This window comes from Grimontia indica (genome assembly GCF_000333895.2).
Classification (GTDB): domain Bacteria; phylum Pseudomonadota; class Gammaproteobacteria; order Enterobacterales; family Vibrionaceae; genus Enterovibrio; species Enterovibrio indicus.
In genome coordinates this window covers 57,672-173,014 of the sequence record NZ_ANFM02000009.1, presented here as the reverse complement: position 1 = coordinate 173,014, position 115,343 = coordinate 57,672, and the positions used below count along the sequence as shown (strand labels likewise).

Here is a 115,343-nt window from a genome sequence, read left to right as displayed (position 1 = left end):
CCCATCATGTGTTGCTTTCATTGACGTGTCGGTTTAACAAGCGCCCACAGTTGCCAGAAGACATCGTCAAGATTGGCCCTAAACTCGATTTGGTCAGGGAATATCTGCATCAAAACGCCACAGAAACCGTCAGTCTGGAAAGATTGAGTGAGCTTTCTGGCGTCAGCCCTTATCACTTAGTCAGACAATTCAAAGCCCGTTACGGCTTGCCGCCACACGCATACCAAATCCAGCAACGTGTCCGCCGGGCGCAACACATGATGAAAAACGGTTTGAGTCTTGCCGACTGCGCAATTTCATGCGGTTTTCACGATCAAAGCCATTTCCACCGTCATTTTCGCCGCGCAATTGGCGTCACGCCCAAGCAATACCAGAAAGCAATTTTGTGCAATTCTTCGATTCGGCTCGCTGATAAAACTGAAAGCATTCTCCCGCATTCGGATAAATCGAAGGATTCGCATGAACAAGGACAATCCCGCATTAACCATGAAGAATAGAGTTTCGCTCAGCGCCTGCGCTGACATGTTTCCGCTCAGCGTGGCGGTGATCCCATGGGGCGTGCTCTGTGGCTCACTGGGCGTCCAAATGGGATTAACCCCTTTGCAGGCACAAGCCATGTCACTGTTTGTTTTTGCCGGTGCTGCGCAGCTTTCCGGCGTTACCATGATGGGGGCTGGGGTGCCAGGGAGCACCTTATTTGGTACCACCTTCGTCATCAGTGCCCGCCATTTGCTCTACTCGGTGAATTTCCGCCAGTACATCCGCCAGTTACCCTTTAGATGGCGGGTTGCTCTCGGCTTTCTTTTGACCGACGAGATGTATGCACTGTGTGCTGGTCAGATAGAGAAGACGGGTCAATTTGATAAATACTACGCCTTGTTCAGTGGCGCCTTTTTCTATCTGTGCTGGAATCTTGCCACCTTATTGGGTGTGCTCGGTGGGACCCAGTTTGAGAACATCGAAGAACTAGGGTTGGAATTTGCCATTGCCGCGACTTTCCTCGCTTTGGTTATTCCAAGCATCAAAGATATTCCCGTCTTGGTTTGTGTGTTGGTCTCGTTTGCAGCCATGACGATATTTACACTGGCAGGTTTTGGCAATGCACTCATCGCCGCTGCCCTAACAGGCATGATGGCAGGGTTTGTGTGTGAAAGCGTTATGCCCACTCGCAGCAAAAAATATGGGGAGAAGAGCAAATGAATACCTGGCTTCTGATCATTGGCATGGCCTGTATTACCTTTTCAGTTCGTTACTTCTTTCTCGCTCAGAGCATTCCCTTCCGGGTCACGCCAGTGATGCAACGAATTTTGAAATATTCAGCACCCGCCGTTCTCACCGCATTAGTCGTGCCCATTGTTCTTTTCCCTCAAAGAAACATCGACATATCACTCGACAATCCTTTCCTGTTGGCGGGTGTGTTCGTATGTATACTCAGCCTGATGCGTCTCAGCACTCTGAAAACGGTCGTAATTTCAATGATTTTCTTCTGGTTAATCCGCTAACGAGATCTGTATCAGAATTAATAATCTCATTTTTAAAACCAGCCTCTCTTTCATTGAAAAATCAGCCCTCTAGACTATTCCTTAATAAGGGAGAGTATATGTTTGACGGGGTTGTAAATGCTGGAAAAGTGCTTAGTTGTTGATGACCATGAAATGATCCGGGAGACCATCGCGATTATGGCGAAGTCTCTCGGCTTTAATGATTGCATCATGGCTATTGATGGCGCTGATGCAATCTCCAAGCTCTACCATGAGCGTCCATCGTTCATCATCACGGATTTGCAGATGGAGCCTATTGATGGCCTTGAAATGCTGCGGCTGATCCGCAGTGGGCGCTATGGCCTGCCTCATGATATTCCCATCATCATTCTGACCGCCAATGCATCCGAGAGTGTGATTGCCCAATGTATCGCTTTCGATGTTGACGCTTTTCTGGTTAAACCCGTCAACAGACAATCGCTTCAGGAACGCATCAACCAGCTTTCATTGCAAGCCAAACCCAAGAAAACTGTTGAGCATTACTTTTCGATGTATGAGCAAGACCCCGCAAAATCCACGGCATTCCAGATGAATGGCACCGTCGCTTTTACCGATGAGATACTCAAAGAGGTCGATGAGGTTATTCATGAGCACAAGGCTCCAATCCCGCCAGAGTTTTTATCACAGGAGCCGATTATCCCACCCGCTGCGGAGGGACAGCCTGAACCAGATAACCGCAAGAAATTCATCAAATGGCAAGACCGATTTACCGTTGGTCATCACGAGTTGGATGAAAGCAACAAGGAACTGCTCGCCATTATTAACGATACCTATGACCTTGTGGTGAATCACCATGAAGGTAACGAGTACGAAGACATTGCCAGGCGTTTTCAACATTACGTCAAACACCACATCGAGCAGGAAGAAGCCCTGCTCATAGAAGCTGACTACCCGAGGCTGAAAATGCACAAAGACATGCATGCGCGCCTCATCAAACAGGCTGAGTTTGTGGTGCTTAAATGTCAGGCAGATCCTAGTTTCTACAAAACCGATTTTTTCCGACTTCTGCGCTTTTGGTGGGTAAAACACGTCGTTCAAGAAGACACCAAATACAAGTCCATCTTTGAAATGCAGACTTGATGAGGATTAAATGGCTAACAACCTCCGCCTGGCCAGTCAGGAATCACGCTATACGCTAGCTCAGCTTTTCCTGAGCGGGGGTATCGTTATCATCATCCTGTTACTGACTTTTGTGTGGTTTTACCGCTCGATCTATCAAGATACGCAGGAAAAACTTTCCTACTTCCTGAGCACTGAAGTCAGCAACCTCAGCGCTTCTGTGGATGACTGGTACCATCACCGCGAACGCGAGCTGGAAATCATTGCTACTGACAAACAGTTGCTCCAAGCACTGGATATAGGTGGAGTATTCAGCGAAGACGCACTCACCAATGCGGGGGAAGTCCAGAAAATCCTTGAGCTATACCGGGATTCTTTCTCTCTTGATGAAGTCACCTTGTTTTCACCCAGTGGAGAAATCCTTCTCGAGCTGGCTTATGAGTTTTCCGACACCGCGAAGAACGCTTACCCTGACATTGCCCGTATGGTCAGGCACCGTGATTTGTTTGTAACGCCGCCTCACATATCCAACGACATAAAATCTAACACTGAAGTTTTTATGGCCGTTGCTTTTTCTAATGGCACTAAAGACAGAGCGCCAGTTATCCTGTTCGCATCAAGGGAAAGCACTGACTTTGACAAACTGTTTTTCAGCAAGGAAATCATTCCGTCCCGTATTGCTTTTGCCGTCAACAATAATGGCGAGGTAATTGCGCCCGCAAAAAAAAATTTGTCTTTGTTACCAACATCGATAGAGACGGCTAAAAGGCAGCGGAAGACACCATCTGACTTACTTTACCGTTCGGACAAAGTTATCCGGGTCAATGCAGAAGGTTATCAAGGTCAGCTGCCTAACCCATCGATCGGCGCATGGATGTGGCACAACAAGCTACCAATAGGGTTGGTGATTGAGTTTGATGCCGGCAGCGCGCTCAGCGCGGTGTCCTATACCCGTAATTACCTTTCCGTCGCGTTTCTAGTGGTCACAGCGGCATTTGTCCTTTTTCTTATTAAGCACGCCAACTCTTTGTTGGGGATTGGTTTTACCAAGCGATATCTGGAATCCATCTTAAAAAATTATGCCGATGGTGTGATCGTGTTTGATAACCGCAGCAACGTGATGACCGTCAACCATCGCGCATCTACGCTGGTTGACTTGCCGAATGTCCCGGAAGGCGGCGCTCCATTAAACACCCTTTACACAGATATCAATGCGCAGCTGTTGGCCGCCATTAAACAGGTATATCAAAACGCACTGGAAAACGAAGAGGCCAGCAAAATATTCCAGGGGGGAAGCGAAGATGCGTTGTTTCTCCAACTTATCGGAAATAAACAGCGCATCGGCGATCAGGACTACGTCGTGATGAACGTGCGGGACATTACCCAACGTACTCGTATGGAAGCAAAGCTCAGCCGCAGTAACGCACTCTATTCCGTGTTCAATTCCGTTCAGGATATGTACATGACCACGGGTAACTCCGAGCGCTCGTTCAAAAAAGCACTCGTGGTATTAGCGACCTTTACCGACAGCAAACTCGCGGCAATGTTGTCGGTCAAACAGGGCAAGCAAGAGGTGCTTTTCAAGCACCAGACCACCAATCTCAATCATGAATTCACAGGGCTGCCAATCCAACTGCTGCCTTATGCCGAATCCTCCATTCAGCTCAAGCGCACAGAATTTTCATCTCTTCATAAAGAGGTAGTGAGTGAGAACAACGAATTCTTTGAACACTATGCGTTACTGCCACTGGTGACCATGGGTGAAGAGGTCGGCGTTATTGTACTGGCAGGCCGTGAAGAGCCCTACACAGAAGAGCTCATCAACTGGATTGCGCCTGTTGTAAAAAGCATCTGCAGCATGTTGTATTCCAACCGCCAAACCCAGCTTAACAAAGAAGTGAATGAAGCACTGGTCAAAGCCAAAGACGATGCTGAGCAAGCCAATGAAGCCAAATCAAACTTCCTTGCCATGATGAGCCATGAGATCCGCACACCGATAAACGGCATCATCGGGATGTCTGAAGTGCTTTCTCACACCCAACTTTCCTATGAACAAAGACATTACAACGACACGATTACGGTGTCGGCAAACGCCTTGCTGGACATCATCAATGACGTGCTAGACCTGTCAAAGATTGAAGCGGGTAAGATGCCTTTGCGGGAGGAAACCTTCTGCGTCCACGAGCTGATTGGGAACGTTACGAATATCGTTGCGCCAAGGGTGAAAGACAATGTGAGTTTTACCACTTATACGGACCCTACGCTCCCTCGGTTTATCACGTCTGATTTTTCCAAACTCAGGCAGATTTTGGTGAATTTGGCGGGTAACGCAGCAAAGTTCACCGACAGTGGCTACGTGGACGTATCCATTACTCAAATCCGTCGCCATGGTGCGACTTGCGACATCGAACTCAAGGTAACAGATACTGGCATCGGTATTGACCAAAGCCAGCTCGATAAGGTTTTTGAAAACTTCTCCCAGATAGATAGCTCCAGCAAACGCCGTTATCAGGGAACAGGGCTTGGCCTGCCCATATGCCGTAAATTTACGGACCTTCTCGGCGGCGATATTCAAGCCAAGAGTGACATTGGACAAGGCTCAACTTTCCGCGCACGTTTTACCGTCAACATTCCTGACAAACCACGTGAACAGCTCTCTTCAGACTCAATCTCATTGAAAGGTGTGAACACGCTACTGATTTCCCGAAGTGTCAGCCAAGTCACCAATCTCCAGAAATACTTCAACATATTGGGATTGGCCGTCACCGTTGCCAGAGATGAAAATGCCGCATCGACAGCATTACAATCAGGCGGTTTCAGCGTCACCTTGCTTGACCACACTGTCTCCCTTGAAAAACTGAAAACAATTCTGACGTCACAGAGCCACTCTCATACCGTTATCTATCTGGCCGACATACGCGGTGTATTGACGAAGAATACAGAAGCAATCTCAGCGGCTCTCACTTCACCGTTTAACATCGAAACCATTCATCACACACTGACAACGATTATCGCACTGGATGCCCAAGGTCTGACGCGTGAACAAATATTCCGCAAGATGACCCAACAGGAGAAAGCTGAGCGCAATGCCGGCACCAGTCTCTATGTGCAAGGGTTGTCTGTGCTCATCGCGGAAGATCACCCTGTCAATCAGGAACTTATCAATACCGTTCTGACCAAGCTTGGGTGTAAAACCACACTTGCTGATAACGGCTCCATTGCCTTTGAACGCTTTATGTCCAATCGCTATGACATGATTTTTATGGATTGCCAAATGCCAGTGATGGACGGCTTTGAAGCCACGCGAAAAATCCGCCAGCTGGAATCTGAAAACCAGTTACCGGAAGTACCAATTATCGCCATGACGGCTAACGCCATGAGTGGCGATCGCGAGAAGTGCCTTGAAGCAGGCATGACAGAGTACATTGCCAAGCCCTTTAAACAACACGACTTGATTGTGATGATGAACAGCTTCCTACCAGAGCCGGAGCCCAGCTCTGAAAACATTTCTGTTGCTGCCATCGCAGAACCTTCTCAGCCATCACAATCACCAGCCTCAACTGCTGCGGAGCTTCAACCACAACAAACAGAAGTCGAAAACGAAACACTCGATCCTTTCGATTTCTCGACACTCAAAGAGAGTACGGGAGATGATCCTGAGCTTATCAGCATGTTGGTGGATCGCTACCTTTCCACTCAGCAAAGCGATATGAATGCGTTAGCCGAGGCTTGGGACAACGATCGCTTTGTCGATGTGAAGAAAATCGCCCACAAGATGAAAGGGGCAGCCTTGATGGTCGGGGCTGTCGATTTTTCTAGCGATTGCAAAGCAATGGAGCAATACAATTTTGACGGCAACCCACGACCTGACGAGTTGTATGAAAAAATCCAGAGAGGGTCCGTGTTGCTCTGTGAGCGAATGTCTGCCAGTAAGCCTTAGCGGCGGTTGATCTCTTGTTTCTGCGTAGTAGAACATTTGCGATTGTGCAAGTGTAAAATGGTCGCTATTTGCATTCTTTTTATTAAGATTGCAAACCGAGCTCCACTATCTTAAGCGGCTACTGGTCAACATGGCTGGTTTTATTAAACTATTCAACAAATAAGAAAAACCGCCTAAAGGCGGAAACCTATAATTATTATATATTTTAAAGAGATTACGCTATGCCGACAGTCATTCCTTTCCCTGCCGAGGGGGGTTCGCGCTGTGAACCTCAAAACAGCCCCATGACCGAGATGATTCGCGAGGAGTTGAATCAACTCAGTTCTAATGAATATATGGTCAATTGCATCATGGAGCGCATGAAGCCTTTCATCGCCACGCTCGATTGTGACCTGAGTCTGGACATGGAAATCACGGAAGAAAATGAAGCTGGCGTCATGCAGATGATCCCGTCTATTCAGGATCTGCAAAGCCGCTTTGATGGCATCATCTCAGAGATTATCTCTGAGCGAATCCTGCACGAAATACACCTATTCCATCTCGAGCGCGCCACCCAAGTTTAAACTGGTGGCTACCTACATAGACAAAAAGCGGCTGTTCAGTCGCTTTCTTGTTGTTCCAGAATTATCCACACCTCCTGTCCAACTATTCCTCATATTGCGAAAATTAGGATTTTCGATTCTCAATTTGCAGCACCCGTTTTTGATGAGTCGGGAGAGCAAGCCGCAGATTTCTCAGTCATATCTAAAAGGTAATCAGCTCTGAAGGTAATCATTAGCCCCCGTAGATGCTGCACTTTCCTCCCAAAAGTCGCCATTACTTATATACTTATCATTAGTTCTTCTTTTTGAGTCGATGGCCTTGCAAGTTCAACTTTGTCTTGTTGGCGCGACAATTGCAGTTTCCTAGTCAAGGCGTAGCCCAACAAGGAGGCAACATGGGAGTAGCGGCTATCAACACAGGGTCTATCCACACGTTTCAGTCCCGTTCCGGTGCGCGGAAATTTCCACGCATTGAGTTTCCGGCACAAGTTGAAATCGATGGCGTCCTATATCCCACCAAGGAATGGAGCGTGGGTGGATTTTCTATTGATGATAACCTCTATCCTGGAAAGAAAGGCGATAAGCACTATGGGCACTTGTGCTTTGAGCTCCCTGTCGGACGCTTCTCAACCCCCATGCAATTTGAAGTGATGCGTGCCAGCGAAAGCGGTTATGCAATGGGTTGCCAGTTCTATTCGCTAAACTCCGGTCACCAGAAAACGCTGCAATCGATAGTGGATACCTACCTCACTGGTGAAACGATTTCACTGGAAAGTGTCACCTCTTACGGCGTTAAAGCGCAGCTGCACGAAGAAGAAGTTCAGCGCATGCAGCAAAACTGGTGGCGTTTCGCACTCGTTGCCTTAATTTCAGTCGCGATCATTACCGTTGCCGCCTTGATGGTGCAGTCCCGTATTCTCAACATCACCTCACAGCATGCTGCTGTAAGCCAACCCGTACTCTCCCAACGAAGCTATAACAACGGTGTATTAAACCTTTCAGATTTCAAACCCGGTCAACAAGTCAAAGAAGGCGACCTATTGTTTTCCGTTTTTACCGAGGAAGGCACGGACTTGCTCGCTAAAGACAAGCAAGAGCTGGACAAGGTCAACAGTCAGATTAACTATTTACAAACCGTGCTTCGTCAAAGTAGAGAGTCGGTGGCTCGTTACAACTCCCAACTTTTCAAAGAGCTTCAGCTACTCTCTGAAAAAAAGGATTTATTGACAGAAGAGCTCCAAACCCGCGAGAAAATCTTAAAGCTGTATGATAGGGGCTTCCGAAAAGGCAGTGTCGACTCAGTGACACGTGAACTGGAGCGCGTTGAAACTTTCGAAATCAAAAGAGACCTCCTTTCACTTGATGCCGAAATCGAAGCCATCGAAAGCCAATTAGATCAAATTTTGCTTGGTGTTCCACCCAAAGAAGCGCAAATCAGTGGTAAATCCCCGTTTGAAGCGCAAAGTCAGCTCGACATCTTGATCGCTGAAAAAGACAAGCTTCTTGAAGAAATCGAACGACTGAAAACCCGCGGGTTGGCCTATGCACCCTGCGATTGTTACATCGTTGCTATCAACGCCCGTGATGGTCAAATCGTACAAACGGGTACCGCTATTTTTGAGCTGTCTCCATCACCCAGTCCTGACCGAGGTCAACGCTCGATTCTGGCATTAATGCCACTCGAAAAAGCAGAACTGCTCAAAATCGGTATGGAAGTGGAATACAAACTTGCCAGTAACGATACAAAACAAATCGGCACAATAGAGCATGTGCAGTTCTACAGCGCCGCCAATGCGGATATCTATAACGAAGAAGGCGAATCATTGAGCGGCCTGCCAAAAACCTTACCAAGGCTTAATCAATATACGCTGATCAAAGTTGTGCCACAGCAAGGTGCCGAGACGACCATAGTGAATGAGCCCGCCACTGTGATTGCAACAGTGGGTTGGAAAGATGTCTTCAAACACTGGTTCAACCTATGAATGTCGATCGCCTTTTCATCAAGAACTTCCATCGCCAGGATCCTCGGCATATCACTATCCTTTGGTGGCTGTTCTTCGCGACCCTGCTTCTGGGGCTTTGGGGGTTGTATATCATTCTGCCTGATGTCCCGGTTCAGGAAGAGGTAGTTTACACGCTTGGCTTTATCGGATTGTGGCGCTATGGCTGGAAATCCATTCACCTACTTCGTGGGCTCTATTACCAATATGTTCGTTATCCGGTGATTTCCAGCTTGGCGGAGATGACACATAAACCGAGCGAGATATTGGTGGTGATCCCCTGTTACCGCACCACACCAGAGATCAGTGCACCCGTCTTCAAAGCATTGATTGATGAGATTGGGAACTTTGGCGTTGCATGCCGCGCGGTTGCTTGTGTTACCGACGAAGCCGATATCGGTATCATTGAATCCCAGTTCGACAAGCTCAAACAACGGGTTCCTGTCACTCTGTTCATTATCGATCAGGACGGTACCGGCAAGCGTAACACCATGGCAGATGCACTGACTCTCCTGGCGGAAGACCGCCCCGTTTCCAAAGACAGCGTGTTGATCCTGATGGATGGGGATACTGTGGTCCCTGAAGGTATATTGGCAAAAGTCTCAGGGTTTCTGATGCGCTATCACGATCTTGGCGCGGTGACGACGCACAATAAGCCCATCGTGAAAGGCAGTTCCCTCACCCGACAATGGTATCGTCAGCGCATGGCACAACGCCATTTCTATATGAGCTCACTCAGCCTGACCTATCGTGTTTTGGTACTGACAGGCCGCTTTTCAGCATTTCGCGCCTCCATGGCGCTGTCTCCCGACTTTATCGAAAGCTTGCGCTATGACCACGTTAAACACTGGCGTTACGGCAGAATCCGTATGTTAACAGGGGACGATAAAAGCACCTGGTTTTATGTGCTCAAAGAGCGCTGGAAAATGCTCTACATTCCAGACATGGCGGTAACTTGCCTGGAAGATGCTCCTTCAGGCAGTTTCTTGGGTACCAGTATCTCACTGATGACCCGTTGGTACGGCAATATGCTCCGCAGTAATATCCGTGCTATCCAACTCGGTCCACGCAAAGCTGGCCTGTTTTTGTGGCTCTGTCTGTTAGATCAACGGATCAGCATGTGGACGACCCTGATTGGCCCGTCACTGGCGATATTTGTTGCAGCACTCATTGGACCCAAGGTTGTCATTGCCTATCTGTTCTGGGTGGCTGCTACGCGAAGTTTAAATGTGATGCTGATTTCGGTGCAGTCAGGGCAATTTCACCCCATCTTTGTGGTGTTACTATGGTATGAGCAAATGGTAGGTTCTCTGGTGAAGGTATACCTGTTCTTTCACCCGAACGTACAACGCTGGACACGACAAGGCATTGCCGGGAAAGTGGAAGACCACTCGATATCTCAAGAGATTAAAAAGTGGCTTCCACATTTGGAAACCACCGCAGCATTTAGCGCACTACTGATTTTCGTGATGGTGCTTTACGGATGACAGCGATACGCTTTAGCCAGAAAAGTGACCGATGTAGAGAAAGGTTTTGGCGCATACAGTAGAACAGTATCCGCTTCCAGCAGCATCGCTTTGTTACGCAATTCATTCACCGCGCCCTGAGTCAGCACACCATCTTCAATCAGCCAATAGTCGTACCAATGCCCCTGAGAGCCGACAACGACGCCTTTATCTTCACAATGCAGCATTTCTAATGCATCACCCCACAAGACGGTGATTTTTTCGCTACCCGGATCCGGTGTGGCCACACACCCCGTCAACAGCATCGCCCCAAATAATGTTGCCCACTTATTCATTTTATCTTCATAGAGTTGGGTTAAATGATTATACCCAAACGACCTGAAGATACTTGAATTCAGAGGTCATCAATGCGTTCAATTCGAGGAAAATTTCGCGAGGAATAGTCGTTCTATTTCCGTGGAATTTAACGAAGAAGTGGGCGCATTGAGGCCCTCCCTTAGGGCGAGCTGACTGACGCCGTGCTCTTTGTTGTTCCTTTTTGATGGAGATGACTACACCTGCAAAGGAACGCCGCGATCACAACGCCAGCCAATCTCGCTGAATCCTGCATCTTCAGGTTGTTTGGGTATATGAGTATATCGGCAATCTGAGCGCTTAACGAGCCACTTCTTCCTCTTCAATGTCGTCTAATATGCATCAAAACACACTTGTTCTAACCGCAATCTCGCCCTAGAATAATACTGTACATATATACAGTATTATTATTTATGCTTGATAACATTCTCGCCCTGCATTCAGGGATCTGGACGGCGAACCGTCTCTATCAACCCAAAGCGCACTGCCGCCCCAGCGGCCACACTGTGCTTGATGAAAAGCTGGATGGCGGCTGGCCGGAATCCGGCGTGGTTGAACTGCAATTGCCCTGCTTTGGCATTGGTGAATTACGCCTGATCCTGCCAGCTGTCGTGACGGCTTTGAAAGACAGTGAACTGACCGTGTTTGCCGCGCCACCGGGAGAGCTCAACCCCATTGCCCTGTGTCAGGCAGGATTGGATTTAGAAAAGGTGATCATTCTGGATGCGTCTGTTTCATCAAGCTTATGGTGCGTTGAACAAGCTTTGAAAAGTGGTTGCTGTCGCTCTGCCGTACTCTGGGGGGAAGCACTTTCCGTGACTCAGGCCAGACGCCTTCAACTCGCTGCGACCGAAAATGACTGCCTGCTGTTTATGATCACCCACCAAAAAAGTGTTCAGGGTTTGCCGGTAAGCTGCCGCCTGTCTGCCATCCCTGATGAAGGAGGATTGAAGGTGACTGTGATTAAACGCCGTGGCCTACCTGTTCAACCTTTTCATGTGCCATTAGCGCCTGTTTTTCATACCTTCTCACTGGCCGAACAAGCAGAGCCGCATGAAACCATCACACTGTCATCTCTCCAGTTGGCAGACACCTCTAACGTGGTGCCATTGTTCCGATGATCCTCTGGTTGTATCTGCATTTCCCCGCCTTGCTGCTCGACACCCTTATCCGCGATAACAGGGTGGAAACACCGCTGATTGTGCTTTCCCGCACGACAGGCCATGTTTATCAAGCCAACGCACAGGCACAGGAATATGGCATTGTAACGGGTAACGATCTTGGCACCGCCAGCGCGCTATGTCATGGCTTAGACGTCGCTGACTATGATGAACAGGCCGAAACCGACCGTCTATTGCAACTGGCTTCCCTGCTGTATCAGGTCAACGCGGACATCATTCCTTACGCACCGGACGGGCTTTTGATGAAAGTCACTCCGATGCTCAAGCTTTATGGCTCGCTGGACAACTACTGGCAATCACTGCTGCCTGTGCTCAGTGGCGAGCAGGTGCAATATCACTTCGCGCTTAGCCCTTATCCACAAGCGGCACGCTGGCTTGCACGCGCAAAGGCAGATTGTGGTTACCTGACCCCGGAAGCGGCTGAACAGGCACTCGCTGCGCTTGCTGTGCGAGAACTGGGATTCACAGAGAGACATGTTGTTCAGCTGGAGCGCATGGGAATCCGGCACGCCAAGCAATTGCTGGCGTTACCGGTGGATTCACTCGGTCAGCGTTTCGGTAAACCGCTGACAGCTCACCTACGTTCCCTAACCCAGAAAAGCCTCGCTTTACCAGCGAGCTTCACACCGCCCGAGCACTTCTACCAGTCACTGGAGCTTTTGCATGACATTTCCAATAGCCAGACGCTTTGCTTTCCACTTCAGCGCATGCTCAAAGAAATGGAGAAGTTCCTGCACGTCAGGGAGGCGGTCACCCCCGCCATTACCATTGTGCTGACACAGCGAGAGCAAGATGACAAAGTCTTGGAGATCACTGCAGCAACGCCGGAATCTGCCACCAGCCGCTGGATGCCGCTGCTCCAACTTCATCTGGAAAAGCTTAAGCTGGATGCCCCTGTCACCCACCTTCGACTGGAAGCCAATACTCTGCTGCCAAGACAATCCCCCACTCAGGATTTGTTCGCAGGTAAACGTGGACAACTCACGCCGGGAGAACTGATCAGCCTGATGCAGGCGAAAGCGGGGAAACATGGGGTTTACAGCCTGTCACTGGAGAATGACCACCGCCCAGAGCGTGCCTTCAAGCGCCAATTGCCGTTGCAGAAAAGTACGCAGCTCTTGCCTCCCTTCCTGCCGACACGTCCTGCACTGCTTCATGTGTCTCCCCGCCCTCTGCTGTCTCGCCCTGACACACTTACAGGCCCAGAACGCGTCAGTGGTGGTTGGTGGGATAAATCGCCCATCCAGCGCGATTACTTTGTCGCCCGTAATAAACGGGGACAACTTTGCTGGGTATTTCGAACCGCACAAGGTGAGTGGTTCGAGCATGGCCTTTTTTGTTGATCCGCTGTTTGAGATCGCTGCCTATGACAACACCTTCGACTATTCGCCCACAGCCTTTTTCAGAACTGCACTGTAAAACCAATTACAGCTTCCTGACCGGCGCTTCCCACCCGGAAGAGCTGGTTGTTCGCGCTGCCACTTTAGGGTACAGCGCACTCGCCATCACTGATGAATGCTCGCTTGCTGGCGTAGTACGTGCTCACACTGCAAACCGCGACCAGAACCTCGGACTCAAGCTGATCATTGGTTCAGAAATCACCTTTCAGGATGAAAAACTGGTGCTGCTTTGCCCCAGCCGACAAGCCTATGGCGAGCTGGCACGCCTTATTACCCAAGCCAGAATGCGCAGCGAAAAAGGGCATTATCAGGTATTCAGTGATGATTTCAGCCACATCACCCAGTGTCTTTGCATCTGGCTACCGACACTCAAACATGAAGAAAAAAACAAACCCGAGGATTTTCAGCACTGGTTGAAGAACACGTTTGAAGAAAGACTGTGGATCGGCGTTGAGCGTCTGCTACTGCCCAATGAATCCACATATCTGGCCATGGTGGAATCGTTGGCAAAAGCACACGACCTGCCAATTGTCTGCACCAATGATGTACTGATGCATCACCCCCGCCGCCAGCCTTTACTCGATGTCATCACGGCGATTCGGCTCGGCAAACCTTTACAACAATGCGGCTTCGATTTGCCAAGAAATGGCGAACAGGCACTCAAACCTGTTGAGAAACTGGAAAAGCTCTATCCCGAGCGCTGGCGAAAAGAAACCCAGCGCATTGCGGCGAAATGTACCTTTTGTCTCAGTGAGCTTCGCTATGAATATCCCGCAGAGCTGGTACCAGATGGCTTCACCGCCAGCAGTTACTTGCGACACTTGGTAGAAGAAGGCATTGGCAAACGCTTCCCGAACGGGATTAAGCCAGAGATACGCGCAACCATTGATAAAGAGCTGGGGCTGATTGCCGAACAGCAGTACGAGTATTTTTTCCTCACCATTTACGACATTGTGCAGTATGCGAAATCACAAGGCATTTTGTATCAGGGACGCGGCTCTGCGGCGAACTCTGTGGTGTGTTATTGCCTTGAAATCACCGCGGTTAACCCAGAGAAAATCAATGTCCTGTTCGAGCGTTTTATCTCGAAAGAACGTAACGAGCCACCAGACATTGATGTCGACTTCGAGCACGAACGCCGCGAAGAAATCTTCCGCTACATCTACCAGAAATACGGCCGTCAGCGCGCTGCCATTGCCGCTACTGTGATTACCTATCGCTTTAAAAGCGCGTTCCGCGATGTGGGCAAGGCGTTGGGGCTCAATGAAACCCAGCTGGATTACTACATCAAAAATCTCAACCACCGCGACAAAGGGCTGGATAAAGGCGAACAGCTTGAAGCATTAGGTCTGGACACCCAATCACACCTTGGGCGTTGGCTGCTGGAATTGGTTGAAGAAATCCGCGGTTTTCCGCGTCACCTCAGTCAACATGTCGGCGGTTTTATTATTTCCGCAGGTCCGTTGTACGAACTGGTGCCGGTCGAAAATGCCGCCATGGCCGAACGCAGCGTGATCCAATGGGATAAAGATGATTTGGAATCCCTTGGACTGTTGAAAGTGGACATCCTCGCACTCGGCATGTTGAGCGCGATCCGCAAGGCGTTTGCCATTATCGACAAGCAACATCAGCGCAGTCTGTCGATTGCTGACATCATTGCCATGGGTGACGATCCCATTGTCTATCAACAACTCCAGAAAGCCGATTCTGTCGGTGTGTTTCAGGTGGAATCACGCGCCCAAATGAGCATGTTGCCGAGACTGCGCCCGAACTGTTATTACGATCTAGTCATTCAAATTGCTATTGTCCGTCCCGGTCCGATACAGGGCGATATGGTGCACCCCTACCTGAAAAGGCGTTGGGGTGAGGAGGACATCACCTACCCTTCGAAAGAAGTCGAGTCGGTGTTGTCGCGTACCATGGGCGTGCCGATTTTTCAGGAACAGGTGATCCAACTTGCGATGGTCGCCGCCGGATTCAGTGGCGGTGAAGCCGACCAGCTTCGCCGCGCCATGGCAGCATGGAAGCGCAGCGGTAAGCTAGCTCCTTTTCGCGAAAAGCTGATTAACGGTATGCAGGAGCGCGGTTATAACATTGAGTTTGCCGAACAGATCTTCCGACAGATCCAAGGCTTCGGTGAATACGGTTTTCCGGAATCACACAGTGCTTCGTTTGCGGTATTGGCTTACACCTCATCCTGGTTAAAGCATTACTATCCGGTCGCCTTTTACTGCTCGCTGCTCAATAGTCAGCCTATGGGTTTCTATAGCCCTTCGCAGCTGTTGCAGGACGCATCCCGTCATCAGGTGAAAATCCTTCCCGTCTGCGTCAATCTAAGCCAGTGGGATCACCAACAAGTGATAGTCCAAGGTCAGCCTGCGCTGCAACTTGGTTTTCGTATTGTGAAAGGCTTATCCGACATTGGTGCGGAGAAGCTGCTGCAATGTCGCCCCTACAAAGGATTCCAGCATCTCAACGAAATAAGACAATGTGGATTGAGCCGGGGGGATCTGGAAGCGCTCGCCAGTGCCAACGCCACCAAGGTGCTGGCAGATAACCGCTTTTCCGCCCGATGGCAGATGATGGATGACAGCCACGCTCTGCCGCTGTTTTCAAACACACAACCGGACAGCTCGGATGCCAATGCTATCGCCGCCCCTTCTGCGGTAGAAGACTTGATTGAGGATTATGCAGCCACAGGTCTTACGCTCGGCAAGCACCCTATCGCCCTGCTGGATGAAAACGGCAAACTGGGCAAACATCGGTTAGCCAGTGAGCTCAATACTATACGTTCAGGCTCAGCGGTCACTGTTGCTGGTGTAGTCACTGGCAGACAACGCCCAGGGACAGCCAGTGGCGTAACCTTTGTGACCTTGGAAGACCATACTGGCAACATCAATGTGGTGGTGTGGCTCGCCACTGCACGGGCACAGAACACACCGTTTGTATCGGCAAAGATATTAAAAGTGAAAGGAATATTAGAGCGCGAAGGCGATGTGGTGCATGTGGTGGCTGGACGATTGATTGATATGACTCACACCCTCGATCAGTTACTTGTCCATTCACGGGACTTTCACTGATCAAGGAGTGAACAATTATGAGAACACTTCTTCTACATCAACCACTTTGGAACGATTCACTGTGATCTTCCAGCGTTGAATCGTGAAGCTGCCATCCTGATTTTTCTGCTTGGAAACCAGGTTAAACTGGTGACGCTTGTCGATAGATTCACGCGTCACCTGACCATCACTCAGCGCGTAATAGCGCTGCTTACCACGCGCCATCAGGCGGGAAAATGGACGGAAATCGAGTCGCCACACTTCCCGCGTCATGTCGTAGCCGCTAAGGAACTTGGTGGTCGACATCTGCGTCACCATCTTGATCTTCACTACCGACTCTTCCCGTTGACGTAATTTGCCTTTACGCATCTTGCGCACGTCATCAGGAATTTTGTCGAACGGGATGTAATCCAACCACTCCAGCTGATTGCCAATACGCTGACCGGATGTCGGGTCAGTAAACATCTTGCGCCACTTAGGACGCCCTTTACGAATAAAGCGCCAAAGTACATCACGCAAGTCGTCTTTAAAAATTTCACGCATGGCATATAACCCCGCCATGGCCAGCGCGAAAGACAGGGTAATTTCACCCAAGAAGTTACGCATGCGGATAATCGCAAAGGTGACAAAAATCATCACCAGACCTGCTGCCGCACCTTTTGCCAGTTTGTTGAGGTTCTGCCCCAATACCACATCGTTCTGGCGAATCGTTACCGGATATTCAATCAGACGACGGGCAAGGCGCATCTTGTTGACCATTCGCGTCGGGTCACTCTGCGCCTTGGATGAGTTGTAGTTTTGGTCGATACGATAAGCAGCTTCAGATTCGCAAAAAGCCAAAAGCTGCTCTTTGATCGGCTTGAACGCCGCGCTTCTTGGCATGTGCGCCACCAGCGAAAGAAAACGCTGCTCAGTCAACCAGGAAAGGTAGTTATCGACATTGTTGTAGTACTTGATGAGACTTTCATCTTTCGGCACATAACGGCGCAGACGACGAAGGATCTCAACCGCCATGTCGGTAATCACTTCCAATTGCTCCACGGCTTCTTCTTCTTCCACGTCTGTCATGGTATCGAAGAAGCGGTGTGTGGTTTTCTCCAGCGAAAGCGCATATTGATACGCGTACAAGCTCAAGCTCACACGATATTTGTCAGAAGGCAATTTATCCCGGCTGGCGAGTCGGGAGTGAACAAGCGGTAAATGGTGTTGCGAAGAAAAGTAGGTACGGGTGTTAGACAGTACCGTGTAGTAAAACTCATCTTCGCTGAGCACGCTCTTGGAGAAATTCAGCTCTCCAGGAACAAATAGGTAGAATTCGACGTCCTGTCTTTTTATCTCTTCATTGATCAGCGCAATCCGTGCGGTTAACCCCTCATCTTTTTCTACAGAGATCAATTATGTACTCCAAAATATTCTCTTCTAACGGGTCTTTCCGCGAGCCAGGAAGGACACATAGTTTATACCGAAACATTCCGTGTGTGCATGCCTCCAATAGGCTTAATTTCATTGGGTGGATGTAAAAAGACCATCACTGATCAGCTGTGCGTTTTTTAACCAGCTCGCAAAGATCATTTCGTCACTTCGATAACTCGGGCTTGCGAGCGGATTAGACCCCGAGAGTTAACTGGGTTATCCACAGAAAAAGTGAATAAGTCTCAGTAGTCGGATCCTGACATCGCGTTAAACTGACTACGGTTTCAGTCGTTTAGGATAATCGAGAAACAGAACCTGTTTATCTGCCGTCGACCAGTTAGACCAACTTTGGCTGTAAAGGGCAATCACCGCTATACCACACGTTGGAAGGTTATCTATTTCAAAGGGAATATGAGCGAGAAATTCATTGAAAGCCGGATTATGACCAACCAACATGACGCTTTCATTATCGTCGTCAAACCGCTCTACAACCTTTACCAGCGTTTGCCAATCTTCTGTGTAAACCGTGTTTTTAATGACAACAGGTGGCGAATGAACAAACTGTTCTGCCATCAGTTGTGCCGTCGTCATTGCGCGAAGTGCGCTGCTGGAAACAATCAACTGGGGCTGCTTTAACCATGCCGCCAATCTGGCTCCCATCATAGATGCGTTTCGCAGGCCACGAGGATTCAGCGGCCTGTCGTGATCATCAAGGGAAGGGTCATCCCAACTGGATTTTGCATGGCGGGTGAGAAAAAGTAGCTTCACCCGTGCCTACTTGCCCAACGCTTCGCGCATGCGGGTTTGCACCACATCCACAAGAAGATCGGGTTGGAACTTGGACACGAAGCGGTTACACCCCACTTTCTCCACCATGGCTTCGTTGAAGCTGCCACTGAGTGAAGTGTTAAGCGCAATATAGAGATCGTGCATGCGACTGTCTGCGCGCACTTCTGACGTCAGCTTGTAGCCGTCCATTTCCGGCATTTCCGCGTCAGTGATCATTAACAGGATCTCGTTGCGCGGGTCTTTGCCTTCATCACACCAGGATTTAAGAAGATTCAGCGCCTGCTGGCCATTCTTCTTCTCAATGCACTCGATACCAAGCTGACCCAATGTTTCGGTGACTTGTTTGCGCGCAGTAGAAGAGTCGTCCACCACCAGCACTTTCTGGCCCACTAGATGGTTAGAGAGATCATCATCCAACACACCATCGGAAATGCCGATGTCATAGGAGATAATTTCCGCCAATACTTTTTCGACATCGATAATCTCAACCAGCTTTTGTTCGTTTTCATGGTCGAGCTTAGTGATCGCCGTAAGGTAATTGGAACGCCCCGTGCTTGGCGGCTCCATAATTTCGTCCCAGCCCATATTCTTGATATACACCACCTTGCCGACTAAAAAAGCCTGCACGGAGCGGTTGTACTCCGTCACAATAAGATTACTTTCTTCATCTTTGCTGAGCGGACGCAAACCAATTGACTGACGCATATCGATTACAGGGATGGAGTGACCTCGAATGGTCGCAACACCGCTAATTTTGGGATGAGAACCGGGCATTTGGTTAAGGCGGGGGACTTTCAACACTTCTCTGACTTTAAAAACGTTGATAGCGAAAAGTTGGCGTGTTCCTAGCTGGAATATCAACAATTCCAGTCGGTTTTCACCCACTAGGTTGGTACGGGAGTCTACAGAATCTAAAATGCTTGTCATGGGTTACTAACCGCTCTCAGATCACATCACTGTGATTTCTCATTGTCTTATCGCTGTCAGCCAGTAAAACACATAATGAGAAGGTACTCACTTCGGTTTAACTATTTAGCGCGTTACATCTTAATAATAGAAAAACTCCTTGAATAAAGCGAAATTACCCCACCTCTACTTACATTTTTATCATTGGGCTGCAAATGCCTTCTCTCACAGAGAGTTAGCAAGATTCTGATCACGCTGGAAATTCACGAAAAGTTACTGGATAAGTGTCATAAATCGGCCCATCATAGGTGTGACAAGGAAGAGGAAAAGCTACAATCAAGAGAGATATTGTGGCGTTGCTGGAAGCAATGCATCATTTTTCTTGTTTACTCATTCTGGCTAAAAACAGGCGCTATATGAAAAGCAAAGCCAATGAATCGCAGGGTATGTTGTTATTCCGACTCTCTGCCACACAGACTTTTGCCCTTGGCACTTTGAAGGTCAGAGAGATTGTACCTTTCTGCCCGCTCACTGCACTTCCTGGCTCTCATCCTACTGTCATTGGTACCGCGAATATCCGTGGTATCACTACACCAGTTATCGATATGGCGAAAGCGATTGGTTATCAACCTGTCGATAAGGAAGAGTACAAAAACTGTTTTATCATCATCACCGACTGCCAACGTCGTGTGGTAGGCTTTTTGGTACGTGGTATCGAAAAAATCAGTGAATGTGACTGGCGCAATATCACGCCACCTCCAGAAACCCTGGGCACACGAGCCTTCCTCACTGGCGTGATGAATGTTGATGAAAAGCTGGTGCAACTGCTGGATGTTGAGTTGGTGATGTCGAAAATCTTCCCCATGCCGGAAGACAAACTTCATCCTATCCTCGCCGATGTGGATCGCGAGAAACTCAAACCTATGCACATCCTCTTGGTTGATGACAGCAGTCTGGCAAGGCGTCAGCTTTCAGAAGCGCTCGACAGCATCAATATTCCTTATGTGGTTAGCACCAACGGGATTGATGCACTTGAGAAGCTGAAAAACTCAGCCAGAGAAGGCCGACCGTTTGATATCGTCGTGAGTGACATCGAAATGCCAGGCATTGACGGTTATGAATTGGCCTTTGAAATTCGTAGCAACGAGCCGCTCTCCGAAGCGTATCTGATCCTACACACCTCGCTTTCCAGTGAAATCAGTGTTGACCGCGCCCATCAGGTAGGGGCTCACGAAGCGCTGACCAAGTTTGATGCCACAGAGCTGGTGAATGCCATGCTTCGCGGCGCTCATCTTAAACTGGAAGGTGAACATGTCCGCCTTGAAGGGGCAGTTGAGTAATTTACTTTCACTTTCGTCAAAGGCACGCTTCCACGCGTGCCTTTTTCTTTTCTATCAACATGCTATATGGTTAATTCGCTTACGATTCGTGTGCCGCGAATATTCTGCGCTCACGAGGTTATAGCACACATTTTCCTGCCCAAGCTGTCACTAAAAGTTCTCGTAAAATACTGAGCTTTCCTTGATCAAAAGACTGTTTCCGACGGTCACCTTGTGGTTTAATTTCATCAGGATCACACAAAGAAGGTTATAGACCTATGAACAATGTATTCGAGATCGTTAAGTTCTCTCGTCGCAAGAATAAACTGAAGCGGGAAATTCAGGATAACGAGAAGAAAATCCGCGACAACCAGAAGCGCGTAACTTTGCTTGAGAACCTGCTTGATTACATTCAGCCAGAAATGACTCACGATGAAATCGTAGAGATCGTTAAAAACATGAAAGCTGACTACGAAGATCGTGTTGATGACCACATCATCAAGAGCGCAGAGATTTCAAAAGAGCGCCGCGAGATCAGCCGTCAAATCAAAGAGCTGACCCGTCTGGACAAAGAAGGCAAAAAATAAGCTTTCTTTCTGCGATAGCGCAGTCGCCCGACAGCGAAAACAAAAAGACCACCCTCTCGGTGGTCTTTTTGTTTTTTGGCCCTAGCAAGCCGACAGTTGCATCGGACGTAAATTCGGTGACACCAACAAAGTCGCTTCGGTGGCAGCCTGCACCTCTTCAATGGAAAATTCTGGCGCAAACTCAGTAAGAACCATGCCGCTCTCATTGATTTCAAACACGCCTGTAACCCTCCCACAGGCATTTCTGAATTCGAAACCAGCTTCCAGGCGTTTGGTAAATCCGCACTGATCTGGCTGATGCGCTCCAGATCCTGCGGGTTCAGATGCACCGTGACTTTCTCCGATTTTCCCGGAAGGGCTTCGAGGGTTTCATCTACCAGTGTCAGGATTTGCTGTGGCATCATTTTCATCATGAAGGCGCAGCATTTCGATCAGGGTGGCACGCTCTGCACCACGGAAACCTGTGCGATGCAGCGTTCAATCACGTCATTCATCACCTGATGGTCGATATCCTGCAAACGAGCTTGAGCCTATGGCGCTTAGATCAGTTTCTTTCGAACATGGATAACCAGCGCTTCTGCCAATATCACCACGGCGAAGATACTGAAAAGCACCATGGAGACCTTCTGCCATTCAAACAGGTTTTGTGCATCGTTCAGCACTACACCTATCCCACCAGCCCCCACAAGACCAAGCACTGCAGACTCGCGGACATTGATATCCCAACGGAACAGAACAATGGAGTAGAACGCTGGCATGACTTGCGGCCAATAGCCCTTTAACAGAATGCTCATCCAAGATGCGCCTGTGGCTCTCAGCGCTTCAATTGTGCCCATGTTCACTTCTGCAATCGCTTCAGCGAGAAGCTTGCCGACAAAGCCAACGCTTCGAACAGCAATAGCCATGATTCCCGCCAATACACCGGGTCCAAACAGCGCGATGAAAAGCAGTGCCCAAACCAGAGAATTCACCGAGCGGGATGACACCAAAAAGAACTGGGCAACCCAGTTAAGCGTTTTGCTCGGGGTAATATTTGGTGCATTCAGTAGCGCCAATGGAATCGCAAACACCAACGTAAACAAGGTGCCCAAAGTGGCGATGTGCAGGGTTTCAATTAGCGCTGCATGAATGGTTTCCGGATAGAAGCCGTAATCCATCGGTACCATGCGGCTGAACATGTCTGAAAACTGCGCCGGTGCGTCATACAGGAACTCAGGGATCACCTCGACCGTCTGCCAGGACCATACAATGGCTGATACAAAGCAGAGGTATACAGCAAAACGGGCTAGTCGCTCATTGAACGTGAAACGTTGCCACTCTTTATCGATAGAAGCCGTCGTCATTAGAAAATTCTCCTTACGATGTTCGACAGGAATTCACCAACGAGTATCAGGACGATAATGGTGATCAGGATGGCTGCCACAAAGTCGTAGTCAAAACGCTGGAAAGCCGAGAAAAGTGTACCGCCCAGGCCACCAGCCCCCACGATGCCAACCATGGTTGAGTTACGAAGATTGGAGTCCAATTGATAACTCGCAAAGCCGATAAAGCGGGTAAATACCTGCGGCATCACAGCAAACAGGATAACGCTGATAAAATTGGCACCTGTCGCCCTAATCGCCTCAACCTGCTTAAATGAGATTTCCTCAATCGCTTCCGCAAACAGCTTTGCGATAAAGCCGATGGACGCAAAAACCAGGGTTAAAATCCCCGCCAGAGCACCAAAGCCCACCGCTTTTACAAACAGGATGGCAATGATCACCGGGTGGAAAGAGCGACATAGGGCAATGAAGCCACGCACAGGAGTAGAAACAATGGATGGCATCATGTTTCTTGCCGCTAACAAGCCAAGAAACAATGAAATCAAGATGCCAAAAAAGCTCGAGATAATGGCGATTTGAAGGCTTTCTGCCAGTCCACTCAATAACAAGCTGGAGCGGGAAAAGTCAGGGGGAAACATACGAGAAAGTAACCTCTCGCTCTCCCCAAACCCCACTATCAAACGCTCAACACTAAGGTTCAAACTGGAAAAGCTATAAAACAGGTACGCAATGATGCCGAAAATACAAACTCTGTTTACCCAAGAGCTCTTAAACGGATTCTCAACATCAACGGAGGGGTTTAGTCCAGCCATGACTCACCTCCATAAATCACTTTTAGATCCTCTTCGCTGATCCCTTCAGGGCTGCCATCGTAGTGCACTTTCCCGTTACACATACCAATGACACGTTTGGCAAAACGTTTAGCGAGATTCACATCGTGGATGTTAACCAAAACAGGGATTTGTTTTTCTTTGGCAAAGGTTTCCATCAGCTCCATGATCTCAACCGCAGTCTTTGGATCAAGGGAGGAGGTCGGTTCATCAGCCAGCAAGATATAAGGGTCTTGCATCACAGCGCGTGCAATACCGACACGCTGCCTTTGACCACCAGATAGGCTGTCTGCGCGCTGATTGGCGAAATCTTGTAAACCCACGAATTCCAACAATTCGAAGGCTTTCTTTAGATCTTCCTTGGCATAGTTACGACGCCAAGCATTCCATGACGACATGTAGCCCAAGCGTCCACTCAATACGTTTTCTATGACTGTTAGGCGCTCAACCAAGTTGTATTCCTGGAACACCATGCCGATATGGCGACGTTGTTTTCGCAGCGCTTGTCCTTTGAGTTTTGTCAGGTCCTCACCCTCAAACAAAATCTCACCGCTGGTTGGGTCGTTAAGGCGATTAATACAACGGAGCAACGTACTTTTTCCGGTACCAGAAGGGCCGATAATAGCGATGATTCCCGGCTCATCAATATCAATATCAATGCCTTTGAGGATTGGCTTTCCTGCCACGTATTGATGAAAAAGGTTTTTAATTTTTATTCCGTCATAACTTGCTACGGCCATACTCATATTCCTTGTTGCACTTATTTTTGGGTGCACGATGCCCTACCCGTGAGGGCACCATGTTTTTTAGATTGAATTAACGAATTATTGCGTTGTGGCTTGCTTGGCCAGTTCAGCCGCTTTCTTCTTGGCGCGTTTCGCAGCGTCTTTTTCCGCCAACTTCTTCAAGCCAGCCTTGGTGTAAGCGGTACCCGTTGCGTGCGCAATATTACGGATCACAGACCAATCTTCCTTGTAGGTAATAGGCGAGAAGCGGTCTGCACCTTTAAACGCATCGCTCATTTCCTGCGTGAATCGATAGCTGAAGAAGGCTTCATTGATCTTCTCTACCAATTCAGGTTTCAGGTTATGCGCATAGCCAAAAGCAGAGGTCGGGAAACGCGGGCTGCGATAGATAATTTCCAGTTCAGAGTCATCAACACGACCTGCTGCAACCATGCGGTCGTAGACATCAGAAGCCACTGGTGCAGCATCATAGTCGCCATTGAACACGCCAAGGATGGATTGGTCATGCTTACCGGAGTACAGCACTTTGTAGTCTTCGTCCGGAACCAAGCCTTGTGCTGGAAATAGCGCTCGCGGTGCCAGATTGCCAGAATTTGACGAGGCAGAAGTGTGAGCGACTTTCTTCCCTTTGAGGTCTGCCATTTCTTTTATACCGCTGTCTTTACGGACAATAGTGACCAGGTTGTAACCCTGAAAGCCAGACTCATCACCTTTAACCGCGATTGGAACGTAACCTGCCAGATTCACGGCGTAGCCGGTTGGACCCGTTGAAAAGCCAGCCACGTGCAGGCGGCCAGAACGCATAGCTTCAACCTGAGCTGAGTTTGAGTGGACGGTGTAGTAGATAACTTTCTTACCGGTGATCTTACTGAGGTGAGCCTGAAAATCGGCGAATGCATCTTTGTAGAGTGCGGGATCTTCAACTGGGGTATAAGTGAAAACCAACGTACTTGGGTCTATCCATTCTGAAGCGTCTTTTGGTGAGTCTGCAACCAAGTCCTGATTTTCATCACAGTATCTTTCATCCAAAACACCGCGATGGGAACACTCATTTGCCATAGCAACAGATGGCAGAAGCAATGAGCCAGCGATTAACAATCCTTTTACACTGTCTTTCATAATAGAACCTTATATTCACGTTATTGTTGATGTGCAGCTTCCCTATAGCAGAAGGCATGCCAACAATATTTTTATTATTTTTCAGATGGTTAAAATTATGGCGAAATTCCCCGATTTCACTTCGGTCATTTCTGTCCAGTTTTAAAAGGTACAGAGAGTGGTTTGGGTCATTCCTGTCCAAAACGCTTAAAAGCGAAAAAAGGAGCCACATGGCTCCTTTGATTTAAAGTGCTTAGCCGTCCCTGCTGGGTTTAAAATTCTCTTTATCCAACTGATGCTTTTTCATTTTCCGATAAAGGGTTTTTCTTGGCAGATTTAAGCGAACGGACACTTCGTTGATGTTACCCGAGGTTTCAATCAAGGCCTCAGTCAATACGTTACGCTCGTACTGTTCCATCTGCTGTTCAAACGCGAATGCCTCCGTTCCCTGAGTTAGGGGGGAGTGTAAATCAAAGCCTTCTCCAACAATGCCAAGTACAAACCGATCCGCCACGTTACGAAGTTCCCTGACATTTCCCGGCCAATCGTGACGACACAGCTGTTGGATTTGCTCTGCGTAAAGCGTCGAAGGACGCGTTTTATATTTTTGGCTGGCTTGAACGACGAAATGACGGAACAGCGACTGGATATCTTCCTTTCTTTCCCTGAGTGGTAGCAAATTGAGGCTGGCTATGTTGAGCCTGTAGAAAAGGTCTGATCGGAACTCGCCCCGTTGGCTGAGCTCAGAGAGATCTGCTTTGCTCGCCGCAAGTACGACAATATCGACGGGGATCAGCTCATTGCCGCCTACCCTTTCAATGACACGCTCTTGAATCACCCTAAGCAGTTTGATTTGAACGGATATCGGCATGCTTTCGATTTCATCCAGAAAAAGCGTACCGCCATTGGCTTGTTCAATTTTACCAATGCGCTTTTTATTGGCGCTGGTAAAAGACCCCGCCTCATGTCCAAATAGCTCACTCTCAATGATGCTCTCTGTCATCCCGCCACAGTTAATCGCGACGAACGCTTTGTCTTTGCGGGCAGAATACTGATGCAATGCCCGCGCAATCACTTCTTTCCCTGTGCCGGTTTCCCCGTTGATGATGGTATCGACGCCTGTGCGCGCCAGAGCTAACACCTGATTTCTTATCATTTCCATGTGCGCCGAGGAGCCAATCACCCGGCTTTCGATAGGCAAGGCTTGTGCTGATGTAAGATCTGGAGATTGCTCTACATGAGAAGCTGCAAGGCTCAACTTTTCAACCAGCTCATCGCTTTGCAACGGCTTCTCGATAAAATCAAAAGCTCCCAGCTTCATAGCTTCGATAGCCATCGGAATATCGCCATGGCCACTCATCAGGATCACTTTGCATCTTGGCGCCCTGTGTTGAATAGCGTCCAGCATGGAGAGACCATCCAACTCAGGCATCCGCACATCACAAAGAACGACATGAGCAGCGTCCGGCGTGAGTAACTTCAATGCAACCTTGGGGTCAGTAAATCCTGAAACCGTAAATCCCTCTAATTCCAACATTTCACTGACTGCTTCGACGACATCAATCTCATCGTCAATCAGCGTGATGCGTTTTTCCATCATCTCTTTAGCCTTGTTCAAGATGTACTACAAATTCACTGCCTTGCCCGGGCTGCGAATAAACCCTGATAGAACCGCCAAAATCTTTAATGATATTGAATGCAATAGACAGCCCTAACCCTAAACCTTTACCAACATCTTTTCTTGTGTAGAACGGGTCAAAAATATGAGGAATATCTTCGCTGGGTATTCCCTTGCCATTGTCTTTGACCTTGATACTCACGCCTTCTTCATCACAGTTCACCGACATCACAATCAGCGGGTTCTCTGTGTTCTCGACAGCATCGACAGCGTTGCTGAGCAAATTGACCAAGACCTGCTCCAAACGAATAGGATTGGCAATCACACTCTGGGTCTGGTCAAGGTGACAATCCAATGCAATCGGCACATCCCGGCTGACGAACAACGCGATGGCGTCATTGATAACTGGCATGACTTCAACGGGGGAAATTTTGCCATCACTCTTTCTGGAGAAGGCCTTCAAATGATGCGTTAACGCAGCAACTTTGCTCAGCAACATTTCAATTTTTAAAAGGTTCTGCAACGCCTTGTCTGTGCGTTCTTGCTCCAGCCATTTTTGGGCACTGCGCGTATGACTGCTAATAGCAGTCAATGGTTGGTTGATTTCGTGGGTAATACCAACACTCAGTTGTCCCAGTGCGGCAAGCTTACCCGCCTGAACCAACTCGTTTTGTGTCACTCTTAATCTTTCTTCCGCCAACCGTCGCTCTTCGACTTCGGCCTCCAACTTTTTGTTGGTGCGCTTTACCACTTTTGCTGTGGCCTGAAACACTTTCAGAGACTTGGCCATTTGCGTAATTTCATCCTGGCCTCTCAACGCAATTTCTGTGTCCAGATGGCCAGTTGAAATCGCAAACATTTCATCGCGTAGGTGCAGCAGTCTCTCCAAAATGTTTTTACGCACGTAGAACCAAGCAATACCCGCTGCGGCAATCAGACTGATGACAGAAAGCGTAAGGGAGAAGTTTCGGTTTGACGCCAAGGACTGCTGAACCTGGGCAATAGATTGATCAATTTCCAGATTCACATTTGAGGTGTTGCGCTCAATTTGAATAGATAGTTGGTGCAAGTATTCACGGCTGTTTTCAAGCAAAAAAGCTTGCTGATAATGATGCTCAAGCGCCTGGTTTTTCAACCTGACTAAATGACTGGAACGGGACGCCAACGTGTAAATCACGGAGAGCTTTTCATCCAGTGCTGGAAGTGATTTTGCCAGCCCACTCGCTTGCCACAGATCGAACCACTCCTCTCCAAGCTGTTCCAAACGAATCGTGGTGTAATCCAGCTCATTGAAGCTACCGTCGTTGAACAGCTTCTCCACCAGCCCAAGCTGATAAAAGAGTAGCGCCTTCAATTGACCATACTGGAGTTTCGACTTATCCGACGCTGGAAGCTTATCGAGCTCATCAATGACCTGTTGAAGCAGTGGATAAAAACCTTCAAGCAAATTCCTCAATTCAGCATTCAGCTTTCGGGAATCTTCCGCACTTTGATAAAGCAAGCTCAAGCTATTGTTTACCTGCATCATCAGGTCTTTGAAATAGGCGTGATACTCTGGGAAATGCACCAGTATTTGGTTCATTTCCTGAATACTGTTGTCCACCCTGGTCATGGTGTTTCTTCTTTCGAGGTTTGATTCGGCATCGGCCAATTGAGAGGCGTCACTGATCACCAGACGCACCATGTCGTTCAATCTGGCGGCATGCTCAAGCGCGACAATATCTTTCTCTTTGAGCTCAACCAACGCCGACTCAAGTTTGTCGTAAGTCACCGAACTAAAAAGTGCGAGTAGCAATGTCGCCATCGACAACATAGCGAGCGCAAGCCCAAGGCGAACCTCGATCCCCCGCCACTTGAACCTGCCTTTGCGAGTTTCTTGCGTTTTAAGTTCCTCTAAAGAGGTGCCTTTTGCATTTACAACCATAGGCGTTAAAAGAGCGTCCCTGAATGACCACCCACTCCATTCACTAACTGATGAAGTGATTACTAACAACTATATAACACATCACTGTACCCCATTGAAAACGCGCTATTCTGAAGACCTCCTCGTCGCCAAGCCTCTCATTCAATTTAACTTTTGCTAATAAAAGGTCGCCTATACCCTTTTGGCAAACACAATGCACAAATACACCGACAGACTCTTTAGGTAGGGAAACTTTGGCAAATCTAAACGTTCACCAGTTGATGCTTTAAAGGCTCACTGTGTTGATTGAACAGCACGTCGACACGGAAGACGACATGCTGATCCTCGACGCCTTTCGCCAGAACGATCTTAAACATGTGTGCCAGGCCATCCGCGATGTCAAAACCGAGGATGTTTTCTATCAGCACGTGACACTGCGCTTCGGTAGCCGCGGTGAACAAAGTGTCTACCGCTTTGAGCTATCCGAAGGCATGCGTTTTGCACTCGACCTTTACAGCCTTTATCTCACGCTCCGTCAAAGTCGTTTTCAGTGAGCAGGGGAGAACCCGAAGCCTGATAAGCAGTTAACCAAGGAGCTTAGAATGGCTTTATCACTGCACACTAACTATGCGTCGCTTCTTACTCAAAATACTCTGAACAACACGAGCAACCTTCTGAACAATGCGATGGAGCGTCTTAGCACTGGTTACCGCGTCAACTCAGCAGCTGACGATGCAGCAGGCCTGCAAATCGCAAACCGCCTGGACAGCCAGACCCGCAGCATGAACGTGGCAATGCGTAACGCACAAGACGGCATCTCTATGATGCAAACGGCGGAAAAAGAACTAACAGGGACACACACTTTAAGAAAGAAGCCAAAGAGCCGAATCCCCTCAACGTAGTGAACACAATACTCAGTCGCAAGTGTTGAAAATCTAACCTTAGTTCTCAGTCTGGGTGGCGCTCGTTACGATTTACCCAGATTTCAAGCAACAAAAACATCAGGCTTAGGCCTGATTGACAGAAAATAGCAGAATAAAGAGGGATCAACTGTCAGGCAGGCGCAGACCCGATGCCCTTTGACGCTGAAGAAGCGGCAAGGCTGCTTTGATGGACGTTTCGGAACCCACCATATTTCCAACCTCTATGTTTGACGCTGTTTTTAACCACAAGCTGGTTCAATGCCAAGGCGCTCCAGCAATGGCGGTAGCGTATCAGAAATATGGCCTCTTTTATCATCACGCACTTGCCTGCCCGTCCAGTCAACCAACTCCAGATAATCGATTAAACGAAAGGGAATGCCGTCAGGCATGTCTTTTCGCGGGTACTGAGATAGCGCAGTCGCCTAACCGCGAAGATAACAAGACCACCCTCTCGGTGGTCTTTTTGTTTTCTTGGCCCTAGCAAGCCGACAGTTGCATCGGGCGTAAATTCGGCGACACCAACAGTGTCGCTTCGGTGGCAGCCTGCACCTCTTCAATGGAAAATTCTGGCGCAAGCTCAGTCAGAACCATACCGCTCTCATTGATTTCAAACACGCCCATTTCCGTCACAATCAAATTCACCTGATTGGCAGCAGTCAGAGGCAATGAGCACTGTTTCAGCAGTTTCGGCTGACCTTTCACCGTGTGCTCCATGGCAACAATCACCTTCTTCGCACCGACAACCAAATCCATTGCACCGCCCATACCGGGCACCATTTTCCCTGGGATAATCCAGTTGGCGAGATTCCCGCGCTCATCCACTTGTAGCGCACCCAGCACCGTCGCATCAACATGACCACCACGGATAATGGCAAACGAGTCCGCACTGTTGAAGTAACAGGCACCGTCGACAGCGGTAATATGCTGGCCGCCTGCATTGACCAAATCGGCATCTTTGGTGGTTTCACAAGCAAGTTGATCGATACCGAGCAGTCCGTTCTCAGCTTGAAGCAACAACTCGACGTCTTTGTCGACATGGTTCGCCACCAACGTTGGCAGGCCAATGCCAAGGTTCACAATATCGCCGTCTTTCATCTCACGGGCAACGCGCCATGCAATGCGGTGGCGGACGGTGTCTTTATCCAGTTGCGCTGTCATTGGTTGTCCTCCACTGAGCTCTGATCGACAAAGATGTGATCAACAAAAATACTTGGCGTGTGAACCGCTTCTGGCTCAATATCACCGAGCTCAACAAGCTGCTCGGGCTCCACAATCACCGTCTCTGCTGCAGTGGCCATTAAAGGGTTAAAGTTCTGGGTCGTTTTGCTGTAAAAGACGTTACCACGACGATCCACTTTCGAACCCCGGATCAGTGCCAAATCCGCTTTCAGCGGCGTTTCCAACAGGTAGGCTTTGCCATCGACTTCAATCACCCGCTTGTTCTCCGCCACAATGGTGCCAAGACCAGTTGGCGTGAGCACACCGCCCAAACCCGCACCGCCGCTTCGAATACGTTCTGCCAGCGTACCTTGGGGAACCAGCTCGACTTCTAGCGTGCCATCGTTCATTTGCTTGCCCGTTTCCGGGTTGGTGCCGATGTGAGAGGCATACAGCTTCTTCACCCGCTTCTCAGCAATAAGGCGGCTTGAACCTCGACCGGGAGAACCAGTGTCTGTGGTGATCAAAGTGATATCCTTGATGTCTTTTTTGATCAGAAGATCAATCAGACGCTCTGGAGCACCTGTTGCCATAAAGCCTCCAATCATAATGGTCATGCCATCGTGCAAAAGGCTTTCTATCTGTTGTGCGGTCGCGGCTTTTTTCATGCTCTATCACCTCAGCAACGTTTCAGGATTAACGCGGTGCCCATACCGCCACCGATACACAAGGAGGCAAGACCATAGTCTTTCTCGGTACGTTGCAGTTGGTAAACCAGCGTCGTCACGATCCGGTTGCCAGACGCGCCAATGGGATGACCAAGCGCTATCGCCCCGCCACTGAGGTTGCTGCGTTCAAGCAGCCAGTTTTCATCGACATGGTGTGCTTCTGACAACCCCTGAATCACGCCCAATGCTTGTGCAGCAAAGGCTTCGTTCAGTTCGAATACGTCCATGTCCTCGATGGTCATTTTGGCTTTCTTCAAGGTATTAGCGACTGCAGAGACTGGGCCCAGTCCCATGATTTCAGGGGCAAGCGCACCTTGGCCGTATTCCACCAGCTCTGCCAGAGGCGTGAGATTGTGTTGCTTCACCGCACTTTCTGATGCCAGCAGGATGGCCGAAGCGCCATCGTTGATACCGGACGCGTTACCTGCTGTGACGCTGCCTTGTTTATCGAACGCGGGACGAAGTGCCTGCAAGCCTTCTAAGGTGGCATTGGCTTTTGGGTATTCGTCGTCTTTCACTTCAAACTGGCGTTTGCGCTCAGTGACAGTGACTGGGGAAATTTCTGCCGCAAAGTGACCTTTTTCGATGGCATTCACGGCTTTCTGTTGGCTATGTAGGGCGAATTCATCCTGCGCTTCACGGCTGATATTGCATTGGGTCGCTATGTTTTCAGCCGTCACGCCCATGTGATAGTGATGGAAGGCATCGGTCAAACCGTCTTTGATGATGCTATCTTCCTGCATTTGATGACCCATACGAACGCCACGGCGGATTTGCCCCGACGTTACGTAAGCGGCATTGGACATGCTTTCCATGCCGCAGGTCAGCACGAGTTTCGCGTCACCTGCACGGATATGGCTGGCACCGTCCATAATCGCTTTCATACCGCTGCCGCAAATCATGTTGAGGGTGTATGCAGGAACCGTATCTGGCACGCCCGCCTTGATAGCAGCTTGTCGACCCGGCCCCATGCCAACGCCACCTGTCAGCACGCTACCGACGATCACTTCGTCAATGTGCGCAGGTTCAATACCCGCTTGCTCGACCACCGCTTTCATCGCGTGCGCGCCGAGTTCAACGCCTGATAATGAGGCCAGAGAACCGTTAAAGCTCCCGATTGGCGTGCGCTTTGCCGCCACAATAAAGATGCGTTCCATACCGCCCATACTCCAATGTCCACTGTTTGGTTTTCAGTGTATGGGAGAGGCGAAAATGGCGATATAGACAGAAATTCAAAGCGGCTTTGCGAAAATGCAAAGCAAAAGAATATACCCAAACAACCTGAAGATGCAGGATTCAGCGAGATTGACTGGCGTTGTGATCGCGGCGTTCCTTTGCCGGTGTAGTCATCTCCATCAAAAAGGAACAACAAAGAGCACGGCGTCAGTCAACTCGCCCGAAGGGAGGCCATCAATGCGCCCACTTCTTCGTTAAACTCCACGGAAATAGAATGACTATTCCTCGCGAAATTTGCCTCGAATTGAACGCATTGATGACCTCTGAATGCGCGCAGCTTCAGGTCGTTTGGGTATAATATCAGCAGGGGTTTTCCAGCAGAAAGTCCTTGAACTTGCTGGCAACGGGAGAGGCAACCCCAGAGGGGTGATAATAGAGATTAAGACTCCAGGTACTGGTTTCAAAGTCTTGCATCAGCGGGACAAGCGCGCCATTTTCAATCGCAGGTTCAGTCACAAACTTTGGCAGATAAGCCACGCCAGCCCCTTGAGTCACGCCACGGAGCAATAGGTCGCTGTCGTTCACTTCAATGGTTTTCGGCACTTTCATGACGATGGTTTCCACGCCTTTTTGGAAAATCCATTCGTTACTGCCCGTGAGTGTGGTCGCTACCAAACAAGCATGATCCTGCAAATCTTCCGGTTGCGTCGGTAAGCCCTGCTTCTCGGTGTAGTTGGGAGAAGCAACGACCACAAAGGGGGAGGCCAACAGCTCTCGCTTAACCAGCATAAGGTCCTTTTCTCTATAACCCTGAAACCGCGCGTTAGCACTGATCATCAAATCGCTCGTGCTGGCGTGGTCGAGCGCCCAAGGCGTGACATTAATATTGAAGGTCACTTTCGGGTTGAGTCTGGAATACTCGGTGATTTTATCCATCAGGTAATGATTGGCGTAAACTGGCGTACAGGCGATGTTGATGTGGCCTTTTTCATGATCCTGAAAGCCTTCCAGCTTACGGCTGATACGCTCGGCTCGGTCGACAATGGGCGAGAACTCTTCATAAAGCGTCTGGCCAGCCGGGGTTGCTTCTAAAAGGCGGTTGGAACGATGGCAAAGTGTCGTGCCGAAGTGCTGCTCTAACTCCTGAAGCCAGCGACTGCCTGCCGACACTGAAACGTTAAAATGGCGCGCTGCAGAGGAAATCGACCCAGTGCGGATCACATAGATAAAGAACGCCATTTTATCGAGCATGGAATCTCTCCGAAGCTGAGCCAGAACATGTGCTAAATCTCTTTGTAAAATATTCGGTTAACTTTTGCACGTGCGCCAACGGCAGTTTTTGGATTTGTTCTCAACACAACAAGCAGATACAACAAAGCCCAGCATCCTGCTGGGCTTTAAAGACAGTGTGAAGTTTAAGCGTGTTTTACTGATTTATTACCAGTATACGCGTGCACCGATTGCGTAGAATGCTTCACTGTCAGCGGAAGAGCCAGGTGCAACTGCCCAATCGTTCTTGTTGTTGGTGAAACCCGCAGTTTTACCATCTGCCAGCGCTACTTCACCGTACACACGGAAGAACGAGTTGAACTTGTGTACTGCTCCCAAGTAAGCGTTGGTCGCGTCACCACTTTCATCAATTGATTCTTGGGTGAACTTAGCATCGTACTCGCTCACTTCGTAACCACCATATACTGATGATTTTTCAGAAAGTGCGTAGCTCAGCGCCAGTGCATAGCCTTGGCGATCAAGTTTCAGATCGCTCACGTCGCTCTCAATCTCACTTTGAGCATACTGAACACCTACATTCAGATCTCCAAAGGAGCGCTCTACCCAGATAGAGGTGTATAGATCTTCCAGTGAACCAGCTTGCAGTTCGTAATCTACGTTGTCAGTAACTTTGCCGTTCGCGTCTTTTTCATACACTTTGAAAGAAGCATGCTCTTGTTCTGCAAGAGAAACACCAGCAGTCACATCAAAACCAGCAACGTTCACACGACCGAAAAGTTCAAATACTTCAGCGTTGGCTTTATCTTCTGGCAGGGCGTAGCTTGCATCGATGTAGATAGCATCGTTTTCGAAAATGTAACGAACAGCGCTATCGTGCTTACCACCTGAGATAGTACCCTCAGGAATGTGAGAACCACCGTAGAAGTAAGAGTTATCAACGCCCCACAGGTCATCAGCTGTCAGGTACTGTTTGCCCAGAATGACTTTACCGAAGTCACCAGAGAAACCGAAGTTACCCAGACGATTTTCCAACGCATCTTTGTCGTAGCTGATGCTGTATTCCAGTTTTGCAAATACGTCTACGTCGTCAGTCACTGAGTACTGTGCATTAACACCTGCACGTGAACTACCATCGTTCAGCGTCAGCTCTTTTTCTGGTGCTTTAGCCAGAGTGGCGCGAAGCTGACCGTAAACCTCTACCGAACCAGCGTCGCCGCTGTATGCTTCAAATGCGTTTACGTTGCCTGCTGCAAGTACTGCCGGGATTGCTACTGCTAAAAGTGTCTTTTTCATAGAATACGTTCCTGTATTTCTTATAAATTCCATTTGCAAAATGCTGCGAGATGAAAATTAACATTCTGAAAACACAGAGTTCAACGCTACAAAAATTAACAAAATAAGCTATTGACAGTTACATTGACTAAAAATCGCCCAGTTATTTATTCTTAATAAAATTCCTTATTATTTGAATACACAGTCACAAAAGTGAAACAAAACCACATTTAGTGAGGTTAATCATTCATCTTTGATTCAACAAAACCCCAGTAATAACAATCCATTAACCGCTCAATAATTAACCAATATCCACCCAGAAAACAAAAATGTGATTTGCGACACACTTCTCGATATGAGCAAATTATCATTAGTCGTTTCATCCTATTTCTTCGCGCCATGGCGAAAATTGCGTGCAACACGCCGCCTTTGATGTTGACACGGCAAATATCACAAGCCCGATTAATTGATGCTTTGAATGCTTTATTAGTGGTAAAGGCTACTTCAGCCCTAATGCACGAAGACGTTTATAGATAGTGTTTCGGCTCACGCCGGAAAGCTCAGCGATGCGGGTAATATTCCCATCTGTTGCGGAATAAAGTTCTGGTAGGGTGTCTCTCCAGCCAAGCGTTTGGAGAAGAGGCGCTTCATTTTGATAAGTATTGGACGCTTCCTGAGATGTTGGCTGCGCTTTCAGATCAAAGAAAAAGTCATCGGGAAGATGGTGGGTATGGATCATATTACCGTCGGACAACGCCAGTGCGACACGCAGGGTGTTAAACAACTGCCGAATGTTACCCGGCCAAGGGTGCTGTTCGAATAGGTTTAATACCTCATTGCTAACGGGGGGTTGATTGTCCTCTGTCAGTTCAATCAACAAGCGTTCAACCAAGGCTTTGACATCATTTCTTTCGGCCAGAGATGGGAGAAACAACGTCAGCCCATTTATCCGGTAATACAAGTCATCGCGAAACTGTTTTTTGGATACGGCTTCACGCAAGGGCTGGTGAGTCGCGCTGATCACACGGAAATCGACAGGATAGCTTTCAGTGCTTCCTAACGGCGTGACCGCTTTTTCCTGCAATACACGCAACAACCTGGCCTGCACATGCAAAGGCATATCCCCGATTTCATCCAATAGCAAGGTGCCGCCATCAGCTTGCCTGATATAACCCATGCTGCCTTTGTTATTGGCACCGGTAAACGCCCCTTTCACATAACCAAAAAGCTCTGACTCCACCAGCTCAGTGGGAATGGCGGCGCAGTTCACCGCTACAAACTTCTTATCCGCCCGGTCGGAAGATGCATGCACCGCTTTAGCAAATACTTCCTTGCCAGCGCCTGTTTCTCCCTGAATGACCAATGGAATGTCGCTGTTGACCACACTGGCAGCCTGCTTGATCGCTTTCTGCATTTTAAGATCGCCAAGATCCAAGTCTGAAAGTCTGCGCTCACCAGATACGGCTTCAACAGGCTTTGAATCATTCTTTTTTTTGAATGAAGACAAAGGCGATTGCGGTGCACGGATCATGTTGGTGAGGGGGCGTTTGAGCGTACCAAACAAGCGATAGTTCGAAATACCGAGGAATGAAAGCGTTTGGTTTTCTGGGTGCGCTGATAATTTTAGCGTGGTGATCCCAGTCACCATTTCGATGTTCAACCCTTTCAGCACATGACCGACTAACAAATCTGCCCGTCGGTTGGCGGCCACTATCTCACCTGCATCATTGAAAACCAGCAATCCCGCCCACTGGCTGGTGTGGTTATCCTCGCTGTTATTGAACACCAAGGTGTAATAGTGCTGGCGATACGTCGCCATGATGAGCTGGTTTTCAACCGACTGCGTCATCACTTTCACCATGCCATTCACATGGGAAGTAGGTAGATAAGCATCAGAGGAGATATTCAATACCCCGACAAGCTCACGTTCACTGTTAAAGATGGGTGCAGCAGAAGCAGTCATATAGCGATTCGCGATCAGATAGTGCTCATCCCGCCCGACGACAACGGATTCACCTGTCTGCAATGCCGTGCCCACAGCATTGGTACCATTAAACCGCTCAAGCCAACTCGTCCCCTGCTCGAAGAGGTGCCCTTCCATTTGGTTAATAAAGCCAGGACGCCCCCAACGGCTAAGCAAGTTTCCGCTGCTGTCAGCCAGTAAAACCAAGCTGTTGCTGTTTACCAGAATATTTTCATAGTAAGGCAGCACCTGTTCTTGTGTTGTCACTATCAGGTCTTTGGATTTGCCTTGTGCATCCTCCCAATCCCCTTTGTTCAAACGAATGATTGCTGGCGCGCTCTTTGGGTTAAGCCCAAATGAGCGGCACCGTTTCCAAGACGCCTGTATAACCTCATCGTGAGAGTGAGCCAGATCGCTCATTTGACCACCAATCCATGCGCGTTCGAACAACAATAAGACTGTCAAGCATTGTTCACATTTTGTTAACAGTCAACATAAATGTTCACACTTCTTACACAGTGACGCTGTTCACACTTATTTTAATCCCTTTAAATTCAGATAATTAACATTAATTTAACTTCTGGCACGAATCTAGCGTATGACATTCGGATTCGAAAATTAATGCGCGTTCGCGCAATTGACGATGTCGCCAGTACAGCACGTCGTTATTTAAACAGGGAGTTTACATGTCACTCGAATTGGAGAACGTCACAAGGATCAGCAACCATGAAACGTGGTTGGACGACATTAACCTGAGGATAGAACCCGGTTCTTTTAATGTCTTGCTCGGCAGAACACTGGCGGGGAAAACGAGCTTGATGCGTCTGATGGCAGGGCTGGATAAACCTACCAGCGGTCGCGTGCTCTTTAATGGACAGGATGTCACTGGCGTACCCGTGCGGGAACGCAATGTCTCCATGGTCTATCAGCAATTCATCAATTACCCCAACCTGACCGTCTTCGAAAACATCGCCTCACCGCTGCGATTGGAAAAACAGCCTGAAGCAATCATTAAGCAGAAAGTGCAGGAAACGGCAGAGATGCTTCACATTGAACAGTTTCTCGATCGACTGCCTCTCGAACTATCAGGCGGTCAGCAACAACGCACTGCCATGGCAAGGGCACTGGTGAAAAACGCTGACTTAATTCTGTTTGATGAGCCTTTGGTCAACCTCGACTACAAACTGCGTGAAGAGCTTCGTCAGGAAATGCGTGAACTGTTTGCCGAGCGCAACACCATTGCGGTTTACGCCACCACAGAGCCTAACGAAGCGCTTGCTCTTGGCGGTAATGTGGTTCTGATGCACGAAGGCAAGGTGATTCAATCCGGGCCAACCGCAGAGGTATATCACCACCCATCTTCAGTCACCAGCGCTGAACTCTTTGGTGAACCGCCCATTAATTTGATCCGTGGCCGTGTCGGCGGCGGAAACGTCTCTTTCGACGAACACATTCACTTTCCACTCAACACTGACCTTGGTGAATTAACTGACGGGGAATATCAGTTTGGCATCCGCCCTAACCACCTCAGTTTGGTGCCGAACAATGATGACGATTTAGAGCTGACCGTTGATGTCGAACTGGCGGAGATCAGCGGTAGTGAAACTTTCCTGCACGTCAGAAACCGCGACATCAATATGGTGCTCCACTTACCGGGGGTTCACGACTACGACGTTGATCAGAAGATCAGTATTTATGTGCCTACCCACAAGCTTTATGTCTTCGATGAGTCACAAAAGCTCATTCAGTCTGCGCGTCGCGTCCAGTCAACGCCGGGCATAGGGGGGTAACAATATGGCAGAAATCATTCTTAATTCCTTGGCACATTCCTACAAGGCTTCACCTCAAAGCCGCGAGGATTATGCTATCCGGAAAATGACCCACACCTGGCGCAATGGCGGTGCCTACGCCTTGTTAGGCCCTTCCGGTTGCGGCAAAAGCACCATGCTGAACATTATCTCCGGCCTGCTGACACCGTCGGAAGGGGAAGTGATGTTTGACAACCAGGATGTCAGCCGACTTGCACCACAAGAGCGCAACATCGCGCAGGTTTTCCAGTTTCCTGTGGTGTACGACACCATGACGGTATACGACAACCTCGCCTTTCCACTTCGCAACATGAAAACACCGGAAGCCAAGGTACGTTCACGTGTCAGTGAAGTGGCTGAGCTCTTGGAACTCAATAGCGTGCTGGATAAACGCGCCAGCAACCTCAACGCAGATGAAAAACAGAAAGTCTCCATGGGTCGCGGTCTGGTGCGTGAAGATGTCTCCGCCATTCTGTTCGATGAACCACTGACGGTTATTGACCCACATCTGAAATGGAAACTGCGCCGCAAGCTTCGCCAGATCCATGAACAGTTCAACATCACCATGATTTACGTGACCCACGATCAGCTCGAAGCCGCCACCTTCGCAGAAGAGATCGCCGTGATGTTTGACGGGACAATTGTACAGTTTGGCTCTCCACGCGAACTGTTCGAGCGCCCCAACCACACTTTCGTGGGTTTTTTCATTGGCAGCCCCGGCATGAACCTCTTGCCTGTTCAGCGCTCCGCTGACGGCAATGTGTCTTTTGAAGACATGCCCATCACCCTAACGGACGCCCAGCGCCAGATGCTGGAAAACAACAGTAGCAACAACATCAAGGTCGGAATACGCCCTGAGTTTGTGCATGTGTGGCAGGAAAAACGGGAGGATTCTTGGGAAGTGCCCATACAGCACGTTGAAGATTTGGGCACCTACAAAATCGTCACCGCGATGTTCGGTACCCAACCTATCAAACTGCGCATCGCTGAAGAAGCGCCGATTCCTCAAGGACGCGCCCATATCAGCTTCCCAGCTCAGTGGCTGAAGCTCTACATCGATGAGTATCTGGCCGGAGAGCCGGAAGAAAGCACAAGCGCGACAGGAGGTCAGGATGCAAACTAAGACGGAAAATAACCGCGCCTGGCTGCTGGTGCTCCCAGTATTCCTGCTGGTCGCCTTCTCCGCCATCATCCCGTTGATGACGGTGGTGAACTACTCGATTCAGGATATTTTCGATCAGAACACCCGCTACTTCGTGGGTACAGAATGGTACAAGGAAATCCTGAACGACCCACGTTTACACGACTCTCTGATTCGTCAGTTTATCTACTCTTTCTGCGTACTGGCGATTGAAATCCCGCTGGGTATCGCGGTGGCGCTGTGCATGCCTGCACGCGGGTTTAAAGCCTCACTGGTGTTAATCGTTCTTGCCATTCCACTTCTTATCCCCTGGAACGTTGTCGGCACCATCTGGCAGATATTCGGGCGGGCAGATATCGGCTTACTCGGCTGGTTCCTCAACAACATTGGGGTGGAATACAACTATGCCTCCGATCCGGTCGATGCGTGGATTACCGTGCTGGTCATGGATGTCTGGCACTGGACATCTCTTGTTGCCTTGCTTTGTTACTCCGGCCTTCGAGCTATTCCGGATGTTTACTATCAAGCCGCGAAAATCGACCGCGCATCGAACTGGGCTGTGTTCCGCTACATTCAACTGCCCAAACTGAAGAGTGTGCTGCTCCTCGGTGTCCTGCTGCGGTTTATGGACAGCTTCATGATCTATACCGAGCCCTTCGTACTGACAGGCGGTGGTCCGGGTAACGCCACCACTTTCCTTTCACAGGCATTAACCAAGATGGCTGTCGGTCAGTTTGATATCGGCCCTGCCGCCGCCTTCTCGATCATCTACTTCCTCATCATTTTACTGGTGTGTTGGGTGTTCTATACCGCAATGACCAACATGGACAAAAGGAGCTAAGCCATGAACAGAAAAACCTTTGGCCTGCTCGCCTACATTGTGTTTCTGATGACGCCGATTTACTGGCTGCTGATGATGTCATTTAAAACCAACGAAGAGATTTTAGGTGGCCTCACCTTTTGGCCACAGAGCTTCACGTTAGAGAACTATGCAGTCATCTTCTCCGATCCAAGTTGGTATTCGGGGTATCTGAACTCACTCACCTACGTGAGTATCAACACCCTGCTATCACTGGCGGTTGCGCTGCCTGCCGCTTATGCGTTCTCGCGCTATAAGTTTATCGGCGACAAGCACCTCTTTTTCTGGCTGCTGACCAACAGAATGGCGCCACCTGCAGTATTCCTGCTGCCCTTCTTCCAGCTCTACAGCTCCGTGGGTTTGTTCGATACCCATATCGCTGTGGCACTCGCCCACTGCCTTTTCAACGTACCGCTCGCGGTATGGATTCTGGAAGGCTTTATGAGCGGCGTGCCAAAGGAAATCGATGAAACCGCCTATATCGATGGATACAGCTTCCCGCGCTTCTTTGGGCGGATCTTTATCCCGATGATCCGCTCAGGGATCGGTGTCACCGCTTTCTTCTGCTTTATGTTCAGCTGGGTTGAACTGCTGCTGGCACGAACACTGACTTCTGTAAACGCTAAACCCATTGTGGCGACCATGACCCGAACCGTCAGTGCATCAGGCATCGACTGGGGTGTGCTCGCTGCAGCGGGTGTGTTGACCATTGTTCCCGGCCTGTTGGTGATTTGGTTCGTGCGTAACCACGTAGCCAAAGGCTTTGCACTCGGACGTGTATAAGGAGAAATGACATGAATTGGATGGCCTGGACACTCCCGAGCGCCCTGTTTTTTATCACCATTGCCTGCATGTTGGTGGCAATGACCGTATTCGAAGTACTCCGTCCTTGTGTGGAAAGGAAAGGATTTTTGCCTATCCGCACAACCCGGGGTGATCGACTCTTTATAGGACTGCTCGGCAGTGCCTATATCCACCTTTTCTTCATCGGAATGACGGATCTGCCTATCTGGTATCCCTTCGGGATCGCCATCGTGTGGCTTATCTCGGTTTTACGTTGGGGTTAGGACAAAACGACAAAGGAGCGAAACTATGAAGCAATTGCCTGCTGTAAACAAATGGACACCACTTGGGTTCATGATCAGCTTGCTACTGGCACCGGCGGCCCTCGCCGATCAGTACAGCGACGCAGCAAAGAAGTGGGTTGGCGATGAGTTTACCCCTTCCACGCTAAGCCAAGAGGAACAGCTCAAGGAAATGGCCTGGTTTACAGACGCTGCCAAACCTTTCCGTGGCATGGAAATCAAGGTTGTCTCAGAAACCATTACCACCCATGAGTATGAGTCCAAAGTGCTGGCGAAAGCCTTCGAGGAAATTACCGGCATCAAGGTCACTCATGACCTGATTCAGGAAGGCGACGTGGTGGAAAAACTGCAAACGGAGATGCAGTCTAACCGCAGTATCTACGATGCCTATATCAATGACTCTGATTTGATTGGTACCCACTTCCGCTACGGCAAAGTTTTCCCAATCAGCGATTACATGGTGGGTGAAGGGAAAAACGTGACCCTGCCTACTTTGGATTTGGACGATTTCATTGGCATCAGTTTCACCACAGGCCCGGACGGCAAAATCTACCAACTGCCTGATCAGCAGTTCGCTAACCTCTACTGGTTCCGCGCCGACTGGTTTGCCCGTGATGACCTGAAAGCCAAGTTCAAAGAGATTTACGGCTATGAACTCGGTGTACCGGTTAACTGGTCTGCCTATGAAGACATCGCTGAATTTTTCTCTGTTCACGTAAAAGAGATCGATGGCGAGCGCGTGTACGGCCACATGGATTACGGTAAAAAAGACCCGTCTCTGGGTTGGCGCTTCACTGACGCATGGTTCTCAATGGCAGGTGCCGGTGACAAAGGTATTCCAAACGGTACACCCGTTGATGAGTGGGGTATCCGTGTTGAAGGCTGTTCACCTGTAGGCTCCAGCGTTGAGCGTGGCGGCGCGACTAACGGCCCTGCGGCTGTTTATGCCACCACCAAATACGTTGATTGGTTAAGTGATTACGCGCCACCAGAAGCACAGGGCATGACCTTCTCGGAAGCAGGTCCGGTTCCAGCACAGGGTTCTATTGCTCAGCAAATCTTCTGGTATACCGCCTTTACTGCTGACATGACCAAACCGGGTCTGGCAGTTGTGAACGAAGATGGTACGCCAAAATGGCGCATGGCACCTTCACCTCGCGGTCCTTACTGGGAAGATGGCATGAAACTCGGTTATCAGGATGCCGGTTCATGGACTCTGATGAAATCGACCGATCCAAAACGCCGCATGGCGGCATGGCTATACGCGCAGTTTACTGTCGCGAAATCCGTGTCTCTTAAGAAAACTTTGGTGGGTCTGACGCCTATCCGTGAGTCTGATATCAACTCTCAGGCAATGACAGATGTGGCACCGAAGCTGGGTGGCTTGGTGGAATTCTACCGCAGCCCTGCTCGCGTTCAGTGGACACCAACCGGCACCAACGTGCCTGACTATCCAAAACTGGCGCAACTGTGGTGGCAATTTATTGCGGAAGCAGCAAACGGCGAGAAAACACCTCAGGAAGCACTGGACGGTTTGGCGAAAGCGCAAGACCGCGTACTTCAGCGTCTTGAGCGTGCAAAAGTACAAGGCGACTGTGGTCCTAAGCTGAACAAGCCACGTGATGCCGAATACTGGCTGAATCTGCCAGGTGCACCGAAAGCCAAGCTGAGTAACGAGAAGCCGCAAGGCCAGACCATCAACTACGATGAACTGCTCCAGCAATGGAAGTCAGCAATGTAAATATTGAAGTAAAGAGCAACGACGACGAGATGTTTTGTCTTGTTGAAGATGTAATACCAATCACAGTAGGTAGGTGATCAGAGATAGCATAGGAAAAATGCTCGAGAACAAGGCAAAAAATTTCGATAAGTAGTTCTTCTACAAACAAATTTTTCAACGCAGTTATCGAGTATTTTAACAAGCTAGGATGAGCAGATACTTACTACGATTGGTATGATGTAACGAGTCCAAGTAAGCAAAACGCCTGCTATCGCAGGCGTTTTTATTTTGCGAAGGTTTGTCACCCCGCCCCTCAGATCGATTTAGCCTTTCCCCGCTCAGAACCCGGCATATGCGTTTTGATCATCCGCTCCAGTTCCGCTTTGCTAACCGGCTTGGCAATATAATCATCCATGCCGCATCTCAGGCATTCATCCCTGTCCTGCGCCGTCGCGTTAGCGGTCAAGGCAACAATCGGTGTATGAGGCGCATATTCATGCTCACGAAGGAGTCGGGAAGCCTGATAACCATCCATGATAGGCATTTGGCAGTCCATAAAGATCAGATCGAACATGCCTTCTTTGCAATAATCGATCGCCACCTGTCCGTTTTCGGCGACCACTACTTCCACCCCAAGTTTCCCAAGCATGGCCTGTGTCACCCGCTGGTTCACCAAAGTGTCTTCCACCACCAACACACGGCCTGAGTAGGTCGAAGGTTCAGCCAAACCAATCTCTTTCGACGCTTGCTCTTCTTTGTGAGCCGACATGGAAATCACGCCGAGTTTCGCCTGTTGTCCACGGAGGATGCGCGTGAGGTGATTGCGAAGATCGTTAAACTTATACGGTCTGGAAAGGTACCCTTCGATGTTGAAACTCTCCAGCTTCACATTGTCATGTACTTCCGGCGCGGCGGTGATCATCATCAAGCTCGGGCAACGCTTACCAAAACGCTTGCGTAATTTAGAAGCGATCGAAAAGCCATCTGAATTCGGCATCAATTTATCCAGAATCACAATCTTGAACGGCTTAGCCGTGTCGATGCGCTCTGCGATCATCTCTTCCGCATCTTCAGGATGGACACAACATGTCACCTGACAGCCCAAGTTACCCAATTGTGCACTGGTGATCCGCATGTTCAAACGGCTGTCGTCCACCAGTAGCATGGCAGCGTCAGAGAAAAGCAAGGCATCAACCGGAGTTGCTTCCGGCATTTGTGCGCGCTCGAAAGTCACGGTGAAGAAGAAACGGCTTCCTTCTCCTTCCTGACTTTCCACTTCAATGTGACCACCCATGAGTTCGACGATCTGACTCGAAATCGCAAGACCCAATCCCGTTCCGCCAAAGTTGCGGCTCATGCTGCCATCAGCCTGTTCAAACTTTTCAAAAATGGTGTCGAGTTTGTCGGCGGGTATACCAATCCCCGTGTCCTTAACATCAAAGCGCACCGTGATTTGATCCCCTGCCTCATCAACCTGCTGGATATCAACACGCACACTGCCACTTTGGGTGAACTTCACAGCGTTCCCGACCAGATTAATCATCACCTGTCGAAGGCGCGGCGCATCACCCATCAGTAGTGGTGACAGATCCTGATCGAGGCTACATTCGAACTCCAGCCCTTTTTCCTTGGTGCGGAGCCGGAACAAATGCTCGATGTCTTTGCAAAGCTCAAACAGGTTGAGCTCAACAAAGTCCAGTTCCAGCTTACCCGCTTCGATTTTGGAGAAGTCGAGAATATCGTTGATGATATCGAGCAGCGACAATGATGACGTTTCCAGCATTTCGATAAACTCGCGCTGTTCGTCGTCCAAACGGGTGCCTTTCAGCAATGATGCCATCCCAATGATGCCGTTCATTGGCGTGCGGATTTCATGGCTCATGTTGGCCAGAAATTCACTCTTTTTCTGGTTAGCCATTTCCGCCTGTATCTTGGCGTTTTTCAGCTCCGCGCTGTATTCGCGCATTTTCTCTATCGTGTCGTTGTACTGGGTGTACAGCGTCACCAGTTCTTCGCCCATTTTTTTGTTCGGACGCTCAATCGGCTGCGGCAAGTTATCAGCCCCAAACTTGGTTACACCATGAGACATCCAGACCAGTGGACGGACGACATCAACATAAACGATAAAGAACACCAAACCACCAAGCACCAGCGTTGCGCCACCCAGGAAAAGCAGCAGCATGACAAAGCGTTCGATCAGCGCGTTGTAAATACCTTCAAGGCCCACTTCAACTTGCAGGTAGCCCAGTTGATAGGTCTTGCCAAATTGCTGATGAACCAATGGCCATTGGTAAGAAAACTTAGGTTCAAGCGGCATTTCACCGAATTCCGCCAGTGTCCGTCCATCATCAAAAACACGGATATAACTAATGTCAGGATCCCGGAAAATCCCTTGCGCGGTGACTTGCAACTGGGTGGTGTCTTCCTGCCAGACACTGTTAGTAATACTGGCCAGATCGGTCTTTTGAATCAGCAACGCATTTTGACGCATCTGTTCAGTGCGTGCCTGATAATCCAAATACAAGGCAAACGCCGCTACCAAGAATGCAAGAAGACTACAAATGAGAAGAACACGGCCCACTAAACGTGCTGCCATGCTGGAAGGCGGAGGAAGATTCTCTTTTTGATTCAACATAGTCTAGGCTTATTAATGTCTTAAATTTAAAGCACCTACCTTTAAGAATAGCCACGATTTGTAAACTTGGATGGTCAAAACTATGTCCGAAAAGAAATCCATTCCCAGCGTCCTTTATCGTGTCATCGGCGTGCCGGTGATATTTGCTCTGCTCTCTGCCACCGCTTCAGCAACCGTGTTGGAATACTTTGTGATACAAGATCAGGCCGAGCCACTGCAGATACAAACCAAAGGTGAGAACCATCGTGGCATTGTCACCGATGTTTTAAAACAGGCTTTCGACGGCACTGAGCACCAATTGGTCATCCACACTTATCCGTTTAATCGCTATCTTGCCGAGCTCAATAAGCATAAAGACAAAAATTGGGTCACCTATGGCAGCCCCGCTTGGGGCGATATGCAGGCCGCCAATCTTTCCGCATACCCGATTTTAGAAGTTGAGCACAGCATCCTCAGCCGGGCAGATTCTGATTTTGTTTACCAAACCCCGGAAGATTTAAACGGAAAAATCGCGGTGCTCCTGTTCGGGTTCGACTATCCCGGCCTTGAAGAGCAAATAGAAAAAGGGGCAGTCAGTGAAGTACGGGTCAAGAACTACGATTCGGCTTTCCGTGTGGTTGATCGCCTTAAAAGTGTCGGCGGCTTCGTTGAAATGGATCTCAGGCTGAAATACCACCTCAAACGCCTTGGCTTCACTCAAAACGATTACACCCTGTTTGAGGTTAACAACCTGATCCCGAAATACAACATCCACTTGGCCTATTCACCGGGAATTGACCCAGAACTGCAACAATTCATGGACAAGCGATTACAAGAGATGCGCAATAACGGTCAGCTGGCAAGCATCATCAGCGACTATCTGTAACTGCGGCCATCGGGAGAACGTAGCGATATGCAAGCAGTGAAGAAAGATTCGACAGACAGTTTTTACCGACTTTTGTCAGTAGGAGCCCGGCTCAACATCGAGCTTTCTGACGATCCCAAAAAGACGCAGGTCACCTCCCGCATTGTTGGCTATCGTAAAGATCAGTTTTTGCTGATTGACTGCCCAAGCGGTCAGGATCCCATCATCGAACGCTTTTTTATTCCCAACAACGAGCTGATTATCCGAGCCATTACAGACAGCGAATTCCGCGACGTAATTGCTTTCCGCTCTTTGGTCATGGGCGTGATTCAAAAGCCCATCCGCCTATTGATTGTGTCATTGCCGGAAAGTATTGCCCACCGACAAATCCGGCAGGAACCCCGTATAGATACCAACCTTACTCTACGCGCTGAAGCGGACGAAGGCCCATTCAAAGCACGGCTAATCGATTACTCCGTTTCAGGTTGTTGCCTTTCAGCCTCGGGCGACGAACACCTTTTCTTCGAAGATGAAACCCTGAAAATTCATATTGAATATGGCAGTGATCTACGAGGTGTAATCATCGGAAAAGTCGTTACCGTGAACAATGACAAAGAACCGCCAACCGCAGGCATTCGTTTTGATGAGAGCAGCTCTACGCTGCGTAAAGAGTTTTTCTACCAGTTGCTATTCGACATGCGGGTGAACGACAGATCGCTGGACGTTTAACGAAGAACAGGCCGATTGGCCTGTTCCAAGTTTTAAGGGGGGTTTTAAGAGCGGTTTAACCTGCGTCCAATACACCTCGGCGGATTTGGTCGAGTTCAATCGACTCAAACAGCGCCTGGAAGTTACCTTCACCGAAGCCTTGATTACCTTTACGCTGGATGATCTCAAAGAAAACGGGTCCAATCACAGTGTCGGTAAAAATCTGCAGCAAAATGCCTGTTTCCACATTGCCATCAATCAGCACGCGCAGTTCTCGTAACTGATCAACACTCTCTTCATGGCCTTCTACGCGGTCATTCACTTTCTCATAGTAAGTGTCCGGCGTGTCCATAAAGCGCATGCCCCGGCTTCTCAGCGACTCGACGGTTTTGTAGATGTCATCAGTGCTGAGCGCAATATGTTGAATACCTTCTCCGTTATACTCTTTGAGGTATTCCGCAATTTGGGATTTATCATCGCTGGACTCGTTAATTGGGATGCGGATTTTGCCACAAGGTGCAGTAAGGGCGCGGGATTTTAGCCCCGTCAGCTTGCCTTCAATATCGAAGAAACGGATTTCCTTGAAGTTCGCAATACGGTCGTAGAAATCGGCCCACACATCCATATTGCCTTTCTCCACGTTGTGGGTCAGGTGATCAATCACCTGTAATCCCGCATCAGAGGCTGCAAGACGCTCACGCCAGTCCGGGTAGTAGTCAAAATCGATGTCATAGATTTCCTTGTCGCCATATCGGTCAACAAGGTAGAGGTAAGAATCGCCAATGCCATGGATAGCGGGAATATTCAGTTCCATTGGCCCCACACGTGCATCGCACCCCGTTGCGCCTTGTTTCACCGCGTAGTCGACGGCATGTCGTGCATCTTTCACCCTGAACGCCATAGCGTTCACACTGGCGCCATGCGCTTTGGCGAAACCCTCTGCCTGAGAATCAATTTCACCATTAACTATGAAATTGATATCTCCCTGACGGTATAGCCACACGTCTTTGTGCTTGTGCTTGGCGATTTCCGCAAACCCCATCAGTGAAAACAGGTTTTTCAGATCAGCAATGCCTTTGGCATTCGGCGCGGTATATTCCACAAATTCGAAGCCGTCAGTCCCCATTGGGTTGATTGTCGTCGTTGCCATCGTTAATCCTCCTACCAAGCGATCCCTTGCAATGGGTCGCAACACTCAAAAGTTGTTACGACCTTGTTAATTCACCTAGATAGGAATAGCAGTCGGTAACGGCAGAAGGCAACGCAAGCGCGCGTGCTACAGGTGAGCACGGTGTAAAGAGGATTTTGTACATGGAGATTGACAGTGAATCACAACCCCTTATTGAATAAGGAATTTTTGTGCAAGTTCGACAGGTTCCACTTCTTCACCACACAGATCGTCGCCCCAATCTGGCCCAAGCATCACCGCATCATTAGCGAGATCCACCAGCCATTCCTCCACGAACTCCTCAACAGAAATGGCAACAGGTGCAAAGTCAGCCCACTCATCAATACAGTGAATTTCCGCCGCTTCACGGGATGACCAAAACGGCATTACATCCGTATCTTCGTAGATAGCTGAATCACAAATCACCCAACCATCTTTACAGTGTAAACCCCATATCGCGCCCGTTTCTCGGGAAGCGTGCACGAAATGCTCTAAAGGCGTGGTGTTCTCGGTCGTCATGCAGGCTCTCCTATGCATCGCAATAATTGACCAGTCAGCGGGAAATCAGTTTTCCCAACTTCTCAATCTATGCGCCATGAGAACAAAGGCGTGTATTAAAAGTGAGGATCGTGCAGAAGCGCTTGCAAACTGGCCTTAACGTCGGTTTTGGGCCTTACGAAAAGCAGCGGGTGTGCTGCCGACACGTTGCTTGAACTGCTGGGAAAGGTGTTGTTGAGAAGAGAAACCACAGGCGTCGGCAATCTCCGCAAGCGGCAGAATATTCTCTTGAAGCAAATCTTTGGCGCGGGCAATGCGGCGTGACAACACATACTGGTGTGGCGTGCAGTCGAAGCTGACTTTAAACATACGCGCGAAATGGAACTCACTGAGCTGAGCCAGTGTTGCCAAATCGCTTAAGGAAAAAGACTGCATCAGGTGGCTTTCAATGAAATCTATCACCAGCCGCTGGTTTTGGGGCGACAAGCCACCTTGTGATTGCGGCAATTGCAGTGGCAACTGACAATAACGGCGCACCAAGTGAAGCAACAGCATTTGCTGGGCGTGAGACATCATCAGCTTATCAGTCTCGCTTTCCCAATCCAGTTGCAGCATGGTCTGGCGAACCAATTGGTTGACGAAAGGATCATCAACAAAGGTGCACTCTTTAAGCTCAATATGCCGGCCTTCTTTATCGAACACCTGCTCAGCAAAGTTCTGAAGATGCTTCTGTTCGAAGTAGAAATGGAAGAAGCTGAAGGGATCGGCAAATGACCATTGCGAGCGATGATCGGTCGGCATCAGACACAGTTTGTCTTCACCACCAAACATGTCACCACCGGACAGACAGCGCTTGGTATTCTGTCCGCCGCTAAGATAAAAACTCAACGTATGATGACCCGGCTTTTCATAGCTGGCACTGCCGTGGCTGTTACTCCATACGGCTGATCCCAGGCCATTGTCCTGCCAGATTTCATTGTGCAGCCGCGCCGTGTTGTCCTTCAACACGTTGTAAACTCGCTGCCTTTTGAGGGTTTGAGACGAATCCTTGTCCATTGATATACCACTCCTTTCTCGACCCAATATATCGGCACTTCCTCTGGTTGAACATGCTTAGAAGGAAAAAAGCGCAAGAATCTATAAAAACCGCAGGATGCTGAAAGCCTAAAAAATGTCTCGGAGATAGATTGGCGAAAAAACAACGATAGTTGGCTGATGTAAGGATAAGGGAAGTTATGAACGCAACGCTGTATGTCATCACGGTATTAATCTGGGGAACCACCTGGTTGGCGATTGCCTTTCAGATTGGAGACACCCCGGTTGTTGTTTCAGTGGGATGGCGATTTGCTATCGCATCCGCTGCACTTCTGGCTTGGCTTGCCCTACGCGGCAAGCTGCCCCGACTTTCCAAAGAAAACCACAAAATGGCGGTGCTGCTGGCGCTTTGCCTGTTCTCCAATAACTTTCTCTGTTTCTATTTCGCTACCCAGTACATCCCAAGTGGGCTCAACGCGGTAGTCTTTTCCCTCGCCCCGATCCTGAATGCGCTCAACCTCTGGTGGCTAGAGAAAAAACGTCCCGACGCATCTTTCATCCAAGGGGCACTCATGGGTTTTTCTGGCATCTTGATGCTGTTTGGCGCCCAGTTCATTCACTCCGCCATGGATCTCACCATTTTACTCGGCCTTGGGGTCACCTTTGTTGGCACTTACTTCTTTTCCATGGGCAATCTGGTTTCTGCCCGCGCACAACAAAAAGGTATGCCACTGTTGCCAACCACGGGCTGGGCCATGGGTTATGGCGCGCTGTACCTGTTCACCATCGCCTTGCTGATGGGGCATTCACTCGCCTTCACCACCACGCCGCTGTATGTATCCGCGTTGGTCTATCTCGCCATCATCGGCTCTGTGGTCGGTTTCAATACTTACCTTGCGTTGGTTGGGCGCATTGGCGCGGCTAAAGCGGCTTACTGCACCGTCCTCTTCCCGCTGGTTGCCTTGTCTTTATCGACCATTTTTGAAGGCTATGAATGGACATGGCAATCGGTGCTCGGCGTGATGCTGGTGGTTGGTGGAAACCTGAGAGTGTTTGGCTTACCAGAGCCTGTAAAACGCTGGTACCACGCACACCGCTAAGCGCTCGATTTTTTATTCTGCCGCCAGCTGAATAACCCAAACCATGCTGATCAAAACCGGCCAAAGCCACGATGGGATGCCAAGCGTAAATGAGTGTTTGGTTGGTTGCTTTTTCATCGTCTTGCCCTCTCTTGTTTGATTGGGTGATTAAAGCGAACAAAGCGGGCAATACAGGCTTTAAGTAATGGCATTATGGCGAACAATAGTGACCAAAATATGGCAGTAACGTTCACGCTACCTAGGAATACCGAGATGGACAAAATTACCCTGACCGACAAATTTTCTCTATTTGATGAAGTCTGGACGCCCAAAATCATCGCCGAATCTAACGGACAGTTGGTAAAGATTGCTAAAGGCAGCGGCGAGTTGGTCTGGCATAGCCATGAGAATGAGGATGAACTGTTTCTGGTGCTGAAGGGTCAGCTGACCTTAAAGCTTCGCGACAGAGACATTGTGCTCAATCCGGGAGAATTGTTTGTGGTGCCAAAAGGTGTGGAACATTGTCCAGAGGCAAAGGAAGATACTCACTTCATGATGATTGAACCAGCGTCCACCCAGCACACAGGCGCGCTGGAAACTGATGTCACAGTGTCAGCAGATGCGCAGGAGTGGATTTAGACCTTAAAGTTGTAACTGGTCTCGCCAGCATTCGGCGTGATGGTTTTTTCGACCTGTTTTAAGAGTTGCTGCTGACCTTGGGTGTAAGCGGAGAATTTCGCCATTTTGGCTTCCTGCTCCGCTACGCGGTCTATCAAACCGCGGTAATCACCGCGCTGTGGCGAATCTTCCTGTGCTTTATCCGCCTGCATTTTCTCTTCGCGCTCTTTTCGGAGCATTTCTGCGCGTTCTGCGGGAGTCAACGACTGATCAGTTTTCACGCCTTCATTACGCGCGCCATACTGCGCCTCATCTTTCTCACGCTGACGCGCACTGAGGTACATGTTGTTCGAGTAACTGGCGTTGATCAGATTTGGCATTGCCCTTTCCTGTCAGCAATTCATTTTACACATCGGGATCTTAAATTTAGTACAGGGTGCTAGGGGCTGCTGACCTTTTGTGGTTGAATTTTGTTCTCGCTATAAGCGTTTTAGGCGCGGCGAGGTGTGTGCTGCCTAGTCATTCTAAGCAAATACACCTCAACAAAGCATAAAACGCTTAGAGCAGAACCCTTCGGGCAGCGTTTGTGGGGAATTTCTGCTGCGTTATCAGCTTCTCATGTAGGCTCGCTACACATCGAAGCCTCTGCCTTGCATAAAATCCCCACAAAACTGCTGCAAAAATCACCACAAAAGGTCAACAGCCTCTAAAGTACGGCATATATTTTCCTCTTTTACATGCCTAAACCAGCTGTACAAAAAAGAAGCAAGCGTTATGCCAATAACGCTTACTTCTGATTCTAAAGGATTGATATATCGGTTATTGCTTGAAAGTACGCTGACGTGTTTTTTCCAGCTTCTCAAGAATTTTGTCGATTCGGTCTGGGTGAACCATATATTGCTGAAAGCCCTTCATGCCTTCTTTCGCCATCGCAGGATCGGTATCACGGTCGTAGAACTGCGCCGTACCCGCCGCTTCACCTAACATCACCACACCTGCATTCAAATATTCATCGTCTTTAGGCGTCGCTTTGTTATTCGTCGGGATTTGCAGTAGCGCTTCGTTAATCATGGTCTGGATTTCAGGCTGCGCCACAAACGCCAGGAACCTACGCGCATCTTCTTTGTTCTTGGCTTTGGAAGGAATATGCAGGGTATCCATCGGCGCGTCTTCCGCCATTGGCACACTGGCATCAATCACAGGGAACTGGAAAAAGCCCATGTTTGGACGCACTTCATCGGTAAAGTTTGCCGCAAGGAAGTTACCCATCAGGTACATCGCTGCTTCACCGTTGTAAAGGAAGGGCTGGGCTTCCTGCCAAGAGTAAGATGCATGGTTGTCGAGATAGTAGCCCGGCTCAACCAGATCATTCCATTTTTCGAATACGGCTTTCACGCGTGGGTCGGTGTAAGGCACTTTGCCATCCATCAGATCGATGTGGAAATCGAGACCATTCACGCGCATGTTCAGATAATCGAACCAACCCGCTGCGGTCCAAAGATACTTAGTACCGATCGTAAATGGCGTCACGCCGTTGTCTTTGAGGGTTTTAGAGGCAGCAACCAAGTCATCCCATGTTTTAGGCACCGCAATATCGTATTTATCGAACAGGTCTTTGCGGTAGTAGATACCCCATTGGTAATAGGTATAAGGCACCCCGTATTGCTTGCCGTTGACGCTCATCGCAGGCATAGCGCTGGCAAAATCTTTGTCCATGCCATTGGCTTGCCACATGTCGCTCACGTCTTCAAACAAACCACGGTCGACGAAGGTTTTCATTCGGTTACCCGCATACCAAAACACCACATCCGGCGGAGAAGTTACCAGCCAGTTACGAATCGTGGTCTTGTAAGCTTCGTGGTCATACAGGTTGTATTTTACCGTGATATCCGGGTTCGCCTGTTCGAACTTTTCAATCACCTCTGCCCAGGCTTTCTTTGGCGCTGGGTCTGAGGCATCAGAGTTAATCACCAGCGTCCCTGCGGTTACTGAACCACTGAGCGCCAGCATCAGAGCGCTGATCATGCCCATGCTTTTCTTAGCAAGCGTTCTCATATCCTTCATCCTTACTTTCGTTAAACCGGGATCAGCCTTTGGTTGCGCCCAAGGTTAATCCAGCAATAAAGTGGCGTTGCATCGTGAAAAACAGTGCCACAGGCGGAAGTGCAGCGATAACCGCGCCTGCCGACATGTACTGCCAGGATGCAAGCCATTGTCCTTGCAATGCGTTCAGGCCTGCAGTCACAGGACGAACTTCATCGCTTTGAACCAGCACCAGAGCCCAGAAAAAGTCATTCCAAATAAAGGTAAAGACCAAAACAGACAATGCTGCCAGTGCGGGTCTCACCAAAGGGAGAACCACATACCAGAAAATGCGCCACTCACTGACCCCTTCCACACGCGCTGCCTCAATCAGAGCATCGGGAATGCCAATCATAAAGTTACGCATAAATAATGTGCAGAAACCGGCTTGGAAGGCGACATGGAAGAAAATCAGCGCCCAGTGAGTGTCATACAGACCAAAGCTGATGGTGAGGTCGCGAACCGGGATCATCAAAATCTGAAACGGAACAAAATTACCGCCGATAAACAGAGCAAACAGCCAGATATTGGCGCGAAATTTATATTTGGCCAGTGCATAACCTGCGAGGGTCGAGAGCACTACCGCCCCCGCCACCGCGGGAATACAAATCAGCAAGCTGTTCAGCAGATAGCGTCCCATCGGAGTTGCGGTGAACACCTGTGTGTAGTTTTCGACCAGTTGCAGTTCATCCGGCATACCCCAGTAATTCCCCGCGTTAATGTCGGCGATGGAGCGCACAGATGTCATCAACACCGCTGCGAGGGGGATCAGCCAAAGACACACAGCAATGTAGAGCGAGATGCGATACGTGGCGTTGACGAATTTGCCGCGCTGTTCAATCGGTCTTGGAAACATATCAACGCTCTCCTTTCAGCATTCGCCACAGGAACCAGGCGATATAGATATCCATAATCAGGAAGAGCACCACGGCGACCGCCGCACCATAACCCATGCGGTAATTGAAAATAGACTCTTCATACATCAGGTACGCCAATACCGTTGAGCTGCCCCACGGACCACCTGCCGTCATGGTCGCCACTAAATCAAATGACCTCAGCGCGCCAATCACCGTCACAACCACCGCGATGAAAGTGGCGGGTTTGAGCTGCGGTACCACCACGTACCACATCATTCGCCAGCCTTTTGCGCCGTCAAGACGCGCCGCCTCCAGCTGTTCGGGGTCGAGGTTGTTGAGACCCGTCAGGTAGAGAATCATGCAATAGGCCACCTGAGGCCAAAGCCCGGCCGCGATGATGCCGTACGTCACCAGATCTTCATCAGCCAGAATCGAAATAGGATCAAACCCCAGCGCGACGATAAATTGCGTCAGCAGACCAAATGACGGGTCATAGAACCAGGCAAAGACCAAGCCCACCACCACTTGCGAGATCACGAAAGGGAAGAAGAACAGCGCCTTAATAAGACGGATACCGGCCACCTGTTGATTGAGAAAGAGGGCAATCAGAAGGCCAATCGGGGGGGCAAGCATGAAAAGGATCATCCAGAGGAAATTGTTCACCAAAGAGGTGTAAAACGCATCTGAATCGAAAAGCTCAATGTAGTTTTCCCAACCAACCCAGGTTTTTTCTCCCAGACCGTCCCACTCAAAGAAGCTGAGCCATACACTTTGACCAATGGGATAAAGCACATATATCGCGAAGACAACAATGGCGGGGGCAAGGAAGAACCAAGGCGCCATTGCCAACTGACTTCGCTGAACAGCGGAAGGCTTGGATGCTGATGAGGAATGCACAGTCATATTACGTCCTGTTTTTCTAACGTTGATGAACCAACAACGCGCGATATCCGACGCATTTTTTGTTACCGAAATGTAACCAACGCGAGTTCGTTGTTTAAAACTAGTTCACAAAATCGACAATGTAAACGTTTCCATTCGTCGAAAAACCGCCTATTTTTAGAAAAGGGTGACCGAAACGACGAAATTCGAATCACCAAAAAGAAACTGATTGCATAGGGACCGCGGTATGGCCGACATCACACTGAGAAAAGTTATTAAGCGCTTCGGTAAAATCGAAACGATTCACGGTATCGACCTGGATATCAGCGGAGGAGAGTTCGTGGTGTTTGTTGGCCCTTCCGGTTGTGGCAAGTCTACGTTGCTGCGCCTGATTGCGGGTCTTGAAACCATTTCTGATGGCACCATCTCCATCGATGGCACAGAGGTGAATGATGTTGACCCGGCAGACCGTGGTGTCGCCATGGTGTTCCAGTCTTATGCGCTTTACCCTCACATGACGGTGCGGGAAAACATGGGTTTTGGCCTGAAAATGAACGGCGTCGACAAAGCGGAAATCGACAAGCACGTCGACCGTGCTGCCAAAACCCTGCAACTTGAAGCCCTGCTGGACAGAAAACCCAAAGCATTGTCTGGTGGTCAACGCCAGCGTGTGGCGATTGGTCGCGCTATTGTGCGGGATCCAAAAGTCTTCCTGTTCGATGAACCGCTCTCTAACCTGGATGCGGAACTTCGCGTTGAAATGCGTCTGCAGATTGCCAAGCTTCATCAGGAACTTGGCAACACCATGATTTACGTGACCCACGATCAGGTCGAAGCCATGACGCTTGCCGACAAAATCGTGGTGCTGCGAGCCGGAAATGTGGAGCAAGTTGGCTCACCTTTGGCGCTATATCACAATCCCGCCAATCTGTTCGTGGCAGGTTTCATCGGTTCACCGAAAATGAATTTTGTCCCCGGCCGCATTTCTGCCATCAACGGCAATGAGGTCGCTGTCGCTATGCCTGACGGCCAAACCCTGACTGTCAGGGTTGCCCGAGAGGTCAGCGAAGGCGAAGCAGTGACCGTCGGCATCCGGCCTGAACATATTCAGATTGGCGAAGGCCCGGGCTTTAATTTCCAGTTTCATAGTGAAGTGGTGGAACGCCTTGGCAACAGTACTTACCTGTTCGGCCAATATTGCGGTGAAGACGGATTCAAGGTTCACATTCCCGGTGACAACGCCGTGAAAGCTTTCCAGACCGTCTCCCTGCACTGTTCTCCGGACGACATTCACCTGTTCAACAGCAACGAACAGGCATTAACCCATCGTCCGGAAGGCGAGGAAGACCCTGCACCACTCACTGCCAACGCGCAGGAGTAATGACAATGCCGCTTTCAGGCAATTTGATAGGAGATCTTCTTAATGGCAACCATTAAAGACGTCGCGCGCAAGGCAGGCGTGTCAGTTGCCACGGTCTCCCGTGTGATCAACGGCTCGCCGCTCACCAAATCCGATACCGCCGATTTGGTAAAACGAACCATGCGCGAACTGGGCTACCGTCCGAATGCCGCAGCACGCACCTTGGTCAGCAAGCGAAGTCGAGCGATTGGTGTTGTTGTGGCGGACGTGTCTGACCCCTTTTTTGGCTCCTTGGTCAAACACGTTGATACCATTGCCCACAGGCAAGGTCATCATCTCTTGATTGGTAACGGCTACCACGACGCTGCAAGGGAGAAGCAGGCCATTGAATCGCTGATCCAGAATCAGGTCGCCTCGCTGATCGTGCACAGCAAAGCGCTGGATGACGACACACTCCGCGCCTTTGCGGAAGAGCATGGTTCAATCGTCTTTATCAACCGTTTGATCCCGGGTTTGGAAGATCGTTGCATCTACCTCGACAACTATCGCGGCGCTTATTTGGCCACCGAACATCTCATCGAAAAGGGTCACCGCTATGTGGCGTATATCGGTTCCAGTCACTCCATCGAAGATACGGTGCAGCGTCAGAAAGGCTATGAGGACGCGCTGAATACCTATCGCGTCACCGATGAGACCCACCCGGTTATGATGGCCTTTGATACACCAGAAGAAACCGGTGGCGAGCGCGCTATGGCAAAGCTGATGACGGATAACGAACACCTCAGCGCAGTATTTTGCTACAACGATGTCATGGCAGCCGGTGCCATCACCGCACTGACCGACCGCGGTTATCGTGTACCGGAGGATGTCTCGGTCGTGGGCTTTGATGACAGCCTCATCGCCCGCTATCTCCACCCGAAACTCACATCAGTGCGCTATCCGATTGAACAAATGGCCGCCCTAGCTGCAGAGCAGGCTATCGCATTATCAATCCAACAGCCGGTTCCAGAAGAAAAAGGCAGCTACACACCCATACTGATTACAAGAAGCTCTGTCGCCGAGTATAGCGAATAGCGCCGTTTATCAGGCGCGAAGACGCCAACAAAGGGAATGGATTCATGGCTAATATGTCCACGAAAGGAAGCGAAGCGTCGCCTGAAAACGTCGTTCATTTGCAATCCGCGCATACCAGCCTGATTCTGATGTTGAAGCCTGTCCCCGCCATGGTTTACTGGGGCAAGAAAATTGATGCCGATACGTCACTCAATGATTCGCTTTTTGACCTTCCGGTTGGACAGGCAAGGCTCGATGAAGCCATGCCACTGGCCTTACTCCCAGAACAAGGCCGCGGCGATTTTGGCAGCCCGGGCATTGAAGGGCACCGTGATGGAAAAGACTGGGCACCGGTCTTTGAATTGATGTCTGTTACCACCTCTCCGGGCAGCACACAACTTCTCCTAAGCGATCCCCGTTCTGGGCTTGAGGTTTGCACCAAGCTTGTTCTGGATGAAGACAGCGACGTGCTGACGCTGAACCACACACTGACGAATACCGGAACGACGAATTATTCCCTTCAACGGCTCGCGCTGACATTGCCAGTCGATGACGATTTTCTCGATCTGATCAGCTTCCATGGCCGATGGCCCCACGAGTTCCAACAGCAACGCCTCTCGTTCAAACACGGAGGCTTTGTGCAGGAAAACCGCCGAGGTCGTACATCCCATGAGTCTTTCCCGGGATTGGTCGCTTTGCAAAAAGAAACCCACGAACTGAGTGGCAATCTCATTGGCATGCACTTGGGCTGGAGCGGTAATCACCGCATTCAGGCGCAGGTGAAAAGTGATGGCAGGCGCTACCTGCAAGCCGAGGCACTGTTGGCAGCGGGTGAAATCAGCCTTGCCCCCGGAGACAGCTTCGCCACCCCCGACTTGTATGCCGTCTTCAGTGCAGAAGGTCTTAACGGCATGATGCAGCGCTTCCACCAATTTGTACGCCATCAAATCCTGAGCTTTCCACAATCAAAACTGCGCCCTGTACATTTTAATACCTGGGAAGGGATCTACTTTGACCACGAGCCCCAACGCATTATGGAAATGGCCACGGCCGTCGCCAGACTCGGTGTTGAGCGCTTTATTCTCGATGACGGCTGGTTCACCAACCGAGATGATGATACCCGTGCCTTGGGTGACTGGCAGGTGGACAAGCGCAAGTACCCTGAAGGGTTAAAGCCGGTTATCGAACACATTAACCAGCTAGGGATGGAGTTTGGCCTTTGGGTGGAACCGGAAATGGTCAGCAAAAACTCTGCGCTTTTCCGCGCCCATCCAGAATGGATGCTGGGTATGGATGAGCTCGGTTATCAACAGCCGGCTGGACGTCATCAGTTTGTGCTCGATTTACAGAACCCCGACGCGTTTAACTACCTGTTGTCATCACTCGACAGCCTGCTAACCGATCATCATATTGGCTACCTAAAGTGGGACATGAACCGCGAGCTGGTGCAAGCCGCACACCAAGGCAGTGCCGCGTATCACGGCCAGACGCTGGCGTATTATCGTCTGATTGATGCACTTCGTGAGAAACACCCTTATGTAGAAATTGAATCGTGCGCATCCGGCGGTGGTCGCGTGGATTATGAAGTGCTGAAACGCACCCATAGGTTCTGGACTTCCGACTGCAACGATGCGTTAGAACGCCAAACTATCCAACGCGGCATGCAGCTGTTTTTCCCGCCGGAAGTGATGGGCAGCCACATTGGCCCCAGACTGAGCCACACCACCAGACGCTGCCATGACATGTCACTTCGGGGCATTACCGCCTTGTTTGGCCATATGGGTGCGGAACTTGACCCCCAAGGGCTAGAGGATTGCGAGCTCCGCGCATTTTCCAAATACATCGCGCTCCACAAGCAATATCGCCCTCTGCTACACAGCGGCACCAGCTTTGTGTTGCCATCTGTGGATTCCGGTACCCATATCTACGGTGTGATGGATGACAGCGTGGTCCTGTTGGCCGTCGTGCAACTCTCCATGCAGGAACATGCGCTTGGACAACGACTGCGATTACCCGTTCTTTGCAAGGAAAAACGCTACCGTGTCGAGGTGGTCGATGCCCCCACGGCTTTTAGCAAGACGATGAAGCATCTTCCTGTCTGGATTGAAAAAATGCCGGTCGTTAACGGCGATCAGCTAAGCCAAATTGGACTAAGCTTGCCAGTAATGGACCCAGAAAGTGCCATGTTGTTGTCCTTTACCGTTGAACCGTAATCGTTTCATGGCCCCGCATTGAATTGACGAGTTTGAGAACTACAACATGACCCGATTTGCAGAATTGATCCGTCGTCGCCAATGGGAAAATCCCGCCGTCACGCAGCTTAACCGCCTTCCGGCACATTGCCCCATGGCGTCTTATCCGAGCGTAGAAGCAGCGCTGGATGATCAATACAACGCAATTCCCGTCTCACGACACCGCGTTTCCCTGAACGGTGACTGGCAATTTTCTCTCTTTGATTCGCCAGAACTTGTCCCTTCAGAGGTCACAAACCGAGAGTTTGATGATGCAAGTTGGCGTACGATTCCCGTGCCTTCAAACTGGCAATTGGAAGACACCTCCGACATTCCGATCTACACCAATGTGCAGTATCCCTTTGAGGTCGATCCTCCCAAGGTGCCAGACCAAAATCCAACCGGCGTTTACCGCACCACCTTCCAGTTGCATGATGGTTGGCTGGATGCACAAACCCTGATTTGCTTTGAGGGGGTCAGCTCGGCGTTTTACCTGTTCTGCAATGGCCATTTTGTCGGATACAGCCAGGACAGTCGCCTGCCTGCCGAATTCGATCTCAGCCCTTTCGTCGCACTGGGCGAGAATCAGATCACTGCAGTGGTGTTGCGCTGGTGTGATGGCAGCTACTTAGAAGATCAGGATATGTGGTGGCTAAGCGGGATCTTCCGCGATGTCACTCTGCGTAAAAAGCCCAAACACCAAATCGCCGATTTTACAGTACACACCGTGCTAGACCCGACCCACCATGTCGGCACATTGAATGTCACCACCAAGCTTGAAGGCAAGTACAACAAAGTTGCTATTCAGCTTTTTGATGAAGGCACGGACCTCAGTGGACTCGTCATTGCAGAATCCGGTCAACGCGTCATTGACGAACGTGGCGCATGGGGAGATCGCTGCGAACATTCACTCATCGTTTCCTGCCCAAGGCTTTGGAGCGATGAAGACCCGCACCTCTACCGTTTGGTCGTCATGCTGCTGGACGAGAACGACGAACCTATTGATATCGAAGCCTGCAACGTGGGTTTCCGACAAGTGGGTATCAGCGACGGCCTGCTGCAAATCAACGACCTCCCGGCTCTGATCCGCGGCGTGAACCGCCATGAATTCCACCCCGAAAAAGGGTACGTGCAAACCGTCGAAGACATTGAAGAAGATCTCAAGCTCATTAAACAATTCAACTTCAATGCCGTGCGCACCTCGCATTACCCTAATCATCCTGCGTTCTACAACCTGTGCGACAAACTTGGGCTGTATGTGGTTGATGAGGCCAATATCGAAACCCACGGTATGGTGCCGATGTGCCAGCTCTCTGACAACGCGGAATGGCTGAGTGCATACACTGAACGTGTCACCCGTATGGTGGAGCGCGATAAAAACCATCCTTGTATCATCATTTGGTCTCTCGGTAATGAATCCGGCATTGGGAATAACCACCACGCTATGTACCAGTGGGTGAAACAACGCGACCCCAGCCGCCCCGTACAGTATGAAGGTGGCGGTGCTGACACTGCGGCCACAGACATCATCTGCCCCATGTATGCACGCGTGGAGCAAGATCAGACAGACCTCGGCCTGCCAAAGTGGGCGCTGTCCAAGTGGATTGGCCTACCGAATGAAAACCGCCCGCTGATCCTTTGCGAATATGCCCACGCCATGGGCAACAGTCTTGGCAGTTTCGATAAGTACTGGGAAGCTTTCCGGCGCTATCCCCGTCTTCAGGGTGGCTTTATCTGGGATTGGGTCGATCAGGGACTGGTACGGAAAGATGATCAAGGTAGTCAATGGTGCTATGGCGGTGATTTTGGTGACACACCGAACGATCGCCAGTTCTGCATCAACGGCTTAATGTTCCCTGACAGAACACCGCACCCTACCGCTTTCGAAGCCAAATTCCACCAGCAACGTTTCAGTTACAAACTGGACGGGACGTATCCTCTGGTTGTCTCGCTTGCCAATGAATACCAATTCCATGCGCCTGAGAATCTGACGCTGCGTTGGTCTATTCAAGGCAATGGCAAGCAAATCACCAGTGGCGAAAAAGCCTTGCATTTGCTGGCGGGGAAAACGGCACAGGTAGAATTGGCAAAATCCCTGCCGTACCCTAAGCACAATCAGGAGTATTTCCTGAATATTGAGGTCGTGCTTTCTTCTGATGAGCCTTGGGCGCCGCAAGGCACCGTTATCGGTTGGGGGCAATTGGTGCTGCCGGTTTACCGCGCACTGCAATCACCTGAGTTGGCACCGGACAGATTGCCTGATGTGATTGATGAGCCAGACCACTGGACGGTCAAAGGCGATCACTTCGAACTCGACTTCGACAAGCAAAGTGGCCATTTGGTGCGCTGGTTGATTGAAGGCGAAGAACAGCTTCTTGATGCGCCAAAAGATAACTTTATCCGCCCGCCTATCGACAATGATATCGGCGCGAGCGAAGCAGACCGTCCTGACCCCAATGCCTGGCTTGGAAAGTGGCAGCAATCCGGCCTGTTTGATTTGCGCCATGAGAATCTGTTCAACACCGTCGATGTGCTGTCTGATACAGTGCAAATCCGCTCCCACCATGGTTATTTCATCGGTGGAGCTATGGTGATCAGCACGCTCTGGCGCTATGAAGTCGACCTTTCCGGCACTATCGCGCTGACCGTCGATGTCAATGTCGCGCAGGATTTACCGTCACTTCCACGGATTGGTTTGGAATTGGCTCTACCGCTCACTGACTCTGTGGCTTGGTTTGGTCGCGGACCTTTCGAGAACTACCCTGACCGTAAAGCCGGCGCCATGGTGAGCCGCTATTTCGCCAGCATCGACGACATGCACACGCCTTACATTTTTCCTTCAGAGAACGGGCTACGTTGTGATGTTCGCCAGTTGGATATCGACAATCTTCGGATTGAAGGCATGTTCCATTTCTCGGTCAGCCGCTACAGTCAGGAAAGTCTGACTGAGGCCAAACATCAGGAAGCGTTGGTGCCAGACGATCATATCTATCTGCGCATTGATGGCTACCACATGGGTGTTGGGGGCGATGATTCCTGGAGTCCAAGTGTGCATCCGGAGTTCTTGCTCGACGCCGCGCATTACCGCTACGCGCTGACGCTCTCGATGAAAAGGGACTGACAGCAAAGTCTGTTTTGCTGAGAATTTGCTACCATGGCCATCACTTTGATACCCAAGCTTAGGGAATGACGATGGCCAATGTTACCAAACACATGCTCATCACGGGGGCCAACCGCGGTATTGGACTCGCACTCACTCAACGTTATCTCGACGCAGGCTGGCACGTCGATGCCTGCTGCCGTCAGCCATTCGAAGCCGCAGAGCTCAACTCGCTCACCACGAAATATGATTCGCTGAGTATCCATACGCTGGATGTCACAGACCACGCCGCAGTTGATGCGCTGGCCCAGTCGCTCTCGGATAAGCAGTTCCACCTTATCCTCAACAATGCCGGATACTATGGTCCCAAAGGCTATGGGTTTGGCAATACCGACATGGATGAATGGCGCAAGGTGCTGGAAATCAACACGATTGCGCCACTCAAAATTGCACAAGCCTTTTATCCCCACCTTCTAGCAGCCAAAGGCACCTTTGCAGCAGTTTCGTCCAAAGTGGGTAGCATGGCGGAAAACACCTCAGGGGGCGGTTATATCTACCGATCGTCCAAAGCGGCGCTCAATTCTGTGGTGAAAAGCCTCTCCAACGATTTGTCTTCACAGGGCATTATCGCTATCGCATTGCATCCTGGCTGGGTGCAAACCGAGATGGGTGGACCAAATGCGCTCATTTCAGCGGAAGAATCTGCACAGGGACTTTATGCCGTGTTGGAAGGGCTTGAAGCGAAAGACAGTGGACGTTTTCTGAATTACCAAGGACAAGAGATTCCGTGGTGATGAAACTTATTACTTTAGCAATGAATAAAATATTCAAAAACACGGGTCTTATGCCGAGCAAGACCATTCACAATAAAAAAGGAAGAAGTATGCCTGATTTAAATGCTCACAACCTTTACCACAAAAACTACTGCCCTTTCTGCCTCAAAGTCCGTGCGGCACTGAAGATGATGAATCTTGATGTGGCACTGGTTGATGTAGGTGCGGACAGAGAAGCTTACCAGGAGTTGGTCACTGAAGGTGGCCGCGGAATGGTACCTTGCCTTCGCATCGAGCAGGACGATGGCACGGTCGAGTGGATGTATGAGTCTGACGACATCATCGAGTACTTCGAAGAGAACTTTGCTAAGTAACCGCTGATTTCAGCAAAAAGAAAACGCCGCTCATCGCGGCGTTTTTTGTTTCGAGAAAAGGTTATTTTTCCTTCGTTATTGCTCCCACTCTTTTCGCCCATGCCATAAAGCTCGCTTCCAGCTCATTGATCATGCTTTTCACCGCAATTTGGTTGAAACGGTTTGCATCAGGCGTGGAAAGAAACGCGATATATTGATCCAACTCTTCCGCCGTAAAGTCTTTGTAAGCATAAGCCAGAGAAACCGTAACCATCTGCTGCACGTTAGCAGTGGATTGCTGACGAATCGCACCCAGCTCTTGTTTCATGTTGTCCATATCCAATGGGACATCAGGTTGAAGTGCTGACATCAACCCCGCAAAAATCGCCAACTGAACTTGCTCATAAAAGTTAACGGTAATATTGGTCGCATTGAGCAGTTGATCGATTTTCTGTACCTGGGCAATAAGCTGCTGGTTTTTCATCAAAACCGGAGCCTCAGCAGACATAGCGGCGAATGCCTCTTCCGTCCCGCTTTTTGCCTCAGCCTCCGTAAACGCCTTCCCCAGCGGGGATTCATACCAGCGCATCAGCGTCGCGATTTGTTCATCATCCATAGCGCCAGAAAGGGACTGACGAATGCCGGAAAGGATGTTAGCCGGCACGATGGTTTCATCTGCAGCCTGCAACATGGCGTTGACTTCTTTTTCTGATAACGCGCCCTGTTGTTGCTGGGCTTCGAGAATACCCAGTTTCACCGTTGCCGGGAACTGGTTCACCATCTCATCCACGCCTGCGGCGTTGAGTAAGGCATTGAGAGATTTGTCTGAGGCGGCCTGTGCAAAGCCAACCACACAGATCATGAAGAAATAGAGCGTCCATTTTACTGCTTGTTGGAACATGGTTTTGTCCTTAAGTGAGGTTTTTAATGCAGCACCCGACATCCAGGCTCCATTGACCTGTGGGTGCTTAGAGAAATTGTCCTTTTTACTGGCTTCTTCGAAGCCAGACTTAAATCATCAGTGATAGTGAACAAAAAACACACTGCAGCTGTTCGGTTCACGTTGATTTGGTACTTATTTCGGTAAAAAGCAGCACAAAGTTAATCAGCTAAAAGCATGGATATTTCTCTTATTCACGCGCAAAATAACGCTTTGTTCGAGAACCTGAGATTTCCATAGATGAAACCCAATGTGACTGGCCTGAAGCGCATTTTGCATGCCACCGGGTACTCCTTTCAGGGACTTCGCGCTGCATGGAACAATGAAGCGGCATTTCGACAGGAATTGGTTCTGTTGATCGTGATGACCACCCTTTCGTTCTTTCTGCCTGTGACTCAGGTTGAACAACTTTTGATGGTGGCATCGCTGTTTATCGTGGTGATTGTAGAGCTGATTAACTCTGCCATCGAAGCGGTTGTTGATCGCATCGGCCCAGAGCATCATGAGCTGAGCGGGAGAGCCAAAGATATTGGGTCTGCTGCGGTGTTTATCGCGCTGCTTTTGGTGGTGATCACCTGGGGATCATTTCTGCTGTTTTGATAGTTTCAGCAGCAGAAAAGCAAAAAGGCGACATAATGTCGCCTTTTTGTATTTTTAGAGAACCTGAAATTACTAGGGACAGGTTGTTTCATCCACCGCTTTTGCGAAATTCGCCAACGATTGAAAGTCAGATTCTGTCCACACTGTTTTTACTTTCAGGCTATCCGGCAACACACTAAATGCGTTTTCTTTTCTCGCCGCCCTTGCTTCAAATTGCGCCCAGTTTGAAAGCAACTCACCATTCACCAACTCAACAGCCAGTGATTGCCACTCCCCGTTTTCCACACCATTGGGTGTTAAAGACAAGGCAAGATGATAGTCACGATGCAGCAGCACCCATTTGTCTGGCAACCGCTTAGTGCTGTCCCACCATTTCCCGTCCAGCGCTTCAATACGCCTAGAAGTTTCACGTTCTGGCGCAGCTTCCAGCGCAGACAGCTTTTCTGCAAAAGCGGTATCCATGGCCTCGCCAAATTCCACCAGCGTCAAATCGGGTGTTTCTCGCAAGATGGACATTGCAAGCTTGGCGCCCAGCATATTGGAGTAGAGATCTTCCGGCGAGTAAGCCGATGCGAGCTCTTTGAAACCCGCCACTGAAACCAAGCCGAACCACTGCGCAATCTCATGCCACTGGGCGAGACGAAATGCCATGACACCGGCGATATCCACCGCGATTTCATGCTTTTCCTGCGCCTTTAACGGGGCGTCGTTGCGCTTCAAAACAATGACGCGGTCGCGAAGTTCTGCGGGCAGTGGAATCTCTGCGTCTGTCCCTATGCGATAGCGGATTTCGTTGAACAGGTAATAGGTGAAATCTGCCGTGTCACGCACATGGGCGGTATCAATAAAACCGCCTTTTTGGGTGAAGATAAGCCCATTATGCTCTTCGCCAATCCCCAGCAAACTGCTGGAAACCCCTTGCGAACCATCATTGTATTGGTGGTTGCCAACACCTTTTGCTTCCAGCACGTTGCCCACCGAAAAGAAGGGAACGGGCACACCGCCAACCTGTGCTTTTAAATCTTTACCGAAGGCGCAGCAAGGGCGAACACCCACAGGTGCGTTGGCCAATGCCACACTGCTGACACTCAGAAAAAGACCACCCATTAACAGGCGGCGACCAAAAGGTTTCACTCAGCTCACCATCATGATTGTTGTTTAGAACGCTTCGTTAATGTGGAAATAGAACCCACTGCTGTCTTTGCCGATACCAAAATCGAAACGCACGTTAATCCGAGGTTTAAAGGCAAAGCGATAGCCAATACCCACCGTTGGCAACCAACTGTTATCAAACAATGCGTCCGCATCCGGCGCGATGTTGCCCGCACCCACCCAAGTCACCATGCCGTGTCGGGCATTGAATTGGTGTCGCCACTCCATCTGCGCGGAAAGCTGATAGCGGTCGCGGTACTGACCGATGTAATAGCCACGCATACGTTTGTCGCTGCCAAGCTCGGAATAGGCATACCAAGGCACATCACCTGTCACGCCCTGGCTATATACATCCCACGCCAGAATGCTGTCTTTCGACAAGCGCTGGTACTCTCGGTAATTCAGCGTGAATCTGTCGTAGTTGAAATCGGAGCCAAACGCATCTCGGTAAGACACCCACTCGGCGCTGACCAATCTGCCACGCTCCGGATTGGGTTCGAAATCCCGGCTGTCGTACTCCAGTACCATCACAGCACCACTGCTGATGGCGTCATCCAGCGCTGAGCCCGACAAAATCGGCCCATCAGACTCCTGATGAGTCAGGCGCTGAAAATCCCAGCCGACAGTGATGTAAGACTCTGACAGGAATTGATAAGACACCTTCGGAGACAGTTTCAGGATCTGCGCCTGCTGTTCGGTTTTGTTATCACTGTTCTCCGCCGCATCGCGGCCAATACCCCAGTAATAGCCCGGCGCATGGCTGATCCATCCATCTGCCAACAAACGAAGGGTATCGCCATTCAAATAGGTGCGGTTTTCCATACCGAGACCATAGGAGCCTGAGGTAGAAACATAAGATTTCACCGCCACGGTGGAATAAGGCGTGGTCTCAACCCAGTCTGAAGGCGCATACAGACCCACAGCGGCCACACCAAAGCCAATGCCTTGCTCTGGGTTCACAAATGGCCCCGGCAGCACGCCCCAATCAATGCCCTCTTCGACATTGATCGTCTCGCTCGAGCCCAGCTCTGTCAGAAGCTTATCTATCCAATCCTGTTGGTCAGCCTCGGAAGCCAGTGCCAAGGTTGGCAATGCCAGCGTGAGCAACGCCAAAAATGTCATCGCTTTCATGTTTCCCCTCAATAACGCATATCAATTGAGAAGAACACACTGGTGCGATCGCCAAGTCCCGCTTCACCAAGAAGATATAAATGCGGCGAGATTTGGTATTGCATACCGATGATCGGGTTCCAGGGGGTCGTCAAACGCTGTTCGACATGGAAACGCCCCTCGTCGTCTTGATTCACTGCTCCTAACAAACCGGAAAGGCCTGAAGGCAAGTCAAGGCTTGAAAGATTGCCTGACAATGACTGCTCAACATCCTGATACATGGCTCCAGCCCAAAGGCGCATAGGAACGCCTTTTGAGTGGAAGTCGTAGCCAATGCGCGGTGACACCACATAGGCATCAATCGCACCGTCAATCACGGTCAAGTTGGTTTTGGTGTAGCTTGCATCGACAAGACCAAACCAGTTTCCATAACCACCGGCCAACACAATGCCGCCGCCATACAAATCACCATCCAAATCGAGTCTGAATGCGATGGGATCGCTGCGCTTATCAAAACCTTTAACGCCAACGGTCACGCTGGTTTCTGAATAACCCTCTAGCTTACCCACCAGACCATATACATTTAAGAAAGGGAAAAGCCAGACATCGCCACGAACAGAAAGCACTTCGCTTTTTTGTCTTCCCGGTGCCGCCTGAATATCGATCATGTCGCGTGGGATGGGGACATCAAAACCCGGAATCACGATGTCAGGAAGAAAAGGCAGTGTTGGAATAGTCATTTCCGGCACCTTCGCCACCAACCCTTCAAACCCAATTGAATCCACCGCTATGCCCTGTTCCAGGCTCATATAGCTCACGTTAAACCCGAACGGTTTCGGTAAGACATAACCTAATGCTTCGGCCTCTTCTTTCCAGATAGGGAGGGAAAATGAGTCAGCCCAGCTCGCGGTTGAACACAACAGCAAGCTGCCAGCAAGCACACGTTTTAACGAGAACATACTTCTGCTTCCAGATGCTCCCGGATAGGAGCAATAAAAATGGGAGGCGCAATTGCGGAAGGGGCGAAGAAGAGCGCGGAAGACTTTCGCAGCAGCCTAAAGAGGCGCATATCATACTCAGCAAACAGAAAAAGTAAACTAGAAAGTGTACATGTGAAAGTAGAGATTTCCCGAGTGCCAAGCGGAACTTGTAACGCTCTGTTTGTTAAGGGGTTTCAGAGAAAGTCAGCGGCGTAATATAGGCGGATGTTTCAGATTGAGAATTGTCACTGTCAGATGTTACAGCAACCACAGAGAGGGTTTGATAGTCTTTCCCGAAAAGGCGCTGGAAGTCTTCCCGCACATTCCGGCTAACTGCGACCCATTCGTTTTTCCTGTCACCCGAGGTCGCTGCCAACATTTTGAATCGTTTTGGCGCAAATGGATTCGGCCAGAAACTGTTTTCCGGTTGGTTTGGTGTCCAGACATAAACAATGGTTCTGCTGCTCATCATGGTCATGCCCGGCACCACAGTCACCGAAATCCGCCAGGCGAAGTCATCCTGCGTTTTTAATTTCTCATTGTCCGTGGTGGGAAAGGTATCAACTTTCCATTGCCAACTCATCCAAGGCGTTGCCAACAGGTCGATTTCCTTTTCCATGATTAAGCCTGAAGCAGCATCCTGACTTTCCCCGTGTAGCACAGCTCCACCAAACGATGCGTCGTCAATCAAACGGTATCGGGTTTCATTCTTAAACGCTTTCACCTGCCATTCGGACAGTTCGGAAAAGCCAATGGTCTCCTCCGCTAAGACAGGAGGTAGGAAAACCAAATAGCAGGAAAGCAGAGCATAAATCCATTTATTCAATCAATTTCTTCCTCTAAGCGGCTGTCTAAATAAGAACGGGTATCCCCAATATAGATTTCATTTCTTCCCCTGATTTCAATATGGGATGGCTTGCGCACAAGGCATATGCAACACGCACTTAAAACGAGTCGTAAAAAAAGTCCTGACAAGTACCAAAAATAAGACACTCAGCCATCTTGAGGTTACTTAATATACACGTAAAGACGAGTGTGCCAGATGCACTGACACAAATTGAAAAGGTCGTTTGAGGCGATTTTAGTTCGCGGCCAATGGATTGATTTACAGGATATTATGCGACGAATTTACGTTTCCCTCGGCTTGTTTAGTCAGGCAGCCATAGCCTTTGCGGAACAACCCCTTCGGGTGGTATCTGAAACACTTCCACCCTTTCAGGTCATTGATGAAGAAGGGCAATTTGGCGGTCGTGCAGTTGACATGGTCCAAGCCATTTTGGACGAGGCTGGGTTTGATTCACCCATTGATGTCATGCCCTGGGCACGGGCTTACAAAACCGCGCAAAAGGAAAAAAACGTCGCCATCTTCTCCATGGCTTTTTCTGAAAAGCGCAAAGATCTCTTCCACTGGGTTGGCCAGTTGTACGCACTCGAACGTTCTTCATTGATAGGCTTAAAAAGCCGCTCTGAACTGCAAGGGGATTCATTGGACCACGCCAAAAATTTCCGTGTCTGCTCAGAGCTAGAAACTTACTCCTATCAATACTTGGTAAATAAAGGTTTTAAGCCCGACGAAAACCTGTTCACCTTACGGGGAACGCTATCAGCCATTCCAACCGACAACGGCGGCATTGCCCGCCCTGCGAAGCACCTTTCTTTGCTGCAAAACCGTAAGTGCGATTACGCCACAGGGCTTTGGTCTGTGTATGCCTACAGCGAAAATCGCAATGATGATTTGAAAGCGTATTTCTACCTTGGGGACCCAGATAAACCACTGATTTTGAACCTCGCTCTCAGCTTAGGGTCAGATCAGGTCGTGATTGACCGAATGAGCAAGGCTTACCATACGCTTCTTAACGATGGCACCCTCTATAAAATCTGCTCCAAGGACGACCCTGAACATACCTTCACACTGTCTTGTGCTGCTGTCGAGCCGCCAGAGAATAACGGGGATTTATGACCTCAAAGCTGTTCGGCACCAAAGCACCCCTGCTAAGGCGATTTGTCGCTTCAGTGATGCTATTGAGCATTATTGGCGGCGTGGTGATCAGTGTTGTTATCGCGTCGGTTCAGCTCAACCACCTCAATACTGAAAAAGAACTGGCCGCCAAACTGCAGTTGGAAAACATCCTCGACGGCGCAGCCTACGCGGCGTTCAACCTCGATTCTGCGCAAGGGCATTCGCTGCTGAAAGGCTTCGAAGGCGACCATTTGTTTCAGGCTGTCGCCATTCTCGACAACTATGACGATGCCGTGGCATCCATTGAGCAACCTCATCATCATTTGATTCCTGAGTGGTTGAGTGTGGTCCTCCCTGTCGATGAAACGGTTGTTCTCTCCTATCCGTTGACGTTCAAAATCTATCGCGATAGTCAATTTATCGACCAACATGTAGGGAATCTGGTCGGCACAGTGCACTTCCACACCTCTGAGGCCGAATTTTACGATTTGGTGTGGACCATCTGCCTTTCTACCATGGCTGAAGTACTGCTTATTGCCATCATCCTGACCATCCTCTTCCACAATCAGATTGGGCGACCACTCTCCAAAATCATTGATTCTATTGATAAGAACGCCAAGCTTGAGCGACAGAAAAACGCCAGACTGTTGAAGATAGACGGCCATGAAAACGACGAGTTTGGCTTACTGGTTCACGCCTACAACAATTCCGTGCAGCAGGCAGTCAGCTACATGCGAGAGCTGGAAAGTGCCAAAGCCGAACTCAAAGCCCTGTCTGAAATCGACCCGCTCACGAATGTTTCCAACCGCCGGGCTTTGCTTTCGGAACTCAACACCCTATGTAATCACGAGCATCCTTTTGCATTAGTGTCGTTCGACCTTGATGACTTCGGTGGCTATAACGATGCCAACGGGCACCAGGAAGGAGATGTGTTGCTGGTAAGATTTGCCCGTGCGCTGAGAGAACAACTGCCACAAGCGTCCATCAGCCGCACCGGTGGAGATGAATTCGTTTGTATTATCCCCTCCCAGAGTTACCAGCAGAGCGTGGAAGATTTGCTGACACCGCTACTCAATACACCTGTGCGTGAAGACATCACCAGCACCCAGTGGATTTCCTCGTCTATCGGTGTCGCCTTTTTCCCTGAAAATGGCCACACGCCGAGACAACTTCTGCATGCTACCGACATCGCCCTTTATATTGCCAAGGAAGCGGGACGACGCTGTGTGCGTTTTTACGATAAAGATGCCGATATGGCACGAACCAACCGTGAAGCCGTGCGAAAAGCGCTGCAGCGCATTATCGAAACCAAAGAGTTCACACTGCATTACCAACCCAAAGTCAGCATGAAAACCGGATTGGTCATTGGCTGCGAGGCTTTGCTGCGTTTGAATCACAACGAGAGACAACAGAATGTCGCCCATGTCGATATCGTAGAAGAAGCCGAACGCACTGGCCTGATTGTGGCACTGGGACGGGAGATCATGCGACGTGCCTTTTACGATATCAGCCAGATCCTTGATCACCTGCCGGACAACTTCCGCTTCAGTGTCAATGTTTCCCCCCAGCAACTTACCTCTGACGGGTTTATTGCAGAGCTGCTTTCTTGTTCAGAAGACAATGATGTGCCCCTGCAGAGCCTGGATATCGAAATCACTGAGTCTTCTCAGATGATCAATACCGATTCCACCAACAAGGTGCGAAACTGGCTGAAAAATGCTGGCGTAACGGTTTCACTGGATGATTTCGGTACTGGTTTTGCTTCGCTTGAATACCTGCTCACCTATGGCTTTGACCAAATCAAGATTGACCGCCAGTTTACTCAGGTGCTGCCTGGGGATGACGATGCCAAGGCCATCTTTAATGTGGTCAAATACCTTGCAGATAAGCTGAACATGGATGTCATCGCTGAAGGCGTCGAAACGCTGGATCAGGAGACCTATTTGCTCAATCAAGGTTTTGAATATGCGCAAGGCTATTTCTACGCTAAGCCACTTGTCATTGATGATTTCATCCAATTTGTCGCCTGTCGTCAGGCCAAGCACAGCTCTTCTGTCTAAAAATACCGCCTTACATAATAAAAATCCCAGACAGAAATATCATTTCTTCTTCGATTTCCCTTCTCCACCACTTGCACACTGCCTGACAGACTAAAAGTCATCACTTAATTATTGTATTCATATAGTTAGGTTCAGCTAACCACCGTACTGAAAGCGTGACAACACTGAATCCCGCCCGTTAGTTATTAAACAATCCGACAGTTGTGTTTCACTTATTTAACATCTATTCAACCTTCCGTGAATTTTTACTTTTAAAATTTTGCATCTTGAATAAAGCTTAAATCAGAAAAACAAAAACACGTCTTCGACGAATACTGAAATTGAACTTGCACCTGTAATAAGCACAACAAGCAGGTTATTGAACATCAGGGGAATGGCTCCTTTTATCGAGCCAAATAATAATAAAATGTGATTAAGCAGGGTGTTTACACTCACTAACAAAATGGGAGACTTCCCATGAAAAAAGTAAAATGCTTAGCGGTAACTTTTTCGAGCTTATTATTAACAGCCTGTATCGTTAATAGTAATGATCTTCGAGAGACGGATTTAAATTCGTCATTGCGACAAGGTGGATATTATTACTCCCACTTTGGAATAGAAAGAGAACAGACACGCGAGAAAGTCACCTTTGAAGACACAGAGGCAAGGGTTGCCTCAGTATCGCGGGTCACGGTAGTCAGTAATCGGGATGGCACTGTCTCCAAAGCTTTGAAACATAGAGGTAAAGGGAATTATCAAATAGATTGTCAGGTTGGTGCACATTTCTGCTTTTTAGTCATCGGTGCACTGATCAATGGGAAAAAAGTTGATCACAAATATCATGTTAATAAATCTGGATTACTCGTTAGGGAAAACGGAATATCAAAGAGATTTATTCATGATGACAGCGAAATGATTGAACAGTTTTAAATTCGTTTTTGGCTATGGTAGCGAGCCTTTAGGTTGGTAATAATTGATGCACCCAATACATTACCACCTCTACTTTACTGGTATCATCAGGCAGCGTTGATGGTAACTCAGTAAAATGACATGGAAGTTCCTTGTAGTTGGTGTAAATTATTTCAATGCAAATATTTGCATTTTGGACAGGCAATGCTCATTTGAGCTGACTCCATATTGCCTGTCCTTTTTCTTTTCTATTTTTCCCAATCTTTAAACGCAATCACAATAGTGTATTAGTTAGCCTGTACCCTCCAGAAGCGACTTGGAGGCCCCTCATGCTCAAGCAACCCAAACTGCAACCCAGCGCATTGACGAACAAATACGAACTAACCTGGGATTTTGAAATACAAGTCGACGGTGTCGATATTGTTGTCCCAAAGTACTTCCGTTACGACGGTGCCAGCATTCCTGCTGTCGCTTGGCAAATTACTTTTACGCCCTTTCACCCAGACATCATGATGCCAGCATTGGTCCATGACTGGCTGTTCTACAATCATCAGGTTGACCGCGAGCAGGCGGATGATTTCCTCTACCAACTGCTGCGCCAAAATGGGGTGGATAACCTGCGCGCCAACATGATTTGGGGAGCCGTCAGGGCAGGTGGGCACTTCTTCTGGGACAACGATGAGGAAGATAAAGAATTTCTGAGAAAGCTCTATCGCCTTGTCAAAAACAGACCAAATATCAATAGGTATCACTTTCCCCAGGAAATTGTAAACACTGCCTAAAATTACCGACTCACATTAAAGACTGTGTATTTATTGGTGGAATGTATTCAATATCTTTAGATTCCTGCGCAACTTTTTCAGTCTGCACCGCCGATATTTTCTATATTTGCAGCTAGTTCCAAAGTTAGGTTCTGTAGGTAGGCAACAGAGCGCTCTACTGGACTGATGGATGCCACATACCCGGGTCAAGGAATGGGATTTTGAACGTTTACGTCGTCGATGATAATACCGAGTTTACCGATGTCATCACACAAATGCTGTGTGAGACAGGCTATCCCACTAAAGGTTATAACCGGGGCATGGATCTGCTGCGTTTCGCCGCGCCAACCTCCAATGATGTGCTGCTGCTCGATGTACACATGCCGGATAAAAACGGCATTGCCTTGCTAAAAGAGCTGAGCAGTTTCAGCATCAAGCCCTGCGTGATCCTGCTGAGCGGGTACGACAAATCCATTCTGAATTCCGCCTCTACCTTTGCCCAATCGCTCGACTTCAACGTGATCGGTTCACTTTCCAAGCCCTTCACCCGTCGAGTACTGCTGAACATGCTGGAGTTTGCCAAACAAGGCAAAGCCGACAAAAAGAAAATGGAAGTGGCCAAGGTCAATCCGGTTGATGTAGAAGAAGCTATGGATGATGACCAGCTGGACGTTTTCTATCAGCCGCAGATCAACCTGAGGGATGGCGTTGTTACCTCCTACGAATGCTTACTGCGCTGGCATCATCCTGAGCTTGGGCTGTTAAGTGCCGATCAGTTTCTGCACACGGATTTGCCAGACAGAATTAAGCTAAAACTCTCCTTGTGGGTACTTAACCGTGTTGCTAGCGATGCCGAAGCACTTGTCCAATTGCCGCATTTCAAATCCATTTCCATCAACGTGAGTGCCTCATCGTTGGTGACGCCGGAATATCAGTTCCGGTTTAATTCACTGATCGCCGGCACCCAGTTAAAGCCCCATCAAATCACACTGGAACTGATTGAGCGTGAGTTTCTTGAAGGGCGTCAGGATGTACTGGATATCTTGGTCAACCTCAGAATTAAAGGCGTGGGGCTGTCTCTCGACGATTTCGGCACGGGGTATTCCTCCCTGTCTCTATTCCACACGCTGCCATTTTCCGAGTTGAAGGTCGACAAATCCTTCACCAAAACCATGTTGAGTAACGCTCAGTCTCTCAACATCGTCCGCTCCTGCATTGATTTGGCTAAACGCATGGAACTCAAAGTCATTGCTGAGGGCGTGGAATCCCACGATATCTATGAACATTTGCAGCACGAATGGTGTGACTCGGCTCAGGGCTACTACATTGCCAAGCCTATGCCGTTAAAAACCCTGATGAGCTGGAATGCAAATTTCAACCATCACATTTACAACTAATAAGGACGTTATTTTGGTCTCAATGCACGGATTGTATGAGCTCAAACCCGATCAGGATCAGAGCGAATTTGAACAGGCATTCACTGCTTATGCCAAACAACTCAACGAGATGGGACTCAACATTGGCTGGCAGTCTTTTTCGCGCCGTCCACACCAAGGCTACAACCTTATGCCTCCTGAGCAACACGGATTGGTTGCCATGTACTTTGAAGACGACGAGCAGGCTAACCGCTGCTGGGACGTGGTAGCAACCGACGACGAGCCTATTGCTTCCCTTCACCGGGGTGTTAACCAAAAGGTCACCAACATCAGCTTTTTCTATAGTGATGTGAACACGCACAATGTCTGAAAACGATGAGCTGCGAAAACGTATCGCTCAACTTGAAGCCGAGAACGAACGACTCAGACACGCCATCGATATTGCATCTGATGGTATCTATGACTGGCAAATCACAGAGAACAAGCTCTACCTGACTGGCAGCTGGTATGAAACGCTGGGTTATGAGAATCAGGAAGTCTCCTCCACCATTGAGCAGTGGCAATCTATGCTGCATCCTGATGATGTTGAATCTACCTGGAAAGCACTGCGGGCTCATATCAACGGTGAAGTTGAACTCCATGAGCATGAAAACCGGCTTCGGATGAAGAATGGCCAATACCGTTGGAATCTCGATCGCGGCAAAGTGGTTGAGAGGGATGAAAATGGTGTGGCGCTGCGCATGGTGGGGATTGATAAAGACATCACCCGACAAAAGCAGAGTGATGAGCTTAACCACCAGCTCGCCGCTCAGTTAATGCAAGCCAAAAAAATGGAGGCGCTGGGCGCGTTTGCAGGGGGGATTGCCCATGAGTTTAATAACCTGCTGGGGATTGCTTTCGGGCTGGCGGATTTAATCACGCTTAAACTGGAAAGCACCCCAACTTACGAGCGTGTTGGCGAGCACTTAGAGAAGCTTGAAGATGTGTTAGATCGTGGGCGATTATTGGTAAAGCAGATCCTCACATTCAGTCGGAAACAGGATGAAGACCGAACAGAACTGGACCTTAACCGTCTTTGTCAGGATGTCACCTGCGCATTGGAAATGAGCAAAGCCTTCACCTCAAATCTCGCACTCACGTTGCCGGAAGAAATCCTGATCATTCATGCCGACAGCACCCATATTCATCAGTTACTCACCAATCTTCTCATCAACGCAAATCACGCCTGCCAAGGTCTTGAAGGCAAAATCCGCTTTGACGTTTCCGCCGTTGAACTGACTCAAGAAAACATCGAATCTGAATGGCTGGCACAACCGGGCATGTTCGCCAAAATCACTATCATTGATAACGGGGTAGGTATCGTTGATAAAGTGCTGGAACATATCTACGAACCGTTTTTCACCACCCGGGCGCACGGTGAAGGTACGGGCATGGGATTGGCCATCGTTCATGGAATTATCAGCCGATACCAAGGTGGGATCAGCGTTAAAACCAAACTAAACGAAGGCACAGAGTTCACCGTCTACCTTCCGCTCTGCAGCAAACGCTCAGAAAACCACGTTATACATTCCGAGAATCTGGTTTCGTCTGGCATTCCGCTGGATGCTGATCTTCATCAGCCCAAAGTCATCTTCGTCGATGATGAAGAAATCATGCTTGAAGTAGTAAAAGCAACGCTGCCGATTTTCGGTCTGCAGGTTGATACCTTCAGCGACCCAAGCGAAGCGCTTTGGGAAATAGGGAAAACGCCTGATAAATACCAGATTCTGGTCACCGACCAGGCCATGCCACAACTCACCGGGTTACAGCTTATCAATGAAGCGCGCAAGCACAGCCCTGAACTGCCTGTGGTGCTTTACACCGGATTGAATGACTTTGCTGACCAGATTGGTGAAAGCCAACAGCTTCAGGGCTTTTTGTTAAAGCCTTTGCGGGTTAATGAACTGATCGTACACATCCGCTCTATATTGAGTGCCCGAGGGCAGTAAAATGCCCTTATTGGCTGACTCCTGCAAAATGGCGGTTTATTGCAGAGACCAAGGTCAATGCATCTTGAATAGCGACAATTAAGCCCTCCCGATCAGCAATCCAAATGCTGTTTGAACTGCCAAAGCAAGCAGATAAAGCGATCCGATGCCCTGAATACAAGGTGGCCGACACATTTAAGTGTCTACCATAACCACCTAAAGAGAACTCCAACGTTGTGATAAAGCCATCTGGTGGAGAGTACACAACCTCGTAGCGTCCCTTTTCTCCTTGAATGTGAATATTTGCACCCACACCACTCGCTGCTTCTGTGAGTATTTTTCTGCTCACGCCTCTTGGTCGTGAGCACTTAGGATAATTTAAATCCATGATGGCTGAACGCACGGGCCAAATCCGGTCACGGTAAAGCATTTCCAACTCATAAGCCGGGTAGCGAACATCGAGAAGAGAGAGTTTTGATCCTTGACTACGCGTTTCAATCAGAGAAACAAGGGTATTTGTAATGAACGTAATTAAATAGAATCCATTGTGACTCTTAATTGAAACAAGGGGAGTTAAATAACTAAACACTTTACAGAAAAAGTACCAATAAAGAATATTAAACGTTTCCTAATAAGGGGAGTAAAATGCCTACACCTTTACTGGTACTTTTTTGGCAATTTATGTTTGGGGGATTAAAGCTGACTGTCAGTTCACAGTTATAAACGAGTGAGACCAATCGTTTCCTTACGGGATGTTTGTATCAAAAAGAAGGCAATTCAGATGGGGAAGAATGTCATTGATGCCACACCATGGACAACCTGATTAATATGACGGTTGGTGCTGTCAGCGACCATTTTAGCCATCATGTCCTGAATCACGATCATTTTCGCCAACACGCGCTCATAGCTGTAGTTTGGGGTACCATCCAACGCGATACCGTTGCTCAGTAGCATCAAATCACCATTGATGTCTTTCCGTGTATTGAGCAACCAAGCCACCGTTTCCAGATTACGGGCGCTGTTATAGAGCTTTTGCTGATCGATATCGTCGAGGAGGTAAAACTCCAACTGATTGTTGTAACTGGCGCTGATCATCCCGGTGATACCAACCATCAAAGCAAACACCCGGTCACCTTCATACTCCTCAGAAAAGGCCAGATAAAGCGCATCTACCCCATCCAATCCACCCAGCTCTGCATAGCCGCCTTCAGGCCGTTGAACCGTCATAAAAGAATCCAGACGTCCAGAAACCGTCATCTCTGGCACTTTAGCCAACTCTCTTGGGTTTCTTTTGTAGAGTTTTACGGTGAGATCACGTATCGCATCGCGGATTTCCAGTATGTGAATATCCGTAATCAAGTCCATGTCTGATTTGGCAAGATTTTTAAATTCAAAGGGACGGTTACCCGCACTGCAGGCCGTCAATGCGAACGTCAGTAAAAAGGCAATCCCTGTTCGAAGCAGCATGTCGGTTCTTTATCTATTCAGTCAACGCAATGAGTGTAGGTGCGGCCTATCCATCTGGTAAATGTTCATGCTTCAACTCTGAGCCATGTCTCTAACTTCGCGTTACCGATTACCCCAATTTTTCAATCGTTTGGGTTCAGTTCCGTTTTCAGCCAGAGACCTGAAATAAACTCGATAAAGTATTCCCAACTTCACACAGAAAAACGGAGTACCGCATGGATTTTTATCAACTATCTACTCATGACCACCTTTATGTATTAGCAAATGTCTGGGATGCAAACAGCGCCAAAACTGCCGAATTTGAAGGATATCCTGCAATTGGGACCTCCAGCGCTGCCATCGCTCACTCACTCGGTTATGAAGATGGCGAAGCCATGACCTTCGACGAGCTCTTGTTCGTCGTCAGGCGGATTCTTGCATGCTCGACCTTACCACTGAATGTGGATATTGAATCTGGCTATGGGGAAAGCGCAGATCAAATTGCCGGGAATATTCGCACACTCATCGCGATGGGCGTCAAAGGCATCAACATTGAAGACAGCAAGGTGCTGGCAGGCGAGAGAAAGCTCGAAAGCATGGTGGAATTCCAACAGAAACTTAGGAATGTCATCAAGTTGGTGGGCAGTCAACGAAGAGAAGTGTTTATCAATGTCCGTACTGATACGTTTTTACTTGGGTTAGATAACGCGAAGGAAGAAACGCTTGAGCGGGCGCAGCATTATGCCAATGCAGGCGCTGATGGTCTGTTTGTACCTTTTATCTCGAAGCCGGAAGATATCAAAGCTGCAGTTGATGCCTGTGCTCTTCCTCTCAATGTGATGTGTACACCGACCCTGCCAGAATTCGGCGCACTGCAACGACTGGGTGTCAATCGGGTCAGCATGGGGAACTACGCGCACAGTTTTTCGCAAGAAGCACTGAGACGAGTGTTTAGCGAGATTCGCGATAGCCAATCCTTCATTCCGCTATTTTGAGTGAAAAGCCATATTGTTCGTTGTCCTCGCTTTGACTAAAATCATCGCCATTTCCAAGTACACAAATTGAGCAAAAACAATGAACAAAAGCTTTTTGACCAATCTTATCGCAGCAGCCGTGTTCGCTGCGGGTTACTACTTTGAAGAGCCACTGGCACTTTATGGTGGTTTATTTGCGCTGTCAGGTTCGCTGACCAACTTGCTGGCTGTACACATGCTGTTTGAAAAGGTGCCGGGGCTTTACGGTTCTGGCGTTATTCAGGCACGTTTTGAGGCGTTCAAGCTTGGCATCAAATCATTGATGATGGATCAGTTCTTCACCAAGGAAAATGTTGATCGTTTTCTGAATAAAGAAATGTCTGGCGGTGCAGCTTTGAACCTTGAACCTGTGATTGAACAAATCGACTTCAATCCAACGTTTGATGGCTTGGTGGAAGTGATTAACAACAGTCCATTTGGTGGCATGCTTGCCATGATGGGCGGTTCGGAAGCACTGGCACCACTGCGTCAGCCATTCGTAGAGAAAATGAAAACCTCAGTGGTCGACATTACTCAGCAGGATAACTTCCGTGAAGCGCTGAAAGGCCAAATTGAACAACCGGAAATGATGGGCGACATCACGGCTAACATCGAGTCTGTTATCGAGCAACGCCTGGATGAGCTGACACCAGAAATGGTCAAAGAAATCGTTCAGAAGATGATCCGCGAGCACCTGGGTTGGCTGGTCGTCTGGGGTGGTGTTTTCGGTGGTGTGATTGGCGTGATTTCTGCGCTGGTTGCCGCCTGATACAGCCTCCCCTCCCCATTGATTGTGGCACCTTCGGGTGCCGTTTTTGTCACTTCCACAGCAGATTGTTTGGGTACAGCTCACAAATATCTGATCTTGTTGCCAAAAGCTGCCCAGTTGCCCCACTTTCCCGCCGATTCACTCCTAAACTGAATTCCATATGTTTTGTCGCAAACTTGCTACAGGGTGACCACATGGCTAAATCTAAGAAACTGATAACGCTGGCCGCATTGAGCTCAGCGCTTTTTGCTACTTCAGCCTCTGCGCTGGTTCTCCCACTCTCAGTGGGGGCAGACGCTGGGCTCACTGATGTGAAATACAAAGGCCGCAGCGCCACCGGTTACTTCTGGGCCATCAACGGTAAACTGCACCTGAATGATTTCACCAGTATTTACACTGGCTACGGCGAAACCACCGCCGATATTCCAGATGAAAACGGCGTCGATCAAGACTTCACCTCTACCTCAATCCCTTTAGCACTTCAGGTGAACATTCCTATCGTCCTGGGTGATGTGTATGTACGTGGCGGTGGCAACTATTACGACAATACTTATGCGATGGAAAAAGAAGATGGTTGGGGTCTGCTGGGCGCGGTAGGTATTAACCTGTCTCCGGGTATTGGTCCTGGCCTTGCAGTAGAACTGACTTACCGTGATGCGGGCAGTGCAGAAACTAGCTCTGTTGGTGTCGGTGCCAGCCTGAATTTCTAACTGTTATGAACATAAAAAGCGCCGGGTTCTGGCGCTTTTTTTGAAATTTAAGCTTTTTTAGGGTTGAGTCCTCTCTCTACGCCCTTTAAGCAGGCAACCAATGTGGCGTTAACCGGCGTTGGAATCCCTACCGCTTTCCCCTGACTAACCACAAAGCCGTTGATAAAATCAATCTCAGTCGTCATTCCATTTTCGATGCTTTGAAGAACAGAGGGTTTGAAGTCAAAAGGAAGTCCTGCTGATGCTTTGACCCATGCTTCCTCAGGATCGGCTAATGACAGTGTCACACCCAATGCACTTGCCACTCTCATTGCCTCAGCAACAGCCTCAACACCTGTTTGTTTAATTGAAGGTATGTCGTAGAGATTACCAAAATTCAATCCAGTAATAGCTGAGAGCGCCCCTGCGGCAACATTAATCAATAACTTATCCCACATTGCTCCCATGATGTTGTCAGTGGCAACCGTCTTCAGACCAGCGTCATTAAAGATACGCTCAACTTCTTTGATTCTTGGGGTCAGTTGACCATCAATCTCACCAATAATCGTCTCTTTATCCGCGACGCCGGCCTTAACCTTTCCTGGAGTCAGCATCATGCCACCGACATAGGTTTTTCCCGCAATAACATGCTCACGGCCTACTACCTCTGATAGCAAAGACTCTTGCCCTAAGCCATTCTGCAGAGACATGACCATGGTATTTTCTCCCACCAGATTAATGGCTGACTCAATCGCTGCTTGGGTGTGAAAGCTTTTGACCAACACTATTACTAAGTCAAATGGCTCGAGGTGTTGTGTTTCAGTGACAGCAAGCACTTTCACGATGTGCTCTGCATTACCTGTTTCCAATATCAACCCAGATTTGTTTACTGCTTCTACAAATTCAGGATCAATATTAATCAAAACCACATCGTTATCAGTAAGTGCTAAATGCCCTCCAATAACAGACCCCATTGCGCCAGCTCCTAGCATCGCAATTCGCATAACTCATTCCCTATCTTGTTGGGGTAATCGCTCAGAAAATAGAGGATTACTGATAGTTAAAGTGATTTAGGAGCCATGGAGCGTTTAGCCTGCATTGAGCCTAACCGAGGTCGATTTGAGACACAGAAAGTACAATGGATGCATGTTAACCGCGCAAGCTCCGCTGTATTCAGCCCAGGGAGTAACCAGACATGAGCAATAATGATGACACAGCACAATTAAAAAAAAGTACCGTTATTGGGACGTTGATTGTTAAATTGATTAGCGAGGAATTGTCGCCAAAACACGTTTCCAGTAAAAAACAGATACCATCTATTTTTGCAGATGGTGGTCGAGATAGGTTTCCGCTTGCTCTTTGCCCATGTATCTGCCGAGCGTCTTAGCAGGCACATTGCGTAAATCCACCATAATCAGGCCATCCAACGCATTGTTGAACGCAGGATCCACGTTAAAGCACACCAGCTTGCCATTCAGACCAAGATATTGTCTCAATAGCACTGGCACACCCAACCCCTGACTCATACGGCTGATCACTCGCGATAACAGCTGTAAATCACCCAATCCTGCCAGCATGGAGGTATGCCAAGGCACAGGTGCGGATGTTTCCAGCGGTGTGGTCGGTGCCACCAGCTGCGCTATGTCCTCGTCGTAGTGGTGCACGCTCAGGCTCTCGGCCAACAAACGACGTGCTGTTAGCGGATAATCGTTACTAATGCTGACCGGACCAAACAGGGTGGTGATATCAGGATGTTTGCTCACGTAAGCTGCAATCCCCTTCCAGAGCAGCAGTAAGGCTGACAAGCTTCGCTGGTACTTTTCATCAATCACCGAACGGCCCATTTCCAGCGAGTTACCCATGCTTTCAACAAAGCGCTCGTCGTATTGGAACAAGCTGCGTGAATAGAGTCCATTCAACCCTTTCTCAGCCACAATTCCCTGCACTTTACCCAAGCGATATGCGCCGACCATTTGCCGCGCTTCCCGATCCCAGATAAACAGATGCAGGTAGTAATCGTCATATTCGTCGATATCACAAGCCATGCCAGTGCCTTCACCGACAGCGCGGAAATTCACTTCGCGCATTCTGCCGATTTCCTGAAGGATCACCGGAATATGCGTACTTTCCGTGCAATAAACATCAAACTCATTGGATGACAGAAGTTTTGCTTGCGCTGGTAATGTTGTCAGTTCCTGTTCTATCGCATCGACAGACTGCGGCGCAATGATGGGTTCGCCTGTCTGTTCCAACTCAACAGCCGTCACCGCTTGTTCACGGTTGAGCAAGTAAGTATTGAGCCTGAGGTAATTGACCAAGGCGTCGTCATTTTCAAATGCACGACACTCTTTCCACGGGATAGGTTCACCAATGGAAAGTGGGATGGAGTCACCGCGTTTATTGAGCAATTCACGCGCCAGCATTGCGGTGCGGAGCAGCGGGTGGATACGCCCAGCCCGATAGAATTTGCGGCTGTTCTGACCGCCAATGTAAACCGGTAACGCCGTCGCTTTGTGCTTCTTGACCAAGGCAGCAACTGAACGGCTCCACGCCTTGTCTTTGAGCTGTCCATCTTCGTCGAAGGTCGAGACTTCACCGGCTGGGAAAATCAGCAGCAAACCGCCATCGCTGACATGTTGGTGTGCTTCGCGTAACGCTCTCAAATTCGCCTTACGCGCACTCTCCCCTTCAAACACATCGACGCCGATAAAGATGTCACTGAGTTCGGGAATACGTTTGAGGTAGTAGTTGGCCAGCACTTTCATATCAGGGCGCACCTGACGCAGTAGTTTGGCGAGGATCACCCCTTCCACACCACCGAGCGGATGATTGGCCACCACCACTGTGCTGCCAGTGGCAGGGATATTCTTCATGTCCTCGGCAGAGACGGTGTAGTCAATGCCGAGCACATCCAGGGTATAGGAGAGAAAATGATCGGTATCTATCCCTTCCGGACGGCGGCGGTAGTGCTTATCCAAAGCCCGGAGACCTGTCACTGACTCCAGCGCTTTTTCAATCACACCAAACGGCGTTTTTCTCGGGATCTGAAAGGGACTGATCATTGATGACTCTCCTTTTAGCGGTTAACAGGCTGGATTAGCGCTTCGCCCAGTTTTTGTCACCCAAATCGATAAAGCCCGGGATGTCTTTTTCCCATGCTTTCTGAACAGAATCGTCATAGTTCAGGTACAGCTTGTTATCGACGATAGTCCAAAACTCAGGGTCACCCGGCGCTAGATCATCTTTCTCAGCGATTGCCCATGCACAGTAGCCACCGTATTGCGGTGCATACTTCTCTGGGTCAGCGAGGAATTTGTCGAGGTTTTCCTGGCTGGAGAACAACCAATCAGCACCCTGATATTCGGTTTTGAAATCTGATTTGCCTTTGACTGGTGTGCCGTCGAAGAAAGACACAGTGTCATAACCACTCACCGCTTTGCTGCTGAAAAAGCCAGTGTAAACATCGGCGGCGAAAGTCAGTGGTGAGAACAACAAAGTTAGCAGTAACAGTACGCGAGACATCTTTCACTCCTTTTATTTTGGGCAGGTTCGCTTGCCAGGGTCTGTTGACCTTTGGTGGTGAAATTTTGTTCTAGCCATAAGCGTTTTAGGCTCGGCGAGGTGTATGCCGCCTAGTTGTTCTAAGCAAATACACCTCAACAAAGCATAAAACGCTTAGGGCAGAACCCTTCGGGCAGCGTTTGTGGGGACTTTCTCCTGCGTTATCGGCTTCTCATGTAGGCCAGCTACACATCAAAGCCTCTGCCTTGTATAAAGTCCCCACAAACTGCTGCAAAAATCATCACCAAAGGTCAACAGACCCTATATAAGAACCTGTCGGGGAGGTAAAAATTTCACCTTTTTTCGCTGGCAACCAAACGCATGTTTGGTACTTTTCGAATCAAGGTTTCTGTCGCCGTTGGAACGTTTTCACACGGTGAACCATCGACATACACCATTTCCATTGCCCCCGGTGTGGCGCTGAGGTGTGTAAAGCTCACTGTGTTGGCATCGTCCCGGTGCATACACACAGATTTGTAGCCCGCTTCCGGCACATGGCTGCGGTGAAATGCCCATGCTTTCTCGACGGTTTGCGGTTCGGTCATGATGCTTTTAAAAGCTTCACGCCTTGCAATCATCACTTCCTGAAATGCCACGGAAGAAGAAATCATCGGCTCAACGCTGGGTCGCTGCGTGAGAACATGACCATCCCACTGGAAAGCAATCACGTGACCGTGGTGCGCATTCAAATCCGGTGCGAAAACCAGCAGGGTGAAGGGCGCATAAGAGCCCATATGAAGGTTATTGAGTGTGCTGACGACATCTGCCACTGACGACGAAGGTGCCAGCATTTTCACCAACAAGCCACGACTGATGAGTGGCAATTCGGGAATATCACCCTGATAGTAATTCAGTAGACAAAGAGAGAGACCATGTTGGTTGGTGGCGATCCAGGTACCGCCGCCATCCGGGTCTACAGGCATGAGAAATTCGGTGCCTTGTTCGCGAAATCGCTCCGGTGGTCGCGCAATGGCACGGCCCTTTTGCTCATCGCGGTTGAAGAAAACGTCGTAACCGTTATCGTGCAACAGCCAACTGACAGTACACATCTACTGTTCTCCACGAAAATGACTGAGGGTGGCAGGCGCAAGGCCAAAGGTTTCTGCCACACTGATCTTCTGTGCGCTCAAACTCACGCGGATAAGCGCAAAATGATGCACCGCATGGCTGGAAACAAACGCCAGTTCGCGACCCAGCGTTGACGCTGATGTGGCCGCTGCCTGACGGTTCAGGCTCACCTCATGTCGCACATTGATGGCTGAGTCCATATCAGCTTCTGAAAGACTTTCCAGCCATTCGCAAAGATGTCTCCATTCCGAAATCGCTATTTCCCGATCCGTTTCGACAGGATGTGCACGGCGACGAACGTCATAGTCGATTTCCTGTGCAGAAGCCGCATGAAAGACATCCAGAATATGGCGCATATGCTGACCAATCGAGCTTTGCAAATAAGGCGCAGCAACGAACTGGTATTGGTCATCTGACAATTGATGAAGAAGCTCAAGCGCCTGTGCCGCCACATCCAGCCCCCCTTCTACCTCGACGGCATAAGGTGCATTCAGTGATGGTTTGGAGTCTCTTGCTAACATGGAATCCCCTCAAATCGATGCTTCATTCGATTGTTTCTTGTTTTAATCGGTCGACGGATAATCACGCACCAGCGCTTTTTCCTTGCGCCATGCTCGATACAAGTCCATCAACGAAGGCACTTTATGCCCCGCTTTTCGTTGCAGGTTGCCTATTTCAAACAACATGCGGTACTGCGCCAGCAAGGTACTGAAAGCACTTTTGATGGTCGCACCACGATCCCAGATATGGGCGGCTTCACTGCTGGCGCCATTGACTTCCAGCAACACAAAATCCTCACCGCGCATCAGGCTCGCAATATCACGGAACTTCAAATCAATCCGCCCATAGTGATAACCGGGGAAATCATCAAAAATTTCATCCAAGCGCTCGACTAACGCTTCACTGATATAGTCACGTCCATCGCGGAAAATCGCTCCGCGAGAATGACTACCGGCAAACGCAAGGCGGAAGGTTTCCCCTTTGGCGAGTACCAAATCCAGCTTGTCTTCATGGCGTGAGCGATAAAGGTGGGAAAGTTTTCCGGCGCGCGAATCTTCATCAATTAACTGTGCGAGGTTACTTTCGCCGTCACCCACCACAAACGGGTTGTATTTGAGCGTCATGGAGAAAATCTGTCCTTTCTCCTGGCCTGGGTAGCGCACGTAAAACACGCCGGCTTCGGCGTTATAAGGGGCTTTTTCCTGCAGCATTAAGCGGGCGCCGTCAGGAAACAGGCGAAGGTATTCTTCCAGCTCACCTTTGTTTTCCACCAAACGCACACCTGCGCCACGACAGCCCAAGTCCGGCTTGGCAACAACAGGAAAGCCGAGCCCCGCCTGGTGCAAAGCCGTCAAGGCTTGATGCGCCTGTGTTTCAGGCGGCATTGCCGTCTTTTCCCACATGATGTAAGGCAGGATCCAAGGTTTGGCGGTTTCACCCGCCAACGACAAGATGGCGTCCTTGGACTCGCCCACCATGCCGCTTAACTCAATCCCGGGGTTTGCCACTAATGGCAAACCGAAGCTTCGGTATTTCAGGCCATTCCAAATCCATTGCAGGGCAACAGGAGCGTAAAACACCCAACCCGGCCAGAATTCAAAAAACGACACCGGCTTGCCGCTCATGTCTAGAGGCGGCATGCCATGGTTAACCGGCAAGGCAGGGGACGTTTTCTCTTCCACCAGCTTTAATCTGTGCAAACGGCTTTCTCCTTCAGCTTGCTCCCTGCAACGCGGTTGACAGCAATGAGCAAGAGCACCACAACCGGGATAAGCCCCCAACTGAGGTGGTTATTAATCCATTCAATTTCGCCCAACTGGTAAACCAGCGCGAAAACCAATGCCGTCCAGAGCGCGGTCGCCACCAAAACAGCAGATAAAAATGGCTTCAGCCCCACGCGGAAAAAACCGCTGAGGCAAAAACCCACAAACCTTAGACCCGGCACAAAACGAATAAGGAACAAATTGCCAAACGCATGGGCACGCAGTTTGCGGCGTATCATTCTCACGCTCGGCTTGGTCAGTAAAAATCCGCGCAGTTTTCTCCAGCGGCGAGCCCACAAGCCAAGTGCATACAAGCCAATATCGCCTGTGGCGATGCCAACAAAAATCGCCGCCAGTGCGGCAGGGATAGACATCACACCCTGCGACGCCGCAACGCTTGCCGTCACAATGGCCAAATCTTCGAGTAGATAAGACAGGAGGATCACCGCGAAAAAGAGGGTCACAGGGGAAAACGTCAGCAATGTGGCGGTGATGTCATTCAAAGTGGGTACCCAGCTCCATGGTTCTACTTACAGAATAGACAGGATTAGCGCGTCATTGCTTTCACTGGGCAGATAAATTCCCTGCTTTCACAAAAATAGGACAGGTAAACCAGTTGTTTAGTGACTATGGAGGCAATCCAACGCTTCAGTTTTCCCGTGCTTCAATCCATGACACACTACTGCCCCTAGAGTGCTATTGATTGAAAGGAAGTTTCCCAATGACTGATAAACCCCAAAGTGCATTCCTTCGTTTGGAAGCTGAGATGGCCGAATTTGCGCGCGAACGTGATTGGGAGCAATTTCATAACCCCAAGAATCTTGTGATGGCCTTGAGCGGCGAAGTGGGCGAACTGGCAGAGTTGTTTCAGTGGCTGACGCCGGAACAGGCAGAAAATTTCCCTTCAGAAAAGCGTCAGGCGCTTGAGCATGAGCTGGCGGATATTCAACTTTATCTCATCCGTATTGCCGACCGTTGTGGCGTGGACTTAGAAAAAGCCTGTGATGAAAAGATTGCGCACAACCGTAAGAAATACCCACCCGAGAAGTGCTTTGGGAAAGCGGTCAAATATAACGAGCTGTAACATCACGAATAACGCGCTGTAAAACAGCCGGTCTTTCTCGGCACAACAATGAGACATCATCTAAACTTTTGAGACATAACTCTGCCTTTAAGGTGTGGCTTCGCTGTCAGCGCCTGCCGAAAGGGAGAGTTTCCTTTTTTGACTCATGGTTCGGATGACAGAATGACGCCATCGACAGCGCCCCCATCTTCTAAGGACGTATTTCCAGAGAATGCGGTTTTGCTCCGCGTGATGCTGTTGTTTCTGGGCTGTCTGATTGAGTCGCTGTATGCCATCTATTTTTTACGCCAACCCAACAGCGCCGCGTTTATTTGGTATACCAATGGTTTCAGTATCGCCATGATCGCTCTGGCTCCTCCCAGCCAGCGTTTTGCCCTTGTTGGCACTGCTTTTGTTGCCATCTTACTTTCCAATATTATTTTCGGTGATGACCCTCTACAAAGTATTCAACTCTCAGCCGCAAACAGCACGACCATCATTCTTGGCAGCCTGTCTCTGGTGCTGATAAGTCGATACGCTGAACCTTTCCTTTCTCTTAAAGCGTTTAGCTTTTTTGTTTTATTTACGGTCATCCTAGTGCCGATTTCGGGCGCGGTGCTCGGTGGTTGGGTACTCAATCGAGAATTATCCATTCCTTTTGAAGTCGTTGCTCCGGCTTGGTATCTGGGAGATGTTATCGGTTTTCTCGCCATCACCCCATTGATCTATACCTTGCTGCAGCGAGATAAAGAGCTGCCTTCCAGCATTTATCGACCCACGACCGTCCTCACTATCTTCGCTATCGCAGCGCTTTCTGGGTGGCTGCTCACCCATGTCGCTTTCCCGTTCATTGCTATCGCTATCGCGTTAACATTGGCTGGTGCTGTCTTAGATAGACTCTCAGCGTTTTTTACCGCCTTTGTCGTATCAGTTACCTTGGATTTGCTCTTGGTTAACCCGGGAGAGAATTTATCGCTCTCAGTTGAACCTTCCAACCCAACCGCTCTGCTTCTTCCCATCAGTGGAGCTATGTTACTGGGTGCCATTCTAGCGGTGAAATCAGCACGTCTACTGCACATTCAAAAAATGAGTGATGAGCGCGCAGAGTTGTTTTCAAACGCCATGCAGTCTTCTGTCATCGGTACAGTAATGGTGCAGCCTGATGGCAAAATGAGTAATGCGAATCGAAGCTTCATTGACCTGATTGGCTACACTGGGGAAGAGTTGGAAAACAAAACCTTCCGCCAGTTAGTTTTTCACCGCGACAAAGACACCGCAAATGAAAAGCTCCAACTCCTTGCTCAAAGTAAAATCAGTAACTTCCAAGCAGAAGTCCGCCTGACCCGTAAAAACAAGCAAGTCGTTTGGACACGTATTGCCGTTTCAATCATCCGGGACAAATGGACGGGTAACACCCAGCAATACATCTATCAAGTGCAGGATATTGATAAAGACCGGCGCTTTGATGACGAGCGGAAAATGTGGTCCAAGAAATTTGAATTCGCCCTCGGCATTAACCATACCGCCGTCTATGAAATGGAGTGCCACACTAAATACCTGCAACTTTCCGAAAATTCCGAGCAAGCCATTGGCATTAAAGCCACTGAAGTAAAACGCCTTTACGAATGGATGTCCCGTATTCACCCTGAAGACCTGCGCGAGTACCAGCATACGTTAACCCAAAACGGGGGACACTCAGGGGCCATAGAATACCGCTTGTTGGATGATAATGAGCGATATCGCTGGGTAAGGGACAACTGCCAACCTATTGAATATGACAGCCACGGCATGACGACCAAAGTGATTGGTACCATTACTGACATTGATGACGAAAGAGCGTTGTCCCTGCAAGAAGCCATGGCAGCCAAACAAACAGAGTTGGTCGGTCAGGTGTGTGATTTTGGCCTGTGGGAATACACGCCTGAAACAGAACAGCTCTATTGGAACGAAGAAATGTACGCCTTATTTGAGCTACACAATGGCGAGCATATGACTACATCTCTTTGGCGGGAAAGAGTACTGCCTTCAGACCGCCATCAGCTTGATTCTATGTTCAACATCACCCGTATGAACAACGATCAACTCAGTTTCAACATCCAGGTACAAAACGCGCATGGACATGTGGTGTACCATCATATTTTGGCCAGGGTCATTCACTCTGAATCGGGATCCCGTTTGGTCGGGCTATGTCAGGAAACAACCTTAATCCAGCGGGAAAACGTACAACTCGAACGTGAAAACCTTTTGCTGGCCACGGCAGCGGAATCCGTCACAGATGGCATCGTCGCGCTGGATTCCCTGCTTCGGATAACCTTTATCAACCGCCATGCTTCGGTCTTCACTGGCTTCTCCCCAGAAGAGCTGGTTGGTACTAACATCGACGAACAGTTCAATATCTTTGATCGCCAGAACCAATACACCTTTGCGCACCTACTCTCGGCCTACCACCAAGACTTCCGTTTGAGGGGCACCTTTACCCTGCAAACTGAACATAATCAGGAGAAGTTGGTATATTTAGAAGCGACCCCTGTCATCCTCGATGGCGCAGCACCCAGCGGCTGGGTGCTGACTTTCCACTATCAAACAGCGACGGTAGCAGAGAGGATTGCAGGGCTGGAAGAGAAGTCAGCGATAGATACGCTAACGAAGTTGCCAAACCAACGCGCGTTTGAACATAGATTACAAAGCCACATCGACAGCTTAAAGGGCACAGAGCCGCATGCACTGGTGGTGATAGAAATCAGTGGGCTCGATATTCTGACAGATGCCTTCGGCGAGCAGATCCGTGATCAGCTCATTAAATCGGTGGCACTTTTAATCAAAGCATTGGGTAAGCAGTGCGTTGCCAGAATCAGTGATACCCAATTTAGCATGCTGCTGGAACATGAATCCGTCGAACACGCTCGCTATTCTCTGGTCACACTGGCAGAGAAAATTGGCGCGTTGAAGTACCAACAAGGTGACTTTTCCTACCCATTAGGATGCTCAATGGGTTTGACCGCAGCAGACGACACGAACAACACTCCATTCCAGCTCATCTATCAAGCGCAGGTGGCATTGGAGTCGATCTCTGAGGGCAGTCAGCACGCTATTTCAATCTTTGATGCATCCTTGCTTAAGGACGGCATTTCTTTCCGTCGCGACTTTTTGCTGCAGCGTATTGATACCGCCATCTCTGCGAATTCATTCAGTCTTTTAAGCATGCCTATCGTTCCTACCAATCAGGAAGATCAAACCTGGCATGAGCTGCTAGTCAGGCTGATCACGGAAGATGGCGATCTCTTGTTACCCGCGGAATTCCTGGCCGCCGCAGAACCTACCGGCCGATTGATCAGCATTGAGCGCTGGGTCTTCAATGAAGTGCTGGTCACGCAAGCGTCTGCACTGGCGCAAACAGGCATGTCGGTCGCGGTAAACATCTCTTCAGGGGCTTTCTACAACGACAGTTTCATGAGCTATTGTCTGGGTTTGATAAAGAAAAGCGCCTTGCCTGCCCAACAAGTTTGTATCGAAGTAAAAGAGAGCACCCTCTTGATTGATACCGTGCGTTCACAACAGATTGTTTCTTCGTTAAGAAAACTGGGTTGTGAAGTCGCCGTTGACAGTTTCGGTGCCGAGTTGACGTCGTTCGGGTATCTGCGCAAGTTCAATATCAGCCTGCTCAAAATTGATGGCAGCATTATCTCCATGATGAAATCGAGCAAGGTCGACAGGCGTATCGTTGAATCCATCAAACAAGTCAGCGACTCGCTCAAAGTCAAAACCGCAGCACAGAAAGTCAATTCTGATGAAGACCTACGCCAGGTGATGGAAGTTGGACTGGATTACACACAAGGCTACATATACGGTGAACCTGTTCCCCTCGCCAGGATCATTTCTTCCTCCAAAGTGGGGCTGGGGAATACACACGTGAAAGAAGGTTTAAGCAAAAGAAAGACAGCGGGTTAACACCCTATCCCCGTCACAGACTCACAGTACATACCTTCCCATCGCTGTCGATTTATCATTCAATCATCACTCTCACGAGCGTCATTAGCAGGGACTGACACATGGTGAATTGTGATTATTTGATCATCGGCGCAGGTATCGTCGGCCTCAGTGTGGCCAATGAGCTACAGCAACGTGAGCCCAACGCCAGGGTCGTGGTTGTCGAAAAAGAAACCCAACCCGCCAGTCACCAAACCGGACGCAACAGCGGTGTGATCCATGCCGGTGTCTACTACACGCCCGGCAGTATGAAGGCCCGCTTTTGCAAAGAAGGGAATCAGGCCATCAAAGCTTTCTGTACCGAACACCAAATCCCTTTCGAAGAGTGCGGCAAGCTGCTGGTCGCCACCAGCGAGATTGAGCTTGAACGCATGGAAGCATTAAAAGCCCGGGCGGCTGACAACGAACTGGAATTCGATGTGCTGGACGCTGCACAGCTTAAGGAAAAAGAGCCAAATATCAGTGGGCTTGGTGCCATATTTGTCCCTTCGACAGGCATCGTCAGCTACCTCCAAATCTGCGAAAAACTTGGAAGTATGATCAAGGAGAGAGGTGGTGATGTGTTCTACGGCCATCCTGTTGAATATATTCAGGAATCTAAAGATGGCGTGACCGTGGTGGCAGGCGAGCAAACCTTCCATACCGGCAAACTGATTTCCTGCGCAGGCATCATGTCAGACCGCGTTGTGCGTATGCTGGGTGAAACGCCCGATTTCCAGATGGTGCCGTTTCGGGGCGATTACTACCAGTTGGCGACTGAGCATAATGCCATTATCAGCAGCCTGATTTATCCGATTCCTGATCCCGCCTTGCCATTTCTGGGTGTCCACCTGACCAAGATGATTGACGGCTCAGTCACCGTTGGCCCAAATGCGGTGTTGAGCCTTGCCCGTGAGGGCTACTCTCGCTTTTCTTTCTCTCCGGCTGACGTGGTTGAAATGCTGCAATACGCAGGCTTTTACAAAGTGATTCGCCGCAACTTCAAATCCGCCATGAAGGAGCTGAGAAACGGGTTCTGGAAGCCGGGATACTTAAAAGAAGTGCAGAAGTATTGTCCTTCCCTCACCAATCAAGATTTGCTTTCCTACCCCTCCGGTATTCGCGCTCAAGCGGTCTACCAAAATGGCGATCTGGTGGATGATTTCCTGTTCCACAAAACCGAGCACGCATTGGTCGTTTGTAACGCCCCTTCACCGGCTGCGACATCTTGCTTTCCTATCGCGAAACATATCGTCGGACAACTTAACTAAAGCTGCTCAAAAAGCGCACTAACACCTTGTGTGTTAGTGCAAAATTTCTTTCTTTAGCTGCCCCGATACCGACAAATTTCTTTCCTTTTTTAAAGGTCAGGCATAGCATCGTCGCCTCTATTCACTAAGAACAAAAACAACAATCAGAAGTGACGATGAAAAAAACCATTCTTCTGCTGTCAGCAACCCTGCTTGCTGGCTGCTCGTCAGCGCCCGAAACCCCGGACTGCAATTGCGATAACACACCACCACCTGTGACCAGCCAACCCGTGTCTGATGCCAACAAAAAGGCAATCAACGCCCTGTTCGCTTATATTGCGAAAGAAGCGAAAAAACAATGGGGCGACGATGAGTATGTCGAGTCCAGCAAACACCGCTATGTGAAGTATCTGGACGGTTATCAGACCCGTGCACACATCGACTTTGAGGCAGGTAAGATCTATGTTTCTACCGTTGCCCAGCGCCAGCCGATGGAGAAGCTGCAAAAAGCCATCGTTCAAACGGTATTAATGCCCGCTGACCCCAAGCACGTCGAGCAGTTTACGGACAAAGATATTGAGCTCACCGGAAAGCCATTTTTCCTCGGTCAGATTGTCGATCAGGAAGGCAAGTCGATTGAGTGGGAATGGCGCGCAAACCGCTTTGCGGATTACCTCATCGATAACAAGCTGCAAAGTAAAACCATCAAACGAGGCAAAGCTTATTACGTGCAGATTGATATGGTGAAAGACCATTTGGAGCAGCGTGAATACCAGTATGCACACTATGTTCGCGACGCCTCAAAGCGTTACGACATTCCAGAAGATCTGATTTACGCAGTGATCAAAACCGAGAGCAGCTTTAACCCTTATGCAGTCAGCCATGCGGGCGCATACGGCTTGATGCAGGTGATCCCGAAAACAGCAGGCGCAGATGTGTTTAATCTGGTGAAGAAAAAGCCGGGAATGCCGACCAAAGAGTACCTGTTCGATCCGGCGAACAATATCGACACAGGCACGGCGTATCTGCACATTCTGAAAACCCGTTATCTGCGTGATGTAAAGAATGCGTCATCCAGGCACTTCAGCATGATTTCCGCCTACAACGGCGGCACAGGCGGTGTTCTGGCGACCTTCCATAACGATCGCAAACAGGCGATGGTAGAGCTTAACCGCAAGTCTCCGCGTCAGGTCTATGATGCCCTGACAACCCGACACCCGAAAGACGAGGCGAGACGATATCTGCAGAAGGTGCTCTACTTCCAAAAAGACTTTAACGAAGGGAAAATCTAGGCCGGTACGTTAGAGACTGTCTAAAAGAAAAACGCGAAGTCATTTACTTCGCGTTTTTCATTTCTTCAAAACCACCTGCATTGTGAAGATTGGTGAAGCCTTTGCTCAGCAGGTATTGATACGCCGCACCTGAGCGAACACCACTTCGGCAATACAATACCAGCGGTGTGTCTTTATCTAAACTCTGGATGTGTTTATCCAATTCCGTCACCGGGTAATTCACCGCGCCACTCAGGTGGCCATCATCGAATTCACCCGGAGTACGAACATCCACCACCATCGCGCCCTGCTCAATCATTTCCCAACCATACTCGGCGCGCTCCGTTGCCGAAGCCACAGGCGGCACCAGCAAGGCGCTACAAAGTGTCAGGGTTAATGCGATTGTTCTGTTCATTCCTTCATCCTTGGCTTTAATCTATTTCTTCTTATATTTATGCAATAAATCCAGAGGGATATGGCAATAGTCATCAGGAAAACGGGTCAGCCTGTCTTGATGCTCATCATCACTCGGCACATAGTTACTCAGGGGCAAGACTTCCACTGCAATCTTTTCCGCATCTTCCCTGGCCGCAATGAATTCGCGGGCAATGGTCAAATGCTCTGGATGGTTGCTGTATATGCCTGTGCGGTATTTCTCGCCGACATCTTCGCCTTGCTGGTTCACACTGTGCGGATCGATGATTTCAAAGAAATATCCCATCAACGTCTCTACTGAGACCGTGTCAGGGTCGAATTGTGTTCGTACACATTCGGCATAACCATCATAAGGTGTGGCCGTTGAATCGCTGGTGCCGTTAGCCCTTCCCGCTTCAGTGGATATCACACCTGGCAAGTGGCGCATAAACTCTTGCACGCCCCACAGGCAGCCACCTGCAAAGTAGATCTCTTCCAACGGTTTTTCTGGCGAAGCTTTTTTCATTGTTAATGAGTATCTTGTTTATTGGTTTAAACGACTTTCAACTACTTCATAGTGAGACACGTGAAAGTCAGGTTTCAGTTCATACTTTTCATCTTCCGGGTACAAACGGGCAATGCCGATATCTTCACCCGCAAAGGCCTTAATGCACTCCAGATCTTTCCAGTAGCTGATTAAAGTGATTTCTGAATTTCCATCCATCTCGCGCTTGAAGATCTGCGCCCCCTGAAAGCCCTCAGTCTCAGACGTTTCTTTCACTCCGGTTTCATAAAGATAAGCGATAAAACCCTCTTCATGATGCTTTGGACACCGCGCTTTCCATTCCCTTGCGATCATCTCAAACTCCCTGTTACTCGCTGAACTTTGAAAACCTTAACACGGTAAAATCCCACTTGGTGAAATTTGTCCGCTAGTCCTCATACATCTTCATCCTCTCCAACGAAAAACAGCCCTTGAAGGGCTGTTTTATGAATCATGTTTATCGGTTGGAATCGAGAGAAAAAGCTACCTCATAACAATGTACGGAGTGATACTATTCGGCCGCTCAATACCCGCCAATAGCAAGGCTTTATGTCACGGATTTCAGCCTGATAACGTCACTCTGACTGGCCTTGCGCTTATTTTCTTCCAAGTAGTCAAGCCAACCATCAACGGGCAGCGGTTTGGCAAAATAGTAGCCTTGAGCCGAAGCACACCCAAGCTGACGCAATGTATCGACATGCGGTCGAGTTTCTGCCCCTTCTGCCACCACGGATAAATCCAGCACTTTAGCCAGTTGGAGAATCGCTTTGGTGATTTCATAGTCCGACGATGATGAGTGAACGTCTTTGATGAAGCTGCGGTCGAGCTTGATGTAATCGGCGGACAGATTTTTAAGCACAGAGAGCGAGGAGTAACCCGTACCGAAGTCATCAATCGCGATTTTGTAGCCTTTGGCGTGCAGGGTTTCGATTGTCCTGACGCAGGTTTCAAAGTCCCGCATCATGTCGCGTTCCGTGATTTCCAAAATCAGCTGACTCGGCTCGCAATCTGTCTTATCGAGGATTTTTTGCAGTTGCTCTGCCAAATCTGTCATGTAGAACATTCTTGCGGAGAAGTTAACGGAGATAAGGATACTTGACGTGTCGATACCCGCGTTTTTCCACTCTGTGACCAATCTGGCTACCTTGCTAAACACCCATTTGTCGATGTCGACAACCAGATCAGATTTCTCTGCGACTTCCATGAAAGCAGACGGCGGAAGCAAGCCCAGTTTAGGATGCTTCCACCGCACCAAAGCTTCTGCACCAACAATATTGCCGGATGCTAAGTTCACTTTGGGTTGGAAAAAAACAGTCAGTTCATCTCGACGAACCGCATGGTTTAAACCGCGGTTGGTTTCGATGATGTCGTTCACTTCTGTGGTCATTTCATCCGTATAAATACGGTAACTGTCGCGACCATTGCGTTTCGCGTAATACATCGCTGTATCTGCATTCCGGATCAGTGTTTCACCATCATGTCCGTGGTCAGGGAACTCACAGATACCGATACTGGTTGATACAAAAATTGTATTTTTTTCAATGTAGTAAGGCTGCTTAATTGCCTTATTAATTCGCTGCGCGATGAGCTTCCCTTGCTCTAAGTGAGTGTTAGGAATGAGGATCATAAACTCATCACCCCCCATGCGCGCGACAAAGCCGGAATCACCAATCAATCTGGTCAATTTCTCCGCCACGTTAACCAGCAAATTGTCTCCCGCGGCATGTCCCAGGGAGTCATTAATGGTTTTGAATTCATCAATATCCAGATAAAGAAGCAGGAATTTGGTGCCATTCTCCTTGGAGTCAGCGATTTGGTTACGCAGCTCTTTCGTCGCGAGTAATCTATTCGCCAGGCGGGTCAACGGGTCATGATGGGCAAGAAAGTCGAAGTTTTTTTTCTCTTCGGTAATGGCCTGATAAGCCTCAGACAATCTCGCTGCCATGTTGTTGTAGGCATTCTCAATATGCCCCCACTCATCCGTACGTCCCAAATCAATGGGCCGTTTGGTTCCATGGGAAACCAAGCGATCGAATCCATCTTTAAGATCGTCCAAAGGCTTCTGGATATGTCTGCTGACAACGTGATTAACCAGCAGTACAGAGAACAAAAATGCCAACAGACTAATGATGATAGCGTTGAAGCGAGACTCAGTGATCACATCTTCTAACTGGGTGGTGAGCTGTAAGGTTTGCTCCTGCACACGGGATTCCGTGCTTTCCACCATTTCAAGCAAACCTGCCTGAGCCTGAACAAGTGCCGCCATCACAATCCAACGCTGGTCCAGGTTGGCGCGGATTTTCCTGAGCGTCGCATGGTATCGCTCTAAGGTCCGCTTAATTGCGATTTTCTGCGTTCGGACTGCCATGGTGGATATGTCCACGTTTTCCAGATGAAGCTGAAGAATATCCAGCTCCTTTTCAGCCTCTATGAGCAGCACTTTTTCGGTTTCGGGCGTAATGCGGCTATGAATATCCCCCAACATTTTGCCAACCATCAGAAATGACTCACGAAGCATGGCGATAATATCGAGCTCGTTGTTGTAGATAGTCACCTCTTCTTCGCCGAGGTGTTCTAACTTGCTCGCTGCCACTGCCACCTCAAGCGCGTCGAGTTGATCGGCCAAGGTCGCATCAATGGTTTTGGTCTGTTTTAGGATCCGGTTCAGCGCCAGAGAGCTGCCGAGAAAGCGGTGGAAGTTGTCGATGAACGCATCTATTTGATAGGAAAAATCCTGATTCGTAGAGAGATCTCTTAGCCTTTGCAGTTGGAAATCAATGTTAAACGCTTCTTCAGAGAGCGCAGTTTCACTGTACAGGAAGGTTTGTTCCAATAGCTTGACCCGTGAGGTCAATGCAAAGACGCGACGACTGATTTCGGAGTTCACAATCAGCTCAGAAACGTGACGGGAAGTTTCTGTTTTCAGCGTGGATTCGACATAGAACAGGGAACGAATGACGATCAGAACAGCGAAGCTCACCATCAGGAGAGAGATGAGGCTTGAGATGATAAGCCTTTGGGTAATGCTGGTATTGTTCAGATTCATCATGGCTTCCATATCTTGAGGTAGGCATCGCGGTAGCCATTTTTCGGGTCGTACACACCACGTTCTTGCTTGCCAATCAATTCACTTACATTATCTGGTGTCACCATGTGTACAGGCGCGGAATATCCACTCGGGGGAAGTTGGTTGAATGCGCGGTTCAGTTCATCCGTGATCTGCCAACCATGCAAGTAGAGAGGCTCTGGAACTGTTGCTAACTGGAAGCTGCCATTATTGATGCGCTTATAGGCCGCACGGCTTCCGTCACCGGCAGAGATGTTCTGCGGTATATGAATTTGCTGTTCAACGTTTGTTTCTAGCGAAGGGATAACATAGTCAATATAGAGGTCGTTGATGGCGAGGATGTGCGTAATATCTGCGCCATATTTCTTCCAAAGGCCTTCAAACGTTACTGGCATCTGCTCGGCAATTTTATCCAGCGGCAGCGCGTTGACCTCCAAAACTTCACAGTTTGCACAACGCCGGATGGTGTCCGCCATGGCGTTCGCTTTGATGGTGGCAATTTTATAGTTGGGGTCTGTGAATATCAGGGTTTTTGCACGCCCTTTGGAGTTGACGATAGCCAGCATGGCGGCAATCTCCGCAACAGCGAGCGGATCTGTAGTGACGTTCATGAAAAGACCCAGTTCGCTGTTCCCACCTGCTAACTCGGTTGCATGCCAACCAATCACCACGATCCCTTGGCTCTTGGCTATCTTAAGAACGTCTTTGTGATGCTGGGCGTCGATGCCACCGAGCACAATCGCATCCGGTTTGAAACTGATGGCTTTCTTGATGGCTGCTCCTTGTCGAACCTCTGAGCCAAACCCATCAATAAACCTAAGGTGCCAGTCGATATTGGAAATGGCTTCAGACATCCCTTTCCCAACGCCGTACACCCCACCATTTCTCAAGTCAGAAGCAACGAAAATAATGTTTTTGTCGCTCACGATACTTGGGCCGGTCGTAGGGCCACGCCAGACAGCATTCTCAGATATCGCTCTTCTCACTTTTTCCTGCGCATAAGCAACGTAGTACGCTGTCATCGTTTCGGCAGAACACGTTGTAGCGAAGAAAAAGATGATAAAAGTCTTGAATCGGGAAAAAATATAAGCACTCAAAGAATGAAACCAGTCCGATTTATAATTCTCATGTATCATTAATAAGCATGTTAATAGAGTTTTTCCAGTTGGTAAACCACAAGGAAGGAAAATGAAAAGAAGTATAGTGGCAGGCCTGGTTTTTGCTTTATGGGTGATGTCTTTTTCAGTTTCATCTAAAGAAAACCTAAATAATTCGAATAATGAAAAACTTAAAACATTTCAGAAAACCGTTAGTGAACCACCATTACCGACGAATATAGAAAAATTAAGCAAACCTATGCGTATTGCAGTTATTTACCCGAGTGCAGACATCTCTGATTTTTGGGTGAAAAATTTCAAAGCGATGACCAAACGCTTACTGGACTTAAAACTACCCTATGAGGTTCATGAGTACCCCTCAAAGCAAATCGAGCACTCATTGCAATCGCAATATACAGATCAAGTGCTTAATGCTGAGCCGCCGTATGACTTCGTGATTTTCGGCCCTTCCGAGCTGGACTTACAGGCGGACAACATCCAGAAACTCTCGGCGTCGGACAAGTTCAAAACCTTCATTTGGGCGTTCCATACCCCAGACAGCACATGGACCCATCAGCCTGACGCCTGGTTCGACTTTTCGAGTGCCATGGGCGCTGATGTACTTTGCGACCATGTGATAAAGCACGTGGGCAAAGAGGTGGAATTTGCTGCCAACCGAGGTATTCCTGGCATTACAGATACCCAACGTTCTCAAGGGTTTATCGACTGCGTACAGCGGAAAGGTAACTGGCGCAATATCTACGAACACTTTGGCCAATATCAGAAACTCGGAGGGGCTGACGGTGTGCGATTGGTACTCAATAATTTTCCCGAAGTATCGATGATACACAATGCCAATACCGCCATGACCATGGGGGCTGTCGAAGCGCTTGGTGAAGCAGACAGATTGTCTGACATTTATGTGACGGGCTGGGGTGGCACCGCAAAAGAGATCGAAAAAATTCGGGCGGGTGAGTTAGATGCGACGCCAATGCGGATGAGCGATGATCTGGGTGTGGCCACCGCTGAAGCCATTAAATTTCACCTCGAAGGCAGGGCTTCTGAAGTGCCTTTAATTTACCTCGGACGCATCACCGTTGTTCATAACCAAATGAAAGAAAGCGAATTAAACCGCCTAACCAGAGAAGCATTTCGTTATTCTGGCATTGAGTAGAACATATCAACAATCGACACCTTCAATTCTCACAAGTGAGAATTGAAGGTGTCGTAGAAATAAATGAGACCCGGATTAAACAATCGCCAAAGAAATATCCAATTGAATTACTTTGATTAAATAAAAGAAAAATGAAATCTGTTTCATATAAAAAGAAAGGTGACAGTTTAAGAATTATTATTCCCGAACCTATACACCTCCCACTTTCTTTATTAATAAAAACAATCTAATAGTGCGTTTAATTAACCCTAGCGAACCGGGATAGCTACCCTGACGCCCAACCCCGGTTCTGCATCAAACAGCTCAATATGGCCGTAATGCAAACCAGCCACGGCTTTTGCCAAGGACAACCCTAGACCAAGGCCACCATCGGTGCGGCTTTTGTCGACACGGTATAAACGCTCGAACACGCGCTCTTTTTCTTCATCAGAGATGCCGGGGCCATTATCGCTCACTTCGAGCCACACATTGCCGTTTTCCGGATTTTCACCGCAGCGAAGCTGGATTTGACTACCCGCTGGACAATAACGCAGCGCGTTCTCAATCAAGTTAGCTACCTGCTGGATAAGCAGCTCTCGATCGCCTTGAATCATCAGTGGTGAGTCAGGCTTCTCTACCGTCAGCGTCATCTCTGCATCTTCGGCGACATCGACGTAAATCTCAGCCACCGTCTCGATGACATTATTCAGGTCAAGCGCCATAAAGCGGCTTCGGCGTGCACCGGACTCAATCTGGGATATCCGCAGCAATGCATCAAAAATAGAGGCCAAACGCTGCGAATCTTCCAGTGCTCTATCTAGTTCCTCGATAAAAGCGTCATCGAGGTTTGGCTCAACACGATCGGCGTCTTCCCGCAGTGTCAGCAGGTTATGGCGCAAGCGGGTAATCGGTGTTTTTAGCTCGTGAGCGATGTTGGCAGAGATGTCGCTCATTGCCGCCACCGAGCCTTCCAGCCGTGACAGCATGTCATCGACAGAAACTGAAATGCGCGCCAAATCGTTGTGTGTGTATTTCACGTCGGTCCGAGCGGAAAGATCGCCCTCAGCCGCCGCATTGAGCACGCTTTCGATGTGATTGATGCGTTTTTGGCTGATACGGCTCATCGCAATAACCAAAGCAACGGTGAAAATCGACACCAGTACGCCAGCAAGCACAAAACCAGACGCCAGCACCGCAAGAATCTCGTCATCTTCAATCGGGTCATCATCTACTTTTTTATGGTGACCGGTAGCTAGCTGTTGGGACTCTTTCACTATCTCGCGGTTTTGATCTTTCAGTTCATGCTCGACATAGAAGAAAGTCACGGTTGCCATCAGTACCAGACTGATAATCGACACGCCACCAAACATCAAACCTTGCTGGGTAGCAGAGCTTTTCATCCATGACGGCAACACCGACAACAGTTTGCGCTTGGAAAAGTGGCGATGGAAAAAGTCCGTCACTCTGGCTTTCATTTCGCCTCACCGCCTTTTTGTTCAAGCTTGTAGCCCACACCACGGACGGTCTGGATCAGCGTATCGCCAAATGGCTTTTCGAGCTTATTGCGAAGGCGGCTGATGTGGGTTTCCACCACACTGGTTTGCGGGTCGAAATGAATATCCCAAACGTGTTCAAGCAGCATGGTACGGGTGATCACTCTCCCAGGGTGGCGGAGGAACAGCTCCAGAATACGGAACTCTTTCGGCTGTAAATCGAGTGGCTGCCCCTGACGGGTGGCGGAATGCTCAAACAGGTTCAGCACCACGTCGCCATAACTGATTTCAGGGCTGGCTTCAGTGGACTTCAACACAGAACGGCGGGAAAGCGCGGTGACGCGAGCCAACAGCTCAGAAAACGCGAAAGGCTTGGTGAGGTAATCATCACCACCCGCTTCCAAGCCCTGCACGCGATCGTCTACACCGCCTAGGGCGGTCAGAAAGAGAATCGGCGTGCCGACCTGAGCTGCACGCAGCGCTTTTACCAAAGAGAGGCCATCCAGCCCCGGCAACATACGATCGACAATCGCCACGTCGTAGCTTTCTGCCATACAAAGCGTGAGCGCATGCTTACCATTGTCGGTGACTTCAACCTGATGGCCTGCTTCACGCAGGCCTTTTTCTACAAAACTACTGAGGCTGGTATCGTCCTCGACCAACAACACGCGCATAGGGACTCTCTCTGTTCGGGATAACATTGCGGCTTACATAGCCGCAATGGGTTCTTCGTCGTTTCTCTTATCTGTTGGGTTGGCAATGTCGTTCGCCATCTTGCGCTGTTGCCATTTTGCCATAATGATGGCGGCAACCCCTGCCATCAAACTGATTCCCAGTGTAACCAGTCCCAGCATAAATAGTAGTGAGAAACTCACAACACCCAGAATTGCCATAGGTGCCTCTTGAACAACACGTTTCACCATCTCTTTTGCGCGTTGCCACATTGATGTGTTTTTGTTTTCGTCGCTCATGTGTACCTCCAATCAGGGACGGCATCGCCCCTACAGATAAATTCGATAATGACGTTTTAGGGTCTGTTGACCTTTGGAGCGGGCTTATTTAGAAGCCATCGCATTGATTCGGGTTTCAACGCGTTTGCCGTTTGCATCCAGAAGCTCAACTTCATAAGAAGGCTGGCCACGGTGGTCATCTTGCTCAATGCTCCACGCTTTACCGCCTACCTGGGTTTCTGCTTGCATCAGCGCTTGTTCCAGTGACAGGTAAGTCCCGTCTTTGATACCTGACAGCCAGATCGCATCTTCTACGTCGTCGTCATCGTGGTGATCGTCATGGTCGCGGCGGGTTTTCGTCAGGATCACTTCTCCTGTCGTCGCGTTCACCACGGTTTTGATTTCTTCGCCGGTTTCACTTGCCAGTTCAATCTCGTATACCGCCTGGCCCATTTCTACGTCGCGTTCAGCTTCTAGCACCACGCCGCCAGTGGCGTTTTTGGCAATCTCAACCGCCTGAACCAGGCTGACTGCATCTTCATTCAGTGACTTTGGTGCGTCACCCGCGTTTGCGGTACCTACCGCCATCATGGCGCTCAGACCCAATACAGCAGAAATAGCAGCAGGCTTAAAAATCATTGTCTTTTTCATAGTGTCATCCTCGTTATTGGTATCGGTGGACAAGGACATTTCCCTGTCGACATGGATACTCTAACCAAAGGGGCTTTCGCCAACTTTTCGCGAACTATACATTTTTGTAAGGTTTGATAAGGCTCGCTTTACCAAGCATTTGCATCGAATAGCTTGATAAAAAACAGTACTATCAACGCAATCGATACTTACCCTATGCAAGGAGTGCAACTATGGGCAGCGAGTTCTTTTTCGCTTCAATTCTCAACCTTTCCATCAACCTCATTTACACCATCATTTCTTTGCTGGTTGGCGTTTACGCCCTGTTGTGGGTGGATAAGAAACTACTGAAGAATGTGGATATAGAAGAGGAAATGAAGAAGGGCAATGTGGCGGTTTCACTTTTTGCATCAACCATCCTCATTTTCGTTGCGGTTATCGTCGCGTTCGGTTTTCGCAGTTAAACCATGAACCTCAAGTTTTATCTTCCGCTGATGTTGGTGTTGGCCGTAGTGGCCAGCCTGCTCGAAGAGAGAAAGGCCAAACTGCCAGATGTGCCAAGTTACACTGAAAAGCAGATAACCGCTTCCACCAGCGCCTTGACGCCAGCGGATATCGAATTTGATGGAAGCAATGGTTTTCTCACCTTGCTTGAATCAAACCGTAAGGTCTCTCATACGGAAATCGCCCGTTGGCGTGCGTCTTTAAAGGGGAATAACGGGTTTTACACCTACCAAACCAATAACCGCCCTTTTACGGCGCTGGCACCCGATATCAAAGGGAACTTTCACCTGACACACAGTTACCTAGAAGGCTATCTGCCTTTCAAGGTCGACAACCCTATGTTGCCCATGCTGGTGATCGCCAGAAAGAAAACCTATCAGTATGACCACGAACAATACGGTGGCCTGATGGAAATTTGGCAATCGAGCAAGCAGTCTTACTACTACCCTTCTGGGGATTGTGAGGACCACGCTATCTTGCTGGCAGACTGGTTGATAGAAGCAGGGTATGACGCGCGCGTGGCGGTTGGTACTTATGACGGTGGTGGTCATGCCTGGGTAGTGTTGTTCATCAATGGTAACGAGTATGTGTTGGAAGCGACCCAAAAACGCGGTTTTGGCCGACAGTATCCACTGGCTTCAACCCAGCCAAATTACCACCCGACAATGATGTTTACCCAAGACCATTTTTGGTTAAACACAGGTTCTGATGTCACCACAGATTATTCATCTAAACATTGGAAACTGATGAGCCGGTTCACTGAGCAGCCTTTTTAACAATTTACAATGTAAACAAGGACACTTACCCGCTAGATGGAAACGGTTTCGCTATCACCTCTCAGCCTAAATGATTGCCAAGCATTGCTGGATTTCGAGTGCCGCAACAAAACGTGGTTTGAGCAATTCATACCGCCAAGGCCCTCGGGCTATTTCAATCTGGTTGGGCTCACCGATGCCACTCGTGAACTGGTAGAAAACCAAAGCACTGAAACCCATCTTATGTATGTGATTTACGATGGCGACAAAATCGTTGCCAGAGCCAATATTCATACCATTTACGACGACCATGTTGAGATTGGCTATCGCGTTTGTCATGAATATTTGGGCAAAGGTATCGCCAAGCGCGCATTACTGGCATTGGTGGAAGTATGTCGTGAGCAACTTGAACTGGACTATGTAGTGGGAAAAGTGTCTTCGGGTAACCAAGCCTCTATCAAAGTGCTTGAGAGCGCCGGGTTTGCTTACCAAAGTAAAGCGTTAAACGCGACGTTGATTCAGGGACAGCACCACGATTTGTTGAGCTACCAGTTAATCCTTTAAAACAAACCGCCGGAATTGCGCCGGCGGTTTGTTTTTTAGGTCGTTGGATTACGGACGCAAGGTCGCAAAATCCAGCGCCTTTCCATCTTTGGATAGCGGGAAGAAGAAGGTCTCACCGCTGCTGTCATCCACACCGTCATTGTCGGTGACAGCAAACGCTTTACCGTCTTTAGTGATCGCAAAGCCTTCAATTTTATCCGTCACGAAACCACCCTGCGCTTTCAGATCTGGAATGAAATCGTATACCACTTCTTTGCTAACCAGTGGTAGTTCACCGCCCAATGCGGCGGGTTTGGCATCAGTCAGTAACACGCGGGTCAGTTGCTTCACTTTCGCCGCGTCACCAATTTGGTTATCACGTTCTATGATGTAAAGCGCACCTTCGTAGACAGTAATTTCAGACAAACCTACCCAGCCATTTTCCGCTGGCTCTGTGGGGTAGCGCACCGCTTTCCACTCACCAGATTTGGTGTTGTATTGCACCAGCTTTACGGTGTTTTCAGGGTCATCTTTCCAGCTACGCTGAATCGCAATCCAGAGGTTGTCGCCTACACGGGTGATGCCTTCTGAGCCGTAGCGTTTTTCCACAGCCAGCAATTCAGCTGGGAATTCGACCGTTTCTACGATGTTGCCATTGGCATCAGTGCGATACAGAGCGTGTGGGATCTCTTTGTCAGTGCGCCCTTCAGACGCTAACCAGAAACCACCTTTGCCATCTGTAGTAATCCCTTCCAAGTCCAGTTTCTTCGCTGGTTTGCCGTCTTTCATCACAGGAATACGCGTTGTGATTTTGGCTGGCATGGAAGAAGCATCGACCACAAAAATCGAAGGCTGCGCTTTATAGAAACTGTCGTTCACGGCGTACAGGGTGTTTTCGTTGCTTGGATCCGCTACCAGACCTGACAACGCCCCCCAACCAATGGGCTTGCCATCAACCATCACAGATTCAATTTGTGGGTAAGAGGGTTCTTCGCTGCCAATCTGATAAAGCATCACATGAGCACGCACGCCGCCATCTTCAATCAGATCTTTCTCGTTGGCCGTCGCCAGCAGACCACGCTGTGGAATCGCAACGGCAGATTCCGGTGCAATGCCAGAAGGCAACAGCTGAACAAACTCCGGCGCTTTACCTGTGTCGCGGTATACGCCGACGACAGAACCACGCTCAGACAACACGAAAATGTATTGCTGACCGTTATACGTGCCGACTTCCAAGCCTTCCGGCTCTGCGCCTTTGTTACCAGAGCGTTTTTCCGGGTAGTGACCCGCCATTGCGATGCGGTATTCCAGATCAAGGCCCGACTCAAACAGCACGTCGCCTTGCTTGTTAAAGATGGTAAAGCCGCGCGAACCGCCTTCGTAGTCACCTTCATTGGCAATGACAAAGCGCTCGTCATCCAGCCATTTCACCGCATCCGGTTCACGCTTACGGTTCTTTTGAGTGCCATCAAAGGTCAGTGCACGTTCTTCATCCAAGTCGACGTTTTCCAGGTCAACAGCACCGGCTGGGAAGTGCGCAATCACTTCACCTTTTTTGCCGTCCACAATCACCAAGTGGTTGTTCTCTTGCAGGGTGACCACGATTTCGCCAAGGCTGTTGATATCCACAAATTCTGGCTCTGGATCTTCGGGTGCGATGTCGGCTAAGCCTGTCATCGCGACTTTTTTCTGAGCCTCACAAGCAAGCTTGCCGTTTCTAACAGGCACCAGCGCAAGGTGGCCGGCTGGGAATTGTGGAAGCACACCATCGTTCAGGTCTTCATCACGCTCATTTTCAATCGCCACAGCGACGAAGCTGCCATCTTTTGCCACGGCAACAGAGTCCGGCTGGCCACCAAGTTCGCACTTTTCTATGCGAACACCTGTGGTAAGATTTCGCTGTTCAAGATAGCCAGACGGCTGAGTGTAACTTTCTGAGGTATTCACGCCGGTGACAAAAGTATCACCCAGAACGTCAATCGAGGTTGGCTCACCATTCAGTGAAACAAAGCCTTTCCCTGTTGGCTTTTTCGGGTTGGTGATATCCAGCATCCCCACGCCTTTCAACGGGCTATCGGTGTAAACCAATGTGTTGCCGTCTTCACTGACAGCAATAATTTCCGCAGAGGTTTCGTGACTTTTTTCTACGCCCGGTGGGATGTTGTTTGCCGTCGATACCGCGCTAATACGCTGGAATGAAGATTGCTCTGCGGCATGCAAACCCGCGCTGACTGATAGTGCCAACACAGAAACGAGTAGGTTGCGCTGCTTACGCATGGGGAAACTCCTTTATAAACCTATCACCAAATTCTGGGACGCTACCTTTACGACTTTAGGTTTCACTTCAATGACGCTCGCATGGCAGTTAGGTGATAGAGGTGAAATTTTGTTCAATACCCGCATTTCCATGTCTGGTAACTTCCACATCACTGCATGAGTGAGACGCACTCCTCGCATCGTCTTAGGGTGACTTTACCCCTCTGACGATTCGTGGGAGGTTGATGAACAGACAAATTAGGGAAAATGGAATGCACCTCGCCGAGCTAAATATCTCGATTGCCAAAGCCAATATCGACGACCCACTTTTGAAGGACTTTGTCGATAACATTCCCTCAGTCAATGCGACAGCGGAATCGTCCCGCGGGTATGTGTGGCGCTTCAAAGACTCCTACAGCAAGGTGCTCAGCTACCGCCTGTTTGGTAACCCTAATACCCTGATTAACCTCTCTGTTTGGGCGTCCGCCGATGCACTCAAACAGTTCATGTTCAAAACCCACCATGTGGACATCATGAAGCGCCGCAATGAATGGTTTGAAAAACCAAGCTCACACAACTTTGTGATGTGGTGGATTCCGGAAGGACATATCCCTTCGCTGGAAGAAGCAAAAGAGAGGCTGGAACATTTACGCGAACATGGCGAGTCAGAATATGCCTTCACTTTTCGTCAATTCTTCGAACCTTCAGATTCAGGTGCAACAAAGGAAACAACTCAAAGCCGAATGTAACCCACTTCACCGCATGGCATTTTGATTACGTTTTAAGACAGTTTGTTTTCAGGAAGTTGCCTTTGATCTCAAAGCGATCAACGTCCTTCATTTAGGATAACTTCAATCATCTTGAATGGCTGCGCGGCCGGACATGGTCGCGTTCCTGACGACCTTGGAGTGCGCCAATGAACCAACACGGTAAACTGAACTACGTTGAATTTCCCGCCCGCGACCTGTTAGCCACCAAATCCTTTTTCTCTGAAGCTTTCGGCTGGACCTTCACCGATTACGGCCCTGATTACACCGCCTTTTCTGACGAAGGTTTGGATGGCGGATTCTTCCGCGCGGAGATGTGCTCAGAGACCTCAAACGGCGGGGCACTATTGGTGTTTTACAGTGAGTCTTTGGAGCAGACAGAAATCAATGTGAAGCAGACTGGTGGCAAGATTGTAAAGCCGATTTTCGAATTCCCAGGTGGCAGACGTTTTCATTTTACCGAGCCCAGTGGAAACGAGTTTGCGGTTTGGTCAGATAGATAACGAGGAGGGGGCAAGCCCCCTTCTGTAATCAATTTAGATTGAAGTTCAAAGACTCGTCCACATCCAACCAAAGTGCTACTGAACGTTCTTTTCCTACCTGAAGAGACTTGCCTTCTCCCATTCTACGCATATTTAACCCTAAAGAACGTAACATGCGCTCACACCCCACAGTAGTTACAAAGACATAGGCACGGATGTCATTTTGTTTGGCAAAGTCATAAAAAGATCGAATCAAAGTGAGTGCATGATTGCCAAACCAGCCATTGCTTGCTTCCGTGTAGCTCTCCCGCGCCGTTGTAAATCGCGAAATTTCCCATACGCCCTCTTCCTCAGGAGCGGCTTCACCCTGGAGTAATTGCGGAAACACATCTTTTAGCATGTAGCTCTGCTGTGTTGGTAACGCTCTCCAACATCCCACAATTTTTCCTTCCTCATCTTTTAGTGCGATATGGCTGGCACCGGAACGATCAAAATCGTCAGACTCCATTTTCTGATTAGATTTTACTTCCCACCCCAGACGTTCCAAGAAACTGCGATGACGTAGGCGATAAATATCGTTAAGCACGGATTGATTGGAAAAACGTGTTTCTGGAGTCAGAGTAATTAGCTGGTTCATGGTCTCATCCTTTAGCCGTTGGCATTGTTTTGAACGAACGTTGCTGAACGAGTTAAAGGCTATTGCAGAGCATTTCTTTAGATAAGCTGTCTAAAATAGCAGTCATTTTATGAGCATCAATAAATACATGAAAAATAAATAAGTTGAATGGGCCTTGTATAATTTCCTATCACATATAACAGGGAGATTATTTGCAATAGTTTGCTTATTGTGGATGTGGGTGTCGTTTATCTATCAAACGGGCGTTTAATTTTCACTTAATTGGCGTCTGTGTTTCGACATTGAAGGAAATTAACTTGGACAACTCAGATAACAGTAATCTCATGACATTAAAAAATGTTGATTCAACCTTGAATTCCAATGTGATGCCGGATGAACTCGTCATTACAATAAACAAGGCAAAATCCCTCTCTAACCGGAATGGCATTGCCTGGATGCTCTTTCAGAAAAACCAACTAATACAAAGCCACACTGGCTTTTTGGGCGACCCGGTATTCAACACCCCGAAGAAGCCCCTTAAATCCTCTTCGACGCAAAGACTTTATATTTCCTCACCTCCTCATCGATTCTCTTACAGCAAGAGTGAGTTAAACGCTTTTATTCAAGAACTTAATGTTGAAACCGTTTGCTACCCGACACTATCTCCCACTCTGAGCAATTTATTGGGGGTAGAAGCCTTTAAGCATGATGACATCACTCTCATCCAACCTGAATTGGATGCGACTAATGAGTCGCTCTTCTTCGGGCCTGCCACCATTCAAAGCCAGCAAAGACCATGGACAACGTGCTTTGTTTCTATAAATGCGATGGGCCAAGGAGTGGCTTATGAGCATTTTCTATCTGGCTTTGGTGCGAAAAGTACTTTGTATCACGCACTCACGAAAGACACGATTGTGGCTGTTGAGAAAACACTCTATCAGGTTGACGCCCATCTAGACGTCATAAAAGACAAATGCTGTGCGATAGAAATAGAGAGTGTTGAAGCGTTCAGAGCCTTGCAGAGTAAGCTGGCTTCTGCCGGTCAAAGTGTCCTGGTTGTACTTTGTGGATACCCTTTTTTTTGCCAGTTGGCCAATGCCAACGTCATCGACGAAAGCAACCTATACGTTGCTTTGACAGGTGTTCCTTCCTTTGCTGAATACCCCGCTTCAACCAATCATCCCGAACCTAAGATACCCAGCTTATGGCATTGGAAAGTCATTTCTACTCAAGGCTTTGACTCTGGTGTACTAGTGAAAATGCGTAGGGAGATCGGAATAGAGAGTTGAAGTGAAAAAGCATTTAATTAGTGCGATCAACTCTATGACTGAGAATGAAATTCAAGAGTACGACATTAAATATTAAAGAAAAAATCACATTGTATGCATGTTGCTAAATTTATTCGTTTCTTCAACTCAATTTATCATTCTCGCTTTAGTGAATTTAGTCTCACCTTACTCTTTCCTGCCTAATTTACTGTCTACTAATTTGTCAATTAGATAACTACAGTGCTAAGGTCATTCATGCTGTAAGCCAGCAAAAGATAATAGAAAGACAAATAAGAGGGTAGTTTCTGGCCATCGACTGAGCGGTGTTCAGCTTTTTCTATTTGTCTAAATATTTTTTTACTCAGGCTACGCATTATGGAAAGAGAAAACGGCAATCATGGACACCCAACAACTGTATGCCATCATCAATAAGCTAGGTGACATCAAAAATACACAAGAACTAGAAACGCTCTGCGAAGAGTTTTGCGAACTGGTAGAAATACCCTTTTATTTATTTGGCGTGATTGAGCAAATATCCCTCCACGCTCCTGTCATTCATGTATTGAGTAATTACCCTAAACCCTGGTTAGATATTTATTTTAAGCAAAACAGTCAACGGGTTGACCCTGTTGTCAGCTACATCATGACCCAACAGTCTCCCATCCGTTGGGATTCCCTTGTCCAACGTGAAGAATTTCAAGATCCCAAACAACAGGAACTGATGCGTGCCGCCAAAGAGCACGGACTCCATAATGGGTTTACCGTTCCTATCAAGTCAGCGTCGGGTGATTTTGTCCTTCTGAGCATGGCAATAGGGGATGAAGATAACCATTGTGACAAACTGAACGCCGCTATTCCTTTCGCGCACACCTTGGCAACACACCTCCTTGAGTGTTACATGCTGCTGAAAGTGAAGGAGAAAGGGAAAGGTGAAGCCACACTAACTCAACGGGAGACTGACTGTCTTTTCTGGGCAAGTGAAGGTAAGACGGCATGGGAAATATCAAAGATCATCGATGTATCTGAACGCACCGTATTGTTCCACCTCAACAACTGTACCAAGAAACTTGACGCATCCAACCGTCAACATGCAGTTGCACTGGCTATCAAAAAAGGACTGCTGAAGCCCAACTTATGACCAGGAACTATTGACCCTAAGAAACGACGGTAGAATTTAAGCAAAAGAGAAGTTGATAATTTCTCTTTTGCTTACTTTTGCTTCGTTGCGACGCGACTTCAAACAGCCTCCAACTGACTGTAAGTGCTGGGCTGAGGCTCATTTCTTTTCGCCTCAATGACGTATCGTCGCTTCATTTCTTCAATAGAGTCTTGCTTGCCGATTTGAACAATGTCCGTCCCTGTAGCCATGTACTCAGCGGGAAATCCGTGACCAATAAACAGGCCAGGCGAACTGGTAATCGCATAAGCACCCACTTGATGGATAACCAAATAGTCGCCCGCATTGAGCGGTTCAGAAACATACTTATCGGCAATGATGTCTGACGGTGTGCAAAGTGGGCCAACAAGGGTATACACCTCACCGTTAACATCCCGCTCAGGAAGCGGTAATTCGGACAGAATATTGAGGTTTTCGGGGTCTACTTTACTGATGAAGTAAGGCTTTCGCATCAAGTTCGCAAAGGCTGTAGCACCGTGGAACAAGTTGTAGCCACCATCACAAATGGCATAGGTTTTATTCATGGATTGCTTGATTGACTTCACCTGTACAACAGCTTTCC

The 115,343-nt window shown here is 49.1% G+C and carries 103 protein-coding genes and 4 pseudogenes (2 of these 107 cut by a window edge); 54 read left to right on the top strand and 53 right to left on the bottom strand.

From position 1 onward, the window contains the following. The 8 genes from D515_RS05545 to D515_RS05510 all read left to right on the top strand — a co-directional run. Positions 1–497, top strand: partial view of an AraC family transcriptional regulator gene (locus D515_RS05545; protein WP_002536802.1) — the 3' portion only. Its footprint begins 424 nt before the window's first position; only the last 497 of its 921 coding nucleotides appear in the window; its start codon lies off the left edge, out of view; the stop codon is at positions 495–497. Continuing rightward, entirely contained in the window at positions 460–1,200 is a 741-nt protein-coding gene (locus D515_RS05540; protein ID WP_039849646.1) for an AzlC family ABC transporter permease, read from the top strand. The genes D515_RS05545 and D515_RS05540 overlap by 38 nt, the downstream gene beginning before the upstream one ends. Next, positions 1,197–1,502, top strand: a complete 306-nt coding sequence (locus D515_RS05535) for an AzlD domain-containing protein (protein WP_002536800.1) — start codon at positions 1,197–1,199, stop codon at positions 1,500–1,502. Before D515_RS05540 ends, D515_RS05535 begins: the two co-directional genes overlap by 4 nt. A 117-nt stretch (positions 1,503–1,619) precedes the next feature. After that, positions 1,620–2,621 carry a response regulator gene (locus tag D515_RS05530; protein WP_002536799.1) on the top strand — a complete coding sequence of 334 codons (1,002 nt, stop codon included), beginning with the start codon at positions 1,620–1,622 and terminating at the stop codon, positions 2,619–2,621. 10 nt (positions 2,622–2,631) lie between these two features. Then, the gene (locus D515_RS05525) at positions 2,632–6,540 is read left to right on the top strand and encodes a hybrid sensor histidine kinase/response regulator (RefSeq protein WP_002536798.1); all 3,909 of its coding nucleotides are present in this window, start codon (positions 2,632–2,634) and stop codon (positions 6,538–6,540) included. Between the two features lie 221 nt (positions 6,541–6,761). Beyond that, positions 6,762–7,103, top strand: coding sequence for a hypothetical protein (locus tag D515_RS05520; RefSeq protein ID WP_039849645.1), 342 nt, complete (start codon positions 6,762–6,764; stop codon positions 7,101–7,103). 374 nt (positions 7,104–7,477) lie between these two features. Continuing rightward, complete coding sequence (locus D515_RS05515; protein ID WP_039849643.1) at positions 7,478–9,064, top strand: HlyD family efflux transporter periplasmic adaptor subunit; 1,587 nt, start codon at positions 7,478–7,480, stop codon at positions 9,062–9,064. Beyond that, a complete protein-coding gene (locus D515_RS05510) occupies positions 9,061–10,569 on the top strand; it encodes a glycosyltransferase (protein ID WP_002536795.1) in 1,509 nt (502 codons plus the stop codon). The genes D515_RS05515 and D515_RS05510 overlap by 4 nt, the downstream gene beginning before the upstream one ends. On the opposite strand, the gene D515_RS05505 is transcribed toward D515_RS05510, so the two are convergent. Next, entirely contained in the window at positions 10,560–10,883 is a 324-nt protein-coding gene (locus tag D515_RS05505; RefSeq protein ID WP_002536794.1) for a DUF4156 domain-containing protein, read from the bottom strand. The genes D515_RS05510 and D515_RS05505 overlap by 10 nt on opposite strands. Positions 10,884–11,315: 432 nt before the next feature. Between D515_RS05505 and imuA the strand changes: the two genes are divergently transcribed. Genes imuA through D515_RS05490 form a run of 3 tightly spaced genes read left to right on the top strand, consistent with a single transcriptional unit; the run spans position 11,316 to position 16,563 of the window. Further along, entirely contained in the window at positions 11,316–12,023 is a 708-nt protein-coding gene (imuA, locus tag D515_RS05500; RefSeq protein ID WP_002536793.1) for a translesion DNA synthesis-associated protein ImuA, read from the top strand. Continuing rightward, positions 12,020–13,426, top strand: coding sequence for a Y-family DNA polymerase (locus D515_RS05495; RefSeq protein WP_002536792.1), 1,407 nt, complete (start codon positions 12,020–12,022; stop codon positions 13,424–13,426). The genes imuA and D515_RS05495 overlap by 4 nt, the downstream gene beginning before the upstream one ends. A gap of 23 nt (positions 13,427–13,449) precedes the next feature. After that, the gene (locus D515_RS05490; protein ID WP_002536790.1) at positions 13,450–16,563 is read left to right on the top strand and encodes an error-prone DNA polymerase; all 3,114 of its coding nucleotides are present in this window, start codon (positions 13,450–13,452) and stop codon (positions 16,561–16,563) included. A 15-nt stretch (positions 16,564–16,578) separates the two neighbouring features. Here D515_RS05490 and D515_RS05485 read toward each other — a convergent pair whose 3' ends face one another. The 3 genes from D515_RS05485 to D515_RS05475 form a co-directional block, all read right to left on the bottom strand. Continuing rightward, positions 16,579–17,937 carry a hypothetical protein gene (locus D515_RS05485; RefSeq protein WP_002536788.1) on the bottom strand — a complete coding sequence of 453 codons (1,359 nt, stop codon included), beginning with the start codon at positions 17,935–17,937 and terminating at the stop codon, positions 16,579–16,581. A 294-nt stretch (positions 17,938–18,231) separates the two neighbouring features. Beyond that, positions 18,232–18,723 (bottom strand): SixA phosphatase family protein, encoded by a 492-nt coding sequence (locus D515_RS05480; protein WP_039849642.1) that lies wholly within the window; start codon positions 18,721–18,723, stop codon positions 18,232–18,234. A gap of 6 nt (positions 18,724–18,729) precedes the next feature. Further along, a complete protein-coding gene (locus D515_RS05475) occupies positions 18,730–19,671 on the bottom strand; it encodes a chemotaxis protein CheV (RefSeq protein ID WP_002536786.1) in 942 nt (313 codons plus the stop codon). Positions 19,672–20,066: 395 nt separating this feature from the next. Here D515_RS05475 and D515_RS05470 point away from each other — a divergent pair, with 395 nt between their 5' ends. Both D515_RS05470 and D515_RS05465 read left to right on the top strand, forming a co-directional pair. Further along, positions 20,067–20,990 carry a chemotaxis protein gene (locus tag D515_RS05470; protein ID WP_039849665.1) on the top strand — a complete coding sequence of 308 codons (924 nt, stop codon included), beginning with the start codon at positions 20,067–20,069 and terminating at the stop codon, positions 20,988–20,990. Positions 20,991–21,247: 257 nt separating this feature from the next. Then, on the top strand, positions 21,248–21,556 hold the full coding sequence (locus D515_RS05465; RefSeq protein ID WP_002536784.1) for a DUF496 family protein: 309 nt from the start codon (positions 21,248–21,250) through the stop codon (positions 21,554–21,556). Between the two features lie 81 nt (positions 21,557–21,637). Here the strand turns inward: D515_RS05465 and D515_RS25680 are convergent. The 8 genes and pseudogenes from D515_RS25680 to D515_RS05435 form a co-directional block, all read right to left on the bottom strand. After that, positions 21,638–21,778, bottom strand: a pseudogene (locus tag D515_RS25680) (succinyl-CoA--3-ketoacid-CoA transferase); the annotation flags it as partial. Then, positions 21,778–21,966, bottom strand: a pseudogene (locus tag D515_RS25190) (FliH/SctL family protein); the annotation flags it as partial. The pseudogenes D515_RS25190 and D515_RS25680, both read right to left, overlap by 1 nt. A gap of 129 nt (positions 21,967–22,095) precedes the next feature. Continuing rightward, positions 22,096–22,899, bottom strand: a complete 804-nt coding sequence (gene phnE / locus D515_RS05460) for a phosphonate ABC transporter, permease protein PhnE (RefSeq protein WP_002536781.1) — start codon at positions 22,897–22,899, stop codon at positions 22,096–22,098. After that, positions 22,899–23,690 carry a phosphonate ABC transporter, permease protein PhnE gene (gene phnE, locus D515_RS05455; RefSeq protein WP_002536780.1) on the bottom strand — a complete coding sequence of 264 codons (792 nt, stop codon included), beginning with the start codon at positions 23,688–23,690 and terminating at the stop codon, positions 22,899–22,901. Before phnE (D515_RS05455) ends, phnE (D515_RS05460) begins: the two co-directional genes overlap by 1 nt. Next, positions 23,678–24,448, bottom strand: a complete 771-nt coding sequence (gene phnC / locus D515_RS05450; RefSeq protein WP_002536779.1) for a phosphonate ABC transporter ATP-binding protein — start codon at positions 24,446–24,448, stop codon at positions 23,678–23,680. Before phnC ends, phnE (D515_RS05455) begins: the two co-directional genes overlap by 13 nt. 84 nt (positions 24,449–24,532) lie before the next feature. Next, positions 24,533–25,573, bottom strand: coding sequence for a phosphate/phosphite/phosphonate ABC transporter substrate-binding protein (gene phnD / locus D515_RS05445; protein WP_002536778.1), 1,041 nt, complete (start codon positions 25,571–25,573; stop codon positions 24,533–24,535). A gap of 232 nt (positions 25,574–25,805) precedes the next feature. Then, positions 25,806–27,149: a sigma-54-dependent transcriptional regulator gene (locus tag D515_RS05440; RefSeq protein ID WP_002536777.1), complete on the bottom strand. Its 1,344-nt coding sequence runs from the start codon at positions 27,147–27,149 to the stop codon at positions 25,806–25,808. A 7-nt stretch (positions 27,150–27,156) separates the two neighbouring features. Continuing rightward, positions 27,157–29,094: a sensor histidine kinase gene (locus D515_RS05435; RefSeq protein WP_002536776.1), complete on the bottom strand. Its 1,938-nt coding sequence runs from the start codon at positions 29,092–29,094 to the stop codon at positions 27,157–27,159. Between the two features lie 314 nt (positions 29,095–29,408). Here D515_RS05435 and D515_RS05430 point away from each other — a divergent pair. Together D515_RS05430 and D515_RS05425 are read left to right on the top strand one after the other, a co-directional pair. Next, positions 29,409–29,624: pseudogene (locus D515_RS05430) on the top strand (diguanylate phosphodiesterase); the annotation flags it as partial. Between the two features lie 51 nt (positions 29,625–29,675). Beyond that, positions 29,676–29,975 carry a flagellin N-terminal helical domain-containing protein gene (locus D515_RS05425; protein ID WP_002536769.1) on the top strand — a complete coding sequence of 100 codons (300 nt, stop codon included), beginning with the start codon at positions 29,676–29,678 and terminating at the stop codon, positions 29,973–29,975. A 144-nt stretch (positions 29,976–30,119) separates the two neighbouring features. Here the strand turns inward: D515_RS05425 and D515_RS25185 are convergent. From D515_RS25185 to D515_RS05395, 7 genes and pseudogenes are all read right to left on the bottom strand, one after another. Further along, positions 30,120–30,397: pseudogene (locus tag D515_RS25185) on the bottom strand (Mobile element protein); the annotation flags it as partial. Positions 30,398–30,473: 76 nt separating this feature from the next. Further along, entirely contained in the window at positions 30,474–31,154 is a 681-nt protein-coding gene (locus D515_RS05420; RefSeq protein ID WP_002536766.1) for a 3-oxoacid CoA-transferase subunit B, read from the bottom strand. After that, the gene (locus D515_RS05415; RefSeq protein WP_002536764.1) at positions 31,151–31,822 is read right to left on the bottom strand and encodes a CoA transferase subunit A; all 672 of its coding nucleotides are present in this window, start codon (positions 31,820–31,822) and stop codon (positions 31,151–31,153) included. The genes D515_RS05420 and D515_RS05415 overlap by 4 nt, the downstream gene beginning before the upstream one ends. Before the next feature lie 11 nt (positions 31,823–31,833). Further along, a complete protein-coding gene (locus D515_RS05410; RefSeq protein ID WP_002536763.1) occupies positions 31,834–33,039 on the bottom strand; it encodes an acetyl-CoA C-acetyltransferase in 1,206 nt (401 codons plus the stop codon). A 379-nt stretch (positions 33,040–33,418) separates the two neighbouring features. After that, positions 33,419–34,309, bottom strand: coding sequence for a LysR family transcriptional regulator (locus tag D515_RS05405; RefSeq protein ID WP_002536760.1), 891 nt, complete (start codon positions 34,307–34,309; stop codon positions 33,419–33,421). Positions 34,310–34,495: 186 nt separating this feature from the next. After that, positions 34,496–35,581 (bottom strand): porin, encoded by a 1,086-nt coding sequence (locus D515_RS05400; protein WP_002536757.1) that lies wholly within the window; start codon positions 35,579–35,581, stop codon positions 34,496–34,498. 478 nt (positions 35,582–36,059) lie between these two features. After that, entirely contained in the window at positions 36,060–37,943 is a 1,884-nt protein-coding gene (locus D515_RS05395) for a sigma-54-dependent Fis family transcriptional regulator (RefSeq protein WP_002536755.1), read from the bottom strand. Positions 37,944–38,209: 266 nt separating this feature from the next. Between D515_RS05395 and D515_RS05390 the strand changes: the two genes are divergently transcribed. Genes D515_RS05390 through D515_RS05365 form a run of 6 tightly spaced genes read left to right on the top strand, consistent with a single transcriptional unit; the run spans position 38,210 to position 44,157 of the window. Continuing rightward, positions 38,210–39,313: an ABC transporter ATP-binding protein gene (locus D515_RS05390; protein WP_002536754.1), complete on the top strand. Its 1,104-nt coding sequence runs from the start codon at positions 38,210–38,212 to the stop codon at positions 39,311–39,313. A 4-nt stretch (positions 39,314–39,317) separates the two neighbouring features. Continuing rightward, positions 39,318–40,454 carry an ABC transporter ATP-binding protein gene (locus D515_RS05385; RefSeq protein WP_039849640.1) on the top strand — a complete coding sequence of 379 codons (1,137 nt, stop codon included), beginning with the start codon at positions 39,318–39,320 and terminating at the stop codon, positions 40,452–40,454. Next, positions 40,444–41,313 (top strand): carbohydrate ABC transporter permease, encoded by an 870-nt coding sequence (locus D515_RS05380; protein ID WP_002536750.1) that lies wholly within the window; start codon positions 40,444–40,446, stop codon positions 41,311–41,313. The genes D515_RS05385 and D515_RS05380 overlap by 11 nt, the downstream gene beginning before the upstream one ends. A gap of 3 nt (positions 41,314–41,316) precedes the next feature. Further along, positions 41,317–42,114 (top strand): carbohydrate ABC transporter permease, encoded by a 798-nt coding sequence (locus tag D515_RS05375; protein WP_002536748.1) that lies wholly within the window; start codon positions 41,317–41,319, stop codon positions 42,112–42,114. A gap of 11 nt (positions 42,115–42,125) precedes the next feature. Beyond that, on the top strand, positions 42,126–42,398 hold the full coding sequence (locus D515_RS05370) for a DUF2160 domain-containing protein (protein WP_002536746.1): 273 nt from the start codon (positions 42,126–42,128) through the stop codon (positions 42,396–42,398). Positions 42,399–42,423: 25 nt separating this feature from the next. Further along, the gene (locus D515_RS05365; protein WP_002536745.1) at positions 42,424–44,157 is read left to right on the top strand and encodes an ABC transporter substrate-binding protein; all 1,734 of its coding nucleotides are present in this window, start codon (positions 42,424–42,426) and stop codon (positions 44,155–44,157) included. 292 nt (positions 44,158–44,449) lie between these two features. Here D515_RS05365 and D515_RS05360 read toward each other — a convergent pair whose 3' ends face one another. Beyond that, entirely contained in the window at positions 44,450–46,771 is a 2,322-nt protein-coding gene (locus tag D515_RS05360) for a response regulator (protein WP_002536743.1), read from the bottom strand. Between the two features lie 82 nt (positions 46,772–46,853). Between D515_RS05360 and D515_RS05355 the strand changes: the two genes are divergently transcribed. Together D515_RS05355 and D515_RS05350 are read left to right on the top strand one after the other, a co-directional pair. Continuing rightward, positions 46,854–47,636 carry a substrate-binding periplasmic protein gene (locus D515_RS05355; protein WP_002536742.1) on the top strand — a complete coding sequence of 261 codons (783 nt, stop codon included), beginning with the start codon at positions 46,854–46,856 and terminating at the stop codon, positions 47,634–47,636. A gap of 27 nt (positions 47,637–47,663) precedes the next feature. Beyond that, positions 47,664–48,344, top strand: coding sequence for a flagellar brake protein (locus D515_RS05350; RefSeq protein ID WP_002536740.1), 681 nt, complete (start codon positions 47,664–47,666; stop codon positions 48,342–48,344). A gap of 55 nt (positions 48,345–48,399) precedes the next feature. Here the strand turns inward: D515_RS05350 and hppD are convergent, their stop codons facing one another. From hppD to D515_RS05335, 3 genes are all read right to left on the bottom strand, one after another. Then, complete coding sequence (gene hppD, locus D515_RS05345; RefSeq protein WP_002536738.1) at positions 48,400–49,473, bottom strand: 4-hydroxyphenylpyruvate dioxygenase; 1,074 nt, start codon at positions 49,471–49,473, stop codon at positions 48,400–48,402. A 189-nt stretch (positions 49,474–49,662) separates the two neighbouring features. Next, positions 49,663–50,010: a DUF2750 domain-containing protein gene (locus D515_RS05340; RefSeq protein ID WP_002536736.1), complete on the bottom strand. Its 348-nt coding sequence runs from the start codon at positions 50,008–50,010 to the stop codon at positions 49,663–49,665. A gap of 135 nt (positions 50,011–50,145) precedes the next feature. Next, on the bottom strand, positions 50,146–51,045 hold the full coding sequence (locus D515_RS05335; RefSeq protein ID WP_002536734.1) for a helix-turn-helix domain-containing protein: 900 nt from the start codon (positions 51,043–51,045) through the stop codon (positions 50,146–50,148). 179 nt (positions 51,046–51,224) lie between these two features. On the opposite strand from D515_RS05335, the gene D515_RS05330 reads away from it, so the two are divergent. Together D515_RS05330 and D515_RS05325 are read left to right on the top strand one after the other, a co-directional pair. After that, positions 51,225–52,124: a DMT family transporter gene (locus D515_RS05330; protein WP_002536732.1), complete on the top strand. Its 900-nt coding sequence runs from the start codon at positions 51,225–51,227 to the stop codon at positions 52,122–52,124. Positions 52,125–52,376: 252 nt separating this feature from the next. After that, positions 52,377–52,742: a cupin domain-containing protein gene (locus D515_RS05325; protein ID WP_002536730.1), complete on the top strand. Its 366-nt coding sequence runs from the start codon at positions 52,377–52,379 to the stop codon at positions 52,740–52,742. Here the strand turns inward: D515_RS05325 and D515_RS05320 are convergent. The 4 genes from D515_RS05320 to D515_RS05305 form a co-directional block, all read right to left on the bottom strand. Continuing rightward, the gene (locus D515_RS05320; protein WP_002536728.1) at positions 52,739–53,101 is read right to left on the bottom strand and encodes a hypothetical protein; all 363 of its coding nucleotides are present in this window, start codon (positions 53,099–53,101) and stop codon (positions 52,739–52,741) included. The genes D515_RS05325 and D515_RS05320 overlap by 4 nt on opposite strands. Before the next feature lie 439 nt (positions 53,102–53,540). Continuing rightward, on the bottom strand, positions 53,541–54,752 hold the full coding sequence (locus D515_RS05315) for an ABC transporter substrate-binding protein (RefSeq protein WP_420835367.1): 1,212 nt from the start codon (positions 54,750–54,752) through the stop codon (positions 53,541–53,543). 55 nt (positions 54,753–54,807) lie between these two features. After that, entirely contained in the window at positions 54,808–55,659 is an 852-nt protein-coding gene (locus tag D515_RS05310) for a carbohydrate ABC transporter permease (protein WP_002536722.1), read from the bottom strand. Position 55,660: 1 nt separating this feature from the next. Next, positions 55,661–56,503: a carbohydrate ABC transporter permease gene (locus D515_RS05305; protein WP_369700095.1), complete on the bottom strand. Its 843-nt coding sequence runs from the start codon at positions 56,501–56,503 to the stop codon at positions 55,661–55,663. Positions 56,504–56,789: 286 nt separating this feature from the next. On the opposite strand from D515_RS05305, the gene D515_RS05300 reads away from it, so the two are divergent. The 6 genes from D515_RS05300 (at position 56,790) to D515_RS05275 (ending at position 65,433) form a co-directional block, all read left to right on the top strand. Then, the gene (locus D515_RS05300; RefSeq protein WP_002536719.1) at positions 56,790–57,923 is read left to right on the top strand and encodes an ABC transporter ATP-binding protein; all 1,134 of its coding nucleotides are present in this window, start codon (positions 56,790–56,792) and stop codon (positions 57,921–57,923) included. Between the two features lie 42 nt (positions 57,924–57,965). Next, on the top strand, positions 57,966–58,976 hold the full coding sequence (locus tag D515_RS05295) for a substrate-binding domain-containing protein (protein WP_002536716.1): 1,011 nt from the start codon (positions 57,966–57,968) through the stop codon (positions 58,974–58,976). Positions 58,977–59,020: 44 nt separating this feature from the next. Then, on the top strand, positions 59,021–61,168 hold the full coding sequence (locus D515_RS05290; protein WP_039849637.1) for an alpha-galactosidase: 2,148 nt from the start codon (positions 59,021–59,023) through the stop codon (positions 61,166–61,168). Between the two features lie 46 nt (positions 61,169–61,214). Further along, positions 61,215–64,307: a beta-galactosidase gene (locus tag D515_RS05285; protein ID WP_002536712.1), complete on the top strand. Its 3,093-nt coding sequence runs from the start codon at positions 61,215–61,217 to the stop codon at positions 64,305–64,307. A gap of 71 nt (positions 64,308–64,378) precedes the next feature. Further along, the gene (locus tag D515_RS05280) at positions 64,379–65,080 is read left to right on the top strand and encodes an SDR family oxidoreductase (protein ID WP_002536710.1); all 702 of its coding nucleotides are present in this window, start codon (positions 64,379–64,381) and stop codon (positions 65,078–65,080) included. Positions 65,081–65,169: 89 nt separating this feature from the next. Next, entirely contained in the window at positions 65,170–65,433 is a 264-nt protein-coding gene (locus D515_RS05275; RefSeq protein ID WP_002536708.1) for a glutathione S-transferase N-terminal domain-containing protein, read from the top strand. Positions 65,434–65,494: 61 nt separating this feature from the next. Here D515_RS05275 and D515_RS05270 read toward each other — a convergent pair whose 3' ends face one another. Beyond that, complete coding sequence (locus tag D515_RS05270; protein WP_002536706.1) at positions 65,495–66,355, bottom strand: hypothetical protein; 861 nt, start codon at positions 66,353–66,355, stop codon at positions 65,495–65,497. A gap of 237 nt (positions 66,356–66,592) precedes the next feature. Between D515_RS05270 and D515_RS05265 the strand changes: the two genes are divergently transcribed. Next, positions 66,593–66,952, top strand: a complete 360-nt coding sequence (locus D515_RS05265; RefSeq protein ID WP_002536704.1) for a diacylglycerol kinase — start codon at positions 66,593–66,595, stop codon at positions 66,950–66,952. 72 nt (positions 66,953–67,024) lie between these two features. On the opposite strand, the gene D515_RS05260 is transcribed toward D515_RS05265, so the two are convergent. The 4 genes from D515_RS05260 to D515_RS05245 form a co-directional block, all read right to left on the bottom strand. Beyond that, positions 67,025–68,059, bottom strand: coding sequence for a DUF4056 domain-containing protein (locus D515_RS05260; RefSeq protein ID WP_039849663.1), 1,035 nt, complete (start codon positions 68,057–68,059; stop codon positions 67,025–67,027). A gap of 51 nt (positions 68,060–68,110) precedes the next feature. Further along, the gene (locus D515_RS05255) at positions 68,111–69,235 is read right to left on the bottom strand and encodes a BamA/TamA family outer membrane protein (RefSeq protein WP_002536701.1); all 1,125 of its coding nucleotides are present in this window, start codon (positions 69,233–69,235) and stop codon (positions 68,111–68,113) included. A gap of 8 nt (positions 69,236–69,243) precedes the next feature. Next, positions 69,244–70,173: a hypothetical protein gene (locus D515_RS05250; RefSeq protein ID WP_002536700.1), complete on the bottom strand. Its 930-nt coding sequence runs from the start codon at positions 70,171–70,173 to the stop codon at positions 69,244–69,246. Positions 70,174–70,378: 205 nt separating this feature from the next. After that, positions 70,379–71,020 (bottom strand): DUF3047 domain-containing protein, encoded by a 642-nt coding sequence (locus D515_RS05245; protein ID WP_002536699.1) that lies wholly within the window; start codon positions 71,018–71,020, stop codon positions 70,379–70,381. A 291-nt stretch (positions 71,021–71,311) separates the two neighbouring features. Here D515_RS05245 and D515_RS05240 point away from each other — a divergent pair, with 291 nt between their 5' ends. From D515_RS05240 to D515_RS05210, 7 genes are all read left to right on the top strand, one after another. Continuing rightward, positions 71,312–72,154, top strand: a complete 843-nt coding sequence (locus tag D515_RS05240) for a substrate-binding periplasmic protein (protein ID WP_002536697.1) — start codon at positions 71,312–71,314, stop codon at positions 72,152–72,154. Beyond that, complete coding sequence (locus tag D515_RS05235; RefSeq protein ID WP_002536695.1) at positions 72,151–74,214, top strand: putative bifunctional diguanylate cyclase/phosphodiesterase; 2,064 nt, start codon at positions 72,151–72,153, stop codon at positions 74,212–74,214. Before D515_RS05240 ends, D515_RS05235 begins: the two co-directional genes overlap by 4 nt. 456 nt (positions 74,215–74,670) lie before the next feature. Next, complete coding sequence (locus tag D515_RS05230) at positions 74,671–75,123, top strand: hypothetical protein (protein ID WP_039849633.1); 453 nt, start codon at positions 74,671–74,673, stop codon at positions 75,121–75,123. 308 nt (positions 75,124–75,431) lie between these two features. Further along, complete coding sequence (locus D515_RS05225) at positions 75,432–75,884, top strand: DUF1353 domain-containing protein (protein WP_002536690.1); 453 nt, start codon at positions 75,432–75,434, stop codon at positions 75,882–75,884. Positions 75,885–76,084: 200 nt separating this feature from the next. Beyond that, positions 76,085–77,260 (top strand): EAL domain-containing response regulator, encoded by a 1,176-nt coding sequence (locus D515_RS05220; protein WP_002536689.1) that lies wholly within the window; start codon positions 76,085–76,087, stop codon positions 77,258–77,260. A gap of 22 nt (positions 77,261–77,282) precedes the next feature. Continuing rightward, positions 77,283–77,609 (top strand): DUF6614 family protein, encoded by a 327-nt coding sequence (locus D515_RS05215; RefSeq protein WP_039849631.1) that lies wholly within the window; start codon positions 77,283–77,285, stop codon positions 77,607–77,609. Then, positions 77,602–79,227 carry a PAS domain-containing protein gene (locus D515_RS05210; RefSeq protein WP_002536687.1) on the top strand — a complete coding sequence of 542 codons (1,626 nt, stop codon included), beginning with the start codon at positions 77,602–77,604 and terminating at the stop codon, positions 79,225–79,227. Before D515_RS05215 ends, D515_RS05210 begins: the two co-directional genes overlap by 8 nt. Before the next feature lie 7 nt (positions 79,228–79,234). Here the strand turns inward: D515_RS05210 and D515_RS05205 are convergent, their stop codons facing one another. Then, positions 79,235–79,795, bottom strand: a complete 561-nt coding sequence (locus D515_RS05205; RefSeq protein ID WP_152442349.1) for a hypothetical protein — start codon at positions 79,793–79,795, stop codon at positions 79,235–79,237. A 188-nt stretch (positions 79,796–79,983) separates the two neighbouring features. Then, on the bottom strand, positions 79,984–80,673 hold the full coding sequence (locus tag D515_RS05200; RefSeq protein WP_002536686.1) for a hypothetical protein: 690 nt from the start codon (positions 80,671–80,673) through the stop codon (positions 79,984–79,986). Between the two features lie 215 nt (positions 80,674–80,888). Here D515_RS05200 and D515_RS05195 point away from each other — a divergent pair, with 215 nt between their 5' ends. From D515_RS05195 to D515_RS05185, 3 genes are all read left to right on the top strand, one after another. Continuing rightward, positions 80,889–81,647: an isocitrate lyase/PEP mutase family protein gene (locus D515_RS05195; RefSeq protein ID WP_002536685.1), complete on the top strand. Its 759-nt coding sequence runs from the start codon at positions 80,889–80,891 to the stop codon at positions 81,645–81,647. A gap of 79 nt (positions 81,648–81,726) precedes the next feature. Then, a complete protein-coding gene (locus D515_RS05190; protein WP_002536684.1) occupies positions 81,727–82,434 on the top strand; it encodes a hypothetical protein in 708 nt (235 codons plus the stop codon). 194 nt (positions 82,435–82,628) lie between these two features. Beyond that, positions 82,629–83,144 (top strand): outer membrane beta-barrel protein, encoded by a 516-nt coding sequence (locus D515_RS05185; protein ID WP_002536683.1) that lies wholly within the window; start codon positions 82,629–82,631, stop codon positions 83,142–83,144. A 47-nt stretch (positions 83,145–83,191) separates the two neighbouring features. On the opposite strand, the gene D515_RS05180 is transcribed toward D515_RS05185, so the two are convergent. The 7 genes from D515_RS05180 to D515_RS05150 all read right to left on the bottom strand — a co-directional run bounded on the left by D515_RS05180 (position 83,192) and on the right by D515_RS05150 (position 90,018). After that, positions 83,192–84,127, bottom strand: a complete 936-nt coding sequence (locus tag D515_RS05180) for a ketopantoate reductase family protein (RefSeq protein WP_039849629.1) — start codon at positions 84,125–84,127, stop codon at positions 83,192–83,194. 312 nt (positions 84,128–84,439) lie between these two features. Continuing rightward, positions 84,440–86,185 carry a lysophospholipid acyltransferase family protein gene (locus D515_RS05175; protein ID WP_002536680.1) on the bottom strand — a complete coding sequence of 582 codons (1,746 nt, stop codon included), beginning with the start codon at positions 86,183–86,185 and terminating at the stop codon, positions 84,440–84,442. Between the two features lie 34 nt (positions 86,186–86,219). Beyond that, positions 86,220–86,645 carry a YHS domain-containing (seleno)protein gene (locus tag D515_RS05170; protein WP_002536679.1) on the bottom strand — a complete coding sequence of 142 codons (426 nt, stop codon included), beginning with the start codon at positions 86,643–86,645 and terminating at the stop codon, positions 86,220–86,222. Positions 86,646–86,977: 332 nt separating this feature from the next. Beyond that, positions 86,978–87,733 carry an NRDE family protein gene (locus D515_RS05165; protein ID WP_002536678.1) on the bottom strand — a complete coding sequence of 252 codons (756 nt, stop codon included), beginning with the start codon at positions 87,731–87,733 and terminating at the stop codon, positions 86,978–86,980. Then, positions 87,734–88,273: a DinB family protein gene (locus D515_RS05160; RefSeq protein ID WP_002536677.1), complete on the bottom strand. Its 540-nt coding sequence runs from the start codon at positions 88,271–88,273 to the stop codon at positions 87,734–87,736. It abuts the gene before it with no gap. 42 nt (positions 88,274–88,315) lie between these two features. Beyond that, complete coding sequence (locus D515_RS05155; RefSeq protein WP_192815494.1) at positions 88,316–89,392, bottom strand: D-alanine--D-alanine ligase; 1,077 nt, start codon at positions 89,390–89,392, stop codon at positions 88,316–88,318. A gap of 47 nt (positions 89,393–89,439) precedes the next feature. Further along, a complete protein-coding gene (locus D515_RS05150; RefSeq protein ID WP_002536673.1) occupies positions 89,440–90,018 on the bottom strand; it encodes a DedA family protein in 579 nt (192 codons plus the stop codon). 218 nt (positions 90,019–90,236) lie between these two features. Here D515_RS05150 and D515_RS05145 point away from each other — a divergent pair, with 218 nt between their 5' ends. The 4 genes from D515_RS05145 to mltC all read left to right on the top strand — a co-directional run bounded on the left by D515_RS05145 (position 90,237) and on the right by mltC (position 97,086). Further along, a complete protein-coding gene (locus D515_RS05145) occupies positions 90,237–90,599 on the top strand; it encodes a nucleotide pyrophosphohydrolase (protein ID WP_002536672.1) in 363 nt (120 codons plus the stop codon). Between the two features lie 162 nt (positions 90,600–90,761). After that, complete coding sequence (locus tag D515_RS05140) at positions 90,762–94,526, top strand: EAL domain-containing protein (RefSeq protein WP_002536670.1); 3,765 nt, start codon at positions 90,762–90,764, stop codon at positions 94,524–94,526. Between the two features lie 101 nt (positions 94,527–94,627). After that, the gene (gene lhgO, locus D515_RS05135) at positions 94,628–95,815 is read left to right on the top strand and encodes an L-2-hydroxyglutarate oxidase (RefSeq protein WP_002536669.1); all 1,188 of its coding nucleotides are present in this window, start codon (positions 94,628–94,630) and stop codon (positions 95,813–95,815) included. Between the two features lie 155 nt (positions 95,816–95,970). Then, positions 95,971–97,086 carry a membrane-bound lytic murein transglycosylase MltC gene (mltC, locus tag D515_RS05130; protein WP_002536667.1) on the top strand — a complete coding sequence of 372 codons (1,116 nt, stop codon included), beginning with the start codon at positions 95,971–95,973 and terminating at the stop codon, positions 97,084–97,086. A 43-nt stretch (positions 97,087–97,129) separates the two neighbouring features. Here mltC and D515_RS05125 read toward each other — a convergent pair whose 3' ends face one another. The 5 genes from D515_RS05125 to D515_RS05105 all read right to left on the bottom strand — a co-directional run bounded on the left by D515_RS05125 (position 97,130) and on the right by D515_RS05105 (position 102,112). Continuing rightward, positions 97,130–97,480: a rhodanese-like domain-containing protein gene (locus D515_RS05125; protein ID WP_002536666.1), complete on the bottom strand. Its 351-nt coding sequence runs from the start codon at positions 97,478–97,480 to the stop codon at positions 97,130–97,132. Between the two features lie 21 nt (positions 97,481–97,501). Continuing rightward, complete coding sequence (locus D515_RS05120; RefSeq protein WP_039849659.1) at positions 97,502–97,978, bottom strand: peptide-methionine (S)-S-oxide reductase; 477 nt, start codon at positions 97,976–97,978, stop codon at positions 97,502–97,504. Between the two features lie 45 nt (positions 97,979–98,023). Further along, positions 98,024–98,338 carry an antibiotic biosynthesis monooxygenase family protein gene (locus D515_RS05115; RefSeq protein ID WP_002536663.1) on the bottom strand — a complete coding sequence of 105 codons (315 nt, stop codon included), beginning with the start codon at positions 98,336–98,338 and terminating at the stop codon, positions 98,024–98,026. Between the two features lie 232 nt (positions 98,339–98,570). Next, complete coding sequence (locus D515_RS05110; RefSeq protein ID WP_002536662.1) at positions 98,571–101,069, bottom strand: putative bifunctional diguanylate cyclase/phosphodiesterase; 2,499 nt, start codon at positions 101,067–101,069, stop codon at positions 98,571–98,573. Further along, on the bottom strand, positions 101,069–102,112 hold the full coding sequence (locus tag D515_RS05105; protein WP_002536660.1) for a substrate-binding domain-containing protein: 1,044 nt from the start codon (positions 102,110–102,112) through the stop codon (positions 101,069–101,071). The genes D515_RS05110 and D515_RS05105 overlap by 1 nt, the downstream gene beginning before the upstream one ends. Positions 102,113–102,323: 211 nt before the next feature. Between D515_RS05105 and D515_RS05100 the strand changes: the two genes are divergently transcribed. After that, on the top strand, positions 102,324–103,361 hold the full coding sequence (locus D515_RS05100; RefSeq protein WP_046303829.1) for a substrate-binding domain-containing protein: 1,038 nt from the start codon (positions 102,324–102,326) through the stop codon (positions 103,359–103,361). Positions 103,362–103,609: 248 nt separating this feature from the next. On the opposite strand, the gene D515_RS05095 is transcribed toward D515_RS05100, so the two are convergent. From D515_RS05095 to D515_RS05080, 4 genes are all read right to left on the bottom strand, one after another. Then, complete coding sequence (locus D515_RS05095; RefSeq protein ID WP_002536657.1) at positions 103,610–104,815, bottom strand: sensor histidine kinase; 1,206 nt, start codon at positions 104,813–104,815, stop codon at positions 103,610–103,612. Beyond that, a complete protein-coding gene (locus tag D515_RS05090; RefSeq protein WP_002536655.1) occupies positions 104,812–105,507 on the bottom strand; it encodes a response regulator transcription factor in 696 nt (231 codons plus the stop codon). Before D515_RS05090 ends, D515_RS05095 begins: the two co-directional genes overlap by 4 nt. 33 nt (positions 105,508–105,540) lie before the next feature. Next, complete coding sequence (locus tag D515_RS05085; protein WP_002536654.1) at positions 105,541–105,804, bottom strand: hypothetical protein; 264 nt, start codon at positions 105,802–105,804, stop codon at positions 105,541–105,543. Positions 105,805–105,888: 84 nt separating this feature from the next. Beyond that, positions 105,889–106,434, bottom strand: a complete 546-nt coding sequence (locus D515_RS05080) for a PepSY domain-containing protein (RefSeq protein WP_002536652.1) — start codon at positions 106,432–106,434, stop codon at positions 105,889–105,891. A gap of 212 nt (positions 106,435–106,646) precedes the next feature. Here D515_RS05080 and D515_RS05075 point away from each other — a divergent pair, with 212 nt between their 5' ends. From D515_RS05075 to D515_RS05065, 3 genes are read left to right on the top strand one after another with little or no spacing between them, the layout of a single operon-like run. Next, positions 106,647–106,877, top strand: coding sequence for a DUF350 domain-containing protein (locus D515_RS05075; protein WP_002536650.1), 231 nt, complete (start codon positions 106,647–106,649; stop codon positions 106,875–106,877). A gap of 3 nt (positions 106,878–106,880) precedes the next feature. Next, the gene (locus tag D515_RS05070; protein ID WP_002536649.1) at positions 106,881–107,693 is read left to right on the top strand and encodes a transglutaminase domain-containing protein; all 813 of its coding nucleotides are present in this window, start codon (positions 106,881–106,883) and stop codon (positions 107,691–107,693) included. Positions 107,694–107,729: 36 nt separating this feature from the next. Continuing rightward, positions 107,730–108,236 (top strand): GNAT family N-acetyltransferase, encoded by a 507-nt coding sequence (locus tag D515_RS05065; RefSeq protein WP_002536647.1) that lies wholly within the window; start codon positions 107,730–107,732, stop codon positions 108,234–108,236. A gap of 48 nt (positions 108,237–108,284) precedes the next feature. On the opposite strand, the gene D515_RS05060 is transcribed toward D515_RS05065, so the two are convergent. Beyond that, positions 108,285–110,492, bottom strand: a complete 2,208-nt coding sequence (locus D515_RS05060; protein ID WP_002536645.1) for an esterase-like activity of phytase family protein — start codon at positions 110,490–110,492, stop codon at positions 108,285–108,287. A 224-nt stretch (positions 110,493–110,716) separates the two neighbouring features. Here D515_RS05060 and D515_RS05055 point away from each other — a divergent pair, with 224 nt between their 5' ends. Both D515_RS05055 and D515_RS05050 read left to right on the top strand, forming a co-directional pair. Continuing rightward, positions 110,717–111,220 carry a DUF3291 domain-containing protein gene (locus tag D515_RS05055; protein ID WP_420835366.1) on the top strand — a complete coding sequence of 168 codons (504 nt, stop codon included), beginning with the start codon at positions 110,717–110,719 and terminating at the stop codon, positions 111,218–111,220. A 167-nt stretch (positions 111,221–111,387) separates the two neighbouring features. Beyond that, positions 111,388–111,741 carry a VOC family protein gene (locus tag D515_RS05050; protein ID WP_002536639.1) on the top strand — a complete coding sequence of 118 codons (354 nt, stop codon included), beginning with the start codon at positions 111,388–111,390 and terminating at the stop codon, positions 111,739–111,741. Positions 111,742–111,769: 28 nt separating this feature from the next. Here the strand turns inward: D515_RS05050 and D515_RS05045 are convergent, their stop codons facing one another. After that, positions 111,770–112,357 (bottom strand): acyl-homoserine-lactone synthase, encoded by a 588-nt coding sequence (locus tag D515_RS05045; RefSeq protein WP_002536638.1) that lies wholly within the window; start codon positions 112,355–112,357, stop codon positions 111,770–111,772. A gap of 296 nt (positions 112,358–112,653) precedes the next feature. Between D515_RS05045 and D515_RS05040 the strand changes: the two genes are divergently transcribed. Then, entirely contained in the window at positions 112,654–113,625 is a 972-nt protein-coding gene (locus D515_RS05040; protein WP_002536636.1) for a hypothetical protein, read from the top strand. Positions 113,626–114,001: 376 nt separating this feature from the next. Beyond that, complete coding sequence (locus D515_RS05035) at positions 114,002–114,742, top strand: LuxR family transcriptional regulator (protein ID WP_002536632.1); 741 nt, start codon at positions 114,002–114,004, stop codon at positions 114,740–114,742. Between the two features lie 98 nt (positions 114,743–114,840). Here the strand turns inward: D515_RS05035 and D515_RS05030 are convergent, their stop codons facing one another. Continuing rightward, positions 114,841–115,343, bottom strand: the final stretch of a protein-coding gene (locus tag D515_RS05030; RefSeq protein WP_051997475.1) for a type III PLP-dependent enzyme domain-containing protein. The gene runs 811 nt beyond the window's last position; the window shows 503 of its 1,314 coding nt (coding positions 812–1,314); the start codon falls outside the window, past its right edge — the gene reads right to left on this strand; its stop codon occupies positions 114,841–114,843.

What these genes read in the sequence shown, in the direction of transcription:
- D515_RS05540 (WP_039849646.1), top strand. Translation starts at nt 460, where the DNA reads ATGAACAAGGACAATCCCGCATTAACCATGAAGAATAGAGTTTCGCTC.
- D515_RS05535 (WP_002536800.1), top strand. Translation starts at nt 1,197, where the DNA reads ATGAATACCTGGCTTCTGATCATTGGCATGGCCTGTATTACCTTTTCA.
- D515_RS05530 (WP_002536799.1), top strand. Translation starts at nt 1,620, where the DNA reads ATGCTGGAAAAGTGCTTAGTTGTTGATGACCATGAAATGATCCGGGAG.
- D515_RS05525 (WP_002536798.1), top strand. Translation starts at nt 2,632, where the DNA reads ATGGCTAACAACCTCCGCCTGGCCAGTCAGGAATCACGCTATACGCTA.
- D515_RS05520 (WP_039849645.1), top strand. Translation starts at nt 6,762, where the DNA reads ATGCCGACAGTCATTCCTTTCCCTGCCGAGGGGGGTTCGCGCTGTGAA.
- D515_RS05515 (WP_039849643.1), top strand. Translation starts at nt 7,478, where the DNA reads ATGGGAGTAGCGGCTATCAACACAGGGTCTATCCACACGTTTCAGTCC.
- D515_RS05510 (WP_002536795.1), top strand. Translation starts at nt 9,061, where the DNA reads ATGAATGTCGATCGCCTTTTCATCAAGAACTTCCATCGCCAGGATCCT.
- D515_RS05505 (WP_002536794.1), bottom strand. Translation starts at nt 10,883, where the DNA reads ATGAATAAGTGGGCAACATTATTTGGGGCGATGCTGTTGACGGGGTGT.
- imuA (WP_002536793.1), top strand. Translation starts at nt 11,316, where the DNA reads ATGCTTGATAACATTCTCGCCCTGCATTCAGGGATCTGGACGGCGAAC.
- D515_RS05495 (WP_002536792.1), top strand. Translation starts at nt 12,020, where the DNA reads ATGATCCTCTGGTTGTATCTGCATTTCCCCGCCTTGCTGCTCGACACC.
- D515_RS05490 (WP_002536790.1), top strand. Translation starts at nt 13,450, where the DNA reads ATGACAACACCTTCGACTATTCGCCCACAGCCTTTTTCAGAACTGCAC.
- D515_RS05475 (WP_002536786.1), bottom strand. Translation starts at nt 19,671, where the DNA reads ATGACAAGCATTTTAGATTCTGTAGACTCCCGTACCAACCTAGTGGGT.
- D515_RS05470 (WP_039849665.1), top strand. Translation starts at nt 20,067, where the DNA reads ATGAAAAGCAAAGCCAATGAATCGCAGGGTATGTTGTTATTCCGACTC.
- D515_RS05465 (WP_002536784.1), top strand. Translation starts at nt 21,248, where the DNA reads ATGAACAATGTATTCGAGATCGTTAAGTTCTCTCGTCGCAAGAATAAA.
- phnE (WP_002536781.1), bottom strand. Translation starts at nt 22,899, where the DNA reads ATGACGACGGCTTCTATCGATAAAGAGTGGCAACGTTTCACGTTCAAT.
- phnE (WP_002536780.1), bottom strand. Translation starts at nt 23,690, where the DNA reads ATGGCTGGACTAAACCCCTCCGTTGATGTTGAGAATCCGTTTAAGAGC.
- phnC (WP_002536779.1), bottom strand. Translation starts at nt 24,448, where the DNA reads ATGGCCGTAGCAAGTTATGACGGAATAAAAATTAAAAACCTTTTTCAT.
- phnD (WP_002536778.1), bottom strand. Translation starts at nt 25,573, where the DNA reads ATGAAAGACAGTGTAAAAGGATTGTTAATCGCTGGCTCATTGCTTCTG.
- D515_RS05440 (WP_002536777.1), bottom strand. Translation starts at nt 27,149, where the DNA reads ATGGAAAAACGCATCACGCTGATTGACGATGAGATTGATGTCGTCGAA.
- D515_RS05435 (WP_002536776.1), bottom strand. Translation starts at nt 29,094, where the DNA reads ATGGTTGTAAATGCAAAAGGCACCTCTTTAGAGGAACTTAAAACGCAA.
- D515_RS05425 (WP_002536769.1), top strand. Translation starts at nt 29,676, where the DNA reads ATGGCTTTATCACTGCACACTAACTATGCGTCGCTTCTTACTCAAAAT.
- D515_RS05420 (WP_002536766.1), bottom strand. Translation starts at nt 31,154, where the DNA reads ATGACAGCGCAACTGGATAAAGACACCGTCCGCCACCGCATTGCATGG.
- D515_RS05415 (WP_002536764.1), bottom strand. Translation starts at nt 31,822, where the DNA reads ATGAAAAAAGCCGCGACCGCACAACAGATAGAAAGCCTTTTGCACGAT.
- D515_RS05410 (WP_002536763.1), bottom strand. Translation starts at nt 33,039, where the DNA reads ATGGAACGCATCTTTATTGTGGCGGCAAAGCGCACGCCAATCGGGAGC.
- D515_RS05405 (WP_002536760.1), bottom strand. Translation starts at nt 34,309, where the DNA reads ATGCTCGATAAAATGGCGTTCTTTATCTATGTGATCCGCACTGGGTCG.
- D515_RS05400 (WP_002536757.1), bottom strand. Translation starts at nt 35,581, where the DNA reads ATGAAAAAGACACTTTTAGCAGTAGCAATCCCGGCAGTACTTGCAGCA.
- D515_RS05395 (WP_002536755.1), bottom strand. Translation starts at nt 37,943, where the DNA reads ATGAGCGATCTGGCTCACTCTCACGATGAGGTTATACAGGCGTCTTGG.
- D515_RS05390 (WP_002536754.1), top strand. Translation starts at nt 38,210, where the DNA reads ATGTCACTCGAATTGGAGAACGTCACAAGGATCAGCAACCATGAAACG.
- D515_RS05385 (WP_039849640.1), top strand. Translation starts at nt 39,318, where the DNA reads ATGGCAGAAATCATTCTTAATTCCTTGGCACATTCCTACAAGGCTTCA.
- D515_RS05380 (WP_002536750.1), top strand. Translation starts at nt 40,444, where the DNA reads ATGCAAACTAAGACGGAAAATAACCGCGCCTGGCTGCTGGTGCTCCCA.
- D515_RS05375 (WP_002536748.1), top strand. Translation starts at nt 41,317, where the DNA reads ATGAACAGAAAAACCTTTGGCCTGCTCGCCTACATTGTGTTTCTGATG.
- D515_RS05370 (WP_002536746.1), top strand. Translation starts at nt 42,126, where the DNA reads ATGAATTGGATGGCCTGGACACTCCCGAGCGCCCTGTTTTTTATCACC.
- D515_RS05365 (WP_002536745.1), top strand. Translation starts at nt 42,424, where the DNA reads ATGAAGCAATTGCCTGCTGTAAACAAATGGACACCACTTGGGTTCATG.
- D515_RS05360 (WP_002536743.1), bottom strand. Translation starts at nt 46,771, where the DNA reads ATGTTGAATCAAAAAGAGAATCTTCCTCCGCCTTCCAGCATGGCAGCA.
- D515_RS05355 (WP_002536742.1), top strand. Translation starts at nt 46,854, where the DNA reads ATGTCCGAAAAGAAATCCATTCCCAGCGTCCTTTATCGTGTCATCGGC.
- D515_RS05350 (WP_002536740.1), top strand. Translation starts at nt 47,664, where the DNA reads ATGCAAGCAGTGAAGAAAGATTCGACAGACAGTTTTTACCGACTTTTG.
- hppD (WP_002536738.1), bottom strand. Translation starts at nt 49,473, where the DNA reads ATGGCAACGACGACAATCAACCCAATGGGGACTGACGGCTTCGAATTT.
- D515_RS05340 (WP_002536736.1), bottom strand. Translation starts at nt 50,010, where the DNA reads ATGACGACCGAGAACACCACGCCTTTAGAGCATTTCGTGCACGCTTCC.
- D515_RS05335 (WP_002536734.1), bottom strand. Translation starts at nt 51,045, where the DNA reads ATGGACAAGGATTCGTCTCAAACCCTCAAAAGGCAGCGAGTTTACAAC.
- D515_RS05330 (WP_002536732.1), top strand. Translation starts at nt 51,225, where the DNA reads ATGAACGCAACGCTGTATGTCATCACGGTATTAATCTGGGGAACCACC.
- D515_RS05325 (WP_002536730.1), top strand. Translation starts at nt 52,377, where the DNA reads ATGGACAAAATTACCCTGACCGACAAATTTTCTCTATTTGATGAAGTC.
- D515_RS05320 (WP_002536728.1), bottom strand. Translation starts at nt 53,101, where the DNA reads ATGCCAAATCTGATCAACGCCAGTTACTCGAACAACATGTACCTCAGT.
- D515_RS05315 (WP_420835367.1), bottom strand. Translation starts at nt 54,752, where the DNA reads ATGGGCATGATCAGCGCTCTGATGCTGGCGCTCAGTGGTTCAGTAACC.
- D515_RS05310 (WP_002536722.1), bottom strand. Translation starts at nt 55,659, where the DNA reads ATGTTTCCAAGACCGATTGAACAGCGCGGCAAATTCGTCAACGCCACG.
- D515_RS05305 (WP_369700095.1), bottom strand. Translation starts at nt 56,503, where the DNA reads ATGGCGCCTTGGTTCTTCCTTGCCCCCGCCATTGTTGTCTTCGCGATA.
- D515_RS05300 (WP_002536719.1), top strand. Translation starts at nt 56,790, where the DNA reads ATGGCCGACATCACACTGAGAAAAGTTATTAAGCGCTTCGGTAAAATC.
- D515_RS05295 (WP_002536716.1), top strand. Translation starts at nt 57,966, where the DNA reads ATGGCAACCATTAAAGACGTCGCGCGCAAGGCAGGCGTGTCAGTTGCC.
- D515_RS05290 (WP_039849637.1), top strand. Translation starts at nt 59,021, where the DNA reads ATGGCTAATATGTCCACGAAAGGAAGCGAAGCGTCGCCTGAAAACGTC.
- D515_RS05285 (WP_002536712.1), top strand. Translation starts at nt 61,215, where the DNA reads ATGACCCGATTTGCAGAATTGATCCGTCGTCGCCAATGGGAAAATCCC.
- D515_RS05280 (WP_002536710.1), top strand. Translation starts at nt 64,379, where the DNA reads ATGGCCAATGTTACCAAACACATGCTCATCACGGGGGCCAACCGCGGT.
- D515_RS05275 (WP_002536708.1), top strand. Translation starts at nt 65,170, where the DNA reads ATGCCTGATTTAAATGCTCACAACCTTTACCACAAAAACTACTGCCCT.
- D515_RS05270 (WP_002536706.1), bottom strand. Translation starts at nt 66,355, where the DNA reads ATGTCGGGTGCTGCATTAAAAACCTCACTTAAGGACAAAACCATGTTC.
- D515_RS05265 (WP_002536704.1), top strand. Translation starts at nt 66,593, where the DNA reads ATGAAACCCAATGTGACTGGCCTGAAGCGCATTTTGCATGCCACCGGG.
- D515_RS05260 (WP_039849663.1), bottom strand. Translation starts at nt 68,059, where the DNA reads ATGGGTGGTCTTTTTCTGAGTGTCAGCAGTGTGGCATTGGCCAACGCA.
- D515_RS05255 (WP_002536701.1), bottom strand. Translation starts at nt 69,235, where the DNA reads ATGAAAGCGATGACATTTTTGGCGTTGCTCACGCTGGCATTGCCAACC.
- D515_RS05250 (WP_002536700.1), bottom strand. Translation starts at nt 70,173, where the DNA reads ATGTTCTCGTTAAAACGTGTGCTTGCTGGCAGCTTGCTGTTGTGTTCA.
- D515_RS05240 (WP_002536697.1), top strand. Translation starts at nt 71,312, where the DNA reads ATGCGACGAATTTACGTTTCCCTCGGCTTGTTTAGTCAGGCAGCCATA.
- D515_RS05235 (WP_002536695.1), top strand. Translation starts at nt 72,151, where the DNA reads ATGACCTCAAAGCTGTTCGGCACCAAAGCACCCCTGCTAAGGCGATTT.
- D515_RS05230 (WP_039849633.1), top strand. Translation starts at nt 74,671, where the DNA reads ATGAAAAAAGTAAAATGCTTAGCGGTAACTTTTTCGAGCTTATTATTA.
- D515_RS05225 (WP_002536690.1), top strand. Translation starts at nt 75,432, where the DNA reads ATGCTCAAGCAACCCAAACTGCAACCCAGCGCATTGACGAACAAATAC.
- D515_RS05215 (WP_039849631.1), top strand. Translation starts at nt 77,283, where the DNA reads ATGCACGGATTGTATGAGCTCAAACCCGATCAGGATCAGAGCGAATTT.
- D515_RS05210 (WP_002536687.1), top strand. Translation starts at nt 77,602, where the DNA reads ATGTCTGAAAACGATGAGCTGCGAAAACGTATCGCTCAACTTGAAGCC.
- D515_RS05200 (WP_002536686.1), bottom strand. Translation starts at nt 80,673, where the DNA reads ATGCTGCTTCGAACAGGGATTGCCTTTTTACTGACGTTCGCATTGACG.
- D515_RS05195 (WP_002536685.1), top strand. Translation starts at nt 80,889, where the DNA reads ATGGATTTTTATCAACTATCTACTCATGACCACCTTTATGTATTAGCA.
- D515_RS05190 (WP_002536684.1), top strand. Translation starts at nt 81,727, where the DNA reads ATGAACAAAAGCTTTTTGACCAATCTTATCGCAGCAGCCGTGTTCGCT.
- D515_RS05185 (WP_002536683.1), top strand. Translation starts at nt 82,629, where the DNA reads ATGGCTAAATCTAAGAAACTGATAACGCTGGCCGCATTGAGCTCAGCG.
- D515_RS05180 (WP_039849629.1), bottom strand. Translation starts at nt 84,127, where the DNA reads ATGCGAATTGCGATGCTAGGAGCTGGCGCAATGGGGTCTGTTATTGGA.
- D515_RS05175 (WP_002536680.1), bottom strand. Translation starts at nt 86,185, where the DNA reads ATGATCAGTCCCTTTCAGATCCCGAGAAAAACGCCGTTTGGTGTGATT.
- D515_RS05170 (WP_002536679.1), bottom strand. Translation starts at nt 86,645, where the DNA reads ATGTCTCGCGTACTGTTACTGCTAACTTTGTTGTTCTCACCACTGACT.
- D515_RS05165 (WP_002536678.1), bottom strand. Translation starts at nt 87,733, where the DNA reads ATGTGTACTGTCAGTTGGCTGTTGCACGATAACGGTTACGACGTTTTC.
- D515_RS05160 (WP_002536677.1), bottom strand. Translation starts at nt 88,273, where the DNA reads ATGTTAGCAAGAGACTCCAAACCATCACTGAATGCACCTTATGCCGTC.
- D515_RS05155 (WP_192815494.1), bottom strand. Translation starts at nt 89,392, where the DNA reads ATGCCGCCTCTAGACATGAGCGGCAAGCCGGTGTCGTTTTTTGAATTC.
- D515_RS05145 (WP_002536672.1), top strand. Translation starts at nt 90,237, where the DNA reads ATGACTGATAAACCCCAAAGTGCATTCCTTCGTTTGGAAGCTGAGATG.
- D515_RS05140 (WP_002536670.1), top strand. Translation starts at nt 90,762, where the DNA reads ATGACGCCATCGACAGCGCCCCCATCTTCTAAGGACGTATTTCCAGAG.
- lhgO (WP_002536669.1), top strand. Translation starts at nt 94,628, where the DNA reads ATGGTGAATTGTGATTATTTGATCATCGGCGCAGGTATCGTCGGCCTC.
- mltC (WP_002536667.1), top strand. Translation starts at nt 95,971, where the DNA reads ATGAAAAAAACCATTCTTCTGCTGTCAGCAACCCTGCTTGCTGGCTGC.
- D515_RS05125 (WP_002536666.1), bottom strand. Translation starts at nt 97,480, where the DNA reads ATGAACAGAACAATCGCATTAACCCTGACACTTTGTAGCGCCTTGCTG.
- D515_RS05115 (WP_002536663.1), bottom strand. Translation starts at nt 98,338, where the DNA reads ATGATCGCAAGGGAATGGAAAGCGCGGTGTCCAAAGCATCATGAAGAG.
- D515_RS05110 (WP_002536662.1), bottom strand. Translation starts at nt 101,069, where the DNA reads ATGAATCTGAACAATACCAGCATTACCCAAAGGCTTATCATCTCAAGC.
- D515_RS05105 (WP_002536660.1), bottom strand. Translation starts at nt 102,112, where the DNA reads ATGACAGCGTACTACGTTGCTTATGCGCAGGAAAAAGTGAGAAGAGCG.
- D515_RS05100 (WP_046303829.1), top strand. Translation starts at nt 102,324, where the DNA reads ATGTCTTTTTCAGTTTCATCTAAAGAAAACCTAAATAATTCGAATAAT.
- D515_RS05095 (WP_002536657.1), bottom strand. Translation starts at nt 104,815, where the DNA reads ATGAAAGCCAGAGTGACGGACTTTTTCCATCGCCACTTTTCCAAGCGC.
- D515_RS05090 (WP_002536655.1), bottom strand. Translation starts at nt 105,507, where the DNA reads ATGCGCGTGTTGTTGGTCGAGGACGATACCAGCCTCAGTAGTTTTGTA.
- D515_RS05085 (WP_002536654.1), bottom strand. Translation starts at nt 105,804, where the DNA reads ATGAGCGACGAAAACAAAAACACATCAATGTGGCAACGCGCAAAAGAG.
- D515_RS05080 (WP_002536652.1), bottom strand. Translation starts at nt 106,434, where the DNA reads ATGAAAAAGACAATGATTTTTAAGCCTGCTGCTATTTCTGCTGTATTG.
- D515_RS05075 (WP_002536650.1), top strand. Translation starts at nt 106,647, where the DNA reads ATGGGCAGCGAGTTCTTTTTCGCTTCAATTCTCAACCTTTCCATCAAC.
- D515_RS05070 (WP_002536649.1), top strand. Translation starts at nt 106,881, where the DNA reads ATGAACCTCAAGTTTTATCTTCCGCTGATGTTGGTGTTGGCCGTAGTG.
- D515_RS05065 (WP_002536647.1), top strand. Translation starts at nt 107,730, where the DNA reads ATGGAAACGGTTTCGCTATCACCTCTCAGCCTAAATGATTGCCAAGCA.
- D515_RS05060 (WP_002536645.1), bottom strand. Translation starts at nt 110,492, where the DNA reads ATGCGTAAGCAGCGCAACCTACTCGTTTCTGTGTTGGCACTATCAGTC.
- D515_RS05055 (WP_420835366.1), top strand. Translation starts at nt 110,717, where the DNA reads ATGAACAGACAAATTAGGGAAAATGGAATGCACCTCGCCGAGCTAAAT.
- D515_RS05050 (WP_002536639.1), top strand. Translation starts at nt 111,388, where the DNA reads ATGAACCAACACGGTAAACTGAACTACGTTGAATTTCCCGCCCGCGAC.
- D515_RS05045 (WP_002536638.1), bottom strand. Translation starts at nt 112,357, where the DNA reads ATGAACCAGCTAATTACTCTGACTCCAGAAACACGTTTTTCCAATCAA.
- D515_RS05035 (WP_002536632.1), top strand. Translation starts at nt 114,002, where the DNA reads ATGGACACCCAACAACTGTATGCCATCATCAATAAGCTAGGTGACATC.